This is a genomic window from Saccharothrix sabaoui, assembly GCF_051756985.1.
Classification (GTDB): Bacteria; Actinomycetota; Actinomycetes; order Mycobacteriales; family Pseudonocardiaceae; genus Actinosynnema.
On the sequence record NZ_JBPKJK010000003.1, the window covers coordinates 1 to 115343 of the forward strand.

59 protein-coding genes and 1 pseudogene (1 of these 60 running past the window's edge) are annotated in these 115343 nt (G+C 74.4%); 28 read left to right on the plus strand and 32 right to left on the minus strand.

The features are described 5' to 3' along the window. Positions 1 to 16 precede the first annotated feature (16 nt). The 9 genes from ACR807_RS01665 to ACR807_RS01705 all read right to left on the minus strand — a co-directional run bounded on the left by ACR807_RS01665 (position 17) and on the right by ACR807_RS01705 (position 16477). The gene (locus ACR807_RS01665; RefSeq protein WP_438919360.1) at positions 17 to 442 is read right to left on the minus strand and encodes a cupin domain-containing protein; all 426 of its coding nucleotides are present in this window, start codon (positions 440 to 442) and stop codon (positions 17 to 19) included. Positions 443 to 503: 61 nt separating this feature from the next. Then, entirely contained in the window at positions 504 to 2210 is a 1707-nt protein-coding gene (locus tag ACR807_RS01670; RefSeq protein ID WP_438919361.1) for an AMP-binding protein, read from the minus strand. A 20-nt stretch (positions 2211 to 2230) separates the two neighbouring features. Further along, positions 2231 to 4165 (minus strand): FAD/NAD(P)-binding protein, encoded by a 1935-nt coding sequence (locus tag ACR807_RS01675; protein ID WP_438919362.1) that lies wholly within the window; start codon positions 4163 to 4165, stop codon positions 2231 to 2233. Between the two features lie 163 nt (positions 4166 to 4328). After that, positions 4329 to 6569 carry a hypothetical protein gene (locus tag ACR807_RS01680; RefSeq protein WP_438919363.1) on the minus strand — a complete coding sequence of 747 codons (2241 nt, stop codon included), beginning with the start codon at positions 6567 to 6569 and terminating at the stop codon, positions 4329 to 4331. Continuing rightward, positions 6566 to 7627: a TRAFAC clade GTPase domain-containing protein gene (locus ACR807_RS01685; protein ID WP_438919364.1), complete on the minus strand. Its 1062-nt coding sequence runs from the start codon at positions 7625 to 7627 to the stop codon at positions 6566 to 6568. The genes ACR807_RS01680 and ACR807_RS01685 overlap by 4 nt, the downstream gene beginning before the upstream one ends. 32 nt (positions 7628 to 7659) lie before the next feature. After that, positions 7660 to 8649, minus strand: coding sequence for a hypothetical protein (locus ACR807_RS01690; RefSeq protein WP_438919365.1), 990 nt, complete (start codon positions 8647 to 8649; stop codon positions 7660 to 7662). Positions 8650 to 8658: 9 nt separating this feature from the next. Then, positions 8659 to 10854 (minus strand): hypothetical protein, encoded by a 2196-nt coding sequence (locus tag ACR807_RS01695; RefSeq protein WP_438919366.1) that lies wholly within the window; start codon positions 10852 to 10854, stop codon positions 8659 to 8661. Then, on the minus strand, positions 10851 to 14006 hold the full coding sequence (locus ACR807_RS01700) for a tubulin-like doman-containing protein (protein ID WP_438919367.1): 3156 nt from the start codon (positions 14004 to 14006) through the stop codon (positions 10851 to 10853). Before ACR807_RS01700 ends, ACR807_RS01695 begins: the two co-directional genes overlap by 4 nt. 89 nt (positions 14007 to 14095) lie before the next feature. Then, a complete protein-coding gene (locus ACR807_RS01705; protein WP_438919368.1) occupies positions 14096 to 16477 on the minus strand; it encodes a VWA domain-containing protein in 2382 nt (793 codons plus the stop codon). Positions 16478 to 16910: 433 nt separating this feature from the next. Here ACR807_RS01705 and ACR807_RS01710 point away from each other — a divergent pair, with 433 nt between their 5' ends. Further along, positions 16911 to 18095, plus strand: coding sequence for a cytochrome P450 (locus ACR807_RS01710; protein ID WP_438919369.1), 1185 nt, complete (start codon positions 16911 to 16913; stop codon positions 18093 to 18095). Positions 18096 to 18122: 27 nt separating this feature from the next. Here ACR807_RS01710 and ACR807_RS01715 read toward each other — a convergent pair whose 3' ends face one another. The 7 genes from ACR807_RS01715 to ACR807_RS01745 all read right to left on the minus strand — a co-directional run bounded on the left by ACR807_RS01715 (position 18123) and on the right by ACR807_RS01745 (position 65607). Beyond that, complete coding sequence (locus ACR807_RS01715; RefSeq protein ID WP_438919370.1) at positions 18123 to 20093, minus strand: carbamoyltransferase family protein; 1971 nt, start codon at positions 20091 to 20093, stop codon at positions 18123 to 18125. Positions 20094 to 20175: 82 nt separating this feature from the next. Then, positions 20176 to 21336, minus strand: coding sequence for a macrolide family glycosyltransferase (locus tag ACR807_RS01720; protein ID WP_438919371.1), 1161 nt, complete (start codon positions 21334 to 21336; stop codon positions 20176 to 20178). A gap of 1 nt (position 21337) precedes the next feature. Continuing rightward, complete coding sequence (locus tag ACR807_RS01725) at positions 21338 to 23581, minus strand: cytochrome P450 (RefSeq protein ID WP_438919372.1); 2244 nt, start codon at positions 23579 to 23581, stop codon at positions 21338 to 21340. Next, positions 23568 to 40712, minus strand: a complete 17145-nt coding sequence (locus ACR807_RS01730) for an SDR family NAD(P)-dependent oxidoreductase (RefSeq protein WP_438919373.1) — start codon at positions 40710 to 40712, stop codon at positions 23568 to 23570. The genes ACR807_RS01725 and ACR807_RS01730 overlap by 14 nt, the downstream gene beginning before the upstream one ends. Positions 40713 to 40716: 4 nt before the next feature. Then, positions 40717 to 62910, minus strand: a complete 22194-nt coding sequence (locus tag ACR807_RS01735; protein ID WP_438919374.1) for an SDR family NAD(P)-dependent oxidoreductase — start codon at positions 62908 to 62910, stop codon at positions 40717 to 40719. 287 nt (positions 62911 to 63197) lie between these two features. After that, on the minus strand, positions 63198 to 64229 hold the full coding sequence (locus tag ACR807_RS01740) for a glycosyltransferase family 2 protein (RefSeq protein ID WP_438919375.1): 1032 nt from the start codon (positions 64227 to 64229) through the stop codon (positions 63198 to 63200). 508 nt (positions 64230 to 64737) lie between these two features. Beyond that, a complete protein-coding gene (locus ACR807_RS01745) occupies positions 64738 to 65607 on the minus strand; it encodes a hypothetical protein (RefSeq protein ID WP_438919376.1) in 870 nt (289 codons plus the stop codon). A 354-nt stretch (positions 65608 to 65961) separates the two neighbouring features. On the opposite strand from ACR807_RS01745, the pseudogene ACR807_RS41675 reads away from it, so the two are divergent. From ACR807_RS41675 to ACR807_RS01755, 3 genes and pseudogenes are all read left to right on the plus strand, one after another. Then, positions 65962 to 66888, plus strand: a pseudogene (locus ACR807_RS41675) (tetratricopeptide repeat protein); the annotation flags it as partial. 369 nt (positions 66889 to 67257) lie between these two features. Next, a complete protein-coding gene (locus ACR807_RS01750; protein WP_438919437.1) occupies positions 67258 to 68160 on the plus strand; it encodes an acyl-CoA desaturase in 903 nt (300 codons plus the stop codon). Positions 68161 to 68231: 71 nt separating this feature from the next. After that, the gene (locus ACR807_RS01755) at positions 68232 to 68618 is read left to right on the plus strand and encodes an HPF/RaiA family ribosome-associated protein (protein ID WP_438919377.1); all 387 of its coding nucleotides are present in this window, start codon (positions 68232 to 68234) and stop codon (positions 68616 to 68618) included. A 66-nt stretch (positions 68619 to 68684) separates the two neighbouring features. On the opposite strand, the gene ACR807_RS01760 is transcribed toward ACR807_RS01755, so the two are convergent. Beyond that, positions 68685 to 69011 carry a hypothetical protein gene (locus ACR807_RS01760; protein ID WP_438919378.1) on the minus strand — a complete coding sequence of 109 codons (327 nt, stop codon included), beginning with the start codon at positions 69009 to 69011 and terminating at the stop codon, positions 68685 to 68687. A gap of 235 nt (positions 69012 to 69246) precedes the next feature. On the opposite strand from ACR807_RS01760, the gene ACR807_RS01765 reads away from it, so the two are divergent. From ACR807_RS01765 to ACR807_RS01775, 3 genes are all read left to right on the plus strand, one after another. Further along, on the plus strand, positions 69247 to 69621 hold the full coding sequence (locus ACR807_RS01765) for a cupin domain-containing protein (protein WP_438919379.1): 375 nt from the start codon (positions 69247 to 69249) through the stop codon (positions 69619 to 69621). Between the two features lie 226 nt (positions 69622 to 69847). Continuing rightward, positions 69848 to 70876 (plus strand): HflX GTPase family protein, encoded by a 1029-nt coding sequence (locus ACR807_RS01770; RefSeq protein ID WP_438919380.1) that lies wholly within the window; start codon positions 69848 to 69850, stop codon positions 70874 to 70876. Continuing rightward, positions 70869 to 72311, plus strand: coding sequence for a M20/M25/M40 family metallo-hydrolase (locus ACR807_RS01775; RefSeq protein ID WP_438919381.1), 1443 nt, complete (start codon positions 70869 to 70871; stop codon positions 72309 to 72311). The genes ACR807_RS01770 and ACR807_RS01775 overlap by 8 nt, the downstream gene beginning before the upstream one ends. A gap of 350 nt (positions 72312 to 72661) precedes the next feature. Here the strand turns inward: ACR807_RS01775 and ACR807_RS01780 are convergent, their stop codons facing one another. Continuing rightward, positions 72662 to 73435, minus strand: coding sequence for an ANTAR domain-containing protein (locus ACR807_RS01780; RefSeq protein ID WP_438919382.1), 774 nt, complete (start codon positions 73433 to 73435; stop codon positions 72662 to 72664). A 213-nt stretch (positions 73436 to 73648) separates the two neighbouring features. Here ACR807_RS01780 and ACR807_RS01785 point away from each other — a divergent pair, with 213 nt between their 5' ends. From ACR807_RS01785 to ACR807_RS01820, 8 genes are all read left to right on the plus strand, one after another. Further along, positions 73649 to 74080 (plus strand): DUF6292 family protein, encoded by a 432-nt coding sequence (locus ACR807_RS01785; protein ID WP_438919383.1) that lies wholly within the window; start codon positions 73649 to 73651, stop codon positions 74078 to 74080. 222 nt (positions 74081 to 74302) lie between these two features. Further along, positions 74303 to 74527 carry a DUF2795 domain-containing protein gene (locus ACR807_RS01790; protein ID WP_438919384.1) on the plus strand — a complete coding sequence of 75 codons (225 nt, stop codon included), beginning with the start codon at positions 74303 to 74305 and terminating at the stop codon, positions 74525 to 74527. Positions 74528 to 74772: 245 nt separating this feature from the next. Beyond that, positions 74773 to 75303 carry a YbhB/YbcL family Raf kinase inhibitor-like protein gene (locus tag ACR807_RS01795; protein ID WP_438919438.1) on the plus strand — a complete coding sequence of 177 codons (531 nt, stop codon included), beginning with the start codon at positions 74773 to 74775 and terminating at the stop codon, positions 75301 to 75303. Between the two features lie 25 nt (positions 75304 to 75328). Further along, positions 75329 to 75520 (plus strand): hypothetical protein, encoded by a 192-nt coding sequence (locus ACR807_RS01800; protein WP_438919385.1) that lies wholly within the window; start codon positions 75329 to 75331, stop codon positions 75518 to 75520. A gap of 109 nt (positions 75521 to 75629) precedes the next feature. Continuing rightward, a complete protein-coding gene (locus ACR807_RS01805) occupies positions 75630 to 75869 on the plus strand; it encodes a hypothetical protein (protein ID WP_438919386.1) in 240 nt (79 codons plus the stop codon). Positions 75870 to 76133: 264 nt separating this feature from the next. Continuing rightward, entirely contained in the window at positions 76134 to 78860 is a 2727-nt protein-coding gene (locus ACR807_RS01810) for an ATP-binding protein (protein ID WP_438919387.1), read from the plus strand. Positions 78861 to 78922: 62 nt separating this feature from the next. Continuing rightward, complete coding sequence (locus tag ACR807_RS01815) at positions 78923 to 79795, plus strand: alpha/beta fold hydrolase (RefSeq protein ID WP_438919388.1); 873 nt, start codon at positions 78923 to 78925, stop codon at positions 79793 to 79795. Between the two features lie 8 nt (positions 79796 to 79803). Beyond that, positions 79804 to 80637 carry an alpha/beta fold hydrolase gene (locus tag ACR807_RS01820; protein ID WP_438919389.1) on the plus strand — a complete coding sequence of 278 codons (834 nt, stop codon included), beginning with the start codon at positions 79804 to 79806 and terminating at the stop codon, positions 80635 to 80637. Positions 80638 to 80749: 112 nt separating this feature from the next. On the opposite strand, the gene ACR807_RS01825 is transcribed toward ACR807_RS01820, so the two are convergent. Next, positions 80750 to 81010, minus strand: a complete 261-nt coding sequence (locus ACR807_RS01825; protein ID WP_438919390.1) for an EF-hand domain-containing protein — start codon at positions 81008 to 81010, stop codon at positions 80750 to 80752. Between the two features lie 602 nt (positions 81011 to 81612). Continuing rightward, a complete protein-coding gene (locus ACR807_RS01830) occupies positions 81613 to 81846 on the minus strand; it encodes an MbtH family protein (RefSeq protein WP_438919391.1) in 234 nt (77 codons plus the stop codon). Positions 81847 to 82012: 166 nt separating this feature from the next. On the opposite strand from ACR807_RS01830, the gene ACR807_RS01835 reads away from it, so the two are divergent. The 11 genes from ACR807_RS01835 to ACR807_RS01885 all read left to right on the plus strand — a co-directional run bounded on the left by ACR807_RS01835 (position 82013) and on the right by ACR807_RS01885 (position 94003). Next, positions 82013 to 82579 (plus strand): ATP-binding protein, encoded by a 567-nt coding sequence (locus ACR807_RS01835; RefSeq protein WP_438919392.1) that lies wholly within the window; start codon positions 82013 to 82015, stop codon positions 82577 to 82579. A gap of 238 nt (positions 82580 to 82817) precedes the next feature. Next, complete coding sequence (locus ACR807_RS01840) at positions 82818 to 83528, plus strand: hypothetical protein (RefSeq protein ID WP_438919393.1); 711 nt, start codon at positions 82818 to 82820, stop codon at positions 83526 to 83528. 181 nt (positions 83529 to 83709) lie between these two features. After that, positions 83710 to 85557 (plus strand): RiPP maturation radical SAM C-methyltransferase, encoded by a 1848-nt coding sequence (locus ACR807_RS01845; RefSeq protein WP_438919394.1) that lies wholly within the window; start codon positions 83710 to 83712, stop codon positions 85555 to 85557. Between the two features lie 29 nt (positions 85558 to 85586). Continuing rightward, positions 85587 to 86165 (plus strand): DUF5825 family protein, encoded by a 579-nt coding sequence (locus ACR807_RS01850; RefSeq protein ID WP_438919395.1) that lies wholly within the window; start codon positions 85587 to 85589, stop codon positions 86163 to 86165. 24 nt (positions 86166 to 86189) lie between these two features. Beyond that, a complete protein-coding gene (locus ACR807_RS01855; protein ID WP_438919396.1) occupies positions 86190 to 87440 on the plus strand; it encodes an MFS transporter in 1251 nt (416 codons plus the stop codon). Then, a complete protein-coding gene (locus ACR807_RS01860) occupies positions 87427 to 88185 on the plus strand; it encodes an SDR family oxidoreductase (protein ID WP_438919397.1) in 759 nt (252 codons plus the stop codon). Before ACR807_RS01855 ends, ACR807_RS01860 begins: the two co-directional genes overlap by 14 nt. Before the next feature lie 396 nt (positions 88186 to 88581). Then, entirely contained in the window at positions 88582 to 89202 is a 621-nt protein-coding gene (locus ACR807_RS01865; RefSeq protein WP_438919398.1) for an ABC transporter ATP-binding protein, read from the plus strand. Beyond that, positions 89199 to 90620, plus strand: a complete 1422-nt coding sequence (locus ACR807_RS01870; RefSeq protein ID WP_438919399.1) for a DUF6297 family protein — start codon at positions 89199 to 89201, stop codon at positions 90618 to 90620. Before ACR807_RS01865 ends, ACR807_RS01870 begins: the two co-directional genes overlap by 4 nt. A 735-nt stretch (positions 90621 to 91355) precedes the next feature. After that, positions 91356 to 91904, plus strand: coding sequence for a response regulator transcription factor (locus ACR807_RS01875; RefSeq protein WP_438919400.1), 549 nt, complete (start codon positions 91356 to 91358; stop codon positions 91902 to 91904). A 3-nt stretch (positions 91905 to 91907) separates the two neighbouring features. Then, positions 91908 to 92801, plus strand: a complete 894-nt coding sequence (locus tag ACR807_RS01880; protein WP_438919401.1) for a DMT family transporter — start codon at positions 91908 to 91910, stop codon at positions 92799 to 92801. An 11-nt stretch (positions 92802 to 92812) separates the two neighbouring features. Then, positions 92813 to 94003, plus strand: coding sequence for a cation:proton antiporter (locus ACR807_RS01885; protein WP_438919402.1), 1191 nt, complete (start codon positions 92813 to 92815; stop codon positions 94001 to 94003). Here the strand turns inward: ACR807_RS01885 and ACR807_RS01890 are convergent. From ACR807_RS01890 to ACR807_RS01915, 6 genes are read right to left on the minus strand one after another with little or no spacing between them, the layout of a single operon-like run. Continuing rightward, entirely contained in the window at positions 93981 to 94442 is a 462-nt protein-coding gene (locus ACR807_RS01890; RefSeq protein ID WP_438919403.1) for an aminoacyl-tRNA deacylase, read from the minus strand. The genes ACR807_RS01885 and ACR807_RS01890 overlap by 23 nt on opposite strands. After that, the gene (locus ACR807_RS01895) at positions 94439 to 94903 is read right to left on the minus strand and encodes a MaoC/PaaZ C-terminal domain-containing protein (RefSeq protein ID WP_438919404.1); all 465 of its coding nucleotides are present in this window, start codon (positions 94901 to 94903) and stop codon (positions 94439 to 94441) included. Before ACR807_RS01895 ends, ACR807_RS01890 begins: the two co-directional genes overlap by 4 nt. Position 94904: 1 nt before the next feature. Then, positions 94905 to 95849, minus strand: coding sequence for an amidohydrolase family protein (locus tag ACR807_RS01900; RefSeq protein ID WP_438919405.1), 945 nt, complete (start codon positions 95847 to 95849; stop codon positions 94905 to 94907). A 9-nt stretch (positions 95850 to 95858) separates the two neighbouring features. Beyond that, positions 95859 to 97226 carry a TrpB-like pyridoxal phosphate-dependent enzyme gene (locus ACR807_RS01905; protein ID WP_438919406.1) on the minus strand — a complete coding sequence of 456 codons (1368 nt, stop codon included), beginning with the start codon at positions 97224 to 97226 and terminating at the stop codon, positions 95859 to 95861. Positions 97227 to 97239: 13 nt separating this feature from the next. After that, positions 97240 to 98586, minus strand: a complete 1347-nt coding sequence (locus ACR807_RS01910) for an NAD(P)/FAD-dependent oxidoreductase (protein WP_438919407.1) — start codon at positions 98584 to 98586, stop codon at positions 97240 to 97242. A gap of 12 nt (positions 98587 to 98598) precedes the next feature. Then, positions 98599 to 98865 carry a phosphopantetheine-binding protein gene (locus ACR807_RS01915; protein ID WP_438919408.1) on the minus strand — a complete coding sequence of 89 codons (267 nt, stop codon included), beginning with the start codon at positions 98863 to 98865 and terminating at the stop codon, positions 98599 to 98601. A 190-nt stretch (positions 98866 to 99055) separates the two neighbouring features. Here ACR807_RS01915 and ACR807_RS01920 point away from each other — a divergent pair, with 190 nt between their 5' ends. Beyond that, entirely contained in the window at positions 99056 to 100180 is a 1125-nt protein-coding gene (locus ACR807_RS01920; protein WP_438919409.1) for an acyl-CoA dehydrogenase family protein, read from the plus strand. Further along, on the plus strand, positions 100177 to 101634 hold the full coding sequence (locus tag ACR807_RS01925) for an amino acid adenylation domain-containing protein (protein ID WP_438919410.1): 1458 nt from the start codon (positions 100177 to 100179) through the stop codon (positions 101632 to 101634). The genes ACR807_RS01920 and ACR807_RS01925 overlap by 4 nt, the downstream gene beginning before the upstream one ends. Positions 101635 to 101689: 55 nt before the next feature. Here the strand turns inward: ACR807_RS01925 and ACR807_RS01930 are convergent, their stop codons facing one another. From ACR807_RS01930 to ACR807_RS01955, 6 genes are all read right to left on the minus strand, one after another. Then, entirely contained in the window at positions 101690 to 102244 is a 555-nt protein-coding gene (locus ACR807_RS01930; RefSeq protein WP_438919411.1) for a helix-turn-helix transcriptional regulator, read from the minus strand. Between the two features lie 59 nt (positions 102245 to 102303). Beyond that, positions 102304 to 103467 carry a pyridoxal-phosphate dependent enzyme gene (locus tag ACR807_RS01935; RefSeq protein WP_438919412.1) on the minus strand — a complete coding sequence of 388 codons (1164 nt, stop codon included), beginning with the start codon at positions 103465 to 103467 and terminating at the stop codon, positions 102304 to 102306. Positions 103468 to 103569: 102 nt separating this feature from the next. Then, positions 103570 to 105150 (minus strand): tyrosine 2,3-aminomutase, encoded by a 1581-nt coding sequence (cmdF, locus tag ACR807_RS01940; RefSeq protein ID WP_438919413.1) that lies wholly within the window; start codon positions 105148 to 105150, stop codon positions 103570 to 103572. After that, positions 105147 to 106817 (minus strand): non-ribosomal peptide synthetase, encoded by a 1671-nt coding sequence (locus ACR807_RS01945; protein WP_438919414.1) that lies wholly within the window; start codon positions 106815 to 106817, stop codon positions 105147 to 105149. Before ACR807_RS01945 ends, cmdF begins: the two co-directional genes overlap by 4 nt. After that, positions 106814 to 107809: a ketoacyl-ACP synthase III family protein gene (locus tag ACR807_RS01950; RefSeq protein WP_438919415.1), complete on the minus strand. Its 996-nt coding sequence runs from the start codon at positions 107807 to 107809 to the stop codon at positions 106814 to 106816. Before ACR807_RS01950 ends, ACR807_RS01945 begins: the two co-directional genes overlap by 4 nt. Before the next feature lie 10 nt (positions 107810 to 107819). Then, a protein-coding gene (locus tag ACR807_RS01955) for a non-ribosomal peptide synthetase (protein ID WP_438919416.1) crosses the window boundary here: on the minus strand, positions 107820 to 115343 show its 3' portion. 5949 nt of this gene lie beyond the right edge of the window; the window shows 7524 of its 13473 coding nt (coding positions 5950–13473); its start codon lies off the right edge, out of view; the stop codon is at positions 107820 to 107822.

Here is a 115343-nt window from a genome sequence, read left to right on the forward strand (position 1 = left end):
CCGGCACGGCCCCCGGTCAGCCGGCCACGCCGGCGGAGGTACCGGCGGTGGAGGTACCGGCGGTGGCGGGCTCGATGCGGCGGGTGCCCTTCTCCCGGACGACCAGCGCGAAGCAGCCCGTCGGGGACGACACCTGGTGCACGCTCTCCGGCTTCTCGATGAACAGCGTCCCCGCCGGGTAGCGGTCGCCGTTGTCGTTGTGCAGCTCGCCCTCCAGGATCAGCAGCATCTCGTAGCCCAGGTGCTCGTGCAGGTCGCCGTGCGAGCCGGGCTTGAAGTGGGCGATGTACGCCTCGGCGCCCGCCGGGCCGGTCTCGGCCTGCGTGTAGAGCCACTCCACGTCCACCGCGTTGCGGCCGGGCTGCACGTACTCCTCCCACTTGATCTGGCCGTTGTGCAGGCCACCGGTGAACAGGGACGAGTAGACCTTGATGTCGCGCATGGCGGGTTCCCTTCGGGTTCGGTTCGGTCGAGGTGAGGGGTGAGGGGTGGGAGGGGTCGGGTCAGCCGATGCCGGGGGCCGCGGGCAGCGCGGCGTCCAGCAGCTCGTCGGCCAGGTACTCGGTGGAGCCGGGGAACGCCGTGCCGGCCGCGCGCTGCTCGTCGCGGGCCCGCAGCTCGGCGCGGCGGATCTTCCCCGAGGTCGTCTTGGGCAGCGCCGTGAACTCCAGGCGGCGCACCCACTGGTGCGGGGCGAGGTTCGCCCGCGCGTGGTCGAGGACGCGGCGCGCGGTCGCCTCGTCCGGGCTCTCGCCGGCCACCAGCGCCACGTACGCCTTGGGCACCACCAGGCCGACCGGGTCCGGCGCGGGCACCACGGCCGCCTCGGCGACCGCCTCGTGCTCCAGCAGCACGCTCTCCAGCTCGAACGGCGAGATCCGGTGGTCGTAGGACTTGAACACGTCGTCCGTGCGGCCCACGTAGTGCAGGTAGCCGTCCTCGTCGCGGCGGGCGATGTCGCCGGTGTGGTAGTAGCCGCCGGCGAAGGTCCGCGCGTTCTTCTCCTCGTCGTCGACGTAGCCGGGCATCACGCCGACCGGGCGCGGCGAGAGGTTCACGCACACCTCGCCCTCGTCGCCGACCTCGCCGGTCGTCGGGTCGACCAGCACGATGTCGTAGCCGGGCAGCGGCTTGCCCATCGACCCGGGCCGCACGGGCAGCGACGGGCTGTTGCCGATCTGCGCGGTCGTCTCGGTCTGGCCGTAGCCGTCGCGCACGGTCAGCCCCCACGCGGCGCGGACCTGCTCGATGACCTCCGGGTTCAGCGGCTCGCCCACGCTGCCCGCCTCGCGCAGCCGCACCGGCCACCGGGCCAGGTCGTCCTGGATGAGCATCCGCCACACCGTCGGCGGCGCGCAGAACGTCGTCACGCCGTGCCGCACCACCCGGTCGAGGAGGTCGCGGGCGTTGCCGGTGGTCACGCTCACCACGCTCGCCTCGGCGTTGAGCGGCACGAAGAACGAGCTCCACGCGTGCTTGGCCCAGCCGGGCGCCGACACGTTCAGGTGCACGTCGCCGGGGCGCACGCCGTTCCAGTACATGCCCGACAGGTGGCCGACCGGGTAGCTGACGTGCGTGTGGCGCACCAGCTTCGGCCGCGACGTCGTGCCGGAGGTGAAGTACAGGAACAGCGTCTCGTCGGCCTTGGTCGGCGCGTCGGGCGTGAACCCGGCGGGGGCCGAGCGCAGGTCGTCCAGGGCCAGCCAGCCCGGCACCCGGCCCGCGCAGACCCGCGTCACGTGCGGCGGCAGCCAGTCGAAGCCCTCCGCCAGCTCCGGCGTGGTCAGCACGTGCCGCACGTCCGCGCGCCGCACCCGGTCGAGCAGGTCCGCCGCCGACACGGTGGTGAACGTCGGCACCACCACCGCGCCCAGCTTCATCGCCGCGAGCAGCGACTCCCAGACCGCGAGCTGGTTGTCCAGCATCATCAGCAGCCGGTCGCCGCGGCGGACACCGGCCGCCCGCAGCCCGTTGGCCAGCCGGTCGGAGCGCTCGGACAGCTCGGCGTAGGACACGCGCTCCTCGACCCGGCCGCCCACGACGTGCAGCGCCGTGCGGTCGTTGCCCCGGGCCACCTGGTCGAACCAGTCCAGCGCCCAGTTGAACTCGTCGAACTCCGGCCAGGTGAACTCGGCGTGCGCCCGGTCGTGGTCTCCGCCCAGCTCCAGCAGCAGGTCGCGGGCGGCTCGGAACTTCTCGGTGGGGTTCATTCGGTGCTCCTCCCGGAGCGTCAGACGGCGACCGCGGGTGCGGCGGCGCGCGGGTGGGCGGACAGGACGACGGGGGCGGACGCGGGGCGGTGGCGCAGCACGTCCTCGGCGATGGCGTCGGCGTCGGCGTGGAACCCGGTCATCGGGCCCGGCCTGCCGTTGCCGATCTGGGTGAACCAGCGGGTGTTCTCGGTCGGCACGCCCAGCGCGTACAGGTCCGGGTCGGGGTTGCCCAGCGCGTCGACGACGTGGAACGGCTTGCGGGTGACCGCGACGCTGCCGGTGCGGAACCGCTCGCCGGTCGCGGCGTCGCTGTTGACGCACTCGGTGATCAGGCCCTGCGCGAGCAGGTCCCCGATCAGCGGGTCGGCGTCGGCGTCCAGGCGCGGTCGGGGGATGCGGGCGTCGACCAGCGTCGTCACCGCCCGGCGCGAGCCCTTGACCTTCGGCGACTCCAGGGTGAACCGGCCGGTCGCGTGGTCGACGCCGATCCTGGTGCCCGGCCCGACCACGGTCAGCAGCCCGGCCCGGACCAGCGCCACGGCCTGCGCGACGCGCAGCGCGGGCGGCCCGGCCGACACCATCGTGTTGATGGGGTTGAACCAGGACAGGAACGCCCGGTGCGACTCCGGGCGCAGCCCGGCGAAGTCCACCGCCTGCCGCAGCACCGCCCGCGTGTCGCGCAGGATGTCCAGCGACGCCTTCAGGGGGTTGTCCACGTTGCCCTGCCCCGCCTCGGCGATGTCGCGGTCGAGCAGGTCCAGCAGCTCGGCGTGGAACGCGTCCGGCGAGTCGAACTCCCGGTCGCCGAACGGCCGCGCCAGCCGTTCCAGGTCCGGCGGCGGCACGTCGCCCAGCCCCCACTCCCCCAGCAGGCCGTGGCGGTCCGCCGAGGTCAGGTGGAGGGCGGCGAACCGCTCGGCCGCCCCGTCGCCGAGCCGCCGGCGCACGTGCGCGGTGTAGTAGACGTGCTCGACCTCCAGCCGGAGCAGGGGCAGCACGTCGCGCACGAAGTCCAGCTGCGCGGACCCGGTGCGCCGCTGCGCCTCGCGGCGGGCCCGCAGCACGGCCGCCTCGGTCATGAACCCGGGCCGGTAGCGGTAGGAGGGCGCCTTCTGGTTGCGGCCCCGGGCGAGCATGACCAGGCCGCTGCGCGACCCGCCGACCAGGTGCGGTTCCCGGCCGCTGGGCAGGTAGGTGACGACGCCGCCCTCGTCGGTGAACCGGCCGCCACGCCCCTCGGTCAGCTCGGCCAGGACGTCGAAGAAGGTCAGCCCGAGCCCGATCACGCCCACCTGCTCGCCCGGCGCGACGGCGGACAGCGGCAGGTCGGCGGCCGAGTCGCCGCGCAGGTAGGTCAGGCCGGGCCGCTGCCGGGCGAAGGTCAGCAGCGCCCGCTCGTCACCGTCCGGCGCGACCCGGGGGTGGCCGGTGGTGAGCACGACCTTGTGCGCCGCGACGGTCGTGCCGCCGGAGCCGGTCACGGTGGTGAGGCCGTTCGCCCGGGCCACGCGGACCGCCGCCTCGGGCACGTGGACGACCTCGACGCCCAGCGGCGCGTTGGCGACCATCGCCTCGAACGCCATCCGCAGGTACTCGCCGTAGACCGGGCGCGGCCCGTAGTCGTCCGGCCCGATCCCCGACCAGCGGGGGTGGTCGCGCAGCCACTCGGCGAACGAGGGCCCCGCGCCGGCCCGCACCGGCCCGCCGTCCGGCCCCGAGGAGAACACGCTCACCTCGCCGGCGGCGGTGTTCATCAGGAACCACTCCGACTGGGTGGTCCGCCAGATCCGCCCGGCGCCCGGCTCACCGGGTTCGAACAAGTGGACCCGCACCAGCCCCTGGTGCGGTGCGCGACCGGCGCGCACGAGCAGTCGTTCCAGCACCGAAAGCCCGCGCGGCCCGGCGCCGACGATCGCCACCTCCACGTCGGTGCGCAGCACAGCGTCAGCCACGATAATCCTTCCCGAGACAATTTCGGAATGATTCCCGACCCATCCGGGGCGGCATTCCGTTCCTGCTACGGGAATGAACCTATGGCCGATTCCGCACACCGACAAGGATTGCGATGCACGACATTGTCGATGGTGCTATCGAGGTTTTAGCGGACCCCTTCGCTCAACGCGTCGGCCGCACGTCCTCCATGACCCACCCCGGGCGCTTGGCGATCGCCCGTTGGTCCCGTGCGTTCTCGTCGAGCTGCCGCACGTCGACCTCCGCCACCGCGGTGGCGACCAGTCTCGCGCCGGCCTGCGCCTGCCGGCCGGTGACCGCGGCACACCGCCACTCCCGGCCCGGGCCGTCGACGAGTTCGCACGGCTGCTGCGGGTACAGCTGTTCGCCGACCTGGAGGAACCCGTACACGCGGCTGTTCGCATCGGACGAACCGATCACGACGGTGCCGCTCGGAACCCCGGACTGCGGGGCGGCGGTCGTCTGCGCTGTCGTCTGCGCGGTGGCCGCCGGCGGCGGTTCAGCGGGCGGCGGTTCGGCGGGCGGGGCGGCGGTGGTCGACGGCACGGCGGTGGACGACGGAGGTTGCTCCGCGGCGGGCGCGAACGCGGCGTACCCGAGCAGGAACCCGATCAGGACCAACGACATGACCGCCACCGCGGTCGCGACGACCAGCCGCCGCTTGTTCCCGACCACCGGGCGGGCGCCGTGGACGCGCCCGGGCGGTACCGGACCGCGCAGCCGCCCCTGGCGCAGCCAGCGGTTGAAGGCTGCGTCCACGACCTCCTGCTCCCCGAGGGAACGAGCCCGCATCCCCAGCTCCACCGCGACCTGGTCGGAGCGGCAGCGGGCGATCAGGTCGAGGGCGTGCGGCCTCGCGGCCGGGTCGCGCAGGTCCTGGCAGCCTTGTCCGTACAGGGTTTCCAGGAACCTGCCCACCAGCTCGCTCGGCGTGGTGAACTCGACGAAGTCGGTGACCTTGTCGACGGTCCGCGGGTCGAAGTCCTTCCGCACGCGCGCCGTGATGTGGTCGTGGCGCAGCAGGGCGACCTCCGCCAACCACTCCTCCACGTTCCGCGACGCGCGCAAGGACTTCGACAGGTCCGCCTTGGGATCGGGGGTCCTCCGACCGTTGGCGTAGCTGGGCGCGGTCCGCCACACTTCCGCGCCCTGCCCGCTCCCCTGCCGCCCCGGCTCCTGGTGCCCCGGCTTGTGGTGCCCGGCTCCTTGCTGCCCCGCCCCTTGCTGCCCCAACTCTTGGTGCCCCGCTTCTTGCTGCCCCGGCTCTTGCTGCCCGAGCCCTTGCTGCCCCGGCTCTTGATGTTCGACCCTTTGGTGCCCGGGCCCTTGGTGCCCGGACCCTTGGTGCCCGGACCCTTGGTGCTCAGTGGCCCGCTGCCCGACCGCCTGGTCGCCTGGCGCGCGGGTGCCGGTGACCACGGGGGTCGATGCCCGGACGGGGTTCCGCTTCTCCACGCCGTACCCGCCCGGCGACTCGGCGACGGCATCCCCGAACCGGTCCGGGGCGTCCCCGTCCTGCGACTCGACCGCGGCGTGCCCTCCGCGGGGCTCCGCTGCGGCGTGCGCGCCGGAACCGGCGATGACGGTCACGTCGGGCCGCTGCCCACCGAACACCGCCGCCACCAGCTGTTCCGCACGCGCCCGGTTCGGACCGACCGGCGACGGCCGGTCGAAGTCCACGACGACCCGGTTGACCGCCCCCAGCGTCAGGTTGGTCGAAGGGAACAGGACCTGCACGAACCCGTGCAGGCTGTCGTCCTGGCGCTCGACGAACGTCGAGAACGACCAGTTCCCCGGCGACACCCCGACCAGGGCCTCGCGCAGCGCCCACACCACGGCCAAGCGCTCCCCGTCCGGGCACCCAAGGACGCTCAGCGGCGTCATCGGGTGCGCCAGCAGTGCCGCCACCACCGTGACCAGCCGGTCCCGCAGCCCCTGCGCGATGGGGCGCAGCGTCGTCGCCGGGTCGGGCACGTGCGTGAAGTACTCGGCGGCCAGGGGCGTCATCTGCGTCCCCTCCGCCCATTTGGCAAGCCACAGATCGCCTCCGGGCACGACACCCAGCCCCAGTGCCGTCGACGGGGTGAGCACGGTCGCCGGCCCGACGAGCGCGTGGGCGTTCTCCCGCCCGGACGACTTGCCCTGACCGACCCGCCGGACGACGGCCGCCTGCTGCTCACCGTCGAACACCAGGTACGACAACGCACTGGCGGGTACCTGCGTCCCGGCGACGGACGCGAGCCGCACGTGGTTGCGGAGCCGGGCCTCCCACTGGTTCGCCGCCTCGGTCGCGCCCCCGAACGAGTGGGCGAGCATCGTGTGCTTGCGCCGTGCGTCGGACCACCCGAAGAACACCTGGTGCACCGTGCCGTCGGGTGCGGTCATGGTCTTCCCACCTGCTCGGCTTCGGGACCGGTGATCATCCCGGTCATCGCGAGGATCGCCACCAACGGCTCCAGCACGCGGGTCGGGCGGAACCCGCGCGGGAAGTGCCTGTCCTGCCCGTCCCCCGAGGTGACGGGCACCGCGTCGCCGCCGCTCGCGGACACGAAGTGCAGCGTGCAGCGCGTGAACGCGGTGAACGGCCGCAGCGATGCGCCCGCCCCGACGTGGTGCAGGTACGCGTACACGTCCCGGCTCTCCTCCCTCATGCGCGCCGCGTCGAGCACGCGTTCGTCGCCTCGGTGCAGCCAGCGGTCGACCGGCGGCACGTACCGCAGCCGGTCGGACTTCGTCACCGCGATCACGGCCGGGACCTGCTCGCCGTGCGGCAGGGCCCGCAGGCTCTCCACGGCCAGCTGGAACGACTTGTTCTCGCTCTCCGGCGACGACTCCCCGGTCTCCAGCGGGTCCTCCCAGGCGTGCACGAAGATCACGGCGTTGGCGCTGAGGAGGAACCGGGTGGCGCGGTTGCGCGCCTCGGTGCTCTCCAGGTCCTCGCCTGCCGCGTCGAAGAACGTCACCGGCCGCTGCCTGCCGTCCCGGCCGCGCAGCAGCAGGATGTCGGCGGCCTCGATGATGCCGCTGCTGGTGCCCGGCAGCGTCCCGCCCTTCTCGAACGGCTTGACGAAGTTCTGCCGGAAGTAGTCGTGCCGACGCAGGTCCAGAGCGGACACGTCGATGCCGTACGCCGCCAGGCCCTCCTTGTTGGCCTGGCGGATCATCGCGGTCAGCAGGTGCGTCTTGCCCGAGAAGGGAGCACCGACGAGACCGACGACGAGCGGGGCGTCGTACTCGGCGTAGGTGGCGGGGAGGTAGTGCTCCTCCATGTCGTCCGACGGGTTGGGGCACAGCCGGTAGCCCTTGCGCGCGAGGCTCGCCCGCTTGGCCTCGGACAGCCGAGCGGTGTCCTCCACGTCGTAGCGCGCGTTCTGCTCGTCGAACACCCAGACCCGCGAGTCGTCGGGCCAGTCGTAGTCGTCGGCGCAGATGGGGCAGGACACGTGCCGAGGTCGTCCGTTCCGCCCGGGCGTGGTCACGTCGACATCACCTGCGCGACGAACGCCGAGGCGCTCAGCGCCAGCGGCCCCAGCGCCACCGGGCCGGACGAGGAGAACAGCCGCCGCCCGCGCCGGGGGCGGCCCGGCGGCGGCTGGTTCGGTGGCGGGGGTCCGGGGTCCCCCGCCTTGCCGGCGCTGACCTGCTCGAACAGCGCCCGTCCCGGGTGGAGCGCGGCGTCCGGGTCGGTCGTGCGGGGCAGCTGCACGTCGCCGTAGAGGGCGCTGAGCACGTCGACGGCGTGCGGTGCGGACTCGACGGGGTTGTCGAACACCGGGTCCAGCAGGTACCGCAGCCGTTCCGGGTCCCGGCTGCGGTCCGGGTGCCCGACGTCCGCCTGCGGACCGAGGTGTACCCGGCGCACGAGCCGCGCGGCGGCCACCACGTCGTCGCGGGCGTCGACCCGGTCCGCGCCGTTGAGCAGCGCCGCCGGTGACGCGCCGCGCCGGGGCTCGCCGACGCGCTGGGCGTGCTCGAAGTCCACGAGCTGCAACCGGCCGTCGTGCCAGCGCACGGTGTCCAGGGCCACCGCACCGTGCACGACCCCCGCCGCGGCCATGAGGTGCAGCGCGCGGAACAGCTCCTGCTCGAAGCGGCGGCGCTCCGGCTCGCCGAACCGGGACGACGCGCCGATCGCCGGCTCGTCGAGGTAGGCGCGCAGCAGCGCGAACGGCTCCTCGGCGTCCACGTTGTACGCCACCAGGCACGCCAGCTCGCGCGGGTAGTGGCCCACGTACACCTGTCCCAGCCTCGCGCCCGCGCGCACCTCGGCTTCGAGCAGGTCGTACCGGCGCGGGTCCCGGCCGCCGGCCGCGCGTGAGACGAACTTGCGCACGAACAACGCGTCTTGCACCCGGACCAGTCGTTGTTCCAGCGACGAGGCCGGGGTGACGAACTCGTTCACGTCCTCCACCACGACCTCGTGCAGCACACCGAACACGTCCCGGCAGCGCACGGACTCGTCCACCGTCCCCACCTACTCGCCTCCGCCCACGTCGTGCCGCACCGACTCCATCCGCAACGGCAGCAGGCGCATCGCGCCCACCAGCTCACCGCCGTGCCCCCACGTGACGGACGGGTCCGCGGCGAGCCCGCGGTCCGCGCCGTCGTCCCGCACGACCCGCCGCAGCCGCGCCGGCGCGAACCGCAGCAGGCCCGGTTCGGCGGACGTGCTGAGGTAGCCGAGCTGACCGCTGCGGCACAGCTGCGTCATCTCGCCGTCCGCCTCGGCCCGCAGCGCCGCCGACGCGGCGGGCGTCTCCGACCACACCCGGGCCATGAGCAGGTCCCTCGGCCCGTCGTCGCGGCTGAACGCGGTCGCGGTGAACACGCCGCGCCGGCGCACGTCGTCGGCGTACTCGTCGAGCAGCCGGTCCAGCCGTTGCTCGTAGACGCCCGGCGAGGTACGCAGGGCTGACGTGGCGGCAGGCCACGCGGGCTCCAGCGCCGACCGGCAGACGTCCACCAGGTCGGCGCGCACCACCGCGTACAGCTCTTGCGGCACCGGCCGCGCCACGCGCTCCACGTCATCCGGGCCCGCCCCGCCGCGCGGCACGGGGAAGAGGCGCTCCTCGGCCCCGCGCAGGGTGTCGACGATCTCCTCCAGGCCGGCCGCCACCTCGGCGGCGGCCGCGGCGATGGCCTTCCTCCGCCGCAGCGGCCGCCACTCCTTCGCCACGGCGTGCTCCGCCAGGAGCGTCAGGTCGGCCACGGCCTCGCGCATCGCCGCGAGCGCGAGCCGGTCGCGCCACCGCCGCACGGCCGACCGCCAGCTCAGCACCACCACCGCGCCGCTGAGCAGCACCGCGGCCCAGACCACCGCGTGGACGAGCCAGCCCGGGACGTCCAGGGGTGCCGCGTACGCGGCACCGACCGCACCGAGCACCACACCCGCGACGGCGACCACCCCGTACGTGAGCAGCGCCGGGGGCAGCGCCGCGCCGAGCCCGAACTCGCCCTCCGGTCCGGGTCGCCGGGCCAGCGTGAGCCAGCCGGCCCCGAACCACGCCCCGGCGAGCAGCGCCCCACCACCCCACCCCGCCCACCCGGGGCCCAACGCGAACGACACCAGCGCACAGGCGAGCAGGACCAGCGGCAGGCACCACACGCTCAGCGGCCACCGCTGGAACACAGGCATCGCCAGCCCGATCGGGCCCCGCCCGCGGGCGTCCTCCAGCGCCGCCGTGCAGCCCTGCGGGCCGCTGCGCGCGGACGTCATGCGCAGCTCGTGCGCCAACGCCGCCAACGCGACGCCGCCGTCGAGCTGGTCGTCCACCGCCCGCCGCAGGTCCGCGGCGATCTGCGCGCCCGCGGGCTCCACCGGCGGCGAGACGCCCATCGCGACCACGTCCTCCGTCGACGGGCGGCCGACCTGCACGTGGCTGTCGATCCTGGTGAGCAGCTCCACCAGCACCAGGCGGTAGTTCTCCACCGCCTGACCGGCCCACAACACGTGCCGGGCGATCTCCTCGCCGGGCCGCCCGCTGCCGAAGAGGGCCGCCGGCGTGCTCAGCGCGTGCGCCAGCTCGGCGACGTGGTTGAGGCGCTGGAGGACGTCCAGCTCCGACCTGTGGACGGGTCCGGCGAACACCGCGCCGTGCCCGGCCGGGGGCAGGTGCGCCGCCACGACCGCCGCGCCGATGTCGCGCCCCACGACGTCGTCCCGGGCGCACAGCGACCGGACGGCCGCGGCGCGGGCGGTGGCGAGCTCGACTTCGTCGGCCGCGCAGGACACCAGCCGTATCCCGGGGCTCACGGCGGCGCCGGCGAGCCCTTCCGCCACTTCCACCAGGCGGTCGAACAGCTCGGGTACCCGCAGTGCGGCCACCAGGTCGTCCAGGCCGCTGCCGGGGCGGTCGGGCGGGCGCGGCGCGGACCGGTCGCGCGCCCAGTCCACGCCCCGGGCGTCACCGACCCACAGCACGACCGCGTGCCGCAGCACCGGTGGCAGGGTGAGCGCCACGCCGTCGAGCCGGTGGTCTTCGTCGGGCTCGCCGACCGCAACGCAGACGACGGAGGTCACCATGTCCTCGCTGAGCAGGTCGAGGTAGAAGGGCGCGTGCTTGACCAGCGAGTTCGCGTGGTCGAGCACCACCACTCCGCCGGAGGGGTCGACCGGCTGTTCGGTGGACTCGTCGCGCAGGTCGAGCACGACCACCTCGGGGGTGTTCACGGCGTGAGGCCCCCGCCCAGCCCGTGCGCCACGTCGACCTCTTCGCGGAGGTCCCGCAGGCTCTTGGCGGTGTTGCCGACCTTCAGCTCCAGCGCGGTCACCAGGGTCTTCGACCAGAACTCGCGGATCACGGCGAGCTGCGGTTCGCGGCTGAGCACGCGGTGCTGCTCCGCTTCCTTGACCTTGAGCAGCTCCTGCTCGGCGAGGTCGACGACCGCCGCGAACTCCGGCGCCGGCGGGCGCGGCGACCGGTCGGCGTGCGCGGGCCTGGCCGACATCAGCCGGCCCGCCAGGCCGAGCCTGCTCAGGTTGTCGTCGGTGAGGACCCAGCGCTCGTAGGCCTGCAGGACGCTCGCCCACGACGACAGCGCCCCCAGCGGCGTCAGCTCCAGCTTCATGGACACGGCCTCGCGGCTGCCCAGCTCCACGGTGATGAAGTCGGGGCTCTCCGGCCGGCCGGTGACCACCACCTTGCCGTCCCACGCCGCGCACAGCAGCCGGTGCAGCACCTGCGCCCGGTCCCGCGGCGCCATCAGCAGGTAGTCGGTGTTCTGGCCGAGCCGCCGTCGCCATTCGAGCGTGTCCTGGGCCTGCGGGTCGCGCTGGGCGTCCGCCCACAGCCGGATCACCCGGCGCAGCTCCGGCACCTCCGTGACTCCCATCGAACTGCGGTTGAGGACCACGACCATCGCGTCCGCCTGCACCGCCCGGTACTGGGGCTCGCCCACCATGTCCTGCGGCAGCGCGATCTCGCGCCGCAGGAACCGCTCGACCTCGTCGTTCTCCTGCTTCGCCGGGTAGGTCACCAGGGCGGTGAGCGGCCCGTGCCCCTCGGGCGCGAACCCACCGGGCACCAGCTCCGCGAGCTTCTGCCGGAACCGGTTGAGGTCCGTCTCGTTGACGCTGTTGTCCCGCCTCTGCACGGCGTTGGCCATCAGGTCGTCCATGCGCGGCACCAGCGCCGGCCGGTCCCGGTCACCCGGGCGGATGCGCTCGGACACGGCCCGCTTGACCTGTCGGCGCACCTCGGCGACGGCGGCCTCCGGGTCGGTCACCCCCAGCTCGAACGCCGAGACCCACCCGTCCCGGCCGAGGACGAGGTTCAGCAGGTGCCCCTCGTGCGGGTGCTCGGGCAGCTGGGCCGCGTAGTCCTGTTTCAGCCGGGCCAGCACGGCCTGGTAGAAGCCCTCCAGGCCGCGGTCCTCCGGCGGCAGCAGGTAGGTGACGCCGACGCGCGGCTTGTAGAGGTCCTTGGAGCGCAGGTCGAACTGCTGCGGGTCGTTGCGGGCGTGCTCCTCGAACTGGTCGAGCACCAGCCTGAACTGCTTGTTGAACGAGTCCCACGGTCGCGACCACAGCCGCTTGCTGTCGTTCCACGCGCCGTTCCACTGACGACGCGTCTGCCACGCGTACCACTGGTCCTGGAGTTCCAGCACGTGCCGCACGGACTCGTCGGAGATGCGCAGGCGCTGGGTCACGCGGCGGCGCAGGTCCACCGGCAGCGGCGGCGTCGCGGGGTTCAGGCCGTGCGGCGCCGGCGGTGCCTGCCGCCAGGTCTCCAGCAGGGACACGAACCCCGCCCGGTCGAGCGGGTCGCTGAGGTCGTTGCTGCCGTAGATCGTGCGGTGCAGGCGGAAGAGGTCCACGTGGTGCAGCAGGTCCGAGGCCGCGGCACGGGGGTTGAACTCCTGCGCCAGCGTCGCGATCGGGCCGGCCAGGGCCTCGTGGCCCCGGTCGATGTTGTGCTTCATCGCTTCGGCGCGGTGGTTCAGCGCCTCGACCACGGCACCGAGCCCCACCGGGTTCCCCGGCGGCGGCACCCGCATCGGAGCGGCCTCCAGCAGCCGGTCGAGCCCCGCGGTGCTGACGAAGCTCCGGATGTGCGCCCGGTTGGACTCGGCCGCGCCGGGCGGCACCCGCAGCTCGTTGACCGCGTTTGCCAGCAGGTGCGAGCTGACCACCTCGGTCAGCTCCTGCAACGGTGTGGTGAGGGCCGCGACGGCGCTCGTCGTCACGCCCCGGCGACCGACACCCGTCTCGGCGATGGCGTTGCGGTCCACCTTGCTGTTGATGAACCCGTCCGCGAAGGACATGTACGGCCGGTTCGCGCCCTCCTCGTCGTCGTCCTGGTCCGTCGGACCGGCACCGATCAGCGAGGTCATCAGCGACACCATGGAGCGGTGCAGGTCGTCGCGCCGCACCCCACCCACCGGGCGGCCGAACAGGAACGCGGTCTGCACCGTGTTCGCCGCGAGCTGCACCTGGTCGAGCTTGTGGTGCGGGTAGCGCACGGAGACCGCGCCGTAGGCACCCACCGAGTCGAACTCCGTCACCGCGGCCTGCGCGTTCTGGTCGTCGACGAGGCGGAACAGGTCGACCAGCGCCGACCCCGCGTTGAGGTCGGCGGGCCGCCCACCGCCCTGGCCGTCGTCGAACGCCGACGGCATCAGCACCAGCGGGTAGATCTCCGCCTGCTTCTGCCCCTTGGCGATCATGTCGCCGATCAGGTGCAGGTAGTCGTAGTAGATGCCGCTGCCGGTGCCGCCGGCGACGGAGAACACCACGAACACGATCACCGAGTCGACGCGGTGCGTGCGCTGCCCGCTCACCTGGTACAGCTCGCCCGCGGACTGGTTGATGTCCGCCAGCGCCTTCTTGATCCCCAGCAGCGCGGTGTCCGGGTTGCGCCGGATCGTCTCGAACAGCACGCTGCGGCCCACCGTCGGCAGTTGCCCCGCGCCGCGGACGAGCGGGCCGATCATCGGGTCGCTCTCCCGGGACGGCAGCCAGCGGATGGCGTCCTCGTCACTGTGGATGCGCAGGCTCTGGGCGACGTCGGAGGAATTGGTCAGCTTCGCCGGCACGAGGTCCGCGAGCAGGTGCGTGGTCCGCTGGGCGGCCTTGTCGTGCTCACGACCCGGCACGACCTCGCGGCGCACCCGCTGCAGCTCGTTGGCGCTGAGGTCCGCGTAGACGAATTGGAGGCACGCGGGTAACTGGTAGGGCAGGAAATCCGGTGTCTGGATGTCCGCGAGCAACCGCGTCCCGTCCGGGCCGCACAGCTCCTCGCGCAGCCGCTTCTCGAACTCCGCGCCGGCCTTGCACCCGGTCCCGCCGAGTCCGACGAACAACATCGGTTGATAGATCTTCACTGCGCAACCGTCCTCACAACCGTTCGCACGAAGTTCGTGCGAACGCGGTCAACTCGGTGGATGGGTGGTGCCCCGGCGATCCCGCCGGCTCACCCGAACGGGTTGTTGGGGTCGACGTAGACGGTCCGGTCGTCGCCGTCGCGCGCCGGGCCGCCGTACGGATCGGGCCGGGCCCCGTTGCCGCCCGCGCCGGCCGACGGGTAGGGCGCGTCGCCCGACGACGCGAACGGGGCGGGCGCGCCACCGGGTGCGGGGGGCGTCGACGCGCCGTACGCGGGTGGTGCGGAGAGCAGGTCCGGCCCGCTGGACGGCGTGAACGGCCTGGGTGCCGCACCGGGCACGCCGCGCTCGTCCAGGACGACGATCGAGAGGTCCGGCGAGATCGAGTGCTGCTCGCCCGGGACCAGGTGGGCCGGTTGGCGCCCCGGTGCCCGCAGCACCAGGCCCCGGCCGTTCCGGCGCACCACGTACGCGCTCGACTCCCCGGCGCCGGCGTGCTGGAGCTGCGGTCCCGTGAAGTCCTCGTGCACCACGAACCCGAACGCCCGGGCCCTCGGGTCGCGCGGTTCCACGTCCGACGTCACCTCACCACCCCGCCAGAGCTGTGCGCGCAGGCCGTTGACCCGGCGGGTACGCGCCCGCGCCAGCAGCCACAGCAGCGCGGCGACCACCAGCGCCACCAGCACGACGGCGACCGCGATCAGCCACCACAGGTTCCGGTCGACCCACGTCGGCTTCGCGACGACCTCGACGCTGATCAGGCGCTGGTCCACGACCCGGGTCGGGTTGTCCTGGTCCACCAGCCGCACCGTGCCGCCCGTGCCGCCGAGCCGGGTGTCCTCCGCGAACCGCAAGGTGAACGGGGTCTCCGCCGTCCCGGGGGGCGCGTCCACCGACGCGGGCTCGACGGTCAGCGACGTGCCCGGGGTGAGGTCGGCGAGCTCCAGCCGCAGGCGCACGGGCGCGGTGGACCTGTTGGTCACCGAAACCCGGCCCGTCAGCGACCCGCCCTGCTCCACTTGGGCCGTGTTGCGGTCGAACAGGATCTGGTCCTGGACCGCCGAGAGCGCGCTCGCCACCCTGGTGTTGAGGACCAGCGTGTCGCCACCGACGCCGATCCCCGTCACGGAACCGGTGAACGCCAGGTCGCCCTTCGCGTCGTCGGGCACCGCGAGCTGCCCGGTGAAGGTGCCGTCACCCTCCGGGTCGGCGAGCCGCACGTCCCGCGCGGGAAAGCCCGAAGCGCCGGTGAGGGTCGTGACGAAGGTCAGCCCCTGCAACGCCTGCTGATCGGTCACCGCCCTGTCCCGCGCCCGGATCTGCATCATCACCTCCACCACCTGCCCGGCGGCGGGCTCCTGCGGCGTGGCGGTGAGCAGCGCCTTCACCACGGCCTGGTAGACGACCGTGGCGAAGACGTTCTCGGCGGGCACGGTCGCGGAGGAGACGCGTATGCGCCACGTCCCCGGCGTCGGACCGGTGATCAGCACGGACTCCGTGTCCGTCGACTGGCCGGCGAACTCGAAGCGGTCGCCGCCCTCCTCCGGCGCGGGGCGGGTGGCACCCGGTGCGAAGTACTCGACCTGCACGCCGGGGTGGCGCTTGTAGACCAGGATCGACGCGTCGGCGGCGATGGCCGGGATCTCGGCGGTCAGCTCGACCGAGCCGCCCGCCGGCACGTCCACCGGCGGGGTCGGCGTGATCTTCGCGCAACTGGCGGAGCTGAACGCCTCCGCGACGACCCTGGTCAGCTGCGCCGCGGGCACGACCTGCGCGCTGGGGTTGGCCGCGGCCGGCGTGCAGCTGCGTCCGCGCGCGAAGCCGCCCAGGGCGGCGGTGTCCGCTCTGCCGAACCCCAGCGGCCAGACCTGCGCCCCCGCCTTCTCCAACTCCCCGAGCACGTCCTGGGCGTTGGCCGCCGCCGCGGCGTTGCGCCGCTCGGCCGAGTCACCCCACTGCGGGCTGTTGGAGACGTCGAGCTTGCCGTCGGTCAGCAAGAACACGATCTTCTTCTCCGGACCGGGTTTCCGGACCGTGTCGAGGGCCTGCTGCAACGCGGCCGCGTGATCTGTGCCGGCGCCCTCCGCCTCCGTCCTCTTGTGCAGGCCGTCGATGCATTTCGCAATCGAGTCGCGGGACTGGGCGTCGGACAGGGCGGTGGGTGGACAAACGACGTCGACCGGGCTCTGCCCGGGCCGGTCGGAGCTGCCGAAACCGACCACCGACATCACGGAACCGGGCGAAAGCGTGCTGAACAGGATGGTTTTCGCGGCATCTCTCTCCTGGACGACATCACCGTCCTCCAGACTGCCGGACTCGTCCGCGAGCACGACCACCCGGAGTGGCGGCAACGCCGGCTGAGCCTCCTGAGCTGCGACTTCAACGCCGGTCACGACCGGCATCAGCGCCCCCAGCGCCGCCGCGGCGACAACGGCGACCCAGCGCCCCCGCCACTCCCCGAAAATTCCCATGGGTCCAGCCAATCCACGTCCGCACAACGCGCCACCACCTCTTCGGCAGCGCCAGGTTACCGCCAAATCGACGAAAGGCGGATAGTCGTTACACCGGATGACGACGAATCCGCAATTTGACGGAGTGCGTATCCCGATTGTTGCGGAAGTGCGAGGAACGCTCCCTATTCGTTGCCGGAACGAATTGATCACCAACAGCGCAGGTCATCGACTCGACGGCGACCCCACCGGTGAGCGGAAATCGGTCAACCGCTTGTGGGACGGCGAGCTCGGTCGAGTTCGAGGGTCACCACCGGTCCGTCCCGCGGCCCTCGTCCACCACGGCCGCCCGCGGGTCGTCGTGAACCCGTAGTGGCCTCGTCACCGTTCGTGGACCGCCACCCGGTCGGGTGCCTACTGTTCGGGCAGAGCATTCGCCTGACGGGGGTGTCGCGTGGCCGTGCTGCCGTACCCGTTCCACGAACCGGACGACCTCGGGATCAACGAGACCTACCTGCGGCTCCAGCGCGACGAGCCCGTGGCGCGCGTGCAACTGCCCCACGGCACCGAAGCGTGGCTCGCGACGCGGTACGCCGACGTCAGGACCGTGATGGGCGACCCGCGGTTCGTCCGGTCGCCGGTGATGGACGCCGACCGCGACCCGCCGCGCACCATGCCGGAGGTGCCGCGCTTCGGCACCATCCTGAGCATGGACCCGCCCGAGCACACCCGGTTGCGGCGCATCCTCGCGAAGGCGTTCACGGCCCGGCGCACGGCCCTGCTGCGGGAGCGCGCGCAGCAGATCGTGGACGGCCTGCTGGACGAGATGGAGGCGCACGGGTCGCCCGCCGACCTGGTCGGCGCGCTGGCGATGCCGACGGCGATCACGCTGATCAGCGAGATGCTGGGCGTGCCCGACCTGGACCGGGTGAAGTTCCGGGAGTGGTCGGACGCGGCGGTGGCGATCACGGCGTTCACCGTGCCGGAGATCGAGGCCGCGTTCGCGAACCTGCACGGCTACCTGCGCGAGCTGGTCGAGCTGAAGCGCCGTGACCCCGGTGACGACATGCTCACCACGCTGGTCACCGCGCACGACGAGGAGGACCGGCTCACCGAGGAGGAGCTGGTGTCGTTCGGCGTCACGCTGCTCATCGCGGGCCACGAGACCACCGGCAGCGAGATCTCCAACTTCACCTACCAGCTGCTCACCCACCCGGAGCGGCTGGCCGAGCTGCGGGCGGACCCCTCGCTGCTGCCCGCCGCGATCGAGGAGCTGCTGCGGATCACGAAGCTGTCCGGCTCCCCCGCGTTCCCCCGGTTCGCGACCGAGGACGTCGTGCTCAGCGGCGTGACGATCGCCAAGGGCGAGGCCGTCTTCGTGGACGGCCTGGTCGCCAACCGCGACGGGTCGGTGTTCCCCGACCCGCACGTGATCGACTTCCACCGGCCGTCGAACCCGCACTTCGCCTTCGGGCACGGCGTGCACCACTGCATCGGCGCGCCGCTGGCGCGGATGGAGCTCAACGTCGCCCTCGGCACGCTGCTCGCCCGCTACCCGGACCTCCGCCTCGCGGGGGAGGTCGAGTTCAAGCGGGGGCGGCTGGTCCGCGGCCCCCACCGCCTGCCGGTGGCGTGGTGACCGGCAGGCGGCCCCGTCGGGAACCGGTCAGCGGCCCCCGGGCGCGAGGGTGAAGAACCTCCGCTGCCACAGCGAGTGGACCTCGGCGCGCACCTCGTCGGTCAGCTCCCCCGCCAGCTCGGCGACGGTGGACTTGCCGTCCACGGCGGCGAGCAGGTCGAACACCGGGGGCGACAGCGCCGCCGACGGCCCGAACGAGTGGTCCAGGTAGATCTCGGCGGCGGCCTCCTCGCCGGGCCGCCAGTCCCGGCGCAGCCGGGTGTCCGGGCGGAACGCCGGCACCAGGTCGTCCACGGCGGTCGCGCGGCGGCGGACCAGGAAGTCCTCCACCACGAGCACGTCGATACCGGTGGTCAGGTAGCAGGTGAGGGCGTCGTGCACGGACTGCACGATCGGCTCGGCGTTGTTGTTGAACGACGTGTTGAGCAGCACGGGCGTGCCGGTCAGCTCGCCGAACCGGGTGATCAGCCGGTGGAAGCGCGCGTTGGCCCCCGGGGTGACCACCTGGACCCGCGCGGTGCCGTCCACGTGCGTCACGGCGCCGAGCTCGGCGCGCCGGGACTCCCGCACCCGCACCACGAACGACATGAAGCCGTGCTCGGCGGCGGTGTCGGTGAGGTCGAAGTAGGTCTGCGCCGCCTCCGGGGTGACGGCGGGCGCGAACGGCCGGAAGCTCTCCCGCTTCTTGACCATCGCGTTGATCCGGTCCCGGTTCTCCACCGGGCGGGCGTCGGCGAGGATGCTCCGGTTGCCCAGCGCGCGCGGGCCGAACTCGGAACGCCCGTGGGCCCAGCCGACCACCGCGCCGTCGGCGAGGAGCCGGGCCGTCGCCTCGACCACGTCCGCGGGCCGCTCGACGTCCACGAGCCCGCTCCACGCCCGCAGCTCCCGCTCGACCTCGTCCGGGTCGCCGAGGTCCGGGCCGAGGCTCGCGGCGGTCAGCCCGGCGACGCGGGTGTGCGGTGCGCCGAGGCGCCGGGCGGCGACGATGGCCGCGCCCTCCGCCGCGCCCGCGTCGTGCGACGACGGGTGCACGAAGACCTCGTCGAACAGGCCGGACCGCAGGATCGCGCCGTTGAGGCTGCTGTTGTGGGCGACGCCGCCGGTGAAGCACAGCCGCCGTGCGCCGGTCCGCCGCGCCCAGTGGCCGACGACGTGCAGTGCCAGGGTCTCCAGCGTCTCCTGGAGCCCGGCGGCGAAGTCGCGGTGCTCGTCCGTCACCGGCTCGCCGGCGCGGCGGGCGGGGAAGCCGTTGGCGTAGAACGGCTCCGCGGTGGGGTTGATGTCCGGGATGGAACCGGTCAGCTCGTAGTCCCCGTCCGGCAGCAGCCGGTAGAGGCTCCGGAACTGCTCGCGGTAGGTCGCCGGGTCGCCGTACGGGGCCAGGCCCATGACCTTGTACTCGTCGCCGAAGCCGTAGCCGACGTGCCCGATCGCGTCCTGGTAGAACAGGCCGAGCGACTGCGGGACCGAGTACGACCGAAGTTCGCGCACCTCCCCGCCCCCGGCGAGGTGGACGGTGGTGGAGACGGTCTCGCCGCGGCCGTCCATGACGACGACCAGCGCGTCGGCCATGCCCGAGCGGGCGAACGACGACCAGGCGTGCGCCAGGTGGTGACGGGTGAACAGCACGCGGTCCGGGTCGATCTCCCAGTCCAGCTCGGCGCGCAGCCGGTCGCGCAGCAGGTCGCGGCCGAAGCGGACCGGTTGGGCCGGGGAGGCGAGCTGGAAGTTGCGCAGGCCGAGGTCGACGAGGTCCTGGTCGAAGTAGTAGCCGACGGCGTCGACGTCCTGCGGTCGGGCGCCCGCGATGTCGAGGCAGGCGCGGATGGCGCCGGCCGGGAACCTGTTCGTCTTCTTGATCCGGTTGAACCGCTCCTCCTCGACCGCCGCGACGAGTTCGCCGTCGGCGACCAGGCAGGCGGCGGCGTCGTGCATGTAGGTGCGGAACAAGCCCGGTAACAGGTCGAAATGACCGCTGATGCCCAGGGTCAGCATGGTGTTCCCTCTCCGAGTGGTCGTGAGCCGGGTGGTCGGGCCGGTCGGTCGCCCGTCCGGGCGGACCCACCTGAAACACGCCCTAGCCGAGCAGTCCTTCCAGGACGTCCGCGGCGACGGGTGCGCCCGGGGTCGCGCGCAGCGCCGCGCCCAGCGCTTCGGCGGCGGGCCGGTGGGCGGTGGCCGCCGGGACCGCCGCGCGCAGGTCGGCCGCGGTGGGCGCGTCGAGCGCGATCCCCAGTCCCAGCTCCGCCGCGCGCGCGGCGACCGCCCGCTGCTCGGGGATGCGCGGCACCGCCACGACCGGCACGCCGTGGTACACCGCCTCCATCACGGAGTTCATCCCGGCGTGGGTGAGGAACACCGACGCGTGCCGCAGCACGGCCACCTGCGGGACGCGCGCGTGCACCGAGAAGTTCGGCGGCAGCGGCCCCAGCAGCGCCGGGTCCAGCGCGCCGACGGACATCACGACCTGCCAGCCGGTGTCGGCGAACGCCGTCACGCACGTCCGGTAGAACTCCGGTCGCGTGTTGAACACCGTGCCCAGGGAGATCAGCAGCACCGGCGCGTCGGACGCGGGCGACCACTCCTCCGCCACCTGCCAGGTGCCCGGGGTCGGCCCCACGAAGTGGAAGCGGTCGTCGAACGTGTCGGCCTCCAGCTGGAAGGAGCGCGGGATGAACACCAGGTTCGTCGGCGCGACGTGCCCGAACATCAGGTTCGGGTCCTCCAGGAACGTGAAGCCGGCCGCGAACGCCGCCATCTTCCCGACCGCCGCGGCCAGCGCCGGGTGGGCGTGGTCGAAGTCGGGCGGCAGGTACACCCGTGTCGCGGAGAACCGCTCGTTCTCCGCGAACGTGGGCACCAGCGCCACCTCGGGCACGCCCAGCAGGTTGGCCAGCATCCGCCCGGTGAAGGTCACCGAGTCGTAGCAGACCACGTCCGGCGGGTCGCCCCGGAAGTGCTCGGCCAGCACCGGGAACGACACCTCGGCGTCGGCGAGGAAGTGCTCCAGGGTGACCGCGAGCTGCTCGGCGGTGAACTCGCCCCGCTCGTCCATGTCCGGCGGCAGCTCCGAGGGCAGCACGACGGGCTTGGCGCCTGCGCGGGCCGGGCCCGACGCGGTGGCCGGGCCGGTCGCGTAGCTGACCCGGTGGCCGCGCCGGACGAGTTCCTCCACCAGCGGCAGCGTCGGGTTGACGTGCCCGGCGGCCGGTGCGCTGACGAACGCGAAGTGCGCCATCTCAGTCCTCCTCCAGGACGACGGGCAGCGTCTTGTGGCCGTTGGTGAAGAACGACCCGAGCGGCTCCAGCTCCTCCGACGGCACCGCGAGGCGCAGGCCGGGGAACCGGTCGAACAGGGCGCTCAGCGCGATCACGGCCTCCATCCGGGCCAGCGGCGAGCCCAGGCAGAAGTGCACGCCGTGGCCGAAGGCGAGGTGGTCACGCCGGGACGGCCGGGTGATGTCGAACTCCTCGGCGTTCGCGCCGTGCCGCGCCGGGTCCCGGCCGGCCGCGCCGAACGACACCAGGATCGCCTCGCCCCGGGCGATGCGGACGTCGTCGACCCGCACGTCCTCGACGGCGTAGCGCAGGGGCAGGTTGGGCACGGGTGCCTGCCAGCGCAGCGTCTCGTCCACCACGTCGTTCCAGGTGCTCGCGCCGGAGGTGACCAGGCCGAGCTGGGACGGGTGGGTGGCCAGCGCGTGGACGGCGTTGTCGAGGAGGTTGACCGTGGTCTCGAAGCCCGCGCTGATGGTCAGCAGCAGGGTGTCGAGCAGCTCCTGCTCGCCCAGGCGGTTGCCGTCCGCGTCGCGGGCGGCGATCAGGTCGGTGGTCATGTCGTCGCCGGGGTTGGCCCGCTTCTCCGCGACCAGGCCCTTGAGCAGCATGTACAGCTCGGCGGACGCGGCCTGCACGCCCTCGGGGTCGGCGTCCAGGCTGAACACCGCCTCGACGAGCCGGCGCAGGTCCTCGCCGGTCCGGGCGGACAGCCCGAACAGGCCGCCGATGACCCGGATCGGCAGCGGGAACGCGAACTCCGCGCGCAGGTCGACCGCCTGCCCGCGGGGCACGGCGGCCAGGCGGTCCACCAGTTCGGCGGTGATCGCCTCGACGCGGGGGCGCATGGCCTCGACGCGGCGCGCGGTGAACGCCTTGGCCACCAGCCCGCGCAGCCGGGAGTGGTCCGCGCCGTAGGCGGTGAACATGTTCTTCATCGCCACCCACAGGATCAGCGGCCAGTCGGGCGGGATCTCGCCGTTGCGCCACGCGGGCCAGTGCCGGTTGGCGTCCTTGGACACGTCCGGGTCCAGCAGCACCTCCTGCACGGCGTCGTGGCCGGTGACCGCCCACGCCCCGATGCCGCCGGGCAGCTCGACCGGGGTGGCGGGGCCCTGTTCGCGCAGGCGGGCCGCCTCGCCGAAGATGTCGGCGCCCGACGGGTCGATGGTGTACCGCTCGACCGGCGGGATCGGCGCGGACGCCTCGACGAACGTCGTGGTGCGGGCGGGCGGCTCGGTGACCTCCAGCAGGGTCGCGGTGAACCGGGAGCCCATGCCGAGGCCGACCACCATGATCGTGTCGCCGGGCGCGGTGTCGGGGTGGTTGAGCAGGTGGTCCACGCCCAGCAGCTGGTCGCACGGCCCGACGTGCCCGAGTTCGCGCAGGAACGGCCAGGTGGTGCGGTCCAGGGAGACGCCGAGCGGTTCCAGCACGACCACCTCCAGCTGCGCGAGCCCGAGGCCGGTGATCACGAACCGGGTGATGTCGGCCAGGGCGACGTTCGCCTCCTTCGCGGCCCGCTCGACCGCGCTCACCAGGGCCTCGCTCATCAGGGTCAGGTAGGGCGCGAGGCCGGTGACCTCGATGGGGGTGCGGTCGCGGTGGCCGAGCGGGTCCGGGATGGAGGGGACGGCCAGCACCTCCATCTGGGTGGCGGAGCTGTTGGCGGTGGCGACCAGGCGGGCCCGGCCGCCGTCGCGGGTGAGCACGGCCGACGCCGCGCCGTCGGCCAGGAAGATGCCGATGGTGGGCTGCCAGCGCTCCCAGCGCGGCGGCCGGAACCGGGAGGTCGCGGTGACCAGGGTGGCGGTGGCGGACCGGTCGGCCACCAGGTGCGCGGCGGCCGACTGGAGCGCGGCCGAGCCGCCGTTGCTGGTGGCCTCCACCTCGTAGACGAGGGCGTGGCCGAGGCCGAGGACGCGCTGGAGGTGGCACGAGGGCGCCATGTGGTCCTGGGAGTCCATCTGGGCGTAGGCGGCCATCGCGATGTCCGCGCCGGTCACGCCGGCCTGCCGCATCGCGTCCATCGCCGCCCGCACGGCCATGCCCTGCTCGGTGATGTCGTCGGACCGGGTGAAGGAGGTGAAGTCCGACAGCGCCAGCAGCCTCCGCATGGTGTCGGTGTCGGGCACGGCCTCGGCCGCGGGGGTGCGCGGCGGCAGGTGGTGGCCGGTACCGGCGATGAACACGTCATCCCAGATCATGGACGTCCCTTTCCCTGAGTTCGGACAACCCGGCCCCGTAGCCGCGGAAGTCCGTGAGCCAGCTGCTGACCGCCAGCGCGGTGGACGCGGAGTGCTGTTCCAGCACGGTGAAGTGGTCGCCGGCGACGACCACCGACTCCTGCCCGGCCGGCGGGCGTTCGTCGGCCGTGCCCACGTGCAGGACCGGTGTGGTGGACGGCTGCGGCGCCCACCGCGCGCCGAGGTCGAGGTAGCGGCCCATCGCGGCCAGCCGGCCGTCGTCCACCGGGTGGAGCTGGTGCGCGGGGTCGAGGACCCCGGCGAGCAGGGGCCGCGCGTCCGCGGTGGGCGTGATCAGCGCGATCGCGGCGGGGCCGCGGCCCCAGGTCTCCAGGCGACCGGCGACGGCGCGCGCGAGCCACGCCCCGACCGAGCGGCCGACCAGCGCGAACTCGCCCGGCACGACCCGGGTGACGGCGTCGGCCAGCGCGTCGACCAGCGCGTCGGCGTCGGCGGGCAGCGGGTCGCCCGTGAAGCCCGGCAGCGGCACGGCGGTCACGTCCCGCATCGCCTCCAGCGCGGCGGCGAACCTCGTGTACTCCTCGACGCCGGTGAAGGCCAGCGCGGAGGGCAGGCAGACCAGCGCGGGTGTCACGAACCCGGTGGTGAGCTTCACCGGGGTCACGTCGAGCCGGTCGGCGGGCGGGGCCAGCCGCGCGGCGGTGACCAGCAGGTCCAGGCCCTCGCGGGCGCGGTCCGCGTCGATCGCCCCGCGCAGCAGCGCCTCCACCGGGCCGGCGACCCGGTCGGCCGTGCCGCACAGCCGGCCGTAGAGGTGGTTGGTCAGCTGCGCGGGCGTCGGGAAGTCGAACACGACGGTCGCGGACAGCTGGAGGCCGGTGGCCGCGTTGAGCCGGTTGCGCAGCTCGATCGCGGTCAGCGAGTCGACGCCGTGGTCCCGGAACGCCTGTCCGGGGTCGGTGGTGAGCGGGGTGGCGTGGCCGAGGACGGCCGCGCTGTGCGCGTTGACCACGTCGAGCAGCAGCGCCCGCTGCGCGGGTTCGGGCAGCGCGGAGAGCCTGCCGAGCAGATCGGCGGGCACGGGCGTCGAGGGCTGCGCGCGCCGGGTCCGGCGCTGGTCGCGCAGCAGCGGCGTCCGCGCGGCCGGGTCGATGCGGGCGGGCACGAGCACCGGCGGTCCCGCCGCCACGCCGGCGTCGAACAGCGCCAGCGCCTGCTCGGTGGGCAGCGGCGTGAGGCCGGCGCGGCGCAGCCGGTGGCGGTCGGCCTCGGTGAGGGCGGCGGTGATGCCGCTGTCCTGCTCCCACTGGCCCCACGCCAGGGACACCGCGGGCAGGCCCAGCGCGTGCCGGTGGCGGGCCAGGGCGTCCAGGAACGAGTTGGCCGCCGCGTAGTTGGCCTGGCCGGGGCTGCCCAGCACCCCGGACGCGGAGGAGAACAGGACGAACGCATCCAGGTCGGCGGTCAGCTCGTGCAGGTGCCAGGCGGCGTCCACCTTGGGCCGCAGCACGTCGTGCAGCCGCTCGGGGGTCAGCGACGCGACCACGGCGTCGTCGACCACGCCGGCGGCGTGCACGACGACGCGCAGGTCCTCGACGGTGCCCAGCAGCGCGGCGAGGGCGTCCCGGTCGGAGACGTCGCACGCCGCCGCGGTGACGGTCGCGCCGAGGGCGGTCAGCTCGGCCACCAGTTCCGCCGCGCCGGGGGTGGCCCCGCCGCGCCGACCGGCCAGGACGACGTGCCGCACCTCGTGCGCGGTGACGAGGTGGCGGGCGGTCAGGCCGCCGAGGACGCCGAAGCCGCCGGTGACCAGGGCCGTGCCGCGCAGCCGTGCCGGGGTCGTCGCCGCGTGCCCGCGCAGCCGGGGGGCGAGGAGCGCGCCGTCCCGCAGGAGCAGGTGCGGTTCCCCCTGGGCGAACCCGGTGCGCACGGCGGCCGGGACGGCCTGCCCGGACGCCTCGGTGCCGTCGTGGTCGACCAGCAGGAACCGGTCGGGGTGCTCGTGCTGCGCGCTGCGCACCAGCCCCTGCGCCGCGGCCGACGCGAGGTCGTCGCCCCGGCCGACGAACACCAGGCGGGTGTCGTCGGCCAGTGCCGCCTGGACGTCGTGGAGGACCTGGCGGGTGACCGCGCGCGTCCGGTCGAGCTGGTCGCGGCCGTCGAGGGCGTCGGGGTCGCCTGGGACGTCGGGGGCGAGGTCGCGGAGCACCACCGCCGGGTCCGGGCCGTCCGCGGGCGGCAGCGGCGTCCAGTCGAGGGTGAACAGGGCGTCGGCGTGCCGGGTCGTGGCGAGGTCGGCCAGTTCGACCGGGCGCAGCACGAGGGAGTCGATCGCGGCGACCGGCGCGCCCGCGGTGTCGGTGACCCGCACCGCGTAGGTGTCCGGCGCGGTGGGCGACAGGGTGACGCGCAGCGCGGCGGCGGCGCCGGTGAACGACACGCCGGCGAACGAGAACGGCAGCCTGGCCAGGCTCTCGCCGGGGCCGTCGACCGCGGCGGTGATGCCGGTGAGCAGGGTGAGCGGCTGGATCGCCGCGTCCAGCAGCGCCGGGTGCAGGCCGTAGCCGGTCAGCTGCGCGGGGTCGGCGGGGAACTCGACCTCGGCGTGCAGGTCGTCGCCGTGCCGCCAGAGGGCGCGCAGCCCCTGGAACGTCGGCCCGTAGTCGTAGCCCTCGTCGGCCAGGGTGTCGTAGAGGCCCGCGGTGTCGACCGCGGTCGCGCCGGCCGGCGGCCAGCTCGCGGCGGCCGTCCCGGTGGTCGGGAGCGCGGTGGTCGGGAGCGCGGTGGTCGGGAGCGCGGTGGTCGGGAGCGCGGTGGTCGGGAGCGCGGTGGTCCCGGGGAGCAGGACGCCGGTGGCGTGGCGGGTCCACCGGTCGGGGTCGGCGGCGGTGCGGGAGTGCACGGCCACGGGGCGCTGCCCGGTGTCGGTGGGCGCGCCGACCGCGACCCGCACGTGCACGGCGTCGTGCAGCGGCAGCGGCGCTTCGAGGACGAGTTCGGCGAGCGCGGCGCAGTCGACGTGCCGACCCGCCTGGAGGGCCAGTTCCACGAACCCGGTGGCGGGCAGCAGGGGTGAGCCGAGCACGGTGTGCTCGGCCAGCCACGGGTGCGCGTCGCGGGACAGCGCGCCGACGAGCACCACGCCCTGCCCGTCGGGCAGCGGCACCGCGGCCCGCAGCAGCGGGTGGTCCAGGGGGTCCAGGCCGGCGCCCGCCGGGGCGGTGGGGACCAGCCAGAACCGGTCCCGCCGGAACGCGTAGGCCGGCAGGTCGAGGTGGGCGGGCGGGGTGGGCGGGCGCCAGTCGCCGCCCTGCTCCCAGACGCGGCCGAGGGCGGCGAGGAGGCGTTCCGGTTCGTCGTGGTCGCGGCGCATGACCGCGTCGGGCACCAGCGACGGGTGCGGGCCGATCTCCAGCAGCGCCGTGACGCCGCGGTCGCGCAGCCACCCCAGCGCCCGGTCGAACCGGACGGTGTCGCGGACCTGGCGCACCCAGTAGGCCGGGGTGGTCATGTCGGTGGGGTCGCCGGTCACCGTGGACACGACGGGGAGCGTGGGCGGGTGGTAGGTCAGGGTCTCGGCGACCTGGGCGAACTCGGCGAGCATCGGCTCCACCCGGGCCGAGTGGAACGCATGGCTCACGGTCAGCCGCCGGGTCTCGCGCCCGCGCTCCCGCCACCGCTCGACGATCCGCGACACCACGTGCTCGTCGCCGGAGACCACGACGGTGTCCGGCGCGTTGACCGCCGCGATGTCGACCTCGTCGCCGTCGGCGAGGACTTCGGCCTCCGAGGCGCGCAGGGACGCCATCGCCCCGCCCGGCGGCAGTTCCTGCATCAACCGTCCCCGTGCGGACACCAGCGTGCAGGCGTCCTCCAGGCTCAACACCCCGGCGATGTGCGCGGCGGCGATCTCCCCGATCGAATGCCCGACGAGGTAGTCCGGGCGCATCCCCAGCGACTCGACCAGCCGGTAGAGCGCCACCTCGATCGCGAACAACCCCGCCTGCGTGTACCGGGTCTGGTCGAGGTCCACCTCGTGCAGGTCCAGGTCGAGCCGGTCGCAGATCCCGGCCAGGACCCGGGCGAACACCGGGTGGGCCCGGGCGAGCCGGTCGCCCATGCCGCGCCACTGCGAGCCCTGGCCGGAGAAGACGAACGCGGTCCCGCCGGCCTGGGCCTTCGCGATCGGGGCCTCGGCGAGGGCGTCGAGGTCGGCGGCGAGCCGGTCCGGGTCGGTCAGCGCGACCCGGTACGGCAACCGCGCCCGCGACGCCAACGCCGCACCCACCGCCGGATCACCCACGAACCCCCGCAACCGCACCGCCTGCGCCCGCACCGCCTCCGAAGACTTCGCCGACAACAACCACGGCACCCACACCGGCGACACAACGGCCTCCGGCTCCGGCTCCGGCTGCTCCAGGATCACGTGGGCGTTGGTGCCGCTGATCCCGAACGCGGAGACGGCGGCCCGGCGGGGCCGGTCGTGCGCGGGCCACGGCGTGGTCTCGGTCAGCAGCCGGACGTGCTGCCAGTCCACGTGCGGGCTGGGCGCGTCGACGTGGAGGGTGCGCGGCAGGGTGCCGTGACGCATGGCCTCGATCATCTTGATCACACCGGCGACACCGGCCGCGGCCTGCGTGTGCCCGATGTTCGACTTCACCGACCCCAGCCAGAGCGGTTCGGCGCGGTCGGCGCCGTAGGTGGCGACCAGTGCCCGGGCCTCGATCGGGTCGCCCAGGGTGGTCCCGGTGCCGTGGGCCTCGACGGCGTCCACGTCGGACGGTTCCAGCCCCGCGTTGGCCAACGCCTGCCGGATGACCCGCTCCTGCGCCGGTCCGCTGGGCGCGGTGAGGCCGTTGGACGCGCCGTCCTGGTTCACCGCCGTGCCCGCCAGCACGGCCAGCACCCGGTGGCCGTTGCGGCGGGCGTCCGACAGCCGTTCCAGCAGCACCAGACCCGCGCCCTCGCCCCAGCTCGTGCCGTCCGCGCCGGCGGCGAAGGACTTGGCCCGGCCGTCGGCGGCCAGGCCGTGCTGGCGGGAGAACTCCACGAAGCTCGCCGGGGTCGCCATGACGGTGACCCCGCCGGCCAGGGCCAGGTCGCACTCCCCCGAGCGCAGCGCCTGCGCCGCCAGGTGCATCGCCACCAGCGACGACGAGCACGCCGTGTCCACCGACACCGCCGGGCCTTCGAGCCCCAGCAGGTAGGACACGCGGCCGGAGGTCACGCTGGTGGACGTGCCGGTGGCCAGGTAGCCCTCCGCGTCACGCGACACCTGGTCGACGCCTCCCGCGTACCCGGAGGTCCAGATGCCGGTGTAGACGCCCGTCCGGCTGCCGTGCAGGGCGGTCGGGTCGATGCCCGCGTGCTCGAACGTCTCCCACGCGGTTTCCAGCACCAAGCGCTGCTGCGGGTCCATCGCCAACGCCTCACGCGGCGAGATCCCGAAGAACCCGGCGTCGAAACCGGCCGCGTCCTCCAGGAACCCGCCCGACCGCGTGTAGCTGGTGCCGGGACCACCCTCCGGGTCGTACAACCCGGCCAGGTCCCAACCCCGGTCGGCCGGGAAGTCGCCGATGGCGTCCACACCCCCCGACACCACCCCCCACAGCTCCGCCGCCGAACCGACACCACCGGGGTAGCGGCAGCCCATGCCGACCACCACGACCGGGTCGGTGGTGGTGTGGTGGGCGACCGGCCGCTCGACGCGTCGTCGCGCGCCCGACAGGACTTCGAGCAGGTGCTCGGCCAGCCTGGTCGGCGTCGGGTGGTCGAACGTCAGGGTCGCCGACAGCCGGACGCCGAGCGCGGCGGACAGCCGGTTGCGCAGCTCGACGGCGGTCAGCGAGTCGAACCCGAGGTCCTTGAACGCCCGGTCGGCGTCGGTGGCGCCGGCGCGGCCCAGGACGGCCGCGCTGTGCGTGGTGATCAGCTCCAGCAGGGCGGCGCGCCGCTCGGCCTCGGGCAGCGCGGCCAGGTCGCCCGCCGCACCGGGGGTGGTGCGGGCGGGCCGGCGGGTCAGGGCGCGCAGCACCGGCCGGTCGCCCAGCGCGTGCACCCGGAGGCCGGCGGCGACCAGGGTCGGGTCCGGTGCGGTGAGCGCGGCGTCGAACAGCGCCAACGCGTGCTCGGTGGACAGCGGCACGACCCCCGACCGGGCGAGGCGGCGGCGGTCCGTCGTGGTCAGCGCGGCGGTCAGGCCGCTGCCCCGCGCCCACTGCCCCCACGCCACGGACACCGCGGCCAGCCCCTGCCGCCGTCGCCGTTCGGCCAGGCCGTCGAGGTAGGCGTTGGCGGCGGCGTAGTTGCCCTGGCCCGGGCTGCCCAGGACGCCGGCCGCGGAGGAGAACAGCACGAACGCCTTCACGTCGCCGACCAGCTCGTGCAGGTGCCGCGCCGCGTCGGCCTTCGGGCCGCGCACGGTCGCCAGGCGTTCGGGCGTGAGCGACTCGACCACGCCGTCGTCCAGCGCGCCGGCCGCGTGCACCACGGCGGTCAGGTCCGGGATGCCGGCCAGCAGCCCGGCGACCGCGTCCCGGTCCCCCACGTCGCAGGCGGCCGTGGTCACGTGCGCCCCGAGCCGTTCGAGGTCGTCGCGCAGCTCGGGGGCGTGCCCGGACCTGCTCGCCAGCACGAGCCGCCGCACGCCGTGCGCGGTGACCAGGTGGCGGGCGACGAGGCCGCCGAGCGTCCCGGTGCCGCCGGTGATCAGGACGGTGTCGTCCGGGCCGAGCGGGGCGGGGACGGTCAGCACGACCTTGCCGACGTGGGCGGCCCGGCTCATGTGCCGGAACGCCCGCGAGGCGTGCCGCAGGTCCCAGGCGGTGATCGGCGGCGTGCGCAGGTCGCCCGCCGCGAGCAGCCCGACGACCTCGGCCAGCACCTCGCCCAGCCGCTCGGGCCCCGCCTCGGCGAGGTCGAACGCCCGGTAGCCGGGGGTGTCGCGCGGGTCGGCCTTGCCCATGTCGACGAACCGCCCGCCCGGCGCGAGCAGGCGCAGCGAGGCGTCGGTGAACTCGCCGGTCAACGCGTTCAGCACGACGTCCGCGGGCGGGAAGCGCCGTTCGAAGTCCAGGGTGCGCGAGGAGGCGATGTGGTCGTCGTCCAACCCGAGGTCGCGCAGGGCGTCCCACTTGCCGGGGCTCGCCGTGGCGAACACCTCCGCGCCGGCCCGCCGCGCGAGCTGCACGGCGGCCATCCCGACGCCGCCCGCGCCGGAGTGGACGAGCACGCGGTCGCCGGCGCCCAGCCGCCCGAGGTCGAACAGCCCGTACCAGGCGGTCAGGAACGCCACGGGGACGGCGGCGGCCTGCGCGAACGACCAGTCGGCGGGCACCTCGGCGAGCACCCGGTGGTCGGCCACCGCGACGGCCCCGAACGCGCCGCGCAGCAGCCCCGTCACCCGGTCGCCGGGCCGGAACCGGGTGACCTCCGGGCCGACGTCGGTCACCACGCCGGCGCCCTCGCTGCCCAGCTCGGCCGACGTCGGGTAGGTGCCCAGGGCGATCAGCACGTCGCGGAAGTTCAGGCCCGCCGCGCGGACCGCGACGCGCACCTCGTGCGGCGCCAACGGCGTCCCGGGCACGTCGGCGAACGCGAGGTCGTCCAGGCTCCCGCTGTCGGCCCGCACCAGCGAGCCGGACACCAGGGGCTCCGGGGCGGTCCGGACCAGCCGGGGCACGTGCACCTCGCCCCGCCGCACCGCGAACCGGTCCTCGTCGTCGAGCACGAGCGGCGCGGAGTCGTCGGTGTCCACCAGCACCAGCCGGCCGGGGTGCTCGGCCTGCGCGGCGCGGACCAGGCCCCCCACGGCGGCGGCCTCGGGGTCGGTCGCGGCGTCGCGGGTGTGCACGACCAGGCGTTCGTCGCCGTCCTCGGCCAGGAACGCCTGCACCAGGGCCAGCGCCTCCGCGACCGACCGCGGTGACACGACCCGGGCGGGGGTGGTGCCGCCGTCGCGCGGGTGCCAGTCGAGGCGGAACAGGGCCTCGTCGGCGGGGCGGGCCACCGGGCGGGTGGTCATCGCGCCGATGGTGGCGACCGGCGCGCCGGTCTCGTCGGCCAGTGCGATGGCGTAGCCGTCGGCGGCGGTGCCCGACAGCCGCACCCGGGCGGTGGCCGCGCCGGGTCGGTGGACCGCGATCCCGGTGAGGGAGAACGGCAGCCGCACCTCGTCGGTGTCCCCGGCGAGCAGGGCCAGCGGTTGCAGCGCCGCGTCCAGCAGCGCGGGGTGCACGCCGTACCGGGCGGCGTCGGTGATCGAGGCGGGCAGCGCCACCTCGGCGAACACCTCGCCGCCCGACCGCCACACCGCGCGCACCCCCTGGAAGGCGGGGCCGTGCTCGTAGCCGGACAGGGCGTCGTGGAGGTCGCGCACGTCGACCGGTCGCGCGGCGGGCGGCCACGCGGGGAACGCCGGCGGCGCGGCGGGTTCGGCGGCGAGCGCGCCGACGGCGTGGCGCACCCACTCCTCCGCGCGGGAGCGGACCTCCACCGGTCGGCGGCCCGACCCGTCCGGGGCCCCCACCACGACCTGCACGCGCACCGCGCCGTCCGCCGGGAGCACCAGGGGCGCTTCCAGGACGAGTTCCTCGACCGACGACCAGCCGACGACACCGGCCGCGTGCGTCACCAGTTCGACGAACCCGGTGGCGGGCATCAGCACCCTGCCGAGCACGGCGTGGTCCGCCAGCCACGGGTGGGTGGCCAGCGACAGCGTGCCGGTGAGCACCGCGCCCTGCTCGCCGGGCAGCTCGACGACCGCGCCGAGCAGCGGGTGGTCGGCCGGGTCCAGGCCCGCGCCGGACACGTCGGCCGGACCACCCGCCGCCAGCCAGAACCGCTCGCGCTGGAACGGGTAGGTGGGCAGGTCGACCGGCGGGACGGGCGCGCCGCCCGGGTCCACGTCGCCCGGCTCCACGTCGACGCCGAGCACGAACAGCCGCGCGGCGGCGGCGAGGAAGTCGGGGCGGTCGCGGCGCAGCGTGCCGGCGGCGACGGCGTCCTGCTCCTCCAGCGCGGGCAGCAGCACGGGGTGCGGGCTGACCTCGACGAACACGTGCCCGGTCAACGCCCGCACGGCCCGGTCGAACCGCACGGGTTCGCGCAGGTTGCGGTACCAGTACTCGGCGTCGGCGGTCTCCACCGGTCCGTCGATCACCGTCGAGCGGAACGGGACCCGCGCTTCGAGTGGCGTGACGCCCGCCAGGTCGGCCAGCAGCCGTTCCCGGATCGCCTCCACCTGGGCCGAGTGCGCCGCGTAGTCCACCGGCAGCACCCGCGCCCGGACACCTCCGGCCTCGCACGCCGCCACGAGTTCGGCCAACGCGTCCGGCTCACCGGAGACGACCACGCTCGTCGGGGAGTTCACCACCGCCACCGACAGCCGATCACCCCACCGCGACAGCAGCTCGGAGTCCGCCGGCAAGCCGACCGAGACCATGCCGCCCAGACCCGAGATCGCCACCAGGGCCTTGCTGCGCAACGCGACCACCCGAGCCGCGTCGTCGAGCGACAACGCCCCAGCCACGTAGGCCGCCGCGATCTCGCCCTGCGAATGCCCCACCACCGCGTCCGGCTCGACACCACGCGACCGCCACAACGCGGCCAAGCCGACCATCATCGCGAACAACGCCGGCTGCACCACGTCCACGCGGTCCAACTCGCCGCCGTCGAGGACCTCCACCAGCGACCAGCCCACGTGCGGCGCGAGAGCCTGCGCACAGGCGTCGATCGCTTCCCGGAACACCGGCTCGGCCGCGTACAGCTCGCGCCCCATGCCGACCCACTGCGCGCCCTGACCGGGGAACACGAACACCGTCCGGCGCGGCGACCCGGCCACACCCGTCACCACGTCCGCCCCGAGGATCGCCGCACGGTGCGCGAACCGGGCACGACCGGCCAGGGCCTGACCGATCCCCACCACACCGGGACGATCGGCCGCGAACTCCCGCACCCGCCGCACCTGCTCCAGCAAAGCGGTCTCGCTCTTCGCCGACAACAGCCACAACGGGTGATCGGTGTCGGGTCCCGGTGCCTCCGGCACGTGCTCTAGGATGACGTGCGCGTTCGTGCCGCTGATCCCGAACGACGACACCGCCGCGCGGCGCGGGCGTCCGGTCTCGGGCCACGGCACGGCGTCGGCGAGCAGGCGCACGTTCCCCGCCGACCAGTCCACGTGCGGCGTCGGCTCGTCCACGTGCAGCGTCTTCGGCAGCACGCCGTGCCGCATCGCCTCGACGACCTTGATCACACCCGCCACACCCGCCGCGGCCTGGGTGTGACCGATGTTCGACTTGACCGACCCCAGCCACAACGGCTCCGCGCGGTCGGTCCCGTAGGTCGCCAGCAACGCCTGGGCCTCGATCGGGTCGCCCAGGGAGGTGCCGGTGCCGTGCGCCTCGACGAAGTCCACATCGGACGGAACGAGACCGGCGTTCGCCAGTGCTTGCCGGATCACCCGTTCCTGCGACGGGCCGTTGGGCGCGGTCAACCCGTTGGACGCGCCGTCCTGGTTCACCGCCGTGCCCGCCAGCACCGCCAGCACCCGGTGACCGCGCCGCCGCGCGTCCGACAGCCGTTCCAGCAGCACCAGCCCGGAGCCCTCGCCCCAGCCGGTGCCGTCGGCCGACGCGGAGAACGCCTTGCACCGGCCATCGGCCGACAGCCCGCGTTGCCGGGAGAACTCGGTGAACCCGACCGGTGTGGCCATGATCGTGACGCCGCCCGCCAGGGCCAGGTCGCACTCCCCCGAGCGCAGCGACTGCGCCGCGAGGTGCATCGCGACCAGCGACGACGAGCACGCGGTGTCGATGGAGACCGCGACGCCCTCCAGGCCGAGCAGGTAGGCGACCCGGCCGGACACCACGCTGGTCGCCGCGCCGGTGCCGTAGTAGCCCTCCACGTCGCCCTGGGCACCGAGGCCGTAGCCGGAGGACCACAGGCCGGTGAACACCCCGGTCCGGCTGCCGCGCAACGAGGTCGGGTCGATCCCGGCATGCTCGAACGTCTCCCACGCCGTCTCCAACAACACCCGCTGCTGCGGGTCCATCGCCAACGCCTCACGCGGCGAAATGCCGAAGAACTCCGCGTCGAAACCCGCCACATCCGACAGGAACCCACCCGAACGCGTGTAACTCGTCCCCGGATGATCCGGATCAGGGTGGAACAACCGCTCCACATCCCACCCACGATCAGACGGGAACCCGCCGATCGCGTCCACACCCCCCGACACCAACCGCCACAAACCCTCCGGCGACCCCACACCACCCGGCAGACGACACCCCATACCCACGATCACCACCGGGTCGTCGTCCACGGCTTCGGCGACCGCGGCGACTTCCCGGCGGGCACCGACGACCTCGTCGCGCAGGTGGTCGACCAGGCGTTCCGGGGTGGGGTGGTCGAAGACGAGCGTGGCGGGCAACCGCAGCCCGGTCGCCGACGCCAACCGGTTGCGCAGCTCCACCGCCGTCAGCGAGTCGAACCCGAGGTCCCGGAACGGCCGGCGGGCGTCCACGGCGTCGGGTGAGGCGTGGCCGAGCACCGTGGCGGTGGTGGCGGTGACGAGGTCGAGCAGCGCGGCCCGCCGCGCGGCCTCCGGCAGGGACCGCAGCCGGTCCGCGGTCGCACCGCGAACGGTGCGCCTGGCCCGGGGGCCGGTGACGCCCCGCAGGGCAGAGGGGCCGGCCGGGGTCCGGGCGGGGTTGAGCGTGATGGGCGCGACCACGGCCCGGTCGGTGGCCAGGGCCGCGTCGAACAGGTCGAGCGCGTGGTCGGTGCTCAGCGGGACGACGCCGGACCGGGCGAGGCGCTGCCGGTCGTGCTCGGACAGGTGGCCGGTCATCCCGCTGCTCTCGGCCCAGTACCCCCAGGCCAGCGACACGGCGGGCATCCCGAGCGAGCGCCGGTGCGCGGCCAGGCCGTCGAGGAACGCGTTCGCGGCGGCGTAGTGGGCCTGGCCGGGGCTGCCGAGCACCCCGGCGGCGGAGGAGAACAGCACGAACGCGTCCAGGTCGGCGGTCAGCTCGTGCAGGTGCCAGGCCGCCCGCGCCTTGGGTTCGAACACGCGGGCCACCTGCTCCGGTGTCACCGCGTCGACCACGGCGTCGTCGAGCACCCCGGCGGCGTGCACCACCACCCTCAGGTCGGGGACGGACGCCACCAACTCCGCGACCTGCGCACGATCCGACACGTCGCACGCCACCACCCGCACCTCGGCGTCCAACACCGGAACCGCACCACCACGACGACTCACCAGCACCAACCGCCGGACACCGTGCCGCTCGACCAAGTGCCGCGCCACCGCCAACCCCAGCGTCCCCGTACCACCGGTGATCAGCACCGTGCCCTCGGCGAGGTCGGCGGGCAGGTTCAGGACGATCTTGCCGACGTGCCGGGCCTGGCTCATGTGCCGGAACACGTCCACCGCGTCGCGGACGCCCCGGAGGTCGAGCGGCAGCGGGGTCAGCGTCCCGTCGGCGAGGGCGGCCACGGTGGCGGCCAGGATCTCGCCGAGCCGCGCCGGACCGGCGTCCGCGATGTCGAAGGCCGCGTAGGTGAGGTCGGGGTGGTCGGCGGCGTCGCGGATGTCGGTCTTGCCCATCTCCACGAACCGGCCGCCCGGCGCGAGCAGGCGCAACGACGCGTCGGTGAACTCACCCGCCAACGAGTTCAACACCACGTCCACACGCGGGAAACGCCCCTCGAACTCCACCGTCCGCGAGGAGGCGATGTGCCCGTCGTCCAGCCCCAAGCCGCGCAGCACGTCCCACTTGCCGGGGCTCGCCGTCGCGAACACCTCCGCGCCCAGGTGCCGCGCCAGCTGGATCGCGGCCATGCCGACGCCGCCGGTGCCGGCGTGGACGAGGACCCGGTCGCCGGGGCCCACCCGTCCCAGGTCCACCAGGCCGTACCACGCGGTCAGGAACACCACCGGCACGGCCGCCGCCTGGGCGAACGACCACCCGTCCGGGATCGGCGCCAGCAACCGGTGGTCCGCCACCGCACGCGGACCGAACGCACCCGGCACCAACCCGAACACCCGGTCACCGGGACGGAACGAAACGCCGGGGCCGACGTCGAGGACCACGCCCGCGCCCTCGCCGCCCATCAACGCCTCGCCGGGGTAGACGTCCAGCGCGATGAGCACGTCGCGGAAGTTCAGGCCCGCCGCGCGCAGCGCGATCCGCACCTGGCCGGGCTCCAGCGGGGTCTCCGGGAGCGGCACGAGCGCCAGGTCGTCGATGCTGCCGGTGCCGACGTCCTCCAGCCGCCAGGGGCCGTCCGGCGCGGCGAGCGCCCGTTCCACCCGGGTCAGGCGGGGGGCGAGCAGCACCCCGCGGCGCACCGCCGACTCGGTCTCGTCGGGCAGGCCGCCGTCCCACGACCCGTCGTCGTCGACCAGCGCGAACCGGCCGGGGTGCTCGGCCTGCGCCGAGCGGACCAGCCCCCACACGGCGGCGTGGGCGGGGTCGACCGCGTCGCCGGGCGCGGCGGCGACCGCGCCCCGGGTGACGACGGCCAGCGGCGCGTCACCCCGGTGCGCCCGGATCGCCGCCAGGACCTCCAGGGTGCCGCGCAGCGCGGCGTCGGCCGGGTCGCCGTCGTGCCGCCGCACGTGGTGCACCGCGTCCGCGGTGGTGTCGGCGTCCACGGGGTGCCAGGTGAGCTGGTGGAGGTCCGGTGCGTCGGTGGGCGCCCGCACCGACAGCGAGTCGATCGAGACGACCGGGTTGCCGTCGGGGTCGGCGGCGACGACCCGGTAGTGGTCGGGGCCGCCGGACACCCGCACCCGCAGCGCGGACGCGTCGGTGGGGCGCAGCACCACCCCGGAGAACGCGAACGGCAGCCGCGCCGGGCCGGTCGGGTCCACCAGCGCGACCGCGTGCAGGGCCGCGTCGAGCAGGGCGGGGTGCACCGCGAACCGGTCGCCGGCGGGGACCTCCACCTCCGCGTGCACCGCGTCGCCCGCGCGCCGGGCCGAGGTGACGCCCTGGAACGCGGGCCCGTAGTCGTAGCCCGAGGCGGCGAGGGTGTCGTAGAGGCCGGTCACGTCGAGCGGTTCGGCCCCCGGCGGCGGGACGACCAGCGTGGTGGACGGGGTGGTGGGCGGGGCGTCGCCGAGGGTGCCGGTGGCGTGCCGGACCCACTCCTCGCCCCGCGAGTGCACCGCGACCGGGCGACGGCCGGTCCCGTCGGGCGCTCCGACCAGGACCTGCAACCGCACGGTGTCGTGGTCGAGCACGAGCGGCGCTTCCAGCACGAGTTCGTGCACGGCGTCCGCGCCGACCACCCCGGCGGCGTGCGCGGCCATCTCCAGGAACGCGGTCCCGGGCAGCAGGACCCGGCCGCGCACCGCGTGGTCGGCCAGCCACGGGTGGGTGGACAGCGACACCGCGCCGGTCAGCGCCGCGCCGCCGTCGGGCAGCTCCACGGCCGTGGTCAGCACCGGGTGGTCGCCGGTCGCGGCGGCGCTCGGCCGCAGCCAGAACGGCTGCCGCTGGAACGGGTAGCCGGGCAGCGTCGCGGGGGTGGCGTCGGCCGGGAACAGCGGTCGCCAGTCCACGTCGACGCCGCGGACGTGCAGGCGGGCGAGGGCGGCGCGGAACTCCCGGGGTTGGTCCCGGCGCAGGGTGCCGGTGACCAGGACGTCCCGCCCGTCGGCGATCTCCTCGACCGCCGACGCCAGCACCGGGTGCGGGCCGACCTCCACGAACACGCCGTGGCCCGCGTCGAGCAGGGTCGTCACGGCGCGGTCGAACAGCACCGGTTCCCGCAGGTTGCGGTACCAGTACCCGGCGTCCAGCCGGTCGACGGGCCCGCCGGTGACCGTGGAGTGCAGCGGGATCGTCGCGGGGCGCGGGGTGATCCCGGCCAGGTCGCGCAGCAGCCGGTCGCGCACCGCCTCGACCTGGGCGGAGTGGGCGGCGTAGTCGACGGGCAGCGCGCGGGCGCGGATGTCGTCGGCGGCGCACGCCGCCAGCAGCTCGGCCAGGGCCGCGGTGTCGCCCGAGACGACGACCGAGCCGGGCGCGTTGACCACCGCCACGGTCAGCCGCCCGCCCCAGCGCTCCAGGCGGTCGGCGGCGCGGCGCGGGGACAGCGCCACGGAGGCCATGCCGCCGAGGCCGGCCAGCGGCACCAGGGCCTTCGCGCGCACGGCGACGACCCGCGCGGCGTCCTCCAGGGTCAGGACGCCCGCGACGTGCGCGGCGGCGATCTCGCCCTGGGAGTGGCCGACGACCGCGTCCGGCACCACGCCGAAGGACCGCCACAGCCCGGCCAGCGCCACCATCACGGCGAACAGCGCGGGCTGCACCACGTCGACCCGGTCCAGCGCCCCGCTCGCCGGCGCGGCACCGGTCAGGACCTCGACCAACGACCAGTCCACGTGCGGCTCCAGCGCCCGCGCGCAGGCGTCCACGTGCTCGCGGAACACCGGCTCGTCCGCGTAGAGCGCGCGGCCCATGCCGATCCACTGCGCGCCCTGGCCGGGGAAGACGAACGCGGTCTTGCCGGGCACGCCCACCTCGCCGGTGACCAGGCCGGGCGCGCTCGCGCCGCGGGCCAGCGCGGCCAGGCCGGCGGCGTGGTCGTCGAGGACGACGGCGCGGTGCTCGAAGCGGGTCCGCTCCAGCAGGGCGGTGCCGACGTCCGCGACCGGCGCGTCGACCGCGCCGAGGCGTTCCGCGAGCGCGGCGAGCGCCCGCGGGGTCCGGGCGGACACCAGCCACGGCACGCCGGTGTCCTCGGCGGTGCTCCCCGGCGCGGCCGGGACCTGTTCGAGCACGACGTGCGCGTTGGTGCCGCTGATCCCGAACGACGACACGCCGGCGCGGCGGGGGCGGTCGGTGGCCGGCCACGGGGTCGGCTCGGTGAGCAGGCGGACCCGCCCGGCGGTCCAGTCGACGTGGGTGGTGGGCCGGTCCACGTGCAGGCTGCGCGGGAGGGCGCCGTGCCGCATCGCCATGATCATCTTGATCACGCCGGCGACGCCGGCGGCGGCCTGGGTGTGGCCGATGTTCGACTTGACCGAGCCCAGCCACAGCGGTTCGGCGCGGTCCTGGCCGTAGGTCGCCAGCAGCGCCTGCGCCTCGATCGGGTCGCCCAGGGAGGTCCCGGTGCCGTGCGCCTCGACCGCGTCGACGTCGGCCGGTTCGAGCCGGGCGCTGCTCAACGCCTGGCGGATGACGCGTTCCTGCGCGGGGCCGTTGGGCGCGGCCAGGCCGTTGGAGGCGCCGTCCTGGTTCACCGCGCTGCCGCGCACGACCGCGAGCACGCGGTGCCCGTTGCGGCGGGCGTCGGACAGGCGTTCGAGCAGCAGCAGGCCCGCGCCCTCGCTCCAGCTCGTCCCGTCGGCGGCCTCGGCGAAGGACTTGACCCGGCCGTCCGGGGCGAGGCCGCGCTGCCGGGAGAACTCCGCGAAACCCGCCGGGGTCGCCATCACGGTCACCCCGCCGGCCAGCGCGAGCGTGCACTCGCCGGCGCGCAGGGCCTGCGCGGCGAGGTGGATCGCGACCAGCGACGAGGAGCAGGCCGTGTCCACCGACACCGCGGCGCCCTCCAGGCCGAGCAGGTAGGACACCCGGCCGGACGTGGCGCTGGTCGCGATCCCGGTGGCGAGGAACCCCTCCAGGTCCGGCGGCGGCTGGGCGGCGTAGCCGGAGGACCACACGCCGGTGAACACCGCGGTCCGGCTGCCGCGCAGCGAGGTCGGGTCGATGCCCGCGTGGTCGAAGGTCTCCCACGCCGTCTCCAACAACACCCGCTGCTGCGGGTCCATCGCCAGCGCCTCGCGCGGCGAGATGCCGAAGAACCCGGCGTCGAACCCGGCGGCGTCGTCGAGGAACCCGCCGTGCCGGGTGGAGGTGGTGCCCGGACCGCCGTCCGGGTCGTGGGTGATGTCCCAGCCTCGGTCGTCCGGGAACTCGCCGATGGCGTCCACGCCGTCGGACACCAGCCGCCACAGGTCCTCCGGCGAGGCCACGCCGCCGGGGTAGCGGCAGCCGATGCCGATGACGGCGATCGGCTCGCGGGCCGCCTCCTCCACCTCGGCCAGGCGCCTGCTCATCACCCGCAGGTCCGCCGTGGCGCGCTTGAGGTAGCCGCGGAGCTTGTCCTCGTCGGTCATGGCCCTACTCCCCCGCCTCGCGGTGCTCACCGGATCTGATGACCTGGGTCTTGCGGTGCTCGTCGTCGAGCAGGTCGAACAGCTCGCTGTCGGTGACGTCGTCGAGGTCGCCGTCGGCGCCGCCCGGGTCGTGCCCGGCCGTCCACGACGCGAGCAGCTCCGCCAGGCGCGCGGCGATCCCGTCGCGGTCGGCGCCCTCCCCGGCGCTGTCCAGGGTGGACTTCAGCCGGTCCAGCGCGGTCAGCACGGGGTCCGGCGCGGCGGCGTCCAGGCGGTCGCGCAGGTGCTCGGCGAGCCGTTCCGGGGTCGGGTGGTCGAAGACGAGCGTGGCGGGCAGCGCCAGCCCGGTCGCGGCGGTGAGCCGGTTGCGCAGCTCGACGGCGGTCAGCGAGTCGAACCCGAGGTCCGTGAACGCCTGGCGCGGGGCGACGGCGGCGGAGGAGGCGTGGCCGAGGACGTGGGCGACCGCGCGCAGCACCACGTCGCGCACGTCCCCGGTCGGGTTCGCCGCGCGGTGGCGCGGGCGGACCAGCGAGCGCAGCACCGCGGGCGGGTCGGTGAGGCGGCGCAGGGCCGGCGGGTCGAACCGGATCGGCACCAGCGCCGGTTCCCCGGCGGCCAGGGCGGCGTCGAACAACTCCAGGGCGGCGTCGGTGTCCAGCGGCGCCACGCCCGCGGCGGCGATCCGCCGCCGGTCGAGGTCGGTGAGCCCGTCGGTCATGCCGCCCCGCGCCCACTGGCCCCACGCGAGCGACACGGCGGGCAGGCCGCGGGCGTGCCGGTGCGCGGCCAGGCCGTCGAGGAACGCGTTCGCGGCGGCGTAGTTGGCCTGCCCCGGCCCGCCGAGCACCCCGGCGGCGGAGGAGAACAGCACGAACGCGTCCAGGTCGCCGGTCAGCTCGTGCAGGTGGCGGGCGGCGTCGGCCTTGGCCGCCCAGACCGCGGCGAACCGGTCGGCGTCCAGGGACTCGACCACGCCGTCGTCCAGCACGCCGGCCGCGTGCACGACGGCGGTGACCGGGTGCTCGGCGAGGAGCCGGGCCACGGCGGCGCGGTCGCCCACGTCGCAGGCGACGACCTCGGCACCCAGCTCGGCGGCGAGGTCGGCGGCGCCCGGCGCGGCCGGCCCGAGGCGGCTGACCAGCACGAGGCGGGTGACGCCGTGCCGGGCGGCGAGGTGGCGGGCGACCGTCGCGCCCAGGCCGCCCGTGCCGCCGGTGACGAGCACCGTGCCGCCGGGGTCGAACGCGGGCGGTGGGGCCGTGACCTCGGCGCGTTCGAGGCGGGGCACGTGGGTCCGCCCGGCGCGGACGGCCACCTCCGTCTCGTCGCCCGCGGCGGGCCGGGGGTCGGCGTCGGTGTCGGCCAGGGCGAACCGCCCGGGGTGCTCGGCGGCGGCGGAGCGGACCAGGCCCCACACGGCGGCGGCGCGCGGGTCGACGTCCTCGCCGTGCACCGACACCGCGTCGCGGGTGACCACCACCAGGCGGGCGTCCCCCGGTGCGGCCAGGAAGTCCTGCACGGCCCGCAACGCGTCCACCGGGTCGGTGGCGTGGTGGTAGCGGTCGGACTCCCGGACCCGCGGGGTGGGTGCCTCCGGCCAGGTGACCCGGTACAGGGCGTGGTCGCGCCGGGTGGCCGCCGGGGCGCGCAGGGTCAGGGACTCGACGTCGGCGACCGGTTCGCCGGACGGGCCGACGAGGCTGACGCGGTAGGTGTCGGGGCCGGTGGCGGCCAGCCGGGCGCGGACGGCGGAGCGGCCGGCCGCCCACACCGCGACCCCGGTGAACGAGAACGGCACCTTCGGGCGGTCGTCGGCGACCGTGACCGCCTGGAGGACGGCGTCCAGCAGCGCCGGGTGCAGCGCGAACCGGTCGGCGTCGACGGGCAGCTCGACCTCGGCGAACAGGTCGTCGCCCGCCCGGCCGACCGCGCGCAGGCCGCGGAAGGTCGGCCCGTACTCGAACCCGGCGTCGGCCAGGGCGTCGTGGAACCCGTCGAGGTCGACCGCGTCGCCGGTCCCGGTCCACGGCTCCGGCGGCGCGCTCCCCGCCGCCAGCGCGCCGGTGGCGTGCCGCACCCAGTCGCCGTCGGTCTTCGAGTGCACGGTGACGCCGCGCCGCCCGTCGACCGGCGGACCGACCGCGATGCGCACGTCGACCGGGCCGTCGAGCACCAGCGGGGCCTCCAGCACCAGTTCCGCGACCACCGGGCAGTCCACCTCCCGCCCCGCCCGCAGGGCCAGCTCCACGAACGCCGTGCCCGGCAGCAGCGCGGACCCGAGGACCCGGTGCTCGGCCAGCCACGGCTGGGCGGTCGGCGACAGCTGCCCGGTCAGCACGACGCCCTGGTCGTCGGGCAGCTCCACCACCGCGCCCAGCAGCGGGTGGTCGGCGGTGCCGAGCCCGGCGGCGGCGACGTCGGCGCTCCCGGTGGGCGTCAGCCAGAACCGCTCGTGCCGGAACGCGTAGGCGGGCAGTTCGGCGTGCCCGGTGGGCAGGGTCCACTCCGCGCCCTCGGCCCACGCCCGGCCCAGCGCGGCCAGGACGCGGTCCTCGTCGTCGCGCCGCATCACCGCGTTGGGCACCAGCGACGGGTGCGGGCCGATCTCCAGCAGCGCCGTGACGCCGTTGCCGCGCAACCAGTCCAGCGCGTCGCCGAACCTCACCGCCTCCCGCGCCTGGCGCACCCAGTAGGCCGGGGTGGTCATGTCGGTGGGGTCGCCGGTCACCGTGGACACGACGGGGAGCGTGGGCGGGTGGTAGGTCAGGGTTTCGGCGACCCGGGCGAACTCGGCGAGCATCGGCTCCACCCGGGCCGAGTGGAACGCGTGGCTCACGGCCAGCCGCCGGGTCCGCCGGCCCGGCCGCTCCCACCGGTCCGCGACCGCCAGGACCGCGTCCTCGTCACCGGAGACCACCACGGCGTCGGGGCCGTTGACCGCCGCGATCGTCACGCCCTCGGGCAGCGTCCCCGCGACCTCGGCCTCCGAGGCGCGCAGGGACGCCATCGCCCCGCCCGGCGGCAGTTCCTGCATCAACCGCCCTCGCGCGGACACCAGCGTGCAGGCGTCCTCCAGGCTCAACACCCCGGCCACGTGCGCGGCGGCGATCTCCCCGACCGAATGCCCCACCAGGTAGTCCGGGCGCATCCCCAGCGACTCGACCAGCCGGTAGAGCGCCACCTCGATCGCGAACAACCCCGCCTGCGTGTACCGCGTCTGGTCCAGGTCGACGTCCCACAGCCGCAGGTCGAGCCGGTCGCACACCTCGTCCAGGACCCGGGCGAACACCGGCTGGGCGTCGTGGAGGCGTCGCCCCATGCCGGACCACTGCGCCCCCTGGCCCGAGAACACGAACGCGGTCCTGCCGCCGCCCGTCTCGACCACCGCGTCACCCCGCGCCACGGCGTCGAGGTCGGCGGCGAGCCGGTCCGGGTCGGTCAGCGCGACCCGGTACGGCAACCGCGCCCGCGACGCCAACGCCGCACCCACCGCCGGATCACCCACGAACCCCCGCAACCGCACCGCCTGCGCCCGCACCGCCTCCGAAGACTTCGCCGACAACAACCACGGCACCCACACCGGCGACACAACGGCCTCCGGCTCCGGCTCCGGCTGCTCCAGGATCACGTGGGCGTTGGTGCCGCTGATCCCGAACGACGACACCCCCGCGCGGCGCGGACGCCCCGTCTCCGGCCACGGCGTCGCCTCGGTGAGCAGCCGCACGTCACCGCTCTCCCAGTCCACGTGCGTGGTGGGCCGGTCGACGTGGAGGGTGCGCGGCAGCGTGCCGTGACGCATGGCCTCGATCATCTTGATCACACCGGCGACACCGGCCGCGGCCTGCGTGTGCCCGATGTTCGACTTCACCGACCCCAGCCAGAGCGGTTCGGCGCGGTCGGCGCCGTAGGTCGCCAGGAGGGCTTGCGCCTCGATCGGGTCGCCCAGCGTCGTACCGGTCCCGTGCGCCTCGACGGCATCGACGTCGGACGGTCGCAGACCCGCGTTCGCCAACGCCTGCCGGATCACCCGCTCCTGCGACGGACCGTTGGGCGCGGTCAACCCGTTCGACGCCCCGTCCTGGTTCACCGCCGTGCCCGCCAGCACCGCCAACACCCGGTGACCGTTGCGGCGCGCGTCCGACAGCCGCTCCAGCAGCACCAGCCCCGAGCCTTCCGCCCAACCGGTGCCGTCGGCCGCGTCCGCGAACGACTTGACCCGCCCGTCCGGGGCCAGACCGCGTTGACGGGAGAACTCGACGAACCCGGACGGCGTCACCATCACCGTCACCCCGCCGGCCAGGGCCAGGTCGCACTCCCCCGACCGCAGCGCCTGCGCCGCCAGGTGCATCGCCACCAACGACGACGAACACGCCGTGTCCACCGACACCGCCGGACCTTCCAGCCCCAGCAGGTAGGACACCCGGCCCGAGGTCACGCTCGTGGCCGTACCGGTGGACAGGTAGCCCTCCAGGTCGGCGGCCTGCGCCCCGCCGCCGTAACCCGACGACCAGATGCCGGTGAACACGCCGGTCCGGCTGCCGCGCAACGAGGTCGGGTCGATCCCGGCGTGCTCGAACGCCTCCCACGCCGTCTCCAACAACACCCGCTGCTGCGGGTCCATCGCCAACGCCTCACGCGGCGAGATCCCGAAGAACCCGGCGTCGAACCCCGCCGCGTCACCCAGGAACCCGCCCGACCGCGTGTAACTCGTCCCCGGACCACCCTCCGGGTCGTACAACCCCGCCAGGTCCCAACCCCGGTCGGCAGGGAAATCGCCGATCGCGTCCACACCCCCCGACACCAACCCCCACAACTCCGCCGCCGAACCGACACCACCCGGGTACCGGCACCCCATCCCGACCACCACCACCGGGTCGCCCGTCACGGCCGCCGCGACCGGTTCCTCGACCCGGCGCTCCCGGCCCAGCAGGACCCGGCGCAGGTGCTCGGCCAGGGCGGCCGGGGTCGGGTGGTCGAACGTCACGGTCGCGGGCAGCGCCACGCCGAGCGCGGCGGACAGCCGGTTGCGCAGCTCGACGGCGGTCAGCGAGTCGAACCCGAGGTCCTTGAACGCCCGCTGCGGGGCGACGGCCCCGGACCGGCCCAGGACCACGGCGGTGTGCGAACCGACCAGGTCGAGCACCACGGCGTGCTGGTCGGCCTCGGGCAGCGACGCGAGCCGGCCCGCCCAGCCGGTGTCCGCGCCCCGGCGGGCGCGGCGGGTCAGCCCGCGCAGCGCCGGGGCCGTCAGGTCGAGGCGGGCGGGCACCAGCGCGGGACCGCCGTCGCCCAGGGCGGCGTCGAACAGCGCCAGCGCGTGCTCGGTGGACATCGGCACGACGCCGGAGCGTTCGAGGCGGGCCCGGTCGGCGTCGGTGAGGTGACCGGTCAGGCCGCTGTCCTGCGCCCACTGGCCCCACGCCAGCGACACGGCGGGCAGGCCCAGGGCGTGCCGGTGGGCCGCGAGCGCGTCCAGGAAGGCGTTGGCGGCGGCGTAGTTGGCCTGCCCCGGCCCGCCGAGCACCCCGGCCGCCGAGGAGAACAGCACGAACGCCTTCACGTCGCCGACCAGCTCGTGCAGGTGCCACGCGGCGTCGACCTTGGGCCGCAGCACGTCGTGCAGGCGCTGCGGGGTCAGCGAGGTCACCACGCCGTCGTCCAGCACGCCGGCCGCGTGCACCACGGCGGTCAGGTCGGGGATCTCCGCGAGCACGTCGGCGAGCGCGGCCCGGTCGGTCACGTCGCACGCGACGACGGACACGTCCGCGCCCTCGATCTCCACCGCACCACCCCGGCGGCCCAGCAGCACGAGCCGCCGGACGCCGTGCCGGGCCACCAGGTGCCGGGCCAGCAGCAGGCCCAGGGTGCCGGTGCCGCCGGTGATCAGCACGGTGCCGTCCGGGTCGAGGGTGCCGGGTTCGGCCGCCACGCGCGTGAGCCGGGCCGCGAGCACCGCGTCACCCCGGACCGCCGCCTGGAACTCGTCGGCGGGCACCAGGACCTCGCCGTCGTGGTCGACGTCGAGCAGCGCGAACCGACCCGGGTGCTCGGCCTCGGCGGCCCGGACCAGCCCCCACACCGACGCGGCGGCGAGGTCGCCCCCGTCCACCGCGCCGCGCGTGACGACGACGAGCCTGCCGTCCGCCGAGGTGCGCAGGAAGTCCTGGACGACGGCCAGGGTCTCCTCCACGAGGGTGTGCGCGGCCCGGACCGGATCGATCCCGGACGGGCTGACCACGTGGTGGACGACCGTGTGCGGGACGGCCGCGTGCGGGACGAGCGGCGCGGTGACGGGCACCCAGTCGAGGCGGAACAGGCGGTTGTCGCGCGCCCGGAAGTCCGCCGTCATCGGCCGCACGGTCAGCGCCTCCACCACGGCGACGGGTTCGCCCGCGTCGGTGGCCAGCACGACCCGGTAGGTGTCGCGCCCGGTCGGCGTGAGCCGGACCCGCACCGCGGACACGCCCGCTTTCAGCACCGCGACCCCCGCGAACGAGAACGGCACCGCACCGGCGGCGACCAGCGCGAGGGGCTGCAACGCGGCGTCGAACAGGGCCGGGTGGAGGTCGAACGCGTCATCGGCGGGCAAGGTGACCTCGGCGGGCAGCGCGACCTCGGCGAGCAGGTCGGCACCGTGCCGCCACACCGCGCGCACGCCCTCGAACGCCGGGCCGTACTCGTAGCCGCGAGCGGCGAGGTCGTCGTAGAAACCGGCGAGGTCGACGGGTTCGGCGTCCGACGGCCAGGTCCACGCCGGTGTCGCGGGCACCTCGACGCCGAGCGTGCCGCGAGCGTGCCGCACCCAGGTGTCGTCGGTGCGGGAGTGGATCGTGACCTCGTTCCCGTCGACCACGACCTGGACCGACACCGGACCCAGCACCAGCGGGGCCTCCAGCAGCAGTTCTTCCACCACGGGCCGGCCGACCTGGTCCCCGGCGCGCCGGGCCAGTTCCAGGAACCCGGTGCCGGGCAGCAGCACGGACCCGTGGACGGCGTGGTCGGCCAACCACGGCTGGGTGGCGGTGGACAGCCGCCCGGTGAGCACGACGCCCCGGCCGGCGGCGAGTTCCACGGCCGCGCCGAGCAGCGGGTGGTCGGTCGCGTCGAGCCCGGCCGCGACCACGTCGGCGGACCCCGCCGAGGCGTTCATCCAGTAGTGCTCGTGCTGGAACGGGTAGGTGGGCAGGTCCAGGTGTCCGGGGGGCGCGGGCCAGACGACGTCCACGCCGGCGACGAACAGCCGAGCGGCAGCGGTGTCGAAGTCACTGTGGTCGCGGCGCAGGGTGCCGGTGGCGAACGGGACGTCCAGCGCGGGCACCAGCACCGGGTGCGGGCTCACCTCCACGAAGACGTCGTGCCCTGCCGTCGTCAACGCCTCGACGGCCCGGTCGAACCGCACCGGTTCACGCAGGTTGCGGTACCAGTACTCGGCATCGACCATTCCCACCAGGCCATCGGTCACCGTGGAATAGAACGGAACCTGGGCGTCGAGTGGCCTGATGTCCGCCAGATCGGCCAGCAGACGTTCGCGAAGAGCCTCCACCTGCGCCGAATGCGCCGCGTAGCTCACCGGAATACGCCGAGCCCGCACGTCCTCCCGGCCGCAGACCTCCAACAACTCCGCCAACGCGCCAGGCTCACCCGACACGACCACGGCGGTGGACGAGTTGACCACCGCCACCGACAGCCGATCACCCCACCGCGACAGCAGCTCGGAGTCCGCCGGCAAGCCGACCGAGACCATGCCGCCCAGACCCGAGATCGCCACCAAAGCCTTGCTGCGCAACGCGACCACCCGAGCCGCGTCCTCCAACGACAACGCCCCAGCCACATAAGCCGCCGCGATCTCACCCTGCGAGTGACCCACCACCGCATCCGGCTCGACGCCGTAGGAACGCCACAACGCGGCCAAACCGACCATCACCGCGAACAACGCCGGCTGCACCACATCCACGCGGTCCAACTCGCCGCCGTCCAAGACCTCCACCAACGACCAGTCCACATGCGGCGCGAGAGCCTGCGCACACGCGTCGATCGCCTCCCGGAACACCGGCTCGACCACGTACAACTCACGACCCATGCCGACCCACTGCGCGCCCTGACCAGGGAACACGAACACCGTCCGGCGCGGCGACCCCGCCATACCGGTCACCACGTCCGACCCGAGGATCGCCGCACGATGCTCGAACCGCGCCCGACCGGCCAGGGCCTGACCGATCCCCGCCACCCCAGGCCGGGCCGCCGCGAACTCCCGCACCCGCCGCACCTGCTCCAGCAAAGCGGTCTCGCTCTTCGCCGACACCACCCAGGGCAGGTCCACGACGTCCACCGGAGCATCCGGTGCCTGTTCGAGGATGACGTGCGCGTTCGTGCCGCTGACCCCGAACGACGACACCCCCGCGCGGCGCGGACGACCCGTCCCCGGCCACGGCGTCGCCTCGGTGAGCAGCCGCACGTCTCCGGCCGACCAGTCCACGTGCGGCGTCGGCTCGTCCACGTGCAACGTCTTCGGCAGCACGCCGTGCCGCAACGCCATCACCATCTTGATCACACCGGCGACACCGGCGGCGGCCTGGGTGTGCCCGATGTTCGACTTGAGCGAGCCCAGCCACAACGGCTCCGCACGATCAGCCCCGTACGTGGCCAACAACGCCTGCGCCTCGATCGGGTCACCCAGCGTCGTGCCGGTCCCGTGCGCCTCCACCGCATCCACATCGGACGGTCGCAGACCGGCGTTCGCCAACGCCTGCCGGATCACCCGTTCCTGCGACGGGCCGTTGGGCGCGGTGAGGCCGTTCGACGCGCCGTCCTGGTTCACCGCCGATCCGGCGAACACCGCCAGCACCCGGTGACCGTTGCGGCGCGCGTCCGACAGCCGTTCCAGCAGCACCAGCCCGGAGCCCTCGCCCCAGCCGGTGCCGTCGGCCGACGCGGAGAACGCCTTGCACCGGCCATCGGCCGACAGCCCGCGCTGGCGCGAGAACTCGGTGAACCCCAACGGGTTCACGATCACCGTGACGCCACCGGCCAGCGCGAGATCGCACTCCCCCGACCGCAGCGCCTGCGCCGCCAGGTGCATCGCCACCAGCGACGACGAGCACGCGGAGTCCACCGACAGCGCCGGACCGCGCAGGCCCAGGTGGTAGGCGACCCGGCCGGACGTCACGCTCGGCGAGATGCCGGTGGCGAGGTAGCCCTCGGCGTCACGCGGCGCGAGGTCGGCGTTGCCCCCGTACCCGGAGGACCACAGCCCGGTGAACACCCCGGTCTGACTTCCCCGCAGCGAGGTCGGGTCGATCCCGGCGTGCTCGAACGTCTCCCACGCCGTCTCCAACAACACCCGCTGCTGCGGGTCCATCGCCAACGCCTCACGCGGCGAGATCCCGAAGAACTCCGCGTCGAACCCCGCCACATCCGACAGGAACCCACCCGAACGCGTATAACTCGTCCCCGGATGATCCGGATCAGGGTGGAACAACCGCTCCACATCCCACCCACGATCAGACGGGAACCCGCCGATCGCGTCCACACCCCCCGACACCAACCGCCACAAACCCTCCGGCGACCCCACACCACCCGGCAGACGACACCCCATACCCACGATCACCACCGGGTCGTCGTCCACCGCCTGGACCACCGGGGCGGCCACCTCGCGGCGGGTGCCCGCGACCCGGTCACGCAGGTGGTCGGCCAGCTCCTCGGGGGTCGGGTGGTCGAAGACCAGCGTGGCGGGCAACCGCAGCCCGGTCGCCGACGCCAACCGGTTGCGCAGCTCCACCGCCGTCAGCGAGTCGAAGCCCAGGTCCCGGAACGCCAGCCGGGGGGTGACCGCGGCGGCGTGGGTGTGCCCGAGCACGGCCGCGGTGTGGGTGGTGACCAGCGCCAGCAGGTCGGCCTCCGGCGCGGCGGGCGGCGGGAGGGCGCGGGTCGTGCGGGTGGTCAGGTGGGCGGTGGTCACGGCCGGTTCACCGCCGGCCAGGGCCGCGTCGAAGAGCGCGAGCGCCTGCGAGGTCGTCATCGGCGCGATGCCGGCGCGGGCGAAGCGCTCCTCGTCGGTCGCGGTGAGGTGCGCGGTCATCCCGCTGCTCTCGGCCCAGTACCCCCACGCCATCGACACGGCGGGCAGGCCGAGTGCGTGCCGGTGCCGGGCCAGGGCGTCGAGGTAGGAGTTGGCCGCCGCGTAGTTGGCCTGCCCGGGGGTGCCCAGCACGCCGGCGGCGGCGGAGAACAGCACGAACGCGTCCAGGTCGCCGGTCAGCTCGTGGAGGTGCCACGCGCCGTCCACCTTGGGCCGCAGCACCCCGGCCAGCCGCTCGGTGGTGAGCCCTTCCACCACGGCGTCGTCGAGCACCCCGGCGGCGTGCACCACCACCCTCAGGTCCGGGACGGACGCCACCAACTCCGCGACCTGCCCGCGATCCGACACGTCGCACGCCACCACCCGCACCTCGGCGTCCAACACCGGAACCGGACCACCACGACGGCTCACCAGCACCAACCGCCGGACACCGTGCCGCTCGACCAGGTGCCGCGCCACCGCCAACCCCAACGTCCCCGTACCACCGGTGATCAGCACCGTGCCCTCGGCGAGGTCGGGCACGGTGAGCACGAGCTTGCCGACGTGCCCGGCCCGGCTCATCAGCCGGAACGCGTCCGCCGCGCGCCGGAGGTCGGTGGTCGCGATCGGCGGCAGCCGGAACACGCCCTCGGCGAACAGCCGCAGCACTTCGGCCAGCACCTCGCCCAGGTGCGCGGGGTCGGCGTCGTTGAGGTCGAACGCCCGGTAGTTCACCCCTTCGGGGGTGCGGACGTCGGTCTTGCCCATCTCCACGAACCGGCCGCCCGGCGCGAGCAGCCGCAACGACGCGTCGGTGAACTCACCCGCCAACGAGTTCAACACCACGTCCACACCCGGGAAACGCCCCTCGAACTCCACCGTCCGCGACGAGGCGATGTGCCCGTCGTCCAACCCCAAGCCGCGCAGCACGTCCCACTTGCCGGGACTCGCCGTCGCGAACACCTCCGCACCCAGGTGCCGCGCCAACTGGATCGCCGCCACGCCGACGCCACCCGCGCCGGAGTGGATCAGCACGCGGTCACCGGCCCGCAGGCCACCGAGGTCGACCAGGCCGTGCCACGCCGTCAGGAAGGCCACCGGCACGGCCGCCGCCTGCCCGAACGACCACCCGTCCGGGACCGGCGCCAGCAACCGGTGGTCCGCCACCGCACGCGGACCGAACGCACCCGGCACCAACCCGAACACCCGATCACCGGGACGGAAGGGAACACCCGGACCGACGTCCAGGACCGTCCCGGCGGCCTCACCGCCCAGCGGTGCCGCGCCGGGGTACATCCCCAGCGCGATCAGCACGTCCCGGAAGTTCACCCCCGCCGCGCGCACCCGGACGCGCACCTGGCCCGGTTCCAGCGGCCCTTCGGCGACGTCGGCGAACACCAGGTCGTCCAGGCTGCCCGTGCCGGACTCGACCAGCCGCCACGGGCCGTCGAGCGACGGCGGGCGCGGGCTGAACGACGCCTGCCGGGGCACGAGGGCGGTGCCGCCGCGCAGGGCCAACTCCGGCTCGTCACCCGCCACCGCGGCGGCGGTCGCCGCCTGCTCGGGTGTCGCGTCGCCGTCCAACTCGACCAGCGCGAACCGCCCGGGGTGCTCGGCGGCGGCACTGCGGACCAAACCGCGCACCGCCGCGCCCGCCGGGTCCGCCGCGCGGACGGGCACCACCAGGCGGGCCGGGTCGTCGGAGCGCAGGTGGTCCTGCACCAGGGTCAGGGCCTGCCGGGTGAGGGCGTGCGCGGACCCGGCGTCGGCCGCCCCGGCGAGGACCGGCGCGAGCCGCACCGGCACGGGCGGGGCCTCGGCCGGCGGCACCCAGTCCGTCCGCAGCAGCGTGACCCGGGCGGCCGGGCGCACGGTCAGGGCGTCGATGGTCGCCACCGGCGCGTCCGCGAGGTCGGTCACGGTCGCGGTGAAGGTGTCCGGTCCGGTGCGCGCCAAGTGGACCCGGGCCACCGAGACGCCCAGCGCGTGCACGGCCACACCGGTCAAGGAGAACGGCAGTCGCACCCGGTGGTCAGGGTGCAGCAGGACGACCGGTTGCAGCGCCGCGTCCAGCAACGCCGGGTGCAGGCCGAACCCGGTGCCGTCGGGCACGTGCACCTCGGCGAACACCTCGTCGTCACCGTGCTCAAGCGTGCGGATGCCCCGGAACGCCGGGCCGTACTGGTAGCCGAGGGCGGAGAGGTGGTCGTAGAAGGCGTCCGGATCGACCTGCGCGCCGCCGGGCGTCCACGGGGACGCGGTGGCGGGACGACCCGGTTCCAGCGTCCCGGACGCGTGGCGGGTCCACTCGCCGTCGACCCGGGAGTGCACCGACACCGGCCGCCGGTCCGCGTCGTCCGGCGCGCCCACGGACACCTGGACGGGGGTGGGCCGGTCGGTCAGGACCAACGGCGCGTGCAGGACGAGGTCGGCCACGGCCGGGTGCCCCAGCGCGCGTCCGGCCGTGGTGACCAGCTCCACGAACGCCGTTCCGGGCAGCAGGACCGTGCCGTCGACCGCGTGGTCGGCCAGCCACGGGTGGGTGCGGGTGGACAGCCGACCGGTCAGCACCGCGCCCCCGTCCGGCAGCGGGACGAGGTCGTCGAGCAACGGGTGCCCGAGGCTGGACTCCGAAGCGGTGCTGGTGAGCCAGTACCGCGTGCGTCGGAACGGGTAGGTGGGCAGGGTGATCCGGCCCGGTGCCGCCGGGGGCAGGTCGTGGCCGCGCACGACCAGCGCCGCGAGGGCCGTGCGGAAGTCGCCGTGGTCGCGGCGCAGGGTGCCGGTGGCGAACGGGACGTCCAGCGCGGGCACCAGCACCGGGTGCGGGCTCACCTCCACGAACACGTCGTGCCCTGCCGTCGTCAACGCCTCGACGGCCCGGTCGAACCGCACCGGTTCACGCAGGTTGCGGTACCAGTACTCGGCATCGACCATTCCCACCAGGCCATCGGTCACCGTGGAATAGAACGGAACCTGCGCGGCGAGTGGCCTGATGTCCGCCAGATCGGCCAGCAGACGTTCGCGAAGAGCCTCCACCTGCGCCGAATGCGCCGCATAGCTCACCGGAATACGCCGAGCCCGCACGTCCTCCCGGCCGCAGACCTCCAACAACTCCGCCAACGCGCCAGGCTCACCCGACACGACCACGGCCGTAGACGAGTTGACCACCGCCACCGACAGCCGATCACCCCACCGCGACAACAACTCCGAGTCCGGCGGCACAGCCACCGACACCATCCCACCCAGACCGGAGATCGCCACCAAAGCCTTACTGCGCAACGCGACCACCCGCGCCGCGTCATCGAGCGACAACGCCCCAGCCACATAAGCCGCCGCGATCTCACCCTGCGAGTGACCCACCACCGCATCCGGCTCGACGCCGTAGGAACGCCACAACGCGGCCAAACCGACCATCACCGCGAACAACGCCGGCTGCACCACATCCACGCGGTCCAACTCGCCGCCGCCCAGGACCTCCACCAACGACCAGTCCACATGCGGCGCGAGAGCCTGCGCACAGGCGTCGATCGCCTCCCGGAACACCGGCTCGGCCGCGTACAACTCACGACCCATACCCACCCACTGAGCACCCTGACCCGGGAACACGAACACCGACTTGCCGAGCCCGGACGCCACCCCCGTCACCACGTCCGGCCCGAGGATCACCGCCCGGTGCTCGAACCGGGCACGCCCCGCCAGAGCCCGGCCGATCCCCACCACACCCGGATGAGCAGCCGCGAACTCCCGCACCCGCCGCACCTGCTCCAGCAACGCCGACTCGGTCTTCGCCGACACCAACCACAACGGGACGTCGACGGGTTCCGAGGACTCCGGCACGTGCTCCAGGATGACGTGCGCGTTCGTACCGCTGATCCCGAACGCGGACACCCCGGCCCGTCGTGGCCGCCCGGTCTCCGGCCACGGTGTCGCCTCGGCGAGCAGCCGCATGTTCCCCGCCGACCAGTCCACGTGCGGCGTCGGCTCGTCCACGTGCAACGTCTTCGGCAGCAGACCGTGCCGCATCGCCTCGACGACCTTGATCACACCCGCCACACCCGCCGCGGCCTGGGTGTGACCGATGTTCGACTTCACCGACCCCAACCACAACGGCTCCGCGCGGTCGGCCCCATACGTGGCCAACAACGCCTGCGCCTCGATCGGGTCACCCAGCGTCGTGCCGGTGCCGTGCGCCTCCACCACATCCACATCGGACGGCCGCAGACCCGCGTTCGCCAACGCCTGCCGGATCACCCGCTCCTGCGACGGACCGTTCGGAGCCGTCAACCCGTTCGACGCCCCGTCCTGGTTCACCGCCGTCCCCGCCAGCACCGCCAACACCCGGTGACCGCGCCGCCGCGCGTCCGACAGCCGTTCCACCAGCACCAGACCCGCCCCCTCGGCCCACCCGGCTCCGTCGGCCGCGGCGGCGAAGGACTTGCTGCGGCCGTCCGGCGCGCTCGCGCCCTGCCGGGACATCTCGGTGAACAGCGACGGGGTGGCGTTGATCGTCACGCCGCCGGCGAGGGCCAGGTCGCACTCCCCCGACCGCAGGGCCTGCGCCGCCAGGTGCAGTGCCACCAGCGACGACGAGCAGCCGGTGTCCAGCGACAGCGCGGGTCCTTCCAGGCCGAGCAGGTAGGCCAGGCGGCCGGAGCCGATGCTGGTCGCCGTGCCGGTGACCTGGTAGCCCTCCAGGTCGTCGGGGATCGGGCCGGTGGCGTACCCGGTGGACCAGATGCCGGTGAACACCCCGGTCCGGCTGCCGCGCAACGAGGTCGGGTCGATGCCCGCGTGCTCGAACGCCTCCCACGCCGTCTCCAACAACACCCGCTGCTGCGGGTCCATCGCCAACGCCTCACGCGGCGAGATCCCGAAGAACTCCGCGTCGAAACCGGCCGGGTCGGCGAGGAACCCGCCGTGCCGGGTGGTCGAGGTGCGCGGGCGGGTCGCGGTGGGGTCGTGGAGGCGTTCGAGGTCCCAGCCCCGGTCGTCGGGGAACGTGCCGATGGCGTCCGCGCCCTCGGACACGAGCCGCCACAGGTCGTCGGGCGACTCGACGCCGCCGGGGTAGCGGCAGCCCATGCCGACGATCGCGAGGGGTTCGTCGGTCGCGCTGGTCGGGGTGACGACCGCCGCGGTGCCCTCCCCGCGCAGGTGCGCGGCGAGGCGTTCGGGCGTGGGGTGGTCGAAGACGAGGGTGGCGGGCAGCGTGCGGCCCAGCGCCGCGCCGAGGCGGTTGCGCAGCTCCACCGCCGTGAGCGAGTCGAACCCGAGGTCCTTGAACGCCCGACCGGTGTCGACGACGTCCGGCGAGGCGTGCCCCAGCACGGCGGCCGTGTGCGTCCGGACCAGGGCGAGGACGTCGGTGCCCGGCCGCACGGCGACCGGCTCGGCGCGTTCCTCGCGGACCCGCGCCTCGGGCAGGTCGGCGAGCAGGGTGCCGGGCCGCTGCCTGGTGTAGGCGGGAGTGAACGCCGCCCAGTCCACGGGGGTGACCACCGCGTGCGGCACGTCCTGGTCGAGCACGGCGCGCAGCGCGGCGAGCGCACGCCCGGACGCCATCTCGCCCAGGCCGAGCAGCCGTCGTTGCCGCTGGACCGACTCCAGCGCGGCCATGCCGCCCTCGGCCCAGATGCCCCACGACACCGACGTGGTCGCCCGGCCCTGCGCGCGGTGCTGTGCGGCGAGGGCGTCGAGGTAGGTGTTCCCGGCCGCGTAGGCCGCGCCGTGGCCGTCGCCCCAGACCCCGGCCGTCGAGGAGAACAGCACGAGCGCGTCGAGGTCGGGCAGCAGGTCCGCCAGGTTGTTCGCACCGGTGACCTTGGCGTCGATCACGTCGGCGAACCCGGCCAGGTCGTCGTCCGCCAACCGGCTCGCCCTGATCGCGCCCGCCGTGTGGAACGCGGACCGGACCTCGCCGATCCCGTCGAGCAGGGCGGCGAGGGCGTCGCGGTCGGTCACGTCGCACGCGGCCACCGTGACGCGCGTCCCGGTCGCGGCCAGATCGGCGAGCAGGTCGGCCGCGCCGTCCGCGCCGCCGCGGCTGACCAGGACGAGGTGTTCCGCGCCCTGGGCGGCCAGCCACCGGGCCACCTGTGCGCCGAGTGCGCCCGTGCCGCCGGTGACCAGGGTGGTGCCCCCCGGTCGCCAGGTGCGGACCGGCGGGGTCGGGTGGGCGCGGCGGAGCCTGCGGGCGAAGACGCCGTCGTGACGGATCGAGAGCTGGTCCTCCGCGCCGGTGATCGCGGCGAGCAGCCGGCGCACGGAGACCGGGTCGGGGGTGTCCGGGACGTCGACCAGGCCACCCCAGCGGTCCGGGAACTCCAGCGCCGCCGAGAGGCCCACCCCCCACGCCAGCGCCTGTCGCGGGTGGTCGCCGAACGCGCCGCGCGTCACGCACCACAGGGGCGCGGACCGCCGCCGCACCGCCTCCAGGGTCCGGGCGAGCCCGGCGGGCACGGCCGGGTGGTCGGGGTGCGGTGAGTCGTCGAAGGCCAGGAAGGACAGCACCCCGTCCGCCTCGTCGGCCGGGTGGACGATCTCGACGCCGTTGTCCCGCAACGCCGCTACCGCGGCGTCGACCCACGGGTGGTGACCGTCGGGCGTGAGCACCGACCACCGCCCGGTCGGGGTTCCGGCGGGTGCCACGGGCGACCAGGCGACCTCGTACCGCCACGGGTCCGCCGGTGCCGCCGACGTGAGCCAGTGGGACTCGTGCTGGAAGGCGTAGGTGGGCAGGTCCACGCGGCCGGCGGGCGGCAGGGCGGACGTCCAGTCCACGTCCAGGCCCGCGACGAACAACCGTCCGGCCGCGGTGAGGAACTCCTCGTGCGCGCCCCGGTCGCGGCGCAGGGTGCCGGTGACGACCGCGGCGTCCAGCGCGGGCACCAGCACCGGGTGCGGGCTCACTTCGACGAAGACGTCGTGCCCGGACGCGGCCAGCGCTTCCACGGCCCGGTCGAACCGCACCGGTTCACGCAGGTTGCGGTACCAGTACTCGGCGTCGGCGGTCTCCACCAGTCCGTCGTCCACCGTGGAGCGGAACGGAACCCGAGCCTCCAACGGCCTGATGTCCGCCAGATCGGCCAACAACCGTTCCCGGACCGCCTCCACCTGGGCTGAGTGCGCCGCGTAGCTCACCGGAATGCGTCGAGCCCGCACGTCCTCCCGGTCGCAGACCTCCAACAACTCCGCCAACGCGTCCGGCTCACCCGACACGACCACGGCGGTGGACGAGTTCACCACCGCGACCGACAGCCGATCACCCCACCGCGACAGCAACTCCGAGTCCGCCGGCAAGCCGACCGAGACCATGCCGCCCAGACCCGAGATCGCCACCAAAGCCTTGCTGCGCAACGCGACCACCCGAGCCGCGTCCTCCAACGACAACGCCCCAGCCACATAAGCCGCCGCGATCTCACCCTGCGAGTGACCCACCACCGCATCCGGCTCGACGCCGTAGGAACGCCACAACGCGGCCAAACCGACCATCACCGCGAACAACGCCGGCTGCACCACGTCCACGCGGTCCAACTCGCCGCCGTCGAGGACCTCCACCAACGACCAGCCCACGTGCGGCGCAAGGGCTTGCGCACACGCGTCGATCGCCTCCCGGAACACCGGCTCGACCACGTACAACTCACGACCCATACCGACCCACTGCGCGCCCTGACCCGGGAACACGAACACCGTCCGACGCAGCGACCCCACCACGCCCGTCACCACGTCCGACCCCAGGACCGCCGCACGATGCGCGAACCGGGCACGCCGCGCCAAAGCCCGACCGATCCCCACCACACCGGGACGATCGGCCGCGAACTCCCGCACCCGCCGCACCTGCTCCAGCAACGCCGACTCGCTCTTCGCCGACACCAACCACAACGGGACGTCGACGACGGGTTCCGAGGACTCCGGGGACTCCGGCGCGTGCTCCAGGATGACGTGCGCGTTCGTACCGCTGATGCCGAACGCGGACACGGCGGCCCGGCGCGGCCGGCCGGTCTCCGGCCACGGTGTGGCCTCGGTGAGCAGGCGGACGTTCCCGGCCGTCCAGTCCACGTGCGGCGTCGGCTCGTCCACGTGCAGCGTGCGGGGTAGGACCCCGTGCCGCAGCGCCATCACCACCTTGATCACACCCGTGACACCGGCGGCGGCCTGGGTGTGGCCGATGTTCGACTTCACCGACCCCAGCCACAACGGCTCCGCGCGGTCCTGGCCGTAGGTGGTCAGCAGCGCGTGGGCCTCGATCGGGTCGCCGAGCGTCGTGCCCGTGCCGTGCGCCTCGACGGCGTCCACGTCGGACGGCCGCAGTCCGGCGTTCGCCAGCGCTTCGCGGATCACGCGCTCCTGCGAGGGCCCGTTGGGCGCGGTGAGGCCGTTGGACGCTCCGTCCTGGTTGACCGCGCTGCCCAGCACGACCGCCAGCACGCGGTGGCCGTTGCGCCGCGCGTCCGACAGGCGCTCCAGCAGCACCAGACCGGTTCCCTCGCTCCAGCTGGTGCCGTCGGCGGACGCGGAGAACGGCTTGCTGCGGCCGTCGGGCGCGAGCCCGCGTTGCCGGGAGAACTCGGTGAAGACGTCCGGGGTCGCCATGACCGTGACACCGCCCGCCAGGGCCAGGTCGCACTCCCCCGACCGCAGCGCCTGCGCCGCCAGGTGCATCGCCACCAGCGACGACGAGCACGCCGTGTCCACCGACAGCGCCGGACCGCGCAGGCCCAGGTGGTAGGCGACCCGGCCGGAGGTGACGCTGGTGGCCGTGCCGGTGATGAGGTAGCCCTCCACGTCCTCCGGTACGGGCGTGCCGACCGCGTAGCCCGAGGACCAGATGCCGGTGTAGACGCCCGTCCGGCTGCCGTGCAGGGCGGTCGGGTCGATGCCCGCGTGCTCGAACGTCTCCCACGCGGTTTCCAGCACCAGGCGCTGCTGCGGGTCCATCGCCAACGCCTCACGCGGCGAGATCCCGAAGAACCCGGCGTCGAACCCGGCCGCGTTGTCAAGGAACCCTCCCTTGCTCACGGCGCTGGTGCGGCCGCTGCGCAGTTCGGGGTCGTGGAGCCGGGCCAGGTCCCAGCCCCGGTCGGCGGGGAAGTCGCCGATCACGTCGCCTTCGCGCTCGACCAACCGCCACAGGTCCTCCGGCGAGCCGACCCCACCCGGTAACCGGCAGCCCATGCCGACGATGACGACCGGGTCGTCGTTCGGCGCGGTGACGGGTCCGGGTTCGTCGGCCCTGCCGCCGCGCAGGTGCGCCAGCAGGGCGGCGGGCGTCGGGTGGTCGTAGATGAGCCCGGACGGCAGCCGCAGGCCGAGCGCGCCGTTGACGCGGTCGCGCAGCTCGACGCCCATGACCGAGTCGAAACCCAACTCCTTGAAGGTGAGCGAGGGGTCGATGTCGGCGACGTCCGCGTGCCCGAGGACGGCCGCGATGGCGGCGGTCACCTGCTCGTCGGGATCGGCGCTCGGGTCAACGCCCGGGTGAACGCCCGGGTCGGTGTCCGGGTCGGCGCTCGGCCGGGCCGTCCGGGCCGCGCTCGGCTCGGTGGCCGGTGCCGCCGCCGGTTCGGGCGGCGCGGTGTCCAGCCAGTGACGGCGGCGTTGGAACGCGTAGGTGGGCAGGTCCACCGGCCTCGTCGTCACCGGGAAGGCGGCGGTGAGGTCGACGTGCCCGCCGGAGGCGAAGACCAGGCCCGCGGATGCCAGGAAGTCGCGGGTCCCGCCGTGGTCGCGGCGCAGCGTCCCGGTGACGACGCCCGCCCCCTCGATCGCGGGTGTCAACAGCGGGTGGGGGCTCACCTCGATGAACACGTCGTGGCCGGTGTCCAGCAGCGCGGCGGTCGCCAGGTCGAAGCGGACCGGGTCGCGCAGGTTGCGGTACCAGTAGTCGGCGTCCAGCCCCGCGGTGTCGAGGGGCCCACCGGTCACCGCCGAGCAGAACGGCACTTCGCCCGTCCGGGGGCGCACGTCCGCCAGATCGGCGAGCAACCGTTCCCGGACGGCGGACACCTGCGCCGAATGGGCGGCGTAATCGACCGGAACGGCGCGCGTCCGAATGCCCGCTTTCTCGCATTCCGCCGTCAACTCCGCCAACGCGGTCACCGAGCCGGACACGACGACCGAATCGGCGGAATTCACCACGGCGACCGTCAACCGGTTTTTCCAGGGCACCAGGAGCCGTTCGACTTCTTCCACCGGAAGTGTGACGGAAGTCATTCCACCTCGCCCGGCCAGCGTGGTAAGCGCGCGACTGCGCAAAGCCACGACTCGGGCCGCGTCGGCCAATGACAACGCGCCGGCGACGTGAGCGGCGGCGATCTCACCCTGTGAATGGCCGACCACCGCGTCGGGTTCGACGCCGTACGAACGCCACAGCGCGGCCAGCGAGACCGTCATCGCGAACAGGGCGGGCTGGACGACGTCCACGCGGTCCAGCGGGCCGTCGCGCAGGACGTCGACCAGGGACCAGTCGGTGTGCGGGGCGAGGGCCTCGGCGCACGCGTCGACCGCGGCGCGGAACACCGGTTCGGTCCCGTACAGCTCGCGACCCATGCCGACCCACTGCGCGCCCTGGCCGGGGAACACGAACACCGTGCGCCCCCGCCCCTCGGCGCGGCCGGTGACCAGCCCGGGTGCCTGGCGGCCTTCGGCGAGCGCGTCGAGCGCCCGGTCGCCGATCACCGCGGCGCGGTGCGCGAAGTGGGTGCGGGTGGTGGCCAAGGCGAGGCCGACCCCGGCGGGCGACAGCCCGGGGCGGGCGGCGAGGTGGTCGCGCAGGCGGGCGGCCTGGGCGCGCAACGCCTGCGGCGTCCGGCCCGACAGCACCCACGGGACCGCGGACGTCCCGGCCGCGTCGGGCGGCGCCCCCGCTCCCGGTGCGGCGGCCCCCGCTCCCGGTGCGGCGGCGACCGCTCCCGGTGCGGCGGCGACGATCACGTGGGCGTTGGTCCCACCCATGCCGAAGGACGACACACCGGCGACCAGCGGCCGGTCGGGGCGCGGCCACGCCGTCAGCTCGGTCGGCACGCGCAGCTTGAGCGCGTCGAACGGGATCGCGGGGTTGGGCGTGTCGTGGTGCAGGCTCGCGGGCAGCGCCCGGTGCCGGATGCTCAGCACGGTCTTGAGCAGGCCGACCACCCCGGCGGCGCCTTCGAGGTGGCCGACGTTGGTCTTCGCGGAGCCGACCAGCAGCTCGGTGGCCCGGCCGGCGTGGGCGGCGCCGAGACCGGCGGCCTCGACCGGGTCGCCCACGGGGGTGCCGGTCCCGTGCAGCTCGACGTACTGCACGTCGTCGGGCCGGACGCCCGCCCGGCTCAGCGCCTCCCGGACGACCTCGGCCTGGGCGTCGGCGCTGGGTACGGTGAGGCCGGGGGTCGCGCCGTCGTTGTTCACCGCGCTGCCGAGGATGACCGCGTGCACCGGGTCGCCGTCGGCGAGCGCCCCGGCCAGCGGTTTGAGCACGAGCACGCCACCACCCTCGCCGCGCGCGAACCCGTCGGCACCGGCGTCGAAGGTGCGGCCGCGGCCGTCCGGGGACAGCCCGCCGAACTCGACCGCGCTCGTCTCGCGGTCGGCGGTGAGGTTCAGGTTCACCCCGCCGACCAGCGCCAACCCGGTCTCGCCGCGCCGCAGGCTCTCGACCGCGAGGTGCACGGCGACCAGCGCGGAGGACTGCGCGGAGTCGACGGTCAGGCTGGGGCCCCGCAGGCCGAGGAAGTGCGACACGCGGTTGGCGATGACGCCCCGGTTCGTGCCGGTCGTGGTGTGCGGGGTGGGTCGGCTCAGCGCCGCGTAGTCGCCCCAGGTCGAGCCGATGAACACGCCGGTCCGGCCGCCGGCGAGCGTGCCGGGGACGACGCGCGCGTCCTCCAGCGCCTCCCACGCCAGCTCCAGCACCAGGCGCTGCTGCGGGTCCATCGCCGCCGCCTCGCGCGGTGAGATCCCGAAGAACGCCGCGTCGAACCCCGCCACGTCGTCGAGGAACCCCGCCGGCAGTCGCCCCGCGCGTCCCGGGGGCGGCGCGGTGACCGCGTCCCGCCCTTCCCGCAGCAACCGCCAGAAGGCGTCGGTGCCGGGCGCCTGCGGCAACCGGCAGGACATTCCGATGATCGCGATACGGCCATCTTCGGAAATCTCCATCGGGCCCTCCCCCACCGCACGCGCGAATGCGAGCCGTTCCGGACGAAATGAATGCGGTCCACGACGACCGCGGCTCGAAGAGTGGTTGCACGACAGCGAAATGAGCCGACCTGAACGTACCTCGGGTTCACGTGGCGCGGCTACGGCCGGCGCGCGTTCTCGGAATCACGCATCGGGTTCCCGATACTGCTCCTGGCACGCCGGCCGCGGTTCGGCTTCAATGTGGCCGACGCGTGCCGCACCGAGACGGTGATTACGGCAAATGCCGCTGTCGGTGACCTGGCCCGCTACTGGGAAAGTCCGGCTTCGGCCTCGGTCCGGTCGAACAGCTCGTCGTAGCGGCGGCGCAGTTCGTCGACCAGCACGGTCCGCCCGGCCCGGCTCAGCGCCGCGCACTCCCGCGCCACCGCGTCCGCGGTGGGCAGGTCGATCAGCCCGTGCACCACCAGCCGGTAGAGCGCCGGTTCGACGGAGTCGGCCTTCCGGCTGAAGTAGCGGAAGTTGACCAGCCACTCGGCCGGCTTGCCGGTGCCCGGGTGCACCTGGTGGTGGTTGACCGCCTCCCGGACGACCACCCGCGCGCCCGCTCGGACCAGCCGGTGGCTCAGGTCCGCGTCCTCCAGCCCCCAGCCGGTGAAGCCCTCGTCGAAGAGGCCGACCTCGACCACCTGCTCCCGCAGCGCGGACATGTTCCCGGTCGTGCCGAGCAGCCACGACAACGCGAAGTCCGCCGGGTCGGGGAAGACCTCCAGCACCGGCACGACGTGGTACTCCCACCAGGGCTCAGGCAGGCCGTAGGTGGCGAGCACCCGGTCCAGGTCGTGCTCCACGGCGTCGGCGTCGACGAGGGCGACCTCGCCGCCGAGCAGGTCCCGCGGCACCCCCGCGCACAACGCCATCAGCCTCTCGTCCGCGGGCAGCGCCGGGTGCCAGCGCGTCAGCACGCCGCCCTGCCGGCCCAGCACGAGCGGCGTCCCGCCGCCCTCGAACGCCTCGGCGTGCCGCGCCACGAAGTCCGGGGAGACGATCCTGTCGTCGTCGCAGAACACCACGACGTCACCCGCCGCCGCCCGGACGCCGGTGTTCCGGGCCGCCGAACGGCCCTTGTTGTCCTGCTGCACGTAGGTGATCGGCAGGCGCTCCGCGTACCGCCGCACCACGTGCGCGGTGTCGTCGGTGCTGCCGTCGTCGACGACGACCAGTTCGTAGTCCCGCACCGACTGGCCGGTGTAGGACGCCAACGTCAACTCCAGGTACCGCGCCTTGTTGAACGTCGGCACGACCACGCTCACCGCCGGTACCCCGGACACCTGCCCCATCGGCCTTCCCTCCACGACTCCCACGGCGACCACGAATCCACGGCGACCGCGGCGGGCGGGCAGCACCGCACGGGGCGTCGCGGTGCGACGGCGTGACGGCGTGGCCGGGTGCGGCGGACGGACGTGGCGGACGAGCGCGGCACGACGGGCGCGGGGGGAGCGCGCCACCACTCGTGCCACGTGCGGGCGGCCGAGCCGGTTCGCCGCCGGGACCCGGTGTTCCCGGTGAGCGGACGCGGACTTCCGACCGGACATCCCCCTGGTGCCGCGGATCAGCGCGACGACGCCGAATCTAACCGGGCCCCCCACCGCCTGCAAGCACTCCCGGCCCGCGTTCCCAGGGCACTGGGGGTTCCCGAACGAGCGGGACGCCGCCGCGCTCGTCCCGCACAACCCACGACCCCCGCCGGCGGGTGCCTGACGGGGGTCGTGCCGATCGGGTCCTGCTGTCGGAAGCCGAGCGGGGGAAGGGGACGGCGCCGAGGTGCTCTCGGTGCCGCCGGGGCGGTCAGCCGGTGCAGTTCGGGACCGCCGGAACGCTGCCCACGCAGTTGTCGGCGGTGTTGGCGGTGATGGGGGCGCTGGTGGTCGTCATGGTGCCGCCGCGGCGGTGGACGCCACCGGAGTTGCCCAGGGTCAGCAGCGCGTGGTTGTTCGTCACGGCGGTCTGGGTCAGGGTCGTGGCGGTCGAGTCGACCGCGGAGATGCCGCCGCCGCGGCCGGCGCTGTTGCCGGTGACGAACAGCGGGCTGCCGGAGACGCCGGTGACGGTCAGCGTGCCGCGCAGGCCGTTGTAGATGCCGCCGCCGTCGCCGAGCAGGGTGAGGTTGCCGGACACCGGGCTGTTGGTGAACGTGGCGGCGGGCGCGGTGCCGGACGGGGTGTCGGCGTTGGCGAGACCGCCGCCGTTGCCCGAGGCGGTGTTGCCGGTCAGGGTGCTGCCGGTGAGGGTGACCGCGCCGCGGTTGAGGATGCCGCCGCCGCTGCCCAGGACGTTGCCCCGGGTGAACGCGACCCCGGTGGTGAGGGTGAGGCTGCCGGTCGGCCCGACCTCGGCGATCCGGAACAGGCCCAGGCCCAGCAGCGAGGCGTTGGTGACGGTGGCCGGGCCGATCATCTCGATCGGGGTGGTGATCACCGGCAGGGCGTTCGACGCGCCGCCGTGGGCGGTGGTCATGCGGTAGGTGCAGCCGCCGGCCAGGACGAGGGTGTCCGAGGTGGGCGTGGAGTTGGCCAGGTTCACCGCCGCCACCAAGGCGTTCTCACCGCACGCCACCGGGATGGTGATGGCTTGCGCCGCGGAGGGGAAGGCGATGAGGCCCCCTGCCACGACCGCGGTGCCGAACAGGGCCTGGAAGATCGTGCGGCTACGACTCATGACTGTGTCATTTCCTGGAGCACGATGGCGGATGACCCCACGTGGCGCACCGGTGGTGTTCATCCGTGCAGCTGTTCGCCCGTGAAAAAGACCCTGGTCCGCGATCCGCCTCCGGTAACTGCGGGAGGTGTCGCGCCACCGGGGTCCGGGGTAACGGTTCCCAACCTACACCTTCGGCGGATCGGCCGATACCGCGGACGCCCGGATGGCCGTACGCGCTGAGGTTCCGGCGCGGGGCGCTCCGCGCGTCGCGGTGGACCCGGACCCCGGCACCCGGGCCCCGGTCGCGGGCAACGCGGGGGCTGCCGCGCGGATGAACCGGGGCCCGCTCCGACCCCGCCGTTCCGTGGGAGCATGGCTCGACAGGCGGGTTCGCCCCGGACCTCGGCGGACCACCACCCCACCCGGCTCCCCGGAGGTCCGTCATGCTCGAACCCGGCCACGACGTCCGAGCTGTGCCCGACCACCTCGTGCACGACCGCTTCCGGCCGGTGCGCGGACGAAGCCGTGGCACGGCTGCCGGTGGCCCTCGCGCTGCTGAGCCTCCCCACCAGTGACCGGGTCGACACCGCGCTCCGCACCGCGGTGGCGGACCTGCACAACCTGGCCGGCTGGGCGTGCTTCGACACCGGCCGGACCGGCGAGGCGCTCCGGCACTTCCGGACGGCGTTGGCGGTGGCCGCGGCGAACGGCGACGAGGCCCTGGTGTCGAACGTCCACTACCGGCTGGGACGGGTCCACCTGCACCACGACGCCCCGCGATCGGCCATGGCCGAGTTCCGGAACGCCGAACGGGCGGCTCGGGCGAGCGGTTCGGCGCTCGCCCTGGCGGTCGTCGCCGCGAACCACGCCTGGGCCCACGCCAGGACGGGCTCCGCGCACCAGGCGGTCGCGCTGATGGCCGAAGCGGCGGATCACCACGCACGAGCGCGGGACGACGGCCCGGCACCGGACTGGGCGCTCTTCTTCACCGACGTCGAACTCTCGGCGATCGGCGGCGTGGTCCACACCGAACTGGCGCAGGCCGGAAATCCCGGCGAGACCGGCGAGGCGGTCCGGCTGCTCACCGCGGCGGTGGACGGCTTCGGGGCGGACCGGGCGCGCAGCCGGGCGTTCAGCCTGGTCTCGCTCGCCGTCTGCCACCTGCTCGACGGCCAACTCGACAGCGGGACGCGACTGGGCGGGGAGGCGGTCGACCTGTGCCAGGCGTTGGCGTCGACCCGCACCACCACCAGGTTGCGCCCGCTGCGGGACGCGGCACGCCGGTACCCCGCGCACCGGGACGCCCGCGCCGGCGGAGCGGGTCGACCGGTTCCGGCCCGCCGGCACGGCCACCGGCTGGTCGGCCGCGGGCTTCCCGAACCGGTGAGCGCGGCCACGCGGCTCACCGTGATCGACCGCGGCGCCACCGGGTGCCTCCCCTGCCCCGTGCGCGGCCGGCGGACCGCCGGGAGATCAGCGGGCACACCGTGTCGCCACACCGGTTTGGCGCGACCACCCGCGGGTACCCGTGCCGATACGGCTCCCCGACCACGCGGAGCCCACACCGATCGCCCCGGCCCCCGGCGACGGAGAACGCAGGCCGTTCCCGGAGGTACGAGCGTGAGAGCCGAATCAGGCGTCGCCCGAGCAGTCACCGCGCCGCAGCCCATGGTGGCGGGTGAGAAGTCGCCGGGCGAGATGTTCCTGGTCAAGTTGTTCGCCGTGGTGCCGGCGCTGGCGCTGGCCGCGGCGGTCCCGCTGGCGTGGGGCTGGGGGCTCGGCTGGGTCGACGTCGGCCTCGCCGTCTTCTTCTACACCCTCACCTGCCTGGGGGTGACCGTCGGCTTCCACCGCTACTTCACCCACGGCGCCTTCAGGGCCAACCGCGCCCTGAGGATCGCGCTCGCGGTGACCGGCAGCATGGCCATGCAGGGCCCGGTCGTCGGCTGGGTCGCCGACCACCGCCGGCACCACGCCTACGCCGACCGGGAGGGCGACCCGCACTCCCCGTGGCTCTTCGGGACCTCGGCCCGTGGGCTGGCCAAGGGTTTCTGGCACGCCCACATGGGCTGGATGTTCCAGCGGGAGCTGACCAACGCCGCCCGCTTCGCCCCCGACCTGCTCGCCGACCCCGACATCCAGCGCGTCAACCGCTGGTTCGCCGGGCTGACCGCAGTGACGCTGCTCGCGCCCGCGCTCGCCGGGGGGCTGCTCACGTGGAGCTGGTGGGGCGCGTTGACCGCGTTCTTCTGGGCCGGCCTGGTGCGCGTCGCCGTGCTGCACCACGTCACCTGGTCGGTCAACTCGATCTGCCACATGATCGGCGACCGGCCCTTCACCGCACGCGACAGGTCCGCCAACTTCTGGCCGCTGGCGATCCTGTCGATGGGCGAGTCCTGGCACAACTCCCACCACGCCGACCCGACCTGCGCCCGCCACGGCGTGCGACGCGGTCAGGTCGACGTCTCGGCGCGGCTGATCTGGGTCTTCGGGAAGCTGGGCTGGGCCACCGGAATCCGCTGGCCCAGGCCGGAGCGGCTGGCCCGCACCCTCAAGTCCACCGCCCCCTGACGCCGGGGGTTCGCCCGGACCCGTTCCCCGAGCCGACACCGACCGCACTCCCACGGAGGACTGAGGAACACATGCCCGACATCCCCGAGAACGGTGGGGTCGTCGACCGACGCCTCCACCTCGCCACCGGGTTCTCCGCCTCCGAACGCGACTGGGTGTGCGAGCACCTGGCCTCGCTCGGTTCGCGGTTGCGCTCGTTCCGCGACGACCGGATCGAGCTGGAGATCAGCGTCAAGGACCGCGAGGGCGTCGAGCAACGGGTCACCCTGGAGTGCTGGATCAACCGGACCCCTCGGCTGCACCTCGTCGCCACGTCCTCGAAACGCGACCTGACCGCGGCGTTGGGCGAAGTCCGCGACGAACTGGTCCGGCAGGTGGACGAGGCCAAGACGCGCACCGAACCGCGCAGCAACCGCGCACTGAGGTCGGTACCCACGTTCCCCGAGCCCTTGCCGTAACGGGAAGGGGGGTGGCGTGTCGCCCGCGGCGATCGGGTTGGGCGACACGCCACTTCCCTCACCCGCTCAGCAGGCCTTGACCGAGACGGTGTGCACCTTCCCCGCCACGTTGAGCACGGTCACGTTGCGCGGCCCCGCCGGCACGCGCACCTGGTAGGTGCCCGCGGCGACCGGGTAGGAGTAGCGGCTGCCGGCGGGCGCCGCCGAGGTGCCGGCGATCATGGCGCCGCTGAGGCGGTGGACGGTGGTGACGACGGGACCGCCGCAGTTGTTGTAGATGCTGATGTACCCCGTGGACGCCGCCGTCGCCGGCGCCGCGGCGAGCACCGCGCCGGCGACCGCCAGACCGGCGGCGGCGATCCCCGCGGCGATCCTGCTGCTGGTGGTGGTCATCGGACACCCCTCCCTCGTGCATCGCCCCGCCGTGCGGCGAGGCCGCGCGACCCTACCGACCGCAGCGGCACCGCGGTGTGGGTCGAACGACCCCCTCGACGCACCCGCACGACGTGGTCGACTTCCCGGCGGGCGCAGCCGAACGTCCTCCCGGGACGACCGCTGGTCCCCGATCGCGAGCCGGGTACCCGGTCGCCACGTCGAGCAGGCGGCGTGTCGCGCACCAGGTCGTGAGGTGGTGCGGCCACCGGGCGTGTGGGCGATCTCGTGGATGGCGGACGGGCACGACACCGGGTGCCACCACCACTCCAGCGGTGCGGTGCACGTGGTGCGCGGCGTCATCCGGCACGAGCAGCTGCGACTGGGCGAACGGCCGACCGGCGACGTCGCGCCCGAGGGCCACGGCTTCCACTTCGACAACACCTTCATCCACCGGGTGCGCCGGGAACCGGGCGCCGGACCGACGGTGACCGTCCACGCGTACTCACCCCCGCTGTCGCACACCGGGCAGTACGCCGAGCACGAGGACGGCCTGCTGCACCGCACACCGACCTCGTCGGAGGAGCAGCTCGTCCCGCACGGGCGCCAGGGCACGCCCAGCGACTCCTGACCGGGCGGCCCCGCTGCCGGGTGGTTCCCGCGGAAGCCGCGTGGCACCGACCGGCGGTTCGTCCGCGCGCCCGGGAAGCGGGCCCCGGTCCGGCGCGACCACCACCGCCGTTGGATTCCCCGATCGGGGGACGCTCGGTCCGGCGGCACCGGTAACCCGCCGCACGGTGCGTGGACGCGGGAGGTTCGGGTAGCCGGTGGTCCCGCGACGGCGTGAGGAGGACGCGATGGCAGGAGCACGGCTGTCGGGCGAGGACACCGGCGAGCCGGACACCCCGAGGAAGGCGGTGCCGGTCGCGGTGCGCAAGGAGGAGACCGCGGGCGCACCGGAACTGTCGCTCGCCGAACTGCGGCGCTTGGCGGACACCGACGGCCTGGAGGTGGTGGAGGAGGTCGTGCAGTCGCGCGGCCGACCGGACCCGGCCACCTGCGTGGGTTCCGGCAAGGCCGAGGAGCTGGCCGCCACCGCGCGTCGGGCGCACGCCGACCTGGTCATCGCGGACGGGGAGCTGTCCCCGCGCCAGGCCCGGGCGCTGGAGGCGCGCGTCGGGCTCCGGGTGGTGGACCGCACGGCGTTGGTCCTGGACATCTTCGCCCGGCACGCCCGCGGCAGCGAGGGCCGCCTCCAGGTGGAGCCGGCCCGGATCGCCTACCACCTGCCGCGCCTGCGCGGTCAGGGCGAGGCGCTCCCGCGCATCCGCGGCGGCCGGGTGGCCGAGCCGGCCGGCAGGCGGGACCGCGCCCGTGCCCGCCGCGCCCACGACCGCGTCCCGTCGGTGGCGATCACCGGTTGCACCAACGCGGGCAAGTCCGCGCTGCTCAACCGGCTCTCCGGGGCCCGGGCCACCTCCGAGGACGTCCTGTTCGCGACCCCGGACCCCACCGTGCGCCGGATCGAGGTCGAGGGCGTGGCGTCGACCGTCGCCGACACCGTGGGTTTCGTCCGCCACCTGCTGCACCGGCTCGTCGACGCCTTCTCGTCGACGCTGGAGGAGGTCGGGCGGGCCGATCCGGCGCTGCACGAGATCGGCGCCGACGACGTGCCGGAACCGCTGGTGCTCAACAAGGTCGACGTCGCACCGCCGGACTGGGTGACCGCGCTGTGCCGTGCGCACCCCGGCGCGCACCCCGGCGCGCGGACCGTCTCCGCGTTGACCGGCGAGGGCGTGGCCGAGCTGCGCACCGATCCGGCCAGGTGCCCGGGCACCCGCGAAGCCCGTGGGACGACCGCGCGACAGGGGGGAACCGGTGGTTGACGAGGGGACGTCGCCCCGACCGGGCGAGGACGAGGGCGGCGGGACGACCGAGCGGGTGCACGGCTACCTGGCAGAGCACCGGGACCGGGTCGTCGAGGAGCTGACCGGCTGGGTGCGGGTGCGCTCGGTCGCGGGGGAGCCGGAGCACGACGTCGACCTGACCCGGTCGGCGAAGTGGCTCGCCGGGGCGTTGCGGGACACGGGTTTCCCCGTGGTCGAGGAGTGGGGGGCGACGGGCCGGCCCGCGGTGTACGCGGAGTGGTGCGAGGCGCCCGACGCGCCGACGGTCCTGGTCTACAGCCACCACGACGTGCGCGCCGCCAAGGACTGGCAGTGGGAGGAGACGCCGCCGTTCGAACCGACCCTGCGCGACGGCCGCCTCTACGGTCGGGGCACCTCCGACGCCAAGGGGCAGGTGCTGGCCCACCTGTGGGGCGTCCGGGCGCACCTGGCCGCCACCGGGCGCACCGCCCCGGCGGTGAACCTCAAGTTCCTGGTCGAGGGCGAGGAGGAGGCCGGGTCACCGCACTTCGCCCAGGTGATCGAGGAGCACCGCGATCGGCTCGACTGCGATCTGGTGGTCTTCTCCGACACCGTGCTGTGGCGGGCCGACCACCCGGCGATCTGCACCAGCGTGCGGGGCATGCTCGGCGCGCACCTGGAGGTGCGCGGTCCGCTGCGCGACGTGCACAGCGGCGCGGTGTCCGGACCGGCGCCCAACCCCGCCGAGAAGCTGTCCGGGCTGCTGGCGCGGCTGCACGACGAGAAGGGCCGCGTCACCCTGCCCGGGTTCTACGACGCCGTGGCCGAGGCCTCCGAGCGCACCAAGGCCGACCTGGCCGCGCTGCCGTTCAGCGACGACGACTGGCTCACCAGGTCGGACACCCGCAGCATCGGCGGTGAAGCGGGGTACACGGTGCTGGAACGGCTGTGGACCCGACCGGCCGTCGAGGTGCTCACCGTGGTCGCGGGCGACCCGGTCGGACCACCGACGGGCGCGATCCCCTCGGTCGCCGCCGCCGACCTGAGCATCCGCACCGTGCCGGACCAGACGGTCGCCGACGTGGCCGACCAACTGCGGCGCTGGGTGGCGGACAACATCGGCGACCGCGTCGACTACGAGCTGACGGTCTCGGAGGAGGCCGGCCAGGAGCCGTACCGCACCCCGGAGGACCACCCCGCGCTCGACGCGCTCGCGGCCGCCGTGCACGAGGGGTTCGGCTCACCGCCGGGCCGGATGGGCAACGCGGGCGGCGGGCCCGCCGAACTGCTCGCCCGCACCCTGGACGCGCCGGTGGTGTTCTTCGGCACCGGGCTGCCCGAGGACCGGTGGCACGACAGCGACGAACGGGTATCGGTCGACGTGCTGCTCGCCGGAGCCGCCACGCTGGCCCGCCTGTGGTCGCGGCTCGCGGCGCTGCACGAGCGCCGCTGACCGGTCCGGCACCCCCCGTGCGCCGTCCGCGGTCCGAGTGGGGTCGCGTGCGCCCGGGAGCGGTGTTCCGGTGGCCCGCGGGAGATCGCCGGAAGAAGAACGGCCTCCGGTCGCGCTGGGGGAGGCGGCGACCGGAGGCGGCAGCCCCTGGCCGCTCTGGGGGGAGGTGAGCGGTCGGGGCGGGTTGAGGGGTCGGCACGGCGGTCGCCTCTCGGCGAGTGGCTCGACGCGGCTCCAGCCGAACGGTGTTCCGCGAAGGCTCTGGGTGAGGCCCGGGGACACGGACCGCACCGACCACCCCGTACAACGGCACGGCACGTCCCGGTGTTCCCCTTCCGAAGTGCTCTGCCTCACCTGTCCGGGGCGACTCGACCGCCGCTGCCGATGATGTCGTCGACGAAGCGCTGGGCCAGGTCGCGGAGCTTGACGTTCTCGCGCTGGGAACGGTCGGCCGGCATCGCGAACGCCTCGTCCGCGCTGATCCGGTGCACCGCCATGACGATCCCCTTGGCCTGGTCGATGACCGCACGGCTGACCAACGCCTGGCCCAGCTCAGCCGCCTGCCGGCGGGCCCCCTGGTAGCGGCGGGCATTGCGCAGCGCCGCCTCCGCGGCGGTCGTGTACAGCTCCAGCACGGCCGCGTCGAGCTCTTCGAACCCGCGCTCCCGCCCGCCGTAGAGGTTGAGCGAACCCGTCCACTCCTCGTCGACGCGCAGCGGGGCCGACAGGTAGCAGGCGACGCCCGACCTCGCGGCCACCTCCGAGAACACCGGCCACCGGTGCGACGTCGCGCTCACCGTCGCCTGCACGACCCGGCCCGCCCGACCGGCCTCCAGGCAGGGCCCCTCGCCGGTGCGGTACTGCGCGGAGTCCACGTCCAACGCCCGCCGCCCGGTCGCCGCCGCGGTCGTCGGACCGTCCCGGCCCAGCAGGGTCACGCTCACCACGTCAGTCCCCGGGACCGCCCGGGCCACCTGCCGGCAGACCTGGTCCAGGACGGTCGACAACCGCTCCTCCTGGTCCAGGACCGCGGACAGCTCGGCCAACGCGCCCGTGACCTCGTCGAGCCGACGGGCCAACCCGCTCGCGACGTGACCACCGGCCTCATCCCACTGCCCGTCCATCGCCCAGCCTCCTCCGCACCGGTCACCGCCGGCCCGCTTCGCCCACCCACTCTTTCCCTCGCCCATCCCCGTCACACCTGCCGGCACGAACCTCCGGCGGTTTTCCGCGGCACCGGCGAACCGGGGGTTTCGCCGCTCCGTGCGGGGTACTGAACCAGTGCGTCGAGCAGCCGGCGCGTTCACCCGGTGGTTGAGCGAAGGCGGCGACGCAGGATGGAATCGCGGTTCAACGGCTTTGTGGTCAGGGCGCTCCACGGCTACGCGCGGTCGGTCACCCGGGAGTTGGGGCTCGCCCCCGAGCGGTCGTACGTGCAGGTCGAGGGGATCGCGACCGTGTTCCTGGAACTCGACCGGAGGCTGCCGGCCTTCCCGGACCGCGAGGCGGCGCTGCTGTGGGACGAGCGCAGCGGCTGGGCGGCGGCGGTGGAGACGCACAGCGGCGAGGACCTGATCGTCCAGTCGTGGTTCGGCTCGGACCTCCTCCCCGGGCCGCGGGCGGTGGCCCGTTGGGTCGACGCGCTGTTCCGGGGCGAACGGGGTGCCCGCACCGGGTACGGGCCGACCGGCGAGGCGCCGTCGGACCTGGCCGGTCGACTGGCGCCGTACGCCACCGCGACGCCGGGCCCGCTGCCCCGGGTCGCGTGAGCCGGTGGTCGACACCGAACACCGGGGACCGGGGAAGGACCGGGACCGGCGACGGACGACGCCGACCTGACCGGGTGGTGACCGGGTTGGGCGCCCCTGTGCCGGGTACGCGTTCGGCGAACCCGTCGCCCGGCCGGGTGCGCGACGCGCCACCCGGCCGCGACCACCCACACCCCGGCGCGGGACGGACCCGACCGGGACGAGGAACGCACGGAGGTCACGATGTCCGCGTACACCACTCGTGAACGGCTGGAGGAGTGCCTGGAACAGGTCGACTTCCCCGCGGGCAAGGACGAACTCGTGAACGCCGCGCAGGAGCGGGGCGACGAGGTCACGGCGCGGGCGCTGCGCGCGATCCCGCCGGTCGACTACGCCAACCCGGCCGAGGTCGTCGCCTCGGTCCGCTTCGACGACGACACCACCCGCGCCGACCCCAGCGGCCGTTGACCCCGTCCGGACCACGGAGGTCCCGGGCGGCACGGAGTCGAGTGGCGCGGTGGGCGACAGGACCTCATAGTCGGGTCACGCCGCGTTCCCGCCGTCCTCGGGACGTGGTCGAACGAGTGGAGGTGGAGTGCGACATGCCCGATCCCGGCAGCCACGCCTACGACGTCCGGCGCACTCGGCTGCGCGCCGACCTCGACGACCACGGGGTGCCCGACCAGCACGCCGACGCGGCGGCGAACGAGCGGTTGCAGCGCGACCACCCGCCGCGCCCGGCGGGTGAGCGGGCCGCGGGGCCGGCGGGCGGTGGCGGCGGTCCGGAGGCCGACGGCGGCCTGGGCCTGCGCAGCCCCGCGTTCAGCGACCACACCCTGATCCCCGACCGGTACTCCCGCGACGGCGGTGACACCTCGCCGCCGCTGGTGTGGTCGGACGTGCCGGCGGGCACGGAGGAGTTGGCGCTGCTGTGCGAGGACCCGGACGCTCCCGGTGGGACGTTCACGCACTGGGTGGTGACCGGCATCCCGGCCGACGCGACGTCCGTCGAGGAGGGGTCGGTCCCCGCCGGCGCGGTGGTCGGCCGCAACGGCTACGGCGAGCCCGGCTGGGGCGGTCCGCGGCCGCCGGTGGGCGACGAACCGCACCGCTGCTTCTTCCGCCTGTTCGCCGTGGACCGGCCGCTCGGGCTCGGCGAGGGCGTCACGGCGGACGACCTGCGCGCCGCGGTCGAGGGCCGGGTGCTGGCCGCCGGAACCCTGGTCGGCCTGTTCGGCCGCTGACCGGCACGTCCCGAGAGGAGTGGTGATGACCGAGGCGAACCCGACCGGCACGTCCTGGCGGGAGTGGCCGCGGTGGATCGGCGAGCAGGCCCGGGAGGTGGTCGAACTGGTCGAGGGCGGCGAGTCGGTGCGGGCCGTGGACGCCCTGGACCGGATCATCGCCGACCTCGACGACCGGCGGGCCCTCCTCGCCGATTCGGCCAACGCCCTGGACTGACCGCTCGCCGGTCACCCCGTCGTCGGACGCGCGGTTGGCGCGGTGGTGCGCGGGTACTCGACCGGGACGTCAAGCAGTCGGCGCTCCCCCAGCGTCGAAGGGCGACGTCATGGCCCACGCACACCTCCTCGACCGCGGCGCGGTCGTCACCTACCTCGATCCCGACGTGTTCGCCCCGTCCGCTTTCGGGCGCGGCGTCGTCGTGGGACCGGTGCTCGTCGATCCCTTCACCGAACGTGCCTGGGTGCCGGTGCTCCGGCCCGATCGCACCACCCTCGTGCTGGACATCGCGAACATCATCGAAGTGGTCCCCGGTCGCGGGAGGCGGGGCGACCCGAAGCCCGCCTGACCGCTCGGACCGGTGGCCCGCGGGTACCGGCGGCGTCGAGCGGGTCACGGGTCACCCGACGGCGGGCTCGTGGAGCGGCGTCCTTCGTGGAGCGGCGGCACGACGTGGCCCGGCTGTGAAGCTCACCACCTCCGCGGCCGATGGGTCCGCGCGATGTCCCAGCCGCTGCCCGAATATCCCCGTACGTTCGGGCAGCCTCACTTTCGCCCGGAGCGGCGCGCGTGCCATTGTGCGGCGGAATCGCACGAGGGGACGGAGCGGGGCATGCGACGACGGGCGCTGCTGGGGCGCGACGCGGAGCGCCGCGCGCTGGCCGACCTGGTCGAACAGGCCGCCTCCGGGGCGGGCGGCGCGGTGGTCGTCCTCGGCGCCCCCGGGATCGGCAAGTCGGCGCTGGTCGCCGAGGCGGCGGCGCGGGCCGCGGACCGCGGGACCCGGGTGGTCACGGCCGTGGGGGTGCAGTCCGAGGAGGACGTTCCCTGCGCCGGCCTGCACCAGCTGGTCCACCAGCTGCGGGACGGGATCGACGCGCTGCCCGGACCGCAACGCGCCGCGCTGCGCGCGGCCGTCGGGCTCGTGGACGAGGCCGTGCCCGACCTCTACCTCGTCGGCCTGGCCGCGCTGACGCTGCTGTCGGACGCGGCGGTGAGGGCGCCGCTGCTGGTGGTCGTCGAGGACGCCCACTGGATGGACCGGGCCAGCCTCGACGTGCTCGGGTTCGTCGCGCGGCGGATCGAGTCCGACCCCCTCGCCCTGGTCGCCGTCACCCGCGGCCTGGACGACCGGCTCGGGGGCGCCGGGCTGCCCGTGCTGCACCTGGACCCGTTGACGGACGAGGTGTCGGGCGAGCTGCTGGACGCGGTGGCCCCCGGCCTGGGGCAGCAGGTCCGGCGGCGGCTGCTGGCGGAGGCGGCCGGGAACCCGCTGGCGTTGACCGAGCTGCCGGTGGCGCTGCGGTCGATCGGCGGGGCGTACGCGCTCACCCCGGGCCCGCTGCCGCTGACCGAGCGGCTGGAGCGGACCTTCACGGCACGGGTCTCCCGCCTTCCGCCCGCCACCCGGGCGGTCCTCCTCCTCGCGGCCCTCAACGGTGACGGCACGATGGACGAGTGCCTCGCCGCCGCTTCCCTGGTGCTCGGGACGGCGGTCGACGTCGCCGCCCTCCAACCGGCGGTCGACGCGGGCCTGGTGGAGCCCTGGGGGCTGGTCTTCCGGCACCCGCTCGTCCGCTCGGCGATGCACCACGCCGCGACCGCCGCGGAACGGCAGGCCGCGCACGCCGCCCTCGCCTCCGGGCTCCGGGGGCAGCCCGACCGGCAGGCGTGGCACCGCGCCGCCGCCACCGCCGGGCCCGACGAGGACGCGGCGCGGGACCTGGACTCCACCGCCGGCCGGGCCCTGCGGCGGGGCGGTGTCGCCGCGGCCCTGGCCGCGCTGCGGCGGGCGGCGGAGCTGACCGCGGACCCGTCCGCCCGCGCGGACCGGCTGCTGCGCGCGGCCGAGCTCGCGCTGGAGTCGGGCCAGTGCGACGTCGCGGCGCGCCTGCTGGCCCGGGCGCGGTCGCTGGACCTCTCGGTCCGGGACCAGGGCCGGGCGGCCTGGGTCGGCATCGCCCTGGTCGAGGGGTCGGCGCGGGGCGAGGGCACCGCGACCGCCGAGCTGGCCGAGCTGGCCACCGGGATCGCCGCCGGTGGCGAGCCCGTGCTGGGGCTGCGCATGCTGTGGGGCGCGGTCCTGCACTGCTTCTGGGGGGAACCGGGTCCGGCCGCGCGCCGACGGGTCGCCGAGGCCGTCGACCGGATGCCCGTGGACGCGGACAACGCCGACCTGGTGGCCCTGCGGGCGTACTGCGCGCCGGTCGAGCGCGGGCGGGCCGTCCTCGAATGCCTGGCCGGTCAGCTGGAACGGTCCTCCGAGGACGCCGAAGGGGACCAGCTCCTGGGCGGTGCCGCGGTGACGGTGGGCGCTCCCGCCCTGGCGGGCCGGCTGACGGCGCGGTCGCTGGACGCCCTGCGGGCGCAGGGCCGCCTGTCGATGCTGGCCCGCGCCCTCTGCGTCCAGGCGGGGAGCGCCGCGCGCCTCGGTGACGTGCGCGCCGGTCACCTCGCCGCCGAGGAAGCCGCCGAGCTGGCCCGCGAGACCGGTCAACCCCTCGTGCACGCGATGGTGCACGCCATCCGCGCGCAGCTCGCCGCCGTCTGCGGCGACCCGGGGGCGGAGGCGTGGGCGGCGGAGGCGGAGCGCACCGCCCTCCCCGGCGGCGCGCGCCCCGCGCTGGCCATCGTCCAGATGGCACGCGGGCAGGCGGCCCTCTGCCAGGGGCGCTACGGCGACGCCTTCGGGCACCTGCACCGCGTCTTCGACCCGGCCGACCCCGCCTTCCACCCCTGGCTGCGCTTCTACGGGGTCGCCGAACTGGTCGAGGCGGGCGTGCGCAGCGAGTCGGCGGACGCGGCGCGGGACGTCCTGGCGGAACTGGCCCCGCTCGAAGAGCGCACCCCGTCCCCCGCCCTGCTCTGCGGGCTGCGCCTCGCCCGCGCCCTGCTCAGCCCGCCGGACGCCGCCGAGCCGCTCTACCGGGCGGCCCTCGGCGCCGTGCCCGTCGACTGGCCGTTCGAGCGGGCACGGGTGCAGCTCGCCCTGGGCGCGTGGCTGCGCCGGCACCGGCGGCCCGCCGAGTCCCGCGTCGTCCTCCAGGCCGCGCGCGAGGTCTTCGACGCGCTCGGCGCGTCGGCCTGGGCGGACCGGGCGCGCCAGGAGCTGCGCGCCGCGGGCACCTCCTCCCCCCGCCAGGACCCGGCCGCCGTCGACCGGCTCACGTCGACCGAGCTGCACGTCGCCCAGCTCGCCGCGCAGGGGCTGACGAACCGGGAGATCGGCGAGCGGCTGTACGTCTCGCCCAGGACGGTGAGCACCCACCTCCAGCGGATGTTCCCCAAACTGGGCGTGACGTCCCGCGGCGAGCTGGCCGCGGTGCTGCCGACACCGTGACGTACGCCGAAGACGTCGTCCGACGGACGCGACCGGTCCCGCCCGGTCCCTAGGTTCGTGCCGTGCCCGATCCGCACGCGGCGGACGGGCGGGAAGGCACCATGGGAACCATCACCGTCGGCACCGAGGGCTCGACCGGCGTCGAGCTGTACTACGAGGACCACGGCTCCGGCCAGCCGGTCGTCCTGATCCACGGCTACCCGCTGGACGGGCAGTCGTGGGAGAAGCAGACCGACGCGCTGGTCAAGGCCGGCTACCGGGTCGTCACCTACGACCGCCGGGGCTTCGGCCGGTCGAGCAGGACCATGACGGGCTACGACTACGACACCTTCGCCGGTGACCTGAACGAGGTGCTCACCCAGCTCGACCTGAGCGACGTCGTCCTCGTCGGCTTCTCGATGGGTTCGGGCGAGGTCGCCCGCTACCTCGGCACCCACGGCTCGCAGCGGGTGGCGAAGGCGGCGTTCCTCGGCGCGCTCCAGCCGTTCCTGCTCCAGGCGGAGGACAACCCGGCGGGCGTGCCGCAGTCGGTGTTCGACGGCATCGCCGAGCAGGCCGAGGCCGACCGCTACGCCTGGTACGAGAACTTCTTCGTCGACTTCTTCAACACCGACGAGACGCTCGGGTCCCGCCTCAGCGAGGCCGCGCTCCGGGCGAACTGGACCACCGCCATCGCCTCGGCGCCCGTGGCGGCGTACGCGTGCGTCCCGGCGTGGCTGACGGACTTCCGGGCCGACGTGGAGCGCATCGACGTGCCGTCGCTGATCCTGCACGGCACCGCCGACCGCATCCTGCCGATCGACGCCACCGCCCGCGAGTTCCGCCGCCGCCTGCCCGACGCGCGCTACGTCGAGGTCGACGGCGCCCCGCACGGCCTGCTGCTCACCCACGCGGCCGAGGTCAACGCCGCCCTGATCGCGTTCCTCGCGGACTGAGGACGGACATGCACACGCTCACGCACCGCGTCACCGCACGCACCACCGCCCTGCTGGCCGTGCTCGCCGCCGTCGCCGGGTTCGCCCTGCTCGGCACGTCGGACGCGGGGGCCTCCCACCCCGCGGCCCCCCACCCGGCAGCCGGGCGGAAGCCCACGATCGTCCTCGTCCACGGCGCCTTCGCGGACGGCTCCAGTTGGAACCCCGTCATCGAGCGGTTGCAGCGACGCGGCTTCACCGCCGTCGCCGCGGCCAACCCCCTGCGCGGGGTCCGCGCCGACGCCGATGCCCTCGACGCGCGCCTCGCCGGCGTCGACGGGCCCGTGGTGCTCGTCGGCCACTCCTACGGCGGTGCCGTCATCACCAACGTGAAGGCGCGTGCCCCGAAGGTGAAGGCGCTGGTGTACGTCGCCGCCTTCGCCCCCGCCGAGGGCGAGGCCGCGGCGCAGCTCGCCGGGAAGTACCCCGGCAGCACGCTGGGCGGGACGCTGGCACCGGTCCCGCTGCCCGACGGCTCGCAGGACCTGCACATCGCGCCCTCGCTCTTCCGGCAGCAGTTCGCGGCCGACGTCCCGGCGCGGGAGGCCGCCCTCATGGCGAGCACCCAGCGCCCCATCCGGGACGCCGCCCTGAACGAGGCGTCCGGCGCCCCCTCCTGGGCGGACACCCCCTCGTGGTTCCTGCTGGCCGGCGCCGACAAGAACATCCCCCTGCGGGCGCAGGAGTTCATGGCCGACCGGGCCGGCTCGCGCGCCACCGTGACCGTCAGGGGTGCCTCGCACGCCGTGGCGGTCTCGCGTCCGGACGCGGTCGTCGACCTCGTCGTCCGCGCCGCGGGCTGACCCCTCTCCCCCGGCCCCGCGATCGGCGGGGCCGGGGTGCGCCACGTGACGTGGAAGCGCCCGACGGCGGTCAGGTCCCCGGGCAGCCCGAGCACCGCGTGCGACTCCAGCGCTACCCGGTCGTCAGGGGACTGCCCGGCAGCCGGTTGCCGGGCGCTTCCGGGTCGGTGCCGAGGTAGAACTCCTCGATGGCCGTGCGGAACTCGGCGTGGCTGATGCTGCCGCTGCCGTCGCTGTCCAGCGCGCGCACGAGCGCGTTGACGATGCCCAGGACGAGGTGCTCGAAGTCGGGGTGCGTGAGCCGGCCGTCGTCGGTGTGGTCGAACCAGTCGAACAGGATGGTGAACTTCCGCTCGGTGATGTCGTGCGACACGGGTCGGCCTCGTCTCGGTGGATGGCGTTCGCGGGTTCTCGGCCCGGAGGAATTCGGTGCGAGAACCCGGTCCAGGGCCTGCCGAATACCGGGGACGAGGAAAACGCAGGAGGGCGATGCACCCGGGTCATCCGGCGTGGACCACGGTTCCCGGTGCTCGGCGACGATGCGGGCGATGTCCGAGGTCACCGGCTCCTCCGCCGACCCGAGGGGAAGCGGGGTCGCGAGGGCGTGCGGACCACCGGTGGACGGTCATCGGCCTGCGACCGGGACGTCGTTCCGCCCGGTGAACCGCGCACCGCGAATACGGGACCCGAATGCGTCCGACCGACCGGACACCCCCATCAGGGTCGTTGGACCCGTGTATTCACCAGAGCGCGCCGGGGTCGCGGTGTCGGTCACGGTGGCGGAGCGGCCTGCGGCACGGCGCACACCCGTCGGCACCCGCACCCGTTTCAGGTTCCACTGTGGACGGAGACGGCCGGTTCGGGGCCGGTCACCGCGATCCGTGCGAGCCGGGGCGCGCCCGGTCGTCTCGACAGGACGGCCGGCCGCGGCGGGCGCAGCGCGTCGCGGCCGCGGCGGTACCGGACGTGGTCGCGTCAGCCCGCCGCGCCGGCGGCCGTGCCGCCCGTCCGCGCGACCAGGCTGAGCGGGCGCATGTCGGTCCAGTTGGCCTCGACGTGGTCCAGGCACGCCTGCCGGGCGTCCGGGCCGAAGACGACCGCCCACCCCTGCGGCACCTCGGCGAAGGCCGGCCACAGGGAGTGCTGGCCCTCGTCGTTGGTGAGCACGTGGAACGTGCCGTTCTCGTCGTCGAAGGGGTTGGTCGCCATCGGGGAACTCCTCCTCGTTTTAGGTGAGCCTAACTTAACAAACCGGGCGGTAGAAGTGGTGATCGACCGTGCCGAACCCCCATTGGTACCCGACTCATCCACGACAGCGTTGGGCTGAACGGTGCAACCAGGTGTGAGGTGAGCGCGAACCGGGCAATCAGGGGCGATGATCGATCCCCGTTCCGACCCCACCCCCGCGTCCGGTCCCGACGGGCCCCGCGAGGGCCGCAGACCCGGTTCCGCCACCCCCGCCCCGGCCGTCCCGCCGGCGGGTCGCGATCGGGAGGCGACGGTTCCGCAGGAGGAGCGCGGCGCGGACGGCCACGCCAAAGCCGGCCGGACCACCGACCAGGTGCCGATCGACACCTCGGTGGTCTGCGACGACCTCGCCGCCGTGCGCCACCACATCGGCGAGGCGCTGCACGCGCACGACGAGGACTTCATCCTCGACGTGCAGTTGGTGGCCACGGAACTGGCGTCCAACGCCTGCGACCACGCCGACGACCCGAGGTACCTGCTCCTGCGCCGCGAGGTCCACCCGGACCGCGGCCCCGAACTGGTCGTCGAGGCCCGCGACGCCACCCCCGACCGCGACCCCGTCGTCGGCTCCTCCAGCGTCAACGCCACCAGGGGCAACGGCATGAAGATGGTCGAGACCATCTGCAACGACTGGGGCGTGCGCCACGAAGGCGACCTGAAAGTCGTGTGGGGCCGCATCCCGATCCCCCGCTGACCCACCGGCGGTGCGTCCCCCTTCGGTCGACCCGGACCAAGGGGTCCGCGCGCTATTCCACACGGGATGGGTCGAGGTCCGGCTTGTCGAGTGCAATTCCGCAGACCGATCGCCTTGACGACGTCGATGGGTGGTCGCTACTGTCGGAAACGGGTGAGCCACTCTGCGCAATTCAATTATCGGGGTGTCTGGGGGTCGTATGTCGCTGTTGCGCCCTGATGAGCTGTACACGGATGCGGTGGCGTACAAACTGTTCCGCTCGGCCCTCGAACAACTCCCCTGGAATGTCGGCGAAATCCTTTCCCGGAAGCCGGGCGAACGCGACGACCGGCGCGCCGAATTGGGGTGGCGACTCGCCTCGCGCAGTTACTACGCCGAACAGGCGGGACTGGTCACGGCGGCCGCCCTGGCCGCCGAGACCGACGACGTCGCCTACCGGTTCGACATGGCCGCCGCCGCCGCGGACGAGGCCCGGCACGCGGACGCCTTCCTGCGGTACGCCGAGCACGTCGGCGGGTCGGCGGAGAACTGCGTGGACGAGATCTCGCCGCTCGACGACCAGCTGACCAGCCTCCCCTACCTGGGCAAGGCCCTGGCCCACACGGTCCTGGAGGGCTTCGCGGCCGACGAGTTCCTGCTGCTGAAGCGGTACTTCCGGGACGACGGGCTCAGCGAGATCTACCACTACGTGCGCCGCGACGAAACGCGACACGTGGCCGTCGGCGTCAGCTACCTCGCCCGCGCGCTCCGCGACGAGCGCGTCCGCGAGGAGTACCGCGAGCACAGCCGGGAGTGGCTGGAGGTCTGCCGTCGGTACGCCGACGTGGAGGACCTCGCCGACATGATCGCCGGTCTCACCGGTCAGAACCCCGCCGTGCTCGCCCGCTGGTTCCGCACGCGCCACCGCAACAGGATGTCCGCGATGAACCTCGTCGTCGGAGGGGGGTGAGGAGATGAAGATCAAGCGCGTGCCGATCAAGGACAGGACCAGGGGCGTGTGCCGCTACGTGGTGCGCACCAGTCTGCCGAACAGCGAAACCCGCTGATCCGGCGTGAAGGGTGGGAGCACCCTTCACACCGGTGCTCCCACTTGCACCGAACACCAATCGGGCCGAGCGGAACGGAATGCGATGACGGACGACGTGCTGCTCGTCTCCATGCCCTGGCAAGCCCTCGAATCCCCGTCGCTCCCCTTGGGGCTGTTGCGCTCGGTGTGCCGGAGAGAAGGTCTTCCGGTGCCGGCTTCGTACCACGGCGGGGTGAAGTGGTGTGAGCACCTGATGACGGAGACCGACGAGGAGATCGGTGTGAAAGAATACACCGACATCGCCGAGAACGGGCTTTTCGACGGCATCGGCGACTGGGTGTTCACCGGTGTGCTGCACGGCGACCCGGATTTCGGGGTGCGTGACTTCGCGGAGTACGCGGCGGGGCGGCAGATCGACTTCCCCCTGGTGAGCCGGATGCGGGAGCACGCGGAGGCGTTCATCCACCGGACGGCCGACGACGTCCTGGCGACGCGGCCGAGGGTCGTCGGTTTCACCACCACCTTCATGCAGAACGTGCCCAGCCTGGCGCTGGCCAAGCGGCTCAAGGAGCTGGACCCCGGTCTGGTCGTCGTGTTCGGCGGCGGCAACTGCGACGGCGACATGGGTGTCGCGCTGCACCGGAACTTCGACTTCGTCGACTTCGTCGTCCGGGGCGAGGGCGAGCACGTGTTCCCGCAGCTGCTGCGGGCGCTCGACGGCGACGGCGACCTGGCCTCGGTGGCGGGGCTGTGCTGGCGCGAGGGCGGCGAGCGGCGGGTGAACGCGGCGACGGGCCGCCCGGTGCTGCCGGACGACCTGCCGGTGCCGGACTTCGACGACTGGTTCGAGGTCCTGGAGGGGTCACCGGTGTCGGCCTACGTCGAGCCGCAGCTGGTGGTGGAGACCTCGCGCGGCTGCTGGTGGGGCGAGAAGCACCACTGCACGTTCTGCGGGCTCAACGGGTCGCTGATGAAGTTCCGGGCGAAGACGGCGGAGCGGGCGATCGGCGAGATCACCGAGCTGGTCTCGCGGCACAAGGTGCTGGACATCATCACCGTCGACAACATCATCGACAACAGCTACTTCAACACCGTGCTGCCCGCGGTGGCGGAACTCGACTGGGACCTGAGGATCCACTACGAGGTCAAGTCCAACCTGACCACCGAGCAGATCGCCCGCTGCAAGGACGCGGGGATCGCGCACATCCAGCCCGGTATCGAGTCCCTCGCCTCGCCGGTGCTGCGCATCATGGACAAGGGCGTCTCGGGCGTCCGCAACGTCCGCACGCTGCGCGACTGCGAGTCGGCGAGCCTGACCGTGTCGTGGAACTGGCTCTACGGCTTCCCCGGCGAGCGGGCGTCGGACTACGCGCCGGTGGTGTCGCAGCTGCGCTCCCTGCACCACCTGCAACCGCCGGCGAACGCGGCGCGGATCCTGCTCGAGCGGTTCAGCCCCTACTTCGAGAACCCCGCGCTCGGCTTCCCGGAGCGGCGGCCCGCCCACCAGTACCGCTACCTCTACGACCTCCCCGACGAGGCCGTGCACGACATGGTGTACCTCTTCGACACGCCCGAGCAGGGGTTGACCGAGCAGGAGGTCGTGGACCTGCGCGAGGCGATCGGCGCCTGGATCAAGGCCTACCCGCACAGCACCCTCTCGGTCGTGGAGGACGGGGAAGGGCTCGTGCTCGCCGACCGGCGCGCCGGTTGGCCGGTCGCGGACCACCGCGTCGCCGAACCCGCCTTCGTGGCGGCCTACGGGCAGCTGGAGCACGGCCGGTCGTTGCCGGCGCTCGCGCGGCACCTGGTCGACGCGGGGCACGACGTCGACGAGCCGCGGCTGCGGGCCTGGGTCGACCGGATGGTCGGGCACGGGCTGCTGTTCACGGAGAACGGTCAGTACGTGGCGGTCGCGACCCGGCACACGCCGGTCAAGGTGATGACGAACTGACACCGCGGAGATCACCGGAAGGGGTTCGGATGGCCCACTCGCTCCCCGTGGCCGCACCAGCGCTGGCCGAGGTCCGCTCCCGCCTGCCGGAGCTGGCGCGCGCCGGCGTCCGGGACCTGGAGCTGACCGACCCGGTCGACGTGCTGCTGGACGGCCCGGAGTCGTCGCACGCGCTGCACCTGATCCGCGACGCCACCGGTTACGGCCTGCGGGTCGACTGGGCGCTGGGCGCGGCGCCCGAGGACACCGGGCACCTGCACCACCTGTTCCCGCCCTCGTCGTGGGTGCACGAGGGGTCGGCCGCGGTCGTGCGGGAGTGGCGGCAGTCGTACGACTTCGGCCAGTGCTTCTTCCGCATCGGACCGTCCTTCGTGACCGTCAAGGACGTCCGGCCGCACGTGGAGGGCGCCCGGATGGTCATCGAGGACCCGGACGCGGCCACGTTCGTCGCGCTCGCCGAGCACGGGGACACGACGAGCGCGGACGGGGAACACGCCGCCGCCGTCGCCGACCTGCGCGAAGCGGAGCTGTGCGTGGTGGGGGCCGGGGGCGTCCTGGTGCTGCCCTACCGCCTCCGCCGGTGGCCGGTACCCTTCTCCGCCATCTGATCCGCTCCGCCCGAGACGAGCCGCATGATCCCCCCTCTTCCCACCCTGGTCACCGCACGGGTGATCGGCCAGTTCGGTGACCGCTTCACCCTGCTCGCGCTGCCGATGTTCGCGATCTCCGAGGCGGGCGCGACGCCCGCCGAAGCGGCGCTGCTGTTCACCGCGTACGCGCTGCCCGGTGTCGCGGCGGCGTTGCTGGGCCCGTACTTCGACCGCAGCGACCGGCTCCGCTCCTGGTGCACGACGGCGGACCTGGCCCGGGGCGCGCTCCTGCTCGCCCTGGTGGTGCTCGCGCCGAACGCGGGGTCGCACGCGGGGTGGGTGCTGGTCCTGCTGCTGACGTTCGCCTGCGGCTGCTGGGCGGTCGTGTTCGACGTGGGGTTGCAGGGCTACCTGCCCCGCGCGATCCCGGCCGACCAGCTGCCCGCGGCCAACGGGTGGTTCGCCAGGGTCCAGGCCGTCGCCGACGTGGCGGGGCCGCCCGCCGCGGGCGCGGTGGTCGGTCTCGCCGGGGCGAACGTGGCGATCGCCGTCGACGCGGCCAGTTTCGTCGTGTCCGGCCTGCTGCTGCTCCTGCTGCGGGAACGGCCCGCACCGGTGAGCACGACGCGGGCGGCCACCCGTCTGGGTGAGTGGACGGCGGGGGTGCGGCACCTGCTGGCGGAGCCGCTGCTGAGGTCGGCGGTCGTGGTGATGCTGCTGCTCAACTTCGGCGGCGCGATGATCGGTGCGCTGTGGGTGGTCTACGCCACCGGGCCGTTGATGCTCGACCCCGCGACGCTCGGCGCGATCACCGCCGTCGGCGGGCTCAGCGCCCTCGCCGGCTCGGCGGTGGTGAGCCGGTTGTCCGACCGGTTCGGGCCCCGCAACAGCCTGGTGTTCGGGTTCGGCACCGCCTCGGTGGCGTTGTTCTTCATCCCCGCCGCCGCGTTGGGGATTCCCGTGGTGCTCCTCGCCGCGTTCCAGGTGCTGTTCTCCGCGAGCGCCGTGGTGGTCGCGGTCAACGCCGCGACCGTGCGCCAGCGGTGCACGCCCCCGGACCTCCAGGCGCGGGTGTTCGCGGCGATCCGCAGCTGCCAGGACGTGATCCTGCCGGCGGGCGGCGCCGTCGCGGCCCTGGTCGCCGCTGTGGCGACCACCCAGGTCGCCGTGCTGGTCGGCGCGGTCGTCGCAGCGGCGGCCATCCCGGCCGCGCTGCGGATCGCCCGGACCGGGGGCGCGGAGCGGGGCGAGGTCGTCCGGTCGTCCGAGGAGGGGCGCGGTGGTGGTGGCTGAGGGCGTGGTCGGCAAGCGGGTGCTGGTGACGGGCGGCACGACCGGGATCGGGTGGGCGACCGCCAGGGCGTTCCTCGCGTCGGGCGCCGAGGTGGTGGTGACCGGCAGGGACGCCGGACGGCTGGACCGCGCCGTCGAGGAGCTGGGCGGTGAGGTGCACGCGGTGCTCGCCGACCAGGCGGTCCTGGCGGACCTGGACCGGTTGGCGGTCGAGGTCCGCGACCGGGTCGGTCACCTCGACGTGCTGGTCGCCAACGCGGGCATCAGCCGGTCCGCGTTGCTGGGCGAGGTGACCCCCGAGGCGTTCGACGAAGAGGTCGCGGTCAACTTCCGCGGCACGTTCTTCACCGTGCAGCGACTGGCCCCGCTGCTCGCCGACGGCGCGTCGGTCGTCCTGGTGGGTTCCTGCCTCGACCAGCGCGGCGCGCTCGGGCAGAGCGTCTACGCGGCCACCAAGGCCGCGGTCGGCTCGTTGGCCAGGTCGTTCGCGGCGGAGCTGCGGGACCGGGGGATCCGGGTCAACAGCGTCGCGCCGGGTCCCACGTCCACCCCGATGTTCGACAAGTACGGCATCGAGCCGGGTGAGCTGGCGGCGATGAAGGAGGTCATCGCCCGCGACGTGCCACTGGGCCGGCTCGCCGATCCCGACGACATCGCGTCCGCCGTCCTCTTCCTGGCCTCCCCCGCCTCCTCGTACGTCACCGCCGAACAGCTGACCGCGGACGGCGGTTGGACCCGGCTGTAGGAGGGCCGCGCCGGGGGAACCGGCCGCGGCCCGTTCACGGGGTCGACGGGATCGGTGCGGCGGTTCGGGCGTCGCGTCCCCGGTCCTTTTGGGACGGTCGTGGGCGACGGACTTCACCGCGCTGCCGGAGGAGGTGGGTCGCGTCGTCCGGCGGCCACCCGTTCGAGGCGGCACTCCGGGCGCGGTCGCTGTCGGTGGTCACCGGACTCGGCCCCGGCGAGCCCGCGTTCGCCCGAGCAGTGGACGGGGAGCGCTGCCCCGCGCCGGTGGCGGCGGCGTGATCGGTCGGGAGCCGGGTCGCCCCGGTCCGGTGGTAGCTTCGCCGGACCGCCGCCCCGGACGTCCGCGGACGCCGCGACGGTGGTGGGAAAGCGATTACTCGGAGGTCGGGACGGCGTGCTGCTGAAGGTGGACGGGCTCGTCAAGGGGTTCGGCGAGCTGGTCGTGCTCGACGGCGTGGCTTTCGACCTGGACGCCGGTCGGGCCGCGGCCGTGGTGGGGCCGAACGGGGCGGGCAAGTCGACGTTGCTGCGGTGCGTGGTGGGCGCGGACGTCGCCGACGCGGGTCGGGTGCTGCTCGACGGCGTGGAGCTGGACGAGTCGGCGCCCGAGGTGCGGGCGGCGGTCGCGGCGGCGTTGGACGACGTGGCGTTCTTCCCCGACCTGTCGGTGGTGGAGCACCTGCGGCTGTACTCGTGGGCGCACCGCGCGGACGACCCGGACGCCGTGGTGGAGGCCGTGCTCGGCGAGCTGCGCCTGCTGGGTGCCGCCGACCAGTTGCCCGCGACGCTGTCCAGCGGTCAGCAGCGGCGCCTGGCGCTGGCGTCGTGCTTCGTGCGGCCGCGCCGGCTGCTGGTGCTGGACGAGCCGGAGCAGCGGCTCGACGTCGCCGGGCGGCGGTGGCTGGTGGACCGGCTCGTGGCGGAGAAGGAGGCGGGCACGGCGGTGCTGCTGGCCTCGCACGACGAGGAGCTGGTGACGAAGGTCGCCGACGTGCTCGTGGAGGTGGGCGGGTGAGCGCGTCACCCCTCGCACCGCCCCTCGCGCCGTCCGCCGCGTCGGTCAGGTCCGAGCTGCGGCGGTTGGGCCGGGTCCGCGACCCCAGGTCGTTCAGGCGGCGCGTGCTCGACTCCTCGGACGGGCTGTTCGGCGGCGCCATGGCGGTGGGGCTGGCCTGGGGCGGCCTGTCCGCGGTGCCCGACGCGGCCTCGGGGCTGCTCGCGTCCGGCGGCTCGACGCCGCTGCTGCTGGGCCCGGTGGCGCTGCTCGCGGTGGTGCTGGTGCTGAAGCTGCTGCTGGCGGTCGGGCCCGTCGCGGTGTCGTCGGCCGCCTCGTCGTGGCTGCTGGCGGCACCGGTGGACCGGCGGTCGTTGCTGCTCGGGCGGTTCGGCGCGGCGTTGGCGGCGGGCGCGGTCGGCGGCGGCCTGCTGTTCGCGGCGCTCGGGCCGTTCGCCGGGCGGGCGGCGGGTGTCGTCGCCGCGGCGGGGGTGCCGGTGGGGCTGCTGGTGGTGGGGGTGGCCGTGGTGCTGCAGCGCGACCCCGCGGCGGTGGTGTCGGCGCAGCGGTGGTCGCGGGTCGTCGTGGCGGTGGCCGTGGCGCTGGTGGCCGTCGTGCCGGCGCTGGGTCGCGGGTGGCTGCCCGCGGGGACGTGGTGGCCACCGGCCGCCGTCGTCGCGGTGGCGGCCGGCACGGTGGCGGTCGTCGTGGTGGCGGCCGTCGTGGCGACCGCGGTGGCGTGGCGGGGGTTGGGCGGGTTCACCCGCGCGGCGCTGACCGGTGGGACGCAACTGGTCGACGCGGCACGGGCGGCGGCGGTATGGCTGGACCCGGCGATGCTGGCCGACGTCCTCGCCGCCCGGCGGGCACGGGCGGTCGGGCGGGTGCGGTCCGGCGCCCTGCGCGGTGGGCGTGCGGCGGTGGTGCTGCGCGCCGAGCTGGTCCGGTTGCGGCGCGGCGGTGCCGCGGTGTCGACGTGGGCCGGGCTGGCGGTGGTGCCGTACGCGGCGGCGCAGGTGCTGCCCGGGGCCGCGGTGGGCGCGGTGCACCTGGTGGCGGCGTTCCTGGCGACCGAGCGGCTGGCGGCGGGGCTGCGCGCGGTGGCCCGGTCGGCGGCGCTGCGGCGGGCGCTCGGCGGGACCGACCGGGAGCAGCGGCTGCTGCACCTGGTGGTGCCCGCGTCGGGGGCGTTGGTGTGGTGCGCGGTGACGTTCCCGGCGTTGCCGGTGGCGGCGCCCGTGCTGGTGGTGGTGTCGGCGGTGGGCGCGGTGGCGGTGACCTACCGGATGGCGACGCGCCCGGACGTGGACTACGCCTCGGCGGGCGTGGTGGACACCCCGTACGGCCTCGTGCCCGTGAACGTCGTGCGGCAGGTGATGCGGGGCCCGGGTCTGCTGCTGGTGCTGGTCGTGGTGCAGGTCGCCGTCGTCACCGGGTAGGGCCCGACCGTTCGGCGGGTCGTCGTCGGCGGCGTGGTGGCGGCGGCGCTCTCGGTCACGCAGGCGGGCGGGGTCGTCGCTCCCGGTTTTCCGGCTATTCCACGTCATTTCGACATGACCGCGATCCTGCGCACCCGGCACGCGGGTTCGGGAGGCCGTATCCGGTCCTACGCCCAGGTCAGGGGGTCACCGGACGGTTCGGGGAATTTCGCGCCACGGTCCTGCGGACTACTCGTGACGACCGTTCGGCTCAATCTTTCCAAGTGGGTTGAGTTGATCGTGTGAAACGTGAACTATTGGTCCGGCATTGGGAGAATCGGTCCACCTCGGACAATCCTGGGGGCTTGGGGGGAACATGGCCGACGCGAGGACGCCTGTCGCATCGCCCGTGGCGCAGCGAGTGCGCTCGGTGATGCCGGGCATGGGGTGACCGCGATCCGGAGGGGTGCGGGAGCACGGTTCCGCTGATCGGCGACCCGTCGTCGGATCGGCGCGCCGGGCGGCGGCACGGTACCGGAACTGCGCGCGGCGATGGGGTGAAGCTGTTCGACCGGCGGCCCGGGGCGTTCCCCGGTGCGCACGCCACCCGTGGACGGCTGCGTCGCGCACACACCAGAATGGGGGCCTGAGTCCGTGAACGACGCATTCACCGACAGTCCTACCCGAGTCGTCCTGGCCGAGCGGAGGACGCTGTTCCGGATCGGAATGCGAAAAATCCTCGACGAGGCTCCCGGAATGGTGGTCACCCACCAGGTCGACACGTTCGACGGTCTTGCCAGGCACACCCGGGAACTGCCCGACGTGGTGGTGATCGGGTGCCTGGCGGACGTCCCGCGCGCACCGCTGGCCGTGCGCCGGTTCCTCGACAGCAGGCCCTCGGCGAACGTGCTGGTGGTGGACGACAACACCGCCCTGCCGGACGCGCCGCGCGTGGGCGTCCTGCCGTTGAGCTCCGGTCCGGACGAGTTCCTCAGCGCCATCCGGATGCTGGCCGCGGGGTACGCGTTCTACGCCGGGCCCGCGCCGCGCGCCGCCGAGCGCAGCGAGCCGCAGGTGGAGCGCATCACCCGCCGGGAAACCGACGTGCTGCGCCTGCTGGTGCACGGCCGGACCAACTCGGAGATGGCGCGGAACCTGTCGCTGACCGAGAGCACCGTCAAGTTCCACGTGCAGAACCTGCTCCGCAAGCTGCGCCTGCCCAACCGCGCCAGCGCCGTCGCCTACGCCTACGAGACGGGGCTGATCAACGTGGGTGAACTGTCCGACACCGTCCGGAGGCCGTGAACCTTGCCCAACCTGACCGACGTGCAACGCGGCGCCCTGGGTGCCGCGACCGCGATGTTCTGCGTGGGCACGCTGACCGGTGTCTCCCCCGCGCTGCACGACTACCCCGTCTACGGCGGGCAGGCCGTGCGCTACCTGGTCGGCGCGGTGCTGCTGCTCGCCGTGGCGCAGGTGTTCGGCAAGGGACCGGTGCGGCTCACCCGGCGCGAGGTGTTCTTCCTCGCGGCGCTCGCGCTGACCGGGCTGACCGCGTTCAACGTGCTGATCGTGGAGAGCACCCGGTTCGCGGACCCCGCGACCGTGGGCACCGTGGTGGCCGCCGTGCCGATCGTGCTGGCCCTGCTGGGGCCGGTGACGGAGGGCCGCAAACCCGCGCCCCGGGTGCTGACGGCATCCGTTGTGGTGGTCGCCGGGGTCGCGGTGACCAGCGGGTTCGGCGGCGGGTCGCCGCTGGGGCTGCTGCTGGCCCTGGGTGCGCTGGCGTGCGAGGCGGGGTTCTCCCTGTTGGCGCTGCCGGTGCTGGGCCGGCTCGGCGCGATCCGGGTGTCGGCGTACTCGGCGGCGATGGCCGTGCCGCAGCTGGTCGTGGTGGGGCTCGTCCTGGACGGACCGCACCTGGTGCGGGTGCCGACCGCCTCCGAGGCGCTCGCGCTGGGCTACCTGGCGGTGGTGGTCACGGTGTTCGCGTTCCTGTGCTGGTACACCTCGCTGCCGAGGCTCGGCGCCGACCGGGCCGGCCTGTTCTCCGGGTTCCTGCCGGTGGGCGCGGTGGTGTCCACGGTGGTGCTGGGCACCGGTCAGCCCCGGGTGGCCGACCTGGTCGGCGCGTGCCTGGTGCTGGTGGGGCTCGCGATCGGGCTGCGGCCCGCGCGCAGCGGGAAACCGGCACCGGTGTGAACTCCCACCAGGTGATCCAGCTCCTCCTCGCGCTGGCCGCGATCGTCGCGGTCGCCAAGGTGATGGGGTGGCTGGCGACGCGGCTCGCGCAGCCCGCCGTGGTCGGCGAGATCCTGGCGGGCGTGCTGATCGGGCCGACGCTGTTCGGCGGGGTGGTCTCGGACCTGGTGTTCCCGGCGGACATCCGGCCGATGCTGAGTTCGCTGGCCAACGTCGGGCTGGTCCTGTTCATGTTCCTGGTCGGCCTGGAGTTCAACCGGGACCTGCTGCGCGAGCGGTTCGGCACGATCGCGGCGCTGTCGCTGGGGTCCATGGTCACCCCGTTCCTGCTGGGGGTGCTGCTGGCGACCGTGCTGCGGCCCGACGACGACCGCCCGGCGTTCGCGCTCTACCTGGGCACGGCGATGGCCGTGACGGCGTTCCCGGTGCTGGCGCGGATGCTCGCCGACTGGGGCATGGGCCGCGACGGGGTCGGGGTGCTGGCGCTGGGCAGCGCCGCGCTGGGCGACCTGCTGGCGTGGTCGATGCTGGCGGTGACCATCGCGCTGCTCGGCTCGGGTGCGGGCGGGCAGTGGCGCCTGCCGCTGGTGCTGCTGCTGGTCCTGGTGAGCTTCCTGGTGGTGCGGCCCCTGCTGGCGCGGATCGCGGCCTCCGGGCGGGACGCGTTCGCGGTGGTGCTGATCGGCCTGCTCGGGTGGAGCGCGCTGACCGAGTGGATGGGGTTGCACTTCATCTTCGGCGCGTTCCTGTTCGGGCTCGTCATGCCGTCGGCGACGACCCTGCGGGCGGACGTGACGCTGCGCGTGGAGCAGGTCGGCAAGGTGCTGCTGCTGCCGGTCTACTTCGTGGTCGCCGGGTTCAACGTCGACCTGTCCCGCACCACCTGGTCGGGGTTCGCCGACTTCGGGCTGATCCTGCTGGTCGCGGTCGGCGGCAAGTTCGCCGGCGCGGTGGGCGCGGCCCGGTGGTGCGGGCTGGACTGGCGGGAGTCGGCGACGGTGGGCGCGCTGCTCAACACCAGGGGGTTGACCGAGCTGGTCATCCTCGGGATCGGCCTGCAACTGGGCCTGCTGGACCGCGACCTGTACTCGCAGCTGGTGCTGATGGCGGTGCTCACCACGATGATGACCGGGCCGCTGGTGAAGCTGCTGCGCCGGGGGGCCGCCCCGGTGGAGGTGGTCAGCTCGCCACGTCGGCGATGACCGGCCGCACCAGGTCGACCAGGCTCGCCGCGTCCACCTCGATGGTCTCGTCGTCCCGGCCGCTGCCGCAGTAGACCGTGCCCATGTCCGGCACCACCGTGTGGAACACGACCGTGCGGTCGGCGACCTCGGTCAGCGGGCTGATGCCGCCGGGGGCCATCCCCAGCTCGGCCAGGTCGTCCTCGCCGGCGCGGCGCAGCTTCGACCGCGGGACGCCCGCCGCCCTGGCGATCTTGCCGTAGCCCGCGGGGGTCAGCATCGGCAGGGACACCAGGACGAACCGGTCTCCCGTGCGGAACGCCAGCGTCTTGAGCAGCCGCTCGGCGGGCAGGTCCAGTTCGCGCTCGATGTCCTCGTACGTCCGGATCGGCGCGTGCGTGAAGGACGAGAAGGGCACACCGGCGGCTTCCAGGATGTGCGCGGGGGTCCGTCCGGTCATGGGCGCAGGGTATCGGAGCGGACCCCGTCCGCCGGCGCGCGGTGGCGCCGGCGCATCAGGCCGTGGAACACGAACCGCATCACCGGGTGCCCGGAGTCGGCGGTCAGCTCGCCGCGCTGGCGCACGATGCCGCAGTCCGCGCGGGTCAGCGAGGGGGTCGTGCCCAGCACGGTCATCCGCCCGACCAGCAGGTCGCCGGGCCGGACCGGCCGCAGCCAGCGCAGTTCGTCGATGCCCGGCGACACCTCCGCGGCCGATCCGCTGATCACCGAGTCGACGTAGAGCCGCATGAACGTGGCGGCCACCTGCCAGCCGCTCGCGATCACCGGCCCGCCCGCCGGGCCGAGGTGGATGGGCTGCGGGTCGTACTGGTGCGCGAACGAGCGGATCTCGGCCTCGGAGATCCGGCGGCTGCCCAGTTCGTGCACGTCGCCCACCCGGAAGTCCTCGAAGTACCGCACGTCACCTCCTCGCCGCCGCGCGCAGGCGGGGGAACAGCGCCAGCCCCGCCCCGCCGATGTCCGGCCGGTGCGCGGCCACCTCGCGCCGGGTCTGCCCGACCACCGGGCCGGTCATGAACGGGAAGTCCGTGCCGAACAGCACGTGCCCCGGCTCGGCGAGGGCGTCCACGCACGCCAGCGCGGCGGGCGCGGACGACTGCGCGGTCTCGTAGTACAGCCGGCCCAGCTCCTCCCCCACCGGGCCGTCCTGGCCGGGCAGCACCCAGGTGCGGGCCAGCTCCAGCCGTCCCGCCAGGAACGGGATGGTGCCGCCGCCGTGGGCCAGGACGAACCGGATGCGGGGGAAGCGGCGCAGCGCGCCGCGGAACAGCAGGTTGGCCACCGCCCGGGTGGTGTCCGCGACGAAGTCGACCAGCGGCGGCGGCACGGCGGCGGCGAAGTCGGGCGCGCCCGTGCAGGAGCACCGGTAGCCGGGGTTCGGGTGCACGAACACCACCGCGCGGCGCCGGTCCAGCTCCGCCAGCAGCGGGTCCAGGCCCGGGTCGCCGAGGACGGCGCCGTCGGCGAGGGAGGCGGGCAGCACCACGCCGTCCGCCCCCAGCACGTCGAACGCGTGCCCGACCTCGGCCAGCGCGGCGTCCAGGTCGGGCAGCGGCAGGGTGGCCAGCAGCCCGAACCGGTCGGGGTGCTCGCGCACCAGGTCCGCGGTCCACCCGTTGATCTGCCGCACCAGGTCCGCCGCGTCGGGCAGGACCAGCGCCGCGTCCGGCACCAGCACCGACAGCACGGCCGCGGCCAGGTCGTGCTCGGCCATCACCCGGAGGCTGTCGGCGGGGTCCCAGCGCGGCACCGGCACACCCGGCGCCATGTGCGTCACGCCGCGGGCGGCCAGCGCGTCGGCCAGCCGCCCGTGGTACGCGTGGTGGTGCACGTCGATCCAGTCCACCCCGGCGCCTCAGACCGTCCGGGCCGGGATCTTCGGCAGGTCGGCCAGCGCCGCGTCGACCTGCTCCTGCGGCACCTCGTAGTCCTCCAGCTGACCAGCCAGGAACGAGTCGAACGCGCCCATGTCGAAGTGGCCGTGCCCGGAGAACCCGAACAGGATGGTGCGGGCCTCCCCCGCCTCCTTGGCCGCGAGCGCCTCGGCGACCGCGCCGCGCAGCGCGTGCGACGACTCCGGCGCCATCACGAAGCCCTCGGCGCGGGCGAACCGCACGGCCTCGGTGAACACCTCGTTCTGGTTGTAGGCGACGGCTTCCACGAAACCCTCGTCGTGCAGCAGGCACAGCGTGGGCGCGTCGCCGTGGAAGCGCAGGCCGCCCGCGTGGATGGGCGGCGGCATGAAGCCGTGGCCCATCGTCTTCATGTGCAGCAGCGGGCCCAGGCCGGCGGTGTCCGGGTAGTCGTAGGCGTACCGGCCCCGGGTCAGGGTCGGGCACGCGGCGGGTTCGGCGGCGACGAACCGGGTGCCGCTGCGGGCGCCGGTCAGCGTGTCGGCCAGGAACGGGAACGTCAGGCCGGAGTAGTTCGACCCGCCGCCGACGCAGCCGACCACCACGTCCGGGTAGTCGCCCGCCATCTCCATCTGCCGCTTGGCCTCCAGGCCGATCACGGTCTGGTGCAGCACCACGTGGTTCATCGCCGAACCGAGGGCGAACTTGGTGTCGTCGTGGGCCAGCGCGTCCTCCACGGCCTCGCTGATGGCGATGCCCAGGCTGCCCGGCGACCCGGGGTCCTGCGCGAGGACGTCGCGGCCCGCCTGCGTGCGCGTGCTCGGCGAGGGGAACACCTCGCCGCCCCAGGTCTCCATCAGCGAGCGCCGGTGCGGCTTCTGCTGGTACGACGCCTTCACCATGTAGACGGTGACCTCGACGCCGAACAGGCTGCCCGCGAACGACAGCGCCGAACCCCACTGGCCCGCGCCGGTCTCCGTGGTCAGCCGCCGCACGCCCTGGCGGGCGTTGTAGAACACCTGCGGCACCGCGGTGTTCGGCTTGTGCGACCCGGCGGGCGACACGGCCTCGTACTTGAAGTAGATCTTCGCCGGGGTGTCGAGCGCCTTCTCCAGCCGGTCCGCGCGGTACAGCGGCGAGGGTCGCCAGATCCGGTAGACGTCCTGGACCTCCTCGGGGATGTCGATCCAGCGCTGCGGGCTGAACTCCTGCGCGATGACCTCGTCGGGCAGGAGGGGCTGGAGGTCGGCCGCGGTGATCGGTTCGCGGGTCACCGGGTGCAGCGGCGGCAGCAGCGGCTTGGGCAGGTCGGGCAGGACGTTGTACCACTGGGTGGGCATGTCGTCCTCGGACAGCAGGTACTTCTTCACGTCGTCGGTCCCCTCAGAACATCGGTGCCTGGCTCGGGGCGCGCAGGGTGCCCAGGTGCGGGTGCCACAGGTGGTCCGGGTTGTCCTCGACCTCGCGCGTGATGTCCCGCATGCGGGTCAGCGCGGCCGGTTCGCCGTCGCCGTCCCACACGTCGCCCTGGAGCATCCGCAGCACGTCCAGCCGGTAGCGGGGGTCGGCGACGAAGGCGGTGAACAGGATGTTGAGGCGGTAGTAGATCGAGATGAACTCGTACCAGTTGCTCACCGCCCGGCGCAGCTTGGTCTCGTAGCGGCCGAACGAGGGCTTGGTGAAGTCGCCGTGCTCGGCGGCTTCGAGGATGTCGTAGGACGCGATGCGGGCGCTGTTCATGGCGACGCTGACACCGCTGGAGAAGATCGGGTCCACGAACCGGGCCGCGTCGCCGACCATCAGCCAGCCGTCGCCGCAGACCTGCCTCATGGCGTAGCTGTAGTCGCCCTCGGGTTTGAACGGCCGGACCCGCTCGGCCTTGCGCAGCGCCTCGGCCAGCTCCGGCCGGGTCGCCACGGCCTCCTCGAAGAACGCCCCCCACTGCTGGTTCGCGGCGGTGAAGTGCTTCTTCTGGGTCACGACGCCGACGCTGGTGACGGTGTCGGTGATGGGGATCTGCCAGACCCAGGTGTCGGTGATCGGCAGGAAGTGGATGAAGATGAAGTCCGCCTGCTTGCGGTCCACCGCCAGCGCCGAGCGGTCCAGCCCGTCGAACCAGGTGTGGATGGCGTACTGGTTGAACACCGGGTCGGGCACCTTGAGCTTGAGCTGGCGGCCGAGCAGCGTGCTGCGACCGCTGGCGTCGACCACCAGGCGCACCCGGACGCCGACCTCGGTGCGGCCCAGGGTGAACACGATCCGCTTGACGTCCTCGTCCAGCTCCACCCGCTGCACGCGCACGCCCTCGTAGACCTTGGCGCCCTGGGACTCGCTGTGCTGCAGCAGCAGCAGGTCGAACTGGCCGCGGTCCACGTGGTAGGTGTAGTCCTGGTCGACGCCCCGCTGGTCGCGCTCGCGGAACTCGACCTCTGCGGCCTTGAACCCGTGCGAGAGCTTGAACCCGAGCGACGAGATGTCGTTGCTGGTGGCGGAGGTCCACGCCGCGCCGTACTTGCGCGGGAAACCGCCCTCGTCCACCTTGGCGAGCGCCCCGATGTCGGCCAGCACCGGGGTGGTGGCCGGGATCAGCGACTCGCCGACGTGCGGGCGGGGGAACAGCTCGCCCTCCAGCAGCACGACGGACATGCCCGCCCTGGCCAGGTAGGAGGCGATCGTGGAACCGGCGGGGCCGCCGCCGATGATGCCGATGTCGAAGTCAACGTCTGTCACGGTGCTCCCAGCTCAGACTCTGCGGACGTCGTTCTCCAGCTCCAGCACCAGTCGCGTGATGCTGTCCAGGTCGCGGAAGTTGCTCCCCACCATCCGTTCGGCCGGCACGTCGACCCCGAGCCGCTCACCGATGAAGACGACGAGGGCCGTCGTCGACAGGCTGTTGAGGATTCCCCACTCCAGCAGCGGGGTGTCCGGCAGGACCTCCACGCCGGCGGAGTCCAGCACCTTCTCCCGGATGAACTCCGTCAGCGTGCCGAGCACTTCAGCGTGTTCCATGCACATCTCCGTATCCGCGCCAGGCCACCGGATGTCCTTCGGATGCTATGAGCGGCGGAAACCGCTGTCTTCCGTCGTTGTGGCGGGCGGCAGCCGGCCGTTCGGCGGAGGCGGACCTGTCCGTGCGGCCAGTGCCGGGCCGCCCTTCCGGCGGAGGACATCCGGGGGCCGACTGCTTAGTGTCGATCGCGTGGACTTCGGATGGCACCTGGCCGAGCAGGCCGAGTTCGACCGCGTCCGCGCGGAGGTGGCCGCCTGGCCGGACGAGCGGCCGGCGGCGCTGACCCGGGAGCGGTGGCGGCGGTGCGGCGACGCCGGGCTGCTCGGCTACAGCGTGCCGGCCGACCTCGGCGGGTCCGGCCGCGGGTTCCTCGACACCGCGCGGGCCGCGGAGGCGTTCGGGCTGGGCTGCCCCGACATGGGGCTGGTGTTCGCGGCGCTGGCCCACCTGTTCGCGTGCGCCATGCCGATCGCCGAGCACGGCGACGAGCGGGTCCGCGAGCGGGTGCTGCCGCTGCTGGCCTCCGGCGAGTGGGTCGGCGCCAACGCGATCACCGAGCCGGACGCGGGGTCGGACGTCACGGCGCTGCGCGCGACCGCCCGCGCGGACGGCGACCACTACGTCCTGGACGGCGTGAAGTCGTACGTCAGCAACGCCCCCGAGGCCGACGTGTTCGTGGTCTACGCGTCCACCGCCCCGGAGTTCGGCCACCTGGGCGTGACCGGGTTCGTCGTGGAGCGGGACGCGCCCGGCCTGGTGGTGGAGCCGTTCGGGAAGTCCGTGCTGCCCACCTGCCCGGCCGGCGAGGTGCGCCTGGAGGGGTGCCGGGTGCCCGCGCACCACGTGCTGGGCGTGCCCGGTCAGGGCGCCGCCATCTTCCAGTCGTCCATGCGGTGGGAGCGGACCTGCCTGTTCGGCGCCTACCTGGGGCAGGCGGGGAGGCTGCTGGAGCGGTGCGTCGCGCACGCCCGGGAACGCCGCCAGTTCGGCAGGACCATCGGGAAGAACCAGGCCGTGTCGCACGCGGTCGCGCGGCTGCACGGCCGGGTGGAGGCGGCCCGGTTGCTGCTGTGGCGGGCGTGCTGGCTGCTGGACCGCGGCGAGCGGGCCGCGGCGGAGGTGGCCGGCGCGAAGCTCGCGATCAGCGAGGCGGCCGTGGACACGGCGGCGTTCGCGATGCGCCTCCTCGGCGGGGCCGGTACGCGGCTCGGGTCCGGGGTGGGCCAGGAGCTGCTGGACGCGGTGGCGGCGACCACGTTCTCCGGCACGTCGGAGATGCAGTTGGAGCAGATGGCCAAGGAGCTGGGACTGTGAGACTCCTGCACGACCTGGTCCGGGAGCACGCGTCGAGCACCGCGGTCGCCGTCTCGGCGGGCGACGGGGAGCTGACCTACGCCGAGCTGGACGCCGCGGCCGACGCGCTCGGCCACCGGCTGGCCGCGCTGGGCGTCGTGGCCGGCGACCGGGTCGCCCTGTGGCTGCCGAAGTCCACCACCGCGGTGGTCGCGACGCAGGCGGTGCTGCGGCTCGGCGCGGCCTACGTCCCGGTCGACCCGCTGAGCCCGGTGGACCGGGTCGTGCGGGTGCTCGGGGACTGCGCGCCCCGGGTCGTGGTCACCACGCCGGAGGGCGTGGAGGCGCTGGGCGGCGGGTTCACCGCGGTGTGCGTGACGCCCGCCGGCGAGCCGGCGGGACCGCTGCCGCGGGTGCCGGTGTCACCGGACGACCTGGCGTACGTCCTCTACACGTCCGGCTCCACCGGTGTCCCCAAGGGCGTCCGGATCTCGCACCGCAACGCGATGGCGTTCGTCGAGTGGGCGGCGGACGAGCTGGGGGCCGGGGCGGCGGACCGGTTCGCCAACCACGCGCCGCTGCACTTCGACCTGTCGGTGCTGGACCTGTACGTCGCGTTCCTGGCGGGCGCGTCGGTGCACCTCGTGCCGCAGGAGACCGCGTACGCGCCGCGCCTGCTGGTCGGCCTCCTCTCGGCACGGCGGATCACCGTCTGGTACTCCGTGCCGTCGGTGCTGGTGCTGATGGCGCGCGACGGCGGCCTGCTCACCGCCGACCTGCCGGAGCTGCGCGCCGTGCTGTTCGCCGGCGAGCCCTACCCCGTCGACCACCTGCGCGCGGTGCGCGCGGCCTTCCCCGAGGCCCGGCTGCTCAACCTGTACGGGCCGACCGAGACGAACGTGTGCACGTTCTACGAGGTGGCCGACGTCCCCGCCGACTGGACCCGCCCGGCGCCGATCGGCAGGGCCTGCTCGGGCGACCGGGTGTGGGCCGCCCGGGACGACGGGACCCCCGCCGAACCGGGCGAGGAGGGCGAACTGGTGGTCGACGGGCCGACCGTCATGCTGGGCTACCACGGCGCCGAGCCCCACCGCGGCCCGTACCGCACCGGGGACCGGGTCGTGCTGCGGGACGGGGAGTTCCACTACCTGGGTCGCCGGGACGACATGGTGAAGATCCGGGGCAACCGGGTCGAGCTGGGCGACGTGGAGGCCGCGCTCCAGTCCCACCCCGGGGTGAGCGAGGTGGCGGTGGCCGTCGTGGGGAGCGGCGTGGACGCCCGGCTGACGGCGTACGTGGTGCCCGCGGACGGCGGCGATTTCGGTCTGCTGGACGCGAAGCGGCACTGCGCGGCGCTGCTGCCCCGCACCATGATCGTGGACCGGCTGCACGTCCTGGCGAGCCTGCCGCGCACCCCCAACGGCAAGGTCGACCGCAGGGCGCTGACCGCCGACCCGGCGCGCCGGACGGGGTGACCCGCGCGGCCGTGGGCCCTCGGTGCGGACAGGCGGGCGGCACCGGCACGGCCCGTCAGGAACCGCCCACCCGGCTCTCCGCGCGGTCCGGGCCCCGGTCCTCCAGCACGCCCTCGTGGAGCGCGACGACGAGGGCCTCGCTGCGGCTGGACACGCCGAGCTTGGCGAACACGGAGGTGATGTGGTTCTTCACGGTCTTCTCCGAGATGCTCAGCCGGACCGCGATCAGCCGGTTGGACAGCGCGTGCGCGAGGAGGGCGAGCACCTCGTGCTCGCGGTCGGTGAGGCGGGCGCGCCGCCGGGGGACCCCCGACCGCTCCCCCGGCTCGGCGCTCGCGATCAGGGTGTTGGTGGCCAACCGCAGCTCGTCCGCCGCCCGGCTGGCGGCCGCGGCGTACTCGTCCATGAAGTCGAGGACCAGCGACGGCACGGTCCCCGCGGTTCCCCGTCCCTGCAACCACAGCACGACCGTTCTGAGCAGTTCGGCCTTCTCCGGGTCCTGGTCCGACGACCTCAGGGCGTAGCGGGCCAGCGCTTCCAGGTCGAGCCGGTCCAGACCGGCCATCTGCAACCACTGCGCGAACCGCTGTTCGACGACGACACCGGACATCCGACCTCCTGCTCGCCTCGGTCCACACCAGGACTCTCGCACGAAAGACCGGGCCGCGGTCACGCGAACGTGGCGGCCTGCCCGATCGAGCTGATGTTCACCAGGATCGACCTGCCCGGGGCGCGGCGCGCCTCGGTGATCACGGCGGCCAGCTGGTACCCGGTCTCCAGGGCCACCGCGTGCCCCTCGGTCCCGGCGAACAGCGCGGCGGCGGCCTGCGCCTGGCCGGTGCTGACGGCGGTGGTCCGGATCAGGCCCTCGGCGTGGCAGCGGGCGACCGGGGCCGCCACGATCGTGGACCCGAGGCCGCCGATGTAGTCGGAGCCGAGCAGCCGCTCCAGCCCGTACGTGTGCAGTTTCGGGTAGAAGCCCTGGTCGTCGATCGAGTACCGGCCCAGCACGCCCTTGCTGACGATCGGGCACAGCTCGGACTCGGCGCACACCACGTCGGGCCCGTCCACGCCGGCCAGGCGGTCGACGAGGTAGGTGCCCGAGATGCCGAGCAGGTTGGCCCCGCCGCCGCAGCTGCCCACCACCACGTCCGGCCGCAGGTCGCCGAGCTGTTCGCGCGCCTCCAGCCCGACGATCGTCTGCGGCAGGATGAAGTAGTTGTAGACGCTGCCGAACACGTACCGGGCGCCCGGCTGCCGCCGGGTGTGCTCGACCGCGTGGTTGGCGGAGAGCACGAGCGGGTCGAACCGGGCGTCGTCGTCGGGGCGGACCACCTCCACCCGGGCGCCGGCGGCCCGCATCAGCTCCGCGCGGTCGGGTCGCGCCCGCAGGCTGGCCTCGTCGATGAAGCACAGCACCTCCAGGTCGAACTCGGCCGCCGCCAGGGCCAGGGCGATCCCCCAGTTGCCGGTGGTCTCGGTGGTGATCCTCCCGATGCCGTCCCGCGCGCAGTGGTAGGCGACCCACAGGGCGCTGTTCGCCTTGTGGTTGCCCGAGGGCGTCGCCCCCTCGTCCTTGACGAACACCCGGCAGCCGTTGCCGACCGCCTCGGCGAACGCCCTCGCCTCGAACAGGGGGGTCGGGCGGTAACGGGCGAACCCCTCCCGCAGCGGTTCGGGCACGGGCACCAGGGGTTCGGTGGACAGCTCCAGCTCGGCGAGGGAGGGCGGCAGCACGGCGGCCAGCCGGTCCAGGGTGATCGGCTCCTCCGTCTCCGGGTCCAGCACCGCGCCCGGGCAGTGCGCGGACAGGTTCAGCAGCGCGTCGAACACGGCGTCTCCACGGGGTCGGTCGCGATCGGACGGGAAAGGTCGGGTCGGGTCGGGTCGGTCGGTCAGATCGGGGCAGATCGGGTCAGGTCAGATCGGGTCAGGTCAGGTCAGGTCCACGAACTTCCCGACGAGCTGCCGGCCCTCCTCGCCCAGCGCGAACTCCCTGACCCGGTCGACCAGCTGGTGGACCGGCACCTCGTCCCGGTAGGGGGTCACGTGCTCGGACAGCGCCGAGTGCCAGGCCGCCGCCGCCGGGCTGAGCCGCTGCGGGCCGAGCAGGTGGCTCGCCTGGAACAGGCAGCCGGCCAGCACGGCGAGCACGGTGCCGACGTTGTCGCACAGGGTCAGCGCCTTGCGCGCCGAGTTCAGGCTCATGCTCACGATGTCCTGGTTGCCGGCGTTGGAGGGCAGCGTCTTGACCGACGCGGGCGCGGCCAGGTCGAGGTTCTCGGCGGCGATGCTGGTGGCCAGGTACTGGGTCCCGCTCAGCCCGGAGGACAGCCCGCTGTTGTCGAGGGCGAGGAAGTCGGTCAGCTCCCCGTTGAGGTGGGGGTCGACCAGGCGGTTGACCTGCCGCTCGGCGAGCACGCCCAGCTCGGTCACCGCGATGCCGAGGTAGTCGCAGGCCATGCCGACGTACTGGCCGTGGAAGTTGCCGCCGTGGAAGGACTCCTCGGCCGTCTCGAAGATCAGCGGGTTGTCGTTGGAGGAGTTCAGCTCGCGGGTCAGCACGGTCCGGCAGTACCGCAGGGTGTCGTGGACCGGGCCGAGCACCTGGGGCACGCAGCGCAGCGTGTAGGCGGACTGGATGTAGACCCCGGCGTCGACGACGCCCCCGGCGTCCCGGGTGCGGGCGCTGATCTCGTTCATCAGGTCGACGTGCTCGCGGGTCAGGTCGCCGCCTTCGAGCAGTGCGCGCAGCGTCGCCGCCACGGCGATCTGGCCGGGGTGGCCCTTCAGCTCGTGGCCGCGGGCGGCGAACGCCCCCGTGCTGCCGCGCAGGCACTGCACGTACAGGCCGGAGAGGAACACCGCGAGCCGGAGCAGCCCCTCCGCCCGCACCAGCGCCACGGCGGCGGCCCCGGTGGACGCCGAGGTGCCGTTGATCAGCGCGAGCCCTTCCTTGAAGCCCAGGGTCACCGGCTCCAGGCCGAGTTCGGCGAGCACGTCGGCGCTGTCCCGCCGCACGCCGCCGTGCACCACCCGGCCCTCGCCGATGACCGGCAGCGCCATGTGGCACAGCGGGGAGATGTCGCCGCTGGCCCCCAGCGAGCCCTGCTGCGGGATCAGCGGGTGCACCCCGCGGTTGAGGAACTCCACCAGCATCCCCACCACGGCCGGGCCGGCCGCCGAGTAGCCGCGGACCAGGCAGTTCAGCCGGGCGGCCAGGATCGCCCGGGTCACCGGCTCGTCGAACACCGCGCCGACCCCGGTCGCGTGGTTGCGCAGCAGGTTCACCTGGAGCGCGGTCTGCCACTCCGGGCCGACCACCACGTGCGCCAGCTCGCCGAAGCCGGTGTTGACGCCGTAGACGGGCACCCGCTCCTCGCCCCAGCGCCGCACCCGGTCGAACGCGCCGCGCAGCGCCGCGGCGCTGTCCGCCGCCACCTCCACCCGCTCGCCGTCGAAGGCGATCGCGGACAGCTGTTCCGGGCTGAGGCCGTAGCCGTCGAGGACGATCATGGTTGCTCCTCCGTGGGCGTGCGCAGCGTGGTGAGGTAGGCGGCGAAGTCGGCGAACCGGGAGTGGTCGAACACCGCCCGCTGGGGCACGGCCAGGCCCAACCGGGCCCGCACCCGCGCCACCACCCGGGGGGCGAGCAGGGAGTGGCCGCCGACCCCGAAGAAGTCGTCGTCCACCCCGATCCCGGCGCGCCCGGTGACCTCCTGCCAGATGCTGGCCAGCTCCCGCTCCAGGTCACCGGTGGGCGGGCCGCCGGGGGACGCGGGCACGGGCGCGGGCAGCGCCGCCCGGTCCACCTTGCCGGTCGACGTGCGGGGCAGGTCGTCGAGCAGCACGTAGTGGGCGGGCACCATGACCGGCGGCAGCGCGCGCACCGCGTGGCGGCGCAGCGCGGTCACGTCCGGTCGGCGGCCGGGGCGCGCGGCGACGTAGGCCACGATCTCCGGCGCGACCCGCCCGGCGCCGTGCAGCCGCACCGCCACCTCGGCGACCCCCGGCGCGGTCGACAGGGCCGCCTCGACGTCGCCGAGCCGGACCCGCACGCCGCGGATCTTCACCTCGTCGTCCAGCCGGCCGACGAACACCAGCTCCCCGTCCGCGTCGTACCGCCCGAGGTCGCCGGTGCGGTACACCCGGACCGCCGGGTCGCCGCCCGGGTCGGGCAGGAAGCGTTGCGCCGTCTCCTCCTCCCGCCCCAGGTAGCCGTGCGCGAGGTACCGCGAGCGGACCAGGACCTCGGCGACCCCGGTGCCGTCCAGCAGGACGTCGCGGCCGGGCACGGGCCGCCCGACCGGCACCACCTCGCCGGTGAACCCGGCCGGCACGCGGTACCAGGTGGCGAGGGTGCACTCGGTGGGGCCGTAGAAGTTGCGGACCTCGGCGTTGGGCAGGTGCCGGGCGGCGGCCACGAGCAGGTCGGGCGGCAGCACCTCGCCGAACAGGCCCAGCGAGCCGACCCCGGGCAGCGGCCGGTCGGGGCGGGCGGCGAACAGGGCCCGGCACAGGCTGGGCACGGTGAGCAGGTGGCTGACCCGCTGCTCGGCGACCAGCTCGGCGATCCGGGCCGGGTCGCTCTTCTCCTCGGCGGACGGCACCACCAGGGTCGCCCCGGCGTGCAGCGCCGCGAGCACTTCGGCGTAGGCGGCGTCGTAGGTCATCGCGGCCCACTGCAGCACCCGGCTCCCCGGCGCCAGCGCCAGCTCCTCGGCGAACCAGCGGGCGAACTGGTCGAGGGCGGCGCGGGGTTGCACGATCCCCTTGGGGGTGCCGGTGGAGCCCGAGGTGTAGACCACGCAGCCGGTGTCCGCCGGCACCGTCCCCGGTCGGCCGCCGAGGCGGCGGGCGGCGGGTCTCCCGGCTTTCCAGACGAGGAGCGCCGCCGGCCGGCAGTCCCGCACCACCTGTTCGCGGCGCAGCGGCGGGTAGGCGGGGGTGAGCCACGCGAAGGGCACCTCGGCCCGCAGGGCGGCCACCAGCGCGATCACCGCCGGCAGGCCCTCGTCCACCTCCACGGCCAAGACCTCGCCGGGGGCCGGCCCCAGTGCCGACAACACCGCCGCGCACCGGTCCACCCGCTCCGCGAGCTCGCCGTAGGTGGTCACCCCCTCGGCGCTGTGCACGGCGGGCCGGGCGGGGTCGTGCCCGGCCAGCCGTTCCCAGGTGTTCACGGCACCCGCTCCGTCACCTCGACGACCGCCAGCGTGCAGGCGTACCCGCTGCCGCCGCCGACCAGCAGCACCGTGTCGCCGGGGCCCACGGCGCCCGTCGTCACCAGGTGGTGCAGGCCGACCAGGTTGTCGGCGGCGCCCAGGTGCCCGGTCGTCGCACCGAAGTCCCAGGTGGACAGTGCGTCGTCGATGCCGAGGATGCGGTGGAACAGGCCGAGGAGCACCGGTTGGGTGGCCACGACCGGCACCGCGCGGGTGATCCGGGCGGCGGTGGTGCCGGCCTCGTCCAGCACCTGCTCGAACGTCTCCGTGATCACGTCCCCGATCCGCTCCACGTGCTCGTGCACGGGCAGCACGTGGCCGTGGTACCGCTCGCGCGTCGCGGTGAAGTCCACCGGCCCGGCACCGGGCGGGAACCCGTCGCCGCGCGACTCCGCCTCCAGGCCGTTGTCGTACCCGGTGGCGATGGCGGTGATCCGGGCGAACCCGCCGTGCGCGCTCAGCAGCAGCGCGCCGGCACCGTCGCCGAACACCGCCTGGGAGTCGCAGTTCCACCGGTCGAAGCCCGCCGCGTCGAACCGGTCCGCCGCGGTGACCAGCACGTGGCCGCCACCGTCGGCGAGCAGCCGCGCGCCCAGCTCCACCGCGGCCAGGCCGCCGTTGCAGGACTGGAGCACGTCGTAGCCGGGGACACCGGCGCCGAGGGTGCGCGCCGCCACGTACGGCGCGGCGGACCAGTACCGGGCGCCCTGGGAGTCGAGGTAGGTGTGCAGCACCGCCCGCACCGGCGGCGGCGCACCGCCCAACGCCTCCTTCGCCGCCAGCACGGCCATCTCGGCCGCCACGTGCTCGTCGGCGACGCACACCGAGGTGATGCCGTCGGCGTCGGCCCGCTCGGCGGGGTACCAGCCCCGGGACACGGCGTCGGCCGTGCCGACCCGCGGGGGCAGGTGGGCGCCGAGGCCCGCGACGTACAGGTCGGGCGTTCGCATCCGGTCCCCCTCAGCGGAGTTTCGCGGCCAGGAGCGGCCCGATCCGGGCCAGTGCGCCGGGTCGGGTCATGAGGTGGTGCCTGCTGACGACGTCGTGGTCCTCGATGGCGCCGCCGACGTAGCGCCGCCACGCCTCGGGGGTGGCCACCCGCGGGTCCAGGGTGGACGTGAACAGCAGCAGGTCGCCGGGGAAGAGGTCCGGGACGTGCTCGGCGGCCAGCCGCGTGTTGTTCAGCGTGGTCTCGGCGATGGCCGTCACGTGCCGCTCGGACAGGCTCGCCAGCGCGCTGCCCCGGCCGCGCAGGATGGCCGTGAACTGCTCGAAGGTGACCGGGTCGTCGGTGTCCGGGGTGCCGTCCAGCTCGAACCGCACGGGCTCGTCCTCCCGCGGGGTGCCGAACAGCAGGAGCAGCAGGGCCAGGACGCTGCGTCCGCTGGGCACCGGTTTCTCGGGGAGGTCGCACACCGGGGTGGAGTCGAGCAGGGCCAGCGTGGCGGTCCGCTCCCCGCGCCGGTGCAGCTCGGTGGCCACGGCGTGCGCGACCAGACCGCCGAAGGACCAGCCGAGCAGGTGGTAGGGACCGGTCGGCTGCACCGCGCGGATCTCGTCGGCGTACTCGGCGGCCATCTGCCGCACCGAGGTCGGCAGGGGGCCGGTCCCGGCGAGGTTGCGGGCCTGCACCGCGTAGACCGGGCGGTCCGGGCCGAGGTGCCGGAGCAGGCCGCTGTAGGTCCAGCCCAGACCGCCGACCGGGTGGACGCAGAACAGCGGTTCCCGACCGCCCCGCGCCCGCAGGGGGAGGATCACGTCCAACGCCGCGGCGGGGTCGTCCACGTCCAGGCGGGTCGCCAGCTCGGCCGGGGTCGGGCGCTCGAACAGGGTGCGCAGCCCCGGTTCGACGCCCAGGGTCGCGCCGATGCGGGCGATCAGGCGGGTGGCCAGCAGGGAGTGCCCGCCCAGCGCGAAGAAGTCGTCGTCGATGCCGACCCCCGGCACGCCGAGGACTTCCGCGAACAGCCCGCAGAGCAGTTCCTCCTGCGGCGTGCGCGGCGCCCGGCCCCCGCCGGGGGCGAGGTCGGGCGCCGGCAGGGCGGCGCGGTCGAGCTTGCCGTTCACCGACAGCGGCAGGGCGTCGAGCGGCACGAACACCGACGGCACCAGGAACTCGGGCAGCCGGTCGCGCAGGAACCGCCGCAGCACCGGCCCGTCCACCGGCGGCACCACGTGGGCCACCAGCCGGTCCTCCCTCACCGTCACCACGGCCTGCTCCACGTCGGGGTGCTCGCGCAGCGCCGCCTCGACCTCGCCCGGCTCGACCCGGAAGCCGCGCACCTTCACCTGGTGGTCGGCCCGGCCCACGAACTCCAGCTCCCCGTCCGGGCGCCACCGCGCGAGGTCCCCGGTCCGGTACAGCCGGCTGCCCGGCGGGCCGGACACGTCCGCCACGAACCGTTCGGCCGTCAACGCGGGCCGGCGCAGGTAGCCCCGCGCCACGCCGGGGCCGCCGAGGTACAGCTCCCCCACCACGCCCGGCGGCACGGGACGCAGGCCGGCGTCGAGCACGTGCATCCGGGCGTTCGCCACCGGCCTGCCGAGCGGCGGCGGCAGCGGTGCGGTGCCGGGCAGCGGGCCGGTCGTGCCGGCGCAGGCGGTGCTCTCGGTGGGCCCGTAGGCGTTGATCACCCGGCGGCCGGTGGCCCAGGCCGCCACCAGCGCCGGCGGGGTGGCCTCCCCGCCGAGCACCAGGGTGCGCAGCGCCGGCAGGGGTCGCACGGGCACGGTGGTCAGCGTCGCGGTCGGGATGAACGCGTGGGTTATCCGCTGCTCGTCGAGCACCTCGGCGAGGGCGGAGCCGGCCAGCGGGACCGGCGGCGGGATCACCAGGGCGGCTCCGGCCGGGAACGCCATGAGCAGTTCGATGACCGACAGGTCGAAGCTGGGCGAGGAGAACTGGAGCACCCGGTCGCCCGGCCCGATCGCGTACCGCCCGGTCTGCGACGCGGCGAGGCTCGCCACACCGGCGTGCGTGGTGACCACCGCTTTCGGCTTCCCGGTCGAGCCGGAGGTGTAGATCACGTACGCGGAGTTGGTCGGCAGCACCGGGACCGCGGGGTTGTCGGCCGGACGTGTCGCGGCGTCGTCGGGGATCCCGGTCAGCACCAGCGCCGGTCGGGCGTCGGCGAGCATGAACGAGATCCGCTCGGCCGGGTAGTCCGGGTCCACCGGCAGGTACGCGCCGCCGGCCTTGACCACGGCCAGCAGGGCGATGACCAGCTCGGCGGACCGGCGCATCCGCAGCGCCACGACCCGTTCCGGGCCGATCCCCCGCTCGACCAGCAGCCGGGCCAGGCGGTTGGCCCGCTCGTCCACCTCCCCGTAGGTCAGTTCGACCCCGGCCTCGACGAGGGCCACGGCCTCGGCCGGCTGCCGCTCGAACAGGGTCGCCAGGGTCGCGGTCGGGACCGGGGTGGCGGTGTCGTCGTAGGCGCGCAGCCGTTCCCGCTCGTCGTCGGTGAGGACGTCGAACCGGCTGAGGGGGCGGTCGGGCGCCGCGGTCAACGCCCGCAGCAGGGTGGTCCAGCGGGTGACGAGGGTCTCCGCGCCGGAGCGGTCGAACAGGTCGGTGCTGTACTCGACGACACCGCGCACGCCCTCGGCCGCGCCGTCGGGGCCGCGCCGTTCCCAGAGGCTGAACGCGAGGTCGAACTCGGCGGTGGTCACGGGCGTCGGGACCTGGCCGACGTCGAGGCCGGGCAGGGACAGGTCCGGTCCCGGCGCGTTCTGCAACGCCAGCACGACCTGGACCAACGGGTGGTGGGACAGGGAGCGGGTGGGGTTGAGGGCTTCGACCAGGTACTCGAACGGCACGTCCTGGTGGGCGTAGGCGTCCAGCGCCGTTTCCCGGGCCCGCGTGACCAGCTCGGCGAAGGTCGGGTCGCCGGAGGTGTCGGTCCGCAGCACCAGGGTGTTGACGAAGAACCCGACCAGGTCGTCGAGGGCCTGGTCGGTGCGACCGGCGATCGGGCACCCCACCGGGATGTCGTCACCGGCGCCGAGCTTCGTGAACAGGGCGGCCAACCCCGCCTGCAGCACCATGAACACGCTCGCGCCGTGCCGCCGGGCCAGCGCCGCCAGGTCGCGGTGCAGGGCCGCGTCGAGGTGCACCGGCACGCCGTCACCGCGGTGGGAACTGACGGCCGGGCGGGGGCGGTCGGTGGGCAGCTCCAGCTGGTCGGGCAGCCCGGCCAGCGCCCCGGTCCAGTAGGCCAGCTGCTCCGCGAGCAGGCTGCTCTCGTCGGACTGGTCGCCCAGCAGGCCGCGCTGCCACAGCGTGTAGTCCGCGTACCGCACCGGGAGCGGGGCCCACTCGGGCGCCCGGTCCGCGCACCGGGCGGCGTAGGCCGTGGCCAGGTCGTGCGACAACGGGTGCATCGACCAGCCGTCGGCGGCGATGTGGTGCACCACCAGCGCCAGCACGTGCTCGTCCTCGGCCAGCTCGAACAACGTCGTCCGGATCGGCGGCTCCGTCGCCAGGTCGAACCGGTACCGCGTCGCCTCCTCCACCGCCGCCGACAGCTCGGGCTCGCCGATCCGGGTGGTCACCATCGAGGGGACGGTGTCGACGACCTGTTGGCGGGCGACCCCGTCCACCTCCGGGAACACGGTGCGGAGGCTGTCGTGGCGCGTCACCACGTCGGCGAGCGCGGCCCGCAGCGCGCCGCGGTCCAGCCGGCCGGACAGGCGCAGGGTGAGGCCGATGTTCTGGCTGACGCCCCCCAACCGGTGCAGGAACCAGAGCCGGTGCTGGGCGAAGGACAACGGCATGACAGCCGGGTGCTCCCCGGCGGTCAGCGGCGGCCGGGCCTCGTCCGCGCCGCGCACCAGCCGCGCCACGCCCGCGACCGTCGGGGTGTCGAACAGGGCGCGCAGGCCCACCTCCACGCCCAGGGTCGCCCGGACGCGGGCGATCAACCGCGTGGCCAGCAGGGAGTGCCCGCCCAGCGCGAAGAAGTCGTCGTCGACACCGACCCGGGCGACCCCCAGCACCTCGGCGAACAGCCCGCGGAGCAGTTCCTCCTGCGGGGTGCGCGGCGCGCGACCGCGTGCCGCGGCCGACTCCGGCACCGGCAGGGCGGTCCGGTCCAGCTTGCCGTTCACCGTGAGCGGCAGGCGGTCGAGCGGCACGAACACCGACGGCACCAGGAAGTCCGGCAGCCGGTCGCGGGCGAAGTCGCGCAGCACCTCGCCCCGTTCCGCCGTCACCACGTAGGCCACCAACCGGTCCTCACGCGCCAGCACGGCGACCTGCTCCACGCCGGGGTGCGCGCGCAGCACCGCCTCGACCTCCCCCGGCTCGACCCGGAAGCCGCGCACCTTCACCTGGTGGTCGACCCGGCCGACGAACTCCAGCTCGCCGCCGTGCCAGCGGACGAGGTCCCCCGTCCGGTACATCCGGCCGCCGGCCGGGTCGTGGGGGTCGGCCACGTACCGCTGGGCGGTCAGCCCCGGCCGGCGCAGGTACCCCCGGGACACGGACAGGCCGCTGACGTACAGCTCCCCCACCACGCCCGGCGGCACCGGCCGCAACGCGGGGTCCAGCACGTGCACGCGGGAGTTCGGCATGGGCCGGCCGATCGGTGCCGGCTGCGGGCAGTCGAGGTCCTCGGGCACCCGGTAGGTGGTGACGACGTGCGTCTCGGACGGGCCGTAGTGGTTGTGCAGCCGCCGGCCCGGGGCGCGGCGGAGGAACTCGCGCACCTCGTCGTCCAGGACCAGCGGCTCCCCGCCCTGCGCGATGTCCAGCAGGCGGGGCAGGCTCAGACCCTGCTCGTTGGCGGCCTGCGCGAGGCCGCGCAGCACCAGGTTCGGTGCGAACAGCTCCGTGACCCCGTGCCGGTCCAGCCACCCGGCCAGGAGGGCGGAGTCGTGCCGCACCTCGTCGGTCGGCACCACCAGCGCCTTCCCGTGCACCAGGGTGGACAGGACCTCCTGCACCGACACGTCGAAGCTGAGCGCGGTGAACTGCGCGGTGCGGGCCCCGGGACCGCCGGGGAAGGCCGTGCGGTGCCACAGCAGGAGGTTCAGCAGGCCACCGGCGGACATGACCACGGCCTTGGGGGTGCCGGTGGAGCCGGAGGTGTAGATCACGTACGCGGCGTTCGCGTGGTCCGCCCGCGGGCCGGGGTCGGTCTCCGGGCAGCGGGCGATCCCGGCGGCGGTCACGGGGTCGTCCACCACCAGCAGGGGCACGCCCGGCGGCGCGAAAGCGGCGTGGGTCAGCAACAGCGACGGCCGGGCGTCGGCGAGCATGAACGAGATCCGCTCGGCCGGGTACTCCGGGTCCACCGGCAGGCAGGCGGCGCCGGTCTTGAACACGGCCAGCAACGCGACGACCATCTCCGCCGACCGGGGCAGCGCCAGCGCCACGACCTGCTCGGGGCCGGCACCGCGGGCGACCAGGGCGTGCGCCAACCGGTTGACCCGGGCGTTGAGCTGGGCGTAGGTGACCGCGGTCTCCTCGAACACCACGGCCGGGGCGTCCGGGGTGGCCCGCACCCGGGCCTCGAACATCGCCGGCAGGCCGGTCGCGGGGACCGGCGCGTCGGTGTCGTTGCAGGCGTGCAACCAACGTCGTTCCTCGGCGCTGAGCACGTCGACCCGGCTGATCGGCACCCCGGGGTCCGCGACCGCCGCTTCCAGCACGCGCACCCAGCGGGCCACGAGGTCCTCGACGCCGGTCCGGTCGAACAGGTCCGCGGCGTACTCCAGGACCCCGCCGATGCCCCCGGCGACGCCGCCGGGGCCGCGCCGTTCGGTGAGGTCGAACGACAGGTCGAACTTGGCGGTGGTCGTGGGCGCGGGCACGAACCCGACGTCCAGGCCGGGCAGGGCGAAGTCGGTCTGCGGGGCGTTGTGCAGCGCCAGCACGACCTGGAAGAGGGGGTGCCGGGACAGGGAGCGGGCGGGGTTGAGGACCTCCACCAGGTACTCGAACGGCACGTCCTGGTGGGCGTAGGCGTCCAGGGCGGTCTCCCGGACCCGCTTGACCAGGTCGCCGAAGGCGGGGTCGCCGGAGGTGTCGGTCCGCAGCACCAGGGTGTTGACGAAGAACCCGACCAGGTCGTCCAACGCCTGGTCGGTGCGACCGGCGATCGGGCACCCCACCGGGATGTCCTCGCCGGCGCCCAGCTTGGTCAGCAGGGCGGCCAGCCCCGCCTGCAGCACCATGAACACGCTCGCCCCGCACCGGCGGGCCAGCTCCGCCAGTCCGGCGTGCAGCTCGGCGTCCAACCGGACGAGGACGTGGTCGCCGCGGTGCGAGGCGATCGCGGGACGCGGGCGGTCGGTGGGCAGCCGCAGCTGGTCGGGCAGCCCGGCCAGCGCCCGGGTCCAGTGGTCCAGCTGCTCGGCGAAGGCGCTGCCCCCGTCGGACCGGTCACCCAGCAGGCCGCGCTGCCACAGCGTGTAGTCCGCGTACTGCACCGGGAGCGGCGCCCACGACGGTCGCCGCCCCTGCCGCCGGGCCGCGTACGCCTGCGCCAGGTCCAGCGCCAGCGGGCTCAACGACCAGCCGTCGGCGGCGATGTGGTGCACCAGGATCAGCAGCACGTGCTCGTCGGGGGCCAGCTCGAACAGCTCGGTCCGGATCGGCAGCTCCGAGGCGAGGTCGAAGTGGTGCTCCACGGCCGCCGACAGCGCCGCCGGCAGGTCGTCGACCCGCGTGACGCCCAGGGTCGGGGCGCGGTCCAGGACTTCCTGGTGCGCCACGCCTTCCACCTGCGGGAAGACCGTGCGCAGGCTCTCGTGCCGCAGCACGACGTCGCGCAGCGCCGCCTGGAGCGCGCCGCGGTCCAGCTCGCCGACCAGGCGCAGGGCGAGCGACACGTTGTAGGTGGAGTTGGGGCCCTCCACCTGGTCCAGGAACCACAGCCGCTGCTGCGCGAACGACAACGGCACCGCGGCCGGTCGCTCCCCCGCCGTCAACGCCCGCCGGGCCCGGCCCACCCGGTCCAGGCCGGCCGCCAGACCGGCCACCGTCGGAACCTCGAACACGAGCCGCAGCCCCAGTTCCACGCCGAGGGTCGCACGCACGCGGGCCACCAGCCGGGTCGCCAGCAGCGAATGCCCGCCCAGCGCGAAGAAATCGTCGTCCACGCCGACCCGGGGCACGCCCAGCACCTCGGCGAACAGCCCGCACAGCACCTGCTCCTGCGGGGTCCGCGCCGCCCGGCCGACCGCGGGCGGCGCCTCCGGCACCGGCAGCGCGGCCCGGTCCAGCTTGCCGGCGGCGGTCAACGGCAGGCCCTCCAGCACCACGAACGCCGACGGCACCAGGTAGTCCGGCAACCGCTCCCGCAGGTACGCCCGCAGCACCTCCGGCTGCCGCGTCGTCACGACGTAGGCGACCAGGCGCTGATCCCCGGGGCGGTCCTCGCGCACCACCACCACGGCCTGGTCGACCCCGTCGTGCTCGCGCAGCACCGCCTCGACCTCGCCCGGCTCGACCCGGAACCCGCGCAGCTTGACCTGGTC

What these genes read in the sequence shown, in the direction of transcription:
- ACR807_RS01855 (WP_438919396.1), top strand. Translation starts at nt 86,190, where the DNA reads ATGATCCCCCCTCTTCCCACCCTGGTCACCGCACGGGTGATCGGCCAG.
- ACR807_RS01875 (WP_438919400.1), top strand. Translation starts at nt 91,356, where the DNA reads ATGGTGGTCACCCACCAGGTCGACACGTTCGACGGTCTTGCCAGGCAC.
- ACR807_RS01780 (WP_438919382.1), bottom strand. Translation starts at nt 73,435, where the DNA reads ATGGACGGGCAGTGGGATGAGGCCGGTGGTCACGTCGCGAGCGGGTTG.
- ACR807_RS01670 (WP_438919361.1), bottom strand. Translation starts at nt 2,210, where the DNA reads ATGAACCCCACCGAGAAGTTCCGAGCCGCCCGCGACCTGCTGCTGGAG.
- ACR807_RS01665 (WP_438919360.1), bottom strand. Translation starts at nt 442, where the DNA reads ATGCGCGACATCAAGGTCTACTCGTCCCTGTTCACCGGTGGCCTGCAC.
- ACR807_RS01800 (WP_438919385.1), top strand. Translation starts at nt 75,329, where the DNA reads ATGACCGAGGCGAACCCGACCGGCACGTCCTGGCGGGAGTGGCCGCGG.
- ACR807_RS01680 (WP_438919363.1), bottom strand. Translation starts at nt 6,569, where the DNA reads ATGACCGCACCCGACGGCACGGTGCACCAGGTGTTCTTCGGGTGGTCC.
- ACR807_RS01835 (WP_438919392.1), top strand. Translation starts at nt 82,013, where the DNA reads ATGATCGATCCCCGTTCCGACCCCACCCCCGCGTCCGGTCCCGACGGG.
- ACR807_RS01720 (WP_438919371.1), bottom strand. Translation starts at nt 21,336, where the DNA reads ATGGCGCACTTCGCGTTCGTCAGCGCACCGGCCGCCGGGCACGTCAAC.
- ACR807_RS01950 (WP_438919415.1), bottom strand. Translation starts at nt 107,809, where the DNA reads ATGCGAACGCCCGACCTGTACGTCGCGGGCCTCGGCGCCCACCTGCCC.
- ACR807_RS01705 (WP_438919368.1), bottom strand. Translation starts at nt 16,477, where the DNA reads ATGGGAATTTTCGGGGAGTGGCGGGGGCGCTGGGTCGCCGTTGTCGCC.
- ACR807_RS01820 (WP_438919389.1), top strand. Translation starts at nt 79,804, where the DNA reads ATGCACACGCTCACGCACCGCGTCACCGCACGCACCACCGCCCTGCTG.
- ACR807_RS01810 (WP_438919387.1), top strand. Translation starts at nt 76,134, where the DNA reads ATGCGACGACGGGCGCTGCTGGGGCGCGACGCGGAGCGCCGCGCGCTG.
- ACR807_RS01740 (WP_438919375.1), bottom strand. Translation starts at nt 64,229, where the DNA reads ATGGGGCAGGTGTCCGGGGTACCGGCGGTGAGCGTGGTCGTGCCGACG.
- ACR807_RS01805 (WP_438919386.1), top strand. Translation starts at nt 75,630, where the DNA reads ATGGCCCACGCACACCTCCTCGACCGCGGCGCGGTCGTCACCTACCTC.
- ACR807_RS01845 (WP_438919394.1), top strand. Translation starts at nt 83,710, where the DNA reads ATGACGGACGACGTGCTGCTCGTCTCCATGCCCTGGCAAGCCCTCGAA.
- ACR807_RS01715 (WP_438919370.1), bottom strand. Translation starts at nt 20,093, where the DNA reads ATGCTGACCCTGGGCATCAGCGGTCATTTCGACCTGTTACCGGGCTTG.
- ACR807_RS01755 (WP_438919377.1), top strand. Translation starts at nt 68,232, where the DNA reads ATGCCCGACATCCCCGAGAACGGTGGGGTCGTCGACCGACGCCTCCAC.
- ACR807_RS01735 (WP_438919374.1), bottom strand. Translation starts at nt 62,910, where the DNA reads ATGGAGATTTCCGAAGATGGCCGTATCGCGATCATCGGAATGTCCTGC.
- ACR807_RS01725 (WP_438919372.1), bottom strand. Translation starts at nt 23,581, where the DNA reads ATGATCTGGGATGACGTGTTCATCGCCGGTACCGGCCACCACCTGCCG.
- ACR807_RS01770 (WP_438919380.1), top strand. Translation starts at nt 69,848, where the DNA reads ATGGCAGGAGCACGGCTGTCGGGCGAGGACACCGGCGAGCCGGACACC.
- ACR807_RS01790 (WP_438919384.1), top strand. Translation starts at nt 74,303, where the DNA reads ATGTCCGCGTACACCACTCGTGAACGGCTGGAGGAGTGCCTGGAACAG.
- ACR807_RS01930 (WP_438919411.1), bottom strand. Translation starts at nt 102,244, where the DNA reads ATGTCCGGTGTCGTCGTCGAACAGCGGTTCGCGCAGTGGTTGCAGATG.
- ACR807_RS01730 (WP_438919373.1), bottom strand. Translation starts at nt 40,712, where the DNA reads ATGACCGACGAGGACAAGCTCCGCGGCTACCTCAAGCGCGCCACGGCG.
- ACR807_RS01850 (WP_438919395.1), top strand. Translation starts at nt 85,587, where the DNA reads ATGGCCCACTCGCTCCCCGTGGCCGCACCAGCGCTGGCCGAGGTCCGC.
- ACR807_RS01745 (WP_438919376.1), bottom strand. Translation starts at nt 65,607, where the DNA reads ATGAGTCGTAGCCGCACGATCTTCCAGGCCCTGTTCGGCACCGCGGTC.
- ACR807_RS01890 (WP_438919403.1), bottom strand. Translation starts at nt 94,442, where the DNA reads ATGACCGGACGGACCCCCGCGCACATCCTGGAAGCCGCCGGTGTGCCC.
- ACR807_RS01750 (WP_438919437.1), top strand. Translation starts at nt 67,258, where the DNA reads ATGGTGGCGGGTGAGAAGTCGCCGGGCGAGATGTTCCTGGTCAAGTTG.
- ACR807_RS01760 (WP_438919378.1), bottom strand. Translation starts at nt 69,011, where the DNA reads ATGACCACCACCAGCAGCAGGATCGCCGCGGGGATCGCCGCCGCCGGT.
- cmdF (WP_438919413.1), bottom strand. Translation starts at nt 105,150, where the DNA reads ATGATCGTCCTCGACGGCTACGGCCTCAGCCCGGAACAGCTGTCCGCG.
- ACR807_RS01830 (WP_438919391.1), bottom strand. Translation starts at nt 81,846, where the DNA reads ATGGCGACCAACCCCTTCGACGACGAGAACGGCACGTTCCACGTGCTC.
- ACR807_RS01785 (WP_438919383.1), top strand. Translation starts at nt 73,649, where the DNA reads ATGGAATCGCGGTTCAACGGCTTTGTGGTCAGGGCGCTCCACGGCTAC.
- ACR807_RS01915 (WP_438919408.1), bottom strand. Translation starts at nt 98,865, where the DNA reads ATGGAACACGCTGAAGTGCTCGGCACGCTGACGGAGTTCATCCGGGAG.